Source organism: Bosea sp. OAE506, assembly GCF_040546595.1.
Lineage (GTDB): Bacteria > Pseudomonadota > Alphaproteobacteria > Rhizobiales > Beijerinckiaceae > Allobosea.
Genome location: NZ_JBEPOB010000001.1, coordinates 1,055,001 through 1,165,452, shown reverse-complemented (window position 1 = coordinate 1,165,452; position 110,452 = coordinate 1,055,001). Strand labels below are relative to the sequence as shown.

The window sequence follows — 110,452 nt, the reverse complement described above, 5'->3', positions numbered from 1 at the left end:
GCGCGACGAGACGAAGCGGCGCGAGGCCGCCTCCGCGTTCCGGCGCAAGCATGGCTCGCAGGAGCTACCGCCGACCTTCGTCGGCGTCTGGGACACGGTGCGGGCGCTCGGCGTCAAGGGGCTCAACAGCTTCACCCTCGGCCGGCATAGCTTCAACAACAACCGGCTGAACCCGCGCGTGCCCTATGGCCGCCAGGCGCTAGCGATCGACGAGAACCGCAAGACCTTCGCACCCGAACTGTGGGAGGAGGACGAGGAAAACCCGGATCGGATCAAGCAGGTCTGGTTTGCCGGCGTCCACACCGATGTCGGCGGCGGCTACGGGCTGAAGATGGGGCTCTCCGACATCACGCTGGACTGGATGCTGACCGAGGCGACCGCAATCCCGCAGCCACTGATCGTCGACCCCGCTTTGCCGGCCTCGCTCGCGCCGAATGCGCTCGGAAAGCAGCACGACCAGCTCAGGAGCGGCTGGATTCCGTTCACGCCCGGCACACGCGAGGCCTTCATCCCGCATCGGCCCTCGCAGGCGGGACGGCCGGTGTTCGGCACGGTGCCGCCGCGTTTCGAGGCTCCGGCCGTGCCGATCCTCGACGAGCAGCGGCCCTATCGTCCGCAGGCGCTGGAGAGGCACCCGGATTACGGCCACCATTACCCCTAGGACACGCCGATCTCCGCCTGAACCGCGACGTCATCCCGGACAAGCTGCGAAGCAGCGCCGCTCCGGGATCCATCCTAAGGCTCCGGAGCCCTCCGATGGATTCCGGGGCAAGCCCGGAATTACGGCATGTTTCCGAGACAACTCGGTCCGTGCGAGCGGCTTACAGCCCGCCCATCTTGCAGACGATGTCCCATTCGGCGTCGGTGACAGGCTGCACCGAAAGGCGGAAGGATTTCACCAGCGACATCTCGGCGAGCTTCGGCTCGGCCTTGACCTGGGCGAGGCTGACGGGCTTCGGCAGAGGCTTCACGGCCTTGAAGTCGACCAACACCCAGGGTTCGCCGGGGATCCAGATATAGGCCTCCTTGATGACCTCGACGATGCCGACGACCTCGAGCCCCTCATTGGAATGATAGAAGAAGACCTGCTCGCCCTGCTTCATCCCCATCAGGTTGAGCTTGGCGGTGTGGTTCTTGACGCCGTCCCAATGCGTGCCGGCCGCGCCGGCCGCGACCTGCTGGTCCCAGGACCATTTCGAGGGTTCGGATTTGACGAGCCAATGGGCCATGGCGTGCACTCGCGGGGGTGGCGTGGACGGGAATCGTCGATAGCGAAATCCGCGCCGGCTGCCTATGGGCGCCCGCTCACTCGTCCCCGTCCGCCGCCTGCGGCTGCGGCACCGGGGGCTTCGAGGCCTCCGGCCCCTGCACGTTCCAGAAGCGCACCATCTCGCGGGTCAGGGCGGCATAGTCCTGCGGATCGAGCTCGACGCGGACCTCGGCCTCGCCGAAAGGCAGGATCAGCACGAAGCGATGCGTGCCTTCCGCGCGGCGGCGGCGATGCTGGATCACCGGCTGGGCGATGCGTCCGGCCAGCGGCACGGGCTCGCTCTCGGCGACGAGCTCCGAGCCGGTCGACTTGCGCACCTCGGCAATGCCGCGTGCCACCCGCTTCGTCAGATCCGACCAGTCGCCCGCCATCACTCGCTCTCCCGTTCCCGTTCGGCCCGCAGCGGCCGGGCGAGCAGCCCCGTGACCGCCTCGCGCACACCGATCCGGCCATCGATGATACCGGCGACCGCGTCGGCGATCGGCATCTCGACCCCGCCGACTTCAGCCATCTGCGCCAGTATCTGGGCGGTGAAGGCGCCTTCCGCCAGAGCGCCGCCCGCCGCGTCAGTCACGCTGCGGCCCTGGCCCAGCGCGAGACCAAAGGCAAAGTTGCGCGATTGTGGCGAGGCGCAGCTCAGCACGACGTCGCCGAGCCCCGAGAGCCCCATCAGCGTCTCGCTTTGGGCGCCATGCGCCTGGCCGAAGCGGCGCAGCTCGGCGAAGCCGCGCGCCACCAGCGCCGCGCGCGCACTCTCGCCATAGCCCAGCCCGATCGCAATTCCCGCCGCGATGGCGAGCACGTTCTTGGCCGCGCCACCGATCTCGACGCCACGCGGATCGGCGCTGTGATAGATCCGGAAAGCCGGCGAACTCAGCGCTTCGGCGAGCGCCTGTGCCAAACCGGCATCGCTGGCGGCGAGCGTCACCGCGGTCGGCAGACCCTTGCCGATATCGGCCGCGAAGCTCGGGCCCGACAAGATCGCGGGCCGGGCTGCGGGCAGCTCCTGCGCGATGATCTGGGTGGTGAACAGCCCGCTCCCCCGCTCGATGCCCTTGGCGGCAGAGATCACCGGTAGACCCGCCGGCAGCAGGGGCACCAGCACCCGGCAAACCTCGCGCAGGCTCTGCGTCGGCACGGTGATCAGCAGCGCATCACAACCGGCGAGATCCGCCAGATCCGCGGTCGCCTCGACAGCCTCCGGCAGCGCGATACCGGGCAGCCGCGGCGCCTCTCGCGTCCGGGAGATCGCCGCGACGGCGGCAGCGTCGCGGGCCCAGAGCGGGACGCGGCGCCCCGCCCGGGCCGCGGCCAGGGCCAGTGCGGCCCCATAGGCGCCGGCTCCCACGACGCCGATCGTGGCGAAGGCCCCCTCGCCGCTCATCCGGCGGCGCCGACGGGGGCCGTCTGGGTGCGGGGCTTCAATTCGTCGAGCGGCCAGCGCGGACGGGCGAGCGCGCTCATGTCGTCGACGAGGCCGAGCCGCAGCCGCTCCAGCCCGGCCCAGGCGATCATCGCGCCATTGTCGCCGCACAGATGCAGCGGCGGGGCCACCATGGACAGGCCGGCCTCGGTGGCGAGCCGCGTCAGGCCGCGCCGGATCGGCTGGTTGGCGGCGACGCCTCCGGCCACGACGAGCGCGCTCGGCGTGATCCCGGCCGCCGAGCAGCCGCGCAGGCCGGCCCGGGTGCGGTCGACCAGCACGTCGACGATCGCCGCCTGGAAGGAGGCGCAGAGATCGGCGACGTCACGGTCCGAGAGCGGCGCGATGCGCTCCGCCACCAGCCGCACTGCCGTCTTCAGCCCCGACAGCGAGAAATCCGGGTTCGGGCGCCCCTGCATCGGCCGCGGGAAGTCGAAGCGCTCGGGGTCGCCCTTGGCTGCCTCGCGCTCGACCGAGGGGCCACCCGGATAGGGCAGCCCGAGCATCTTGGCGATCTTGTCGAAGGCCTCGCCGACCGCATCGTCGATCGTGCCGCCGAGCTTGAGATAGTCGCCGACGCCACGCACGGCCAGGAGCTGCGTATGCCCGCCCGAGACCAGCAGCAGCAGATAGGGAAAGGCGAGGTTGTCGGTCAGCCGCGCCGTCAGCGCGTGGGCCTCGAGATGGTTGACCGCTATGAAGGGCTTGCCGGTGACCAGCGCGATCGCCTTGGCGGTCGTCAGCCCGACCATGACGCCGCCGACCAGGCCGGGCCCGGCCGCGGCCGCCACCGCGTCGATCTCGCCGGGAGCCAGCCCCGCGCTCTCATAGGCCCGGGCGACGATGCGGTCGATCGCATCGACATGGGCGCGCGCCGCGATCTCGGGCACGACCCCGCCATAGGCGGCATGGGCCGCGATCTGGCTCAGCACCTCGTTCGACAGAATCTTGATCTCGCCCGAGCGCTCCACCGACACGATGGCGGCCGCGGTCTCGTCACAAGTCGTCTCTATGCCCAGAACGCGCATGATCGGTCGATGAGGTCTCGGCAGGAGGATGAAAACGGGGGGCGGTTCCGGCGGAAGCGCACCGGCTGACCCCCTCCTATAGTCCGCCCGCGCCGCGAAGGCCAAGGGGCGGAAGGCTCAGACCGCGGGAACCCGGAGCGCCTCCCGGCGCTTGGGACTTGTGACGACTTGCGCGCGACGACGCCGCGCGGAATGGATGAGGCCGATGGCATCGGCGCGGGGCGGGCCGCGAGGATGTCGTCGTCGGGGGATAAGGGACATCGCATGCGCATTTTCGTGTTTCGCCCTCCGGCCGAGGCGGCGCGCACAGCCAACGCTCTGCGCGACCGCGGTCACCAGCCGGTGCTCGCGCCGCTCTTCGCCGTTGCGCGGACGGCCGATCCGGCTCCCGAGGGGCCTTTTGACGCTCTCGTCCTGACCAGCGGCAATGCCGTCCCCGCGCTCGCCGAGCTGCCGGCGGCGCTGCGCGACGTGCCGGTCTTCAGTGTCGGCGCACGCACCGCCGGCAAGGTCCGCGAGGCCGGCCATGCGGATTCGCGCAGCGCCGACGGCAACCGCGACGACCTGATCCGGCTGATCGGGGATACGCTTCCGGCGGCGTCGCGGCTGCTGCTGATCGTCGGACGCGACCGGCATGACGATGTCGGCGACCGGCTGGAGCAGGCCGGCTTCACGGTGGCGATCTGGACGGCCTATGCCGCCGAGGCGGTCGATGCCTTTCCACAACAGGCGCGCGAGGCCCTGCGGCAGGGTGTGGTCGACGGCGCGCTGCATTACTCAGCCCGCGGTGTGCGCACCTGCCTCGACCTCGCCCGCACGGCCGGCGTGCTGGAGCCGTTGCTTGACCTCACCCATGTCGCCCTGTCGGCCGATGTCGCCGCGCCGCTGATCGCGGCCGGCGCCAGCACGATTCTGGTGGCCGAGCACCCCGAGGAGGCCGCGCTCCTGGCGGCGCTGGACCAAGTGTCCGCTCGCAATCGCGACGGCGGGGGTGCTACACAGGAGCCGGTTGCGCCGTCGGGCGTCGAGACGGACAAGGACGAGATGAACGATTCTGACAGGCAGGCCGCTTCCGCGACCGATGCCCCGAAGAGCGATGAGAAGCCCGGTCAGGCCGGGCGGGCCAGGGGCAAGGGCGCCACGCGCTCGGGCCGCACCCCGCCGACCATCGAGGCGACAGCAACCGAGGTGACGCCGCCCGAGCCGGCTCCAGAGGTGTCGCCCGCCACGACCGAAACGCCCGCCACCGAGACCGCGAGCCCGACCTCAACGGGCCAGGAGCCCACCCCCGAGGCGGTGCTGCCGACCGAAGCCCTTCCGCGAGAGTTTCCCGAGCCGACTGCTGCGCCGCCGTCCCGCGACGAGCCGGCCGCGGCCGACGCTCCGCTGTCTCCGCCTCCCATCGCCGCGCCCGCACCGGCGCGTTCGAGCCTGCCGGCCATGGCGCTGGCCGGCCTCGTCGGCGGCGTGGTCGGCGCCGGCATCGTCTTCTTCGCCCTGAACCGGCAGACGCCCGCGATCACGCCCGAGCAGGTCGCCCAGCTCCAGGGCCGCCTCGACCGTCTGCAGACCGCCACGACCGAGCTCGACCGCAAGGCCGCGTCGGCCGCCGATGCCGCCGCCAAGGCCGGCGCGGCAGCCCAGAGCGCGACCGCCCGCGTCAACGAGGTCGCCGGAGCAGCGGCACCTGATGCGGCGGCGATCTCGGAGCTGAACGCCAAGGCCCAGCGCGCCGAGGCGACAGCGACCGCCGTCGGCCAGCAGCTCGAGCGCAACACCGCCCGCATCGGCTCCGTCGAGGCGCTGGCGAAATCCGCGGCCGGGCCGAGCCCGCAGGGACTCGCGGCTGCCCGCATCGTCCTGGCCGAGCGCGTCCAGGCGGCACTGGCCTCGGGCCAGCCCTTCGCCGCAGACGTCGCGGCGCTGGCCAAGGGCGGCGGCTCGCCCGAGCAGCTTGCGGCGCTGAACGCCGTTGCGGCCAGCGGCGCCCCGACGAAGGACGCCCTTCTGGCGCAGCTGCGCCCGCACAGGGCTATGTTCGTCCGCGAACTCACTCCCGCCTCCGCCAACTGGCAGGACAGGCTGTTGGGGCTCGCCAGTCGCGTCATCAGCATCCGCCCCGTCGGTGACACCGGCGCCAGTGATCCGGCAACGCTGCCGATGCGGCTCGAGGCCGCCATCATGCGCGGGGACAATGTCGCGGCGGCTGCGGCCTGGGAGCAGTTGCCCGAGCCGGCGCGTCGCGAGAGCGCCGCCTTCGGCGAGGCGCTGCGCAAGCGCGCCGCGGCAGATGCGGCCATCGCCAAAATCGCACAGGATGCGGTCGCCGCGCTCGGCGCGGCCGGCTGACGGAGGATAGGGGTTCCATGGTTCGCGTACTCGTCTATCTCGCCGTCTTCGCCGCGCTTGCCGTCGGCGCCGTCTGGCTCGCCGACCGACCGGGCGAGGTCTCCGTGGTCTGGCAGGGCTGGCGGATCGACACGAGCGTTGCCCTTGCGGCGATCGCGGTGGTCGTCCTCGCCCTGCTGACGATGCTGGCCTTCGGCCTGCTGCGCTTCGTCTTCGGCCTGCCCGGCGCCTTCAGCTTCGCCTCGCGCTCGCGGCGCCGGGCGCGGGGCTTCGAGGCGGTCTCGCGCGGCATGGTCGCCATCGGCGCGGGCGACCCCGTCGCTGCCGGCCGCCACGCCGTCGATGCCCGCCGCTATGCCGGCAACGAGCCGCTGACGCTCCTGCTGGAGGCTCAGGCGGCGCAGCTCTCGGGCGATCGCGGCCGGGCGGAGGCCGCTTTCAAGGCCATGCTCGACAAGCCGGAGACGCGGGTGCTCGGCTTGCGCGGCCTCTTCGTCGAGGCCAAGCGCCGGGGCGATCTTGCCGCCGCCCGCGCCTTCGCCGACGACGCCGTGCGCCGTTCGCCCTCCCTCGCCTGGGCCAATGACGCCCTGCTCGATTTCCACACCAATGCCGGCGACTGGCAGGCGGCGCGCACCGCCGTCGAGCGCCGCGCCGCGCTGCGCCTCGCCGACAAGGCCGACGCCAAGCGCCAGCGCGCCGTTCTGCTCGCAGCCGAGGCGCTCGAAGCCCGCGGCACCGCCCCCGAAAAGGCGCTCGCCGCCGCCCTCGAAGCCGTCAAGCTCGCGCCCGGACTGACGCCGGCCGCCGCTCTGGCCGGGCGGATGCTCGCCGAGCGCGGCGACATCCGAAAGGCGGTCAAGCTGCTCGAGGCCGCCTGGAAGGAGGTCTCGCACCCCGATATCGCCGCCGCCTATCTCGATGTCCGCCCCGGCGACAGCGCGCAGGACCGTCTCGCCCGTGCCACGACGCTGGCGAAGCTGCGCCCGGCCGATCCCGAGGGCGTGCTGGCGCTGGCCGGCGCCGCGATCCATGCCCGCGACTTCGCCAAGGCCCGCAGCACGCTGAAGCCGTTGCTGGCGGGCGGCGCCTCGGTGCGCGCTTGTCTGCTGATGGCCGAGCTCGAGGAGGCCGAGCACGGCGCCGCCGGTCGGGTCCGCGAATGGCTGGCACGCGCGACACGCGCCCCGCGCGACGCCGCCTGGGTCGCCGACGGTCTGGTCTCGGACCAGTGGATGCCGGTGTCGCCGATTTCGGGCCGGCTCGACGCCTTCGTCTGGACCGTTCCGCCCGCGACCCTTTCCAGCCAGGCGCCCGCCCTCGACGACGTGCTGGCCGATCTCGACGATTCCCGCCCGCTGATCGAAGCCCGCGCCGAGGCGGTGGAAACTGCCCCCGCTGCCGTCGCGCCGCCAGCACCGGTTCGCGAGACGCCGGCCAAGGTCGAGACGGCGCCCGAGCCGCAGCCCAAGGCGGAATCCGCGGCCGTCGTGATGCCGGCCGGGGAGGTCAAGTCAGCCCTCGCCACCGAGCCCAAGGTCGAGGCAAAGCCCGAGGCGAAGGTCGAGCCCAAGACGGAGCCCAAGACGGAGCCGAAGCCGGACGCGAAGCCCGACACCGCCATCGTCGCGGAGCCGGTGATGGGGGTCGGCGAAGCCCGCCCCAAGCCCGTGATCTTCCCCGTCGCCCATGCGCCGGATGATCCGGGCCCGGAGGAAGCCCAGCCCGTCGAGGACAAGAAGGGCAAGTTCCGCCTCTTCGGCTGAGCTGCCGTCGCGAAAAGGCGTGCGGCGGGCGCCCGCCCGGCCTATAGCGTCGGTCATGACCTCAACAGAGATGACGGGCGCCGCCGCAGGCGCCGGGACCACCCTCCATGTCGGACCCGAGCAGGCCGGCGAGCGCCTCGACAAGGCACTGGCGATGCTCGCCAGCGAGATCTCGAGGGCCCGCCTGCAGCAGGTGATCAAGGACGGCGGCGTCGCCCTCAACGGCGTGATCGCGACCGACGGCAAGCGCAAGGTCGTCGAGGGCGACGAGATCGCGCTCGTCATCCCCGCGGCCCGCCCGCCCGATCCCGTCGGCCAGGACATCCCGCTCGACGTCGTCTTCGAGGACGAGCATCTCGTCGTCATCGACAAGCCGGCCGGCCTCGTCGTCCACCCCGCCGGGGGCCACGAGGACGGCACGCTGGTCAATGCGCTGATTGCCCATTGCGGCGAGACCCTTTCGGGCATCGGCGGCGTGCGCCGACCGGGCATTGTCCACCGCCTCGACAAGGACACCAGCGGCCTTCTCGTCGTCGCCAAGAACGACCGCGCCCACCAGAAGCTCGCCAAGCAATTCGCCGATCACGGCCGCACAGGCCCGCTGCAGCGCGCCTATCTGGCGATCGTCTGGGGCGTGCCCCGCCGGCCGCACGGCACGGTCCAGACCCAGATCGAGCGCTCCAACAAGAACCGCGAGAAGATGATGGTCGTCGGCGAGGATCGCGGGCGCGAGGCGATCACGCACTACACCGTGATCGAGCGTTACCCACCGCTGCTCAAGGCCGGCGAAGAGACCGAGGCGCTGGCCAGCCTGGTCGAATGCCGGCTGGAAACGGGGCGCACCCACCAGATCCGCGTCCACATGGCACATCTGGGCCATCCGCTGCTCGGCGACCAGCTCTACGGCTCCGGATTCTCGACCAAGGCGGCACGCCTGCCCGAATCGGCCCGGGAGGCGCTGACCGCGCTCGGCCGCCAGGCCCTCCATGCGGCGGTCCTCGGTTTCGAGCATCCGGCCAGCGGGGAGGAGCTGCTTTTCGAGTCCGATCCGCCGCCCGAGTTTGCACAGTTGCAAGCAGCGCTCGCGGCTCTGTGAGCCAAACTGGCTCCCTTGCCTAGTTTCTGCCAAGCTGTCTTGGCATATAGTGGCCATCGGATGCGGATGGCCAAGGGGGCGCCGCAGATGAACCGGCCCGACCGAACCTGCGTATGGTTGAGACGTTGGGTCTGTTCACGACATCCGAACCTGCGCGAAGGTTGATCGCGCGGTGGGCCTGCCGCAAAGCGGGGGCCCGAGAAGGAGAACGCGCATGGCGAGTGCCTCGCTGCCCGTCCTGTCCGCCGAGGGCGGACTCTCACGCTACCTCGACGAAATCCGCAAATTCCCGATGCTGGAGCCGAACGAGGAGTTCATGCTCGCCAAACGCTGGCGCGAGCATGGCGACCGGGACGCGGCCCATCGGCTCGTCACCTCACATCTTCGTCTCGTCGCCAAGATCGCGATGGGCTATCGCGGCTATGGCCTGCCGATCGGCGAAGTCGTCTCCGAAGGCAATGTCGGCCTGATGCAGGCCGTCAAGCGCTTCGAACCCGACAAGGGCTTCCGTCTCGCCACCTATGCGATGTGGTGGATCAAGGCGTCGATTCAAGAGTACATCCTGCGCTCCTGGTCGCTCGTGAAGATGGGCACCACGGCCAACCAGAAGAAGCTGTTCTTCAACCTGCGCAAGGCCAAGAGCAAGATCTCGGCTCTGGGCGAGGGCGACCTGCGCCCCGAGCAGGTCAAGAGCATCGCCACCAAGCTCGGCGTCAACGAGCAGGACGTGATCGACATGAACCGCCGTCTCGGCGGCGACGCATCGCTGAACACGCCGCTGCGCGAGGATGGCGAGGGCGAGTGGCAGGACTGGCTGGTCGACGACAGCGAGAGCCAAGAGCGTCGCCTCGCCGATTCGGAAGAGGCCGACAACCGCCACACGGCGCTGCGCGAGGCGCTCGAGGTGCTGAACCCGCGCGAGCGGCGCATCTTCGAGGCCCGTCGCCTCGCCGACGACCCGATCACGCTCGAGCAGCTCTCCGAGGAGTTCGGCGTGTCACGGGAGCGCGTCCGCCAGATCGAGGTCCGTGCCTTCGAGAAGGTGCAGGACGCGGTCAAGAAGGCGCTGACCCGCATCGAGGCGCCCCGCGCGGCGCTGCCTGCGGCCTGAGCGGCCTTCTTCTTCCGGACGAATTCAGGGGCGCGGCTTCCGCGCCCCTTTTTTCGTGGCTTGCGCTCAGTACAGAGCCGGCAGCGGCTGCACCGGCAGGCGGATGGGACCCAGATAAACCCGGCCCTCACGCAGCACGACCAGCGGAAGGGCCGTCAGCCCCGGCGCAGCGCCAGGCAGTTGCGCGCTGAGGCGCCCGCCGAGCAGCCCGCCGATGCCCGCAGCGAGCCCGCCGACCGGAATGCCGGCGATCTGGCGGATGCCCGCCAGCGAGGCCTGAATCTGGCCGGCTGGCCGATGCGTCTGGTCGATCAGGAACTGGCCGCTCGCCTCGATCCGGGCCGGGCCCTTGACCGAGAGCAGCTTCGTCACCTCGATCTGGCCGCCGGCCGTGCGCCAGGCTTCCAGCGCATCGGGGTTGAGGCCGATCCGGAACGCCTCCGACTGCGTCAACGTCGCCTGGATGTCGACATCGCCCGCTTCCGTTGTGCCCAGCAGCGCGTCCAGCGCCGGCAGAACCGAGCCCTTGGCGGCGATGGCGAGATCGATGGCCTGGTCCGCGGCCGGCCGCGACGGATTGCGGCGCAGATGCGCCTCGACGCTTGCCGCCCGCCAGGTCTCGGGCGTGAGGCCCGGCGCGCTCAGCTTGGCATCGGGCGCCGTTACCACGAGCGAGACCCGCTCCGGGCCGCCGGTGCCATGGCCTAGGCTCGCTTCCAGCCGCGTCCAGCCGAGATCGAGCTTGCGACCCTCCGGCAGATTCGCCTGCAGCGGCCCGGTGATCTGCGCGATCACGAGATTGGGCGTGTAGATCTGCCCGACCGCCACCGCCGGCCCGGTCTGCACCCGGACCGCCTCGCCCCAGCGCGCCGAGGCGAGCGCGAGCGCGCTGCAGCGCAGCTCGACGCGGAAGGGAAAGCCTGTGACGGACCGATCCGCGCAGGTCCAGCTGCGGCCGAGCCCCTCCTCGCGGGCGAGCGCGTTGTCGACCGCCTCCATGACGCGGCCGCGCACCACGAACCAGAAGGCCGTCCAGCCCAGCGCGACGACAAGGAGCAGCACGAAGGGAGCGTAGAGCCAGGCCCTGCTGCTGCGGCGGCCGGATTGGGGATCGGTCATGCGGGATCGGTCCATTGCGCGGATGCGGCGGGATTGTTAGCTCCGCCCGGGAGCGGAAGCCAGCCGGCACCTGCGGCCGGCGCCGCTTTCAAGCAGGGCCACGCGGCCGAATTATGGGACGACGGACGGTGGCACGCGAAAAGGACGGGATGGGCATGACGGCCGCCTTCGGGGAGACGGATCTCTGGGTCTTCGGCTATGGCTCGCTGATCTGGCGGCCGGGCTTCGACTTCGAGGAGAGCGTCCAGGCCAGGCTTCACGGCTATCACCGCTCGCTCTGCATCTTCTCGCATGTCCATCGCGGCACGCCGGAGCGTCCCGGACTGGTGCTGGGGCTCGACCGGGGCGGCATCTGCCGGGGGCTCGCCTTCCGCGTCGCGGCCGAGCGCGCGCAGGAGACGGTGGACTATCTGCGCGCCCGCGAGCAGGCGACCGCAGTCTATGTCGAGCGGCTGATGCCGGTGCGGCTGCAGGACGGCCGCGGCGTCACGGCGCTGGTCTATGTCGCCGACCGCAAGCACCTACAATATGCCGGGCGCCTGCCGCGCGAGCAGCAGCTCGACCTCGTCCGGCACGGGCGCGGCAGCTCGGGCGAAAACCCCGACTACGTGCTCCTGACCGACGAGCATCTGCGCAAGATGGGCATCTACGATCCGGTCCTGGCCGGGCTCGCCCAGGCGCTGGCACCGGGCGCGGCACCGCGACCGAAACTGTAGCGCCAGCCGGACGGCTCAGCCGTCCTCACACCTCCGGCATCAGGTCGAGCAGAGCGGCGCGGCGGCTGACGCCGTCCTCGGCAAGCAGATGCACATGGATCTCGGTCGCGCCCGCGACCGCGACCGCGCGCTGCCAGCGGCGCAGCGCCGCCTCGACGCCGAAGGGCCCGCTCTCGCGCGCGGCGAGGATGCGCCGGTCGGCGGACACCGCCAGCAGCACCGCGTCAGTGAACCCCAGCGCGTGATCGTCGCCGACGGCAAAGACCGAGGCGACATAGCGCCGGCCCGAGCGGCCGCGCCAGGCGGTGAAGCGGCGCTCGCCGAGGGCCGCCGTGCTGCGCATCGGCATCTCGCAGGCGCTTGCGTTCGCCGCCGGCTGTTCGGTCGTCAGGTCACGCGCGAAGAGATCGCGCTGCGGTCGGTCGAAGAGGCTGCGGCCGGGGCGCGGAACCTGCTGGCGATGGGCGAGAGCGGCCATGTCGTTCCTCCTTTGTTCCTGCGCAAAGTGAGAACGAAGCGAGGACAAGTCAAGAGCAACAGGCTGCCGGGATCAGCCCTGCTGCCGCGGCGTGTCAGCAGTGTTGGCCAGCGGATCAAGCCCTCGTGCGGCGAGTTCGGCCCGCCCCTGTGCCAGCAGGCGGTCGCTGGCGGTCTCGATCCGCTCCTGCAGCTCGCCATGGAAGGCGGCCTTGTCGAGACCGGCCGGGATCGCCGGCAGGATCTCGAGGCGGATCGTGCCGGGCCGGCGCAGGAACTTGCGGCGCGGCCAGTAGAGGCCGGAATTGAGCGCGACGGGCACGCAGGGGAGGCCGAGCTCGCCATAGATATGGGCGACACCGAACTTGTAGGCCGGCGGCGCGGCCGGCGGGCGACGCGTGCCCTCGGGAAAGATCAGGAGCTGGCGGCCGCGGTCGCGCAGCTCGGTCTTGGCCCTGCGCGTGACATGCGCCAGGGCGCGCGCCTTGCCGCCGCGATCGACAGGAATCATCCTCATCTTGATCAGGCACCAGCCGAAGAAGGGAATCCAGGTCAGCTCCCGCTTCAGGATGAAGACCGGATCCGGGAAGATCGTCACCAGGACGAAGGTCTCCCAGAAGGACTGGTGCTTGGCGGCGACGATCATGCCGCCCGCGGCGGGAATGTTCTCCCGGCCAGTGACCTCGTAATCCGTCCCGGCCACGACCTTCATCAGCCAGAGCGCGCTATGGGCCCAGGCGACGGTGATGGAGAGCAGCACCCGTTTGGGCAGCAGCAGCGCCGGCATGGCCGCGAAGACCAGCCAGAGCGACAGGTTCGCGTAGAAGAGGACGTTGAAGACGAGCGAGCGCAGGACGAGCATGGCGCGCCAAAGACCCCGCGGCCCGGCGCGCGTCAAGCGCCGCCTGCCGAATCAGCCGTCGTGATGCCCGCTTTTCGCCTGGCTGCGGCGCTCCTGCTCGGGCCCCATCAGTTCGGCCGGCTTGGAAGAGACCGGCTTGCGGCCGCCGATGATGACCGAGAGCCGCGAGGTCTCGGGATCGGTCTCGACGAGGCTGCGCAGGCGGGCCGCCAGATATTTCGCATATTCGGGCACCAGCACACGGATCGCGCTCCAGCGATACCACCAGCCACCGGTATCGATCTGGTCGGTCACGACGGGATGAGGCACGAGCCGCAAGCCCGGCATCGCATGGGCAAACTCGGCGATGGTGCGGGGCATGTGATAGTTCGAGGTCACGACCAAGAGCGAGCGGAAGTTGTGGCTGCGCACCCAGCGGCGGGCCTCGATGGCATTGCCGATGGTGTTGCGGGCGCGATAGTCGAGATCGACGCAGCAGCCGAGCAGCTCGCGGGCGGACGGGTTCAGCTTCGCGAGTTCCTCGCGGCCGGTCTTCTCGTTGACGCCGCTGATCAGGAGCCGCGAGCCGCGTTCGGCCCCGAGCAGGCCAATGGCATCGCCGACGCGCTGCGAGCCGCCCGTGACCACCACGATCGCATCGGTCCGCGGCACCGCCGACGGTTCATGCGCGACGATGGCCGAGGCGAAGCGGATATAGCCGAGGACCACGGCGGCCAGCAGGCCGAGAGGCAGCGCCAGCGCGAGCACCAGCGCCGCGCGCCGCGGGCCCGCACCCCTGTCGGCGCGAGCCGGCGCGGCCGGGCGCGTGAGAGGGGCCGTTCGCTCCTGCCTCATGCCGATCATAGCCATCGCCAAACCAAGCTATCGCGCCAATCGGGCATAAGCGCGGCAGGGCCCGAGAGGGCAGGAAGCGGCCGGCGCACCATCACGCCGACCCCTGGGCGAGCGCGTGCAGATGGTGCCGGACGGTGACGCGCGAGACGAGGCCCGAGATCGCGGCGACGACGACCGCCACCATCACCACCGCGACATAGCCGCCCCAGCCGATCTCGAAGGCGCCGAACATCGCCCGCAACTGCTCGGCCTCCGGCGCGCTGCTCCAGCGCGAGGCGAGGATGCCGAGCAGGGCGATGACGACGAGGGCCGCCCCGCCGCCGATCGCGCCGCCGCGCAGGCCCAGCCGCACGAAACGGCTCTGGAATTCGCGCGCGATGAAGTCGTCATCGGCGCCGACGAGATGCAGCACCTCGACGCTGTCGCGGCTGCCGGCCATGGCGCCGCGCGTCGCAAACGCCACCGCCAGCGCCGCAGCCGCCATCACCAGCAGCACCACAGCCGCGCCCGACAGGATGATCGTGCTCGCCATGGTCGAGAGCCGGCGCAGCCAGAGGCGGTGATCGTCGAGGATCGCGGTCGGCACCTCGCGGCGCAGCGCGGCGCCGAAACCGGCGAGGTCCGAAACGGCACTGGGCCGCAGCTTCAGCACGATCAGCCGCGGCACCGGCAATTCGACGAGGTCCAACCCGGTGCCGAGCCAGGGCTCCAGCAGCTTGTCCGATTCGGCGCGCGGGATCGGCTGCACGGCGGCGACGCCTTCGACTGCCCGGGCCATTGCCACGGCGCGGGCGATGTCGGCCTCGATGTCGCGGCGCGAATCGGGGCGGATCTGGATCGTCATCTCGTTGGAGACGGCGCCGCGCCATTGCTCGGAGGCGCGCGCGGCGAGCACGGCGGCCCCGGCGCTCAGCGCGGCCAGAAAGGTCAGGATCGCGATCACCGCCATCAGCGCCCGGCCGGCGACATTGTCGATCGGCACCAGCGGCTGGTCGCGCCGCAGATTGCTCGGGAGCGCCCGCTCCTCGCGCTCGACATCGTGCTGGCCGGACTCAGGCATCGACGTGAAGATGTCCGTCGGCCAGCACCAGGCGCGGCGCGTCGTAGAGCTCCATCAGGCCGAGATCATGGGTCGCGATCACCACGGCCGTGCCGAGCGATTGCAGCTCCATGAACAGCCGCAGCAGCCGCCGCCCGAGCGCGGGGTCGACATTGCCCGTCGGCTCGTCGGCGAGCACCAGTTCCGGCCGCCCGATCAGGGCGCGCGCGATCGCCGCACGCTGCTTCTCGCCGCCGGACAGGACGGGCGGCACGGCATGCATGCGCTCGCCCAGCCCGACCCAGCGCAACAGCTCGACGACCTCCGCGCGGTAGCTCGCCTCCTCCTTGCCCAGCACGCGCAGCGGCAGTGCGACATTCTCGTAGAGGGTGAGGTGATCGAGCAGTCGGAAATCCTGGAAAACGACGCCCATGCGGCGGCGAAAGGCGGTCAAGGTCGCGGCGTCGAGCCGCGAGACATCCTGCCCGAAAAGATGCACGAGGCCGCGCGTCGGCTGCAGCGCCATCAGCACGAGGCGCATCAGGGTCGTCTTCCCGGCCCCCGACGGGCCGGTGAGATACTGGAACGAGCGCGGCTCGATGCTGAAGGTGATGTCCTTCAGCACCTCCGGGCCCATGCCGTATCGCAGGCCGACATTCTCGAACCGAACCAAATCCCTGCGTCCCCGGGGCAGACAGCGAATCTTCGCGACCGATCCTACACCCGTTGCCGGTGGCGCGGAGAGCCGTCGCGACGGAGCATGGCGCGAAGTTCTTCACGCGACGTTAACCATCCCGGCCGCCAATGGGTGGGCGCCCCCCAGATCCGGGCGCGGGCTCGAACCGCTCGGGAACCGCCGGCCGCCGCCATGCTGATCGTCTGCCCATCCTGCGCCAGCCGCTACGAACTCGACGGCGCCAAGCTCGGCCCCGACGGGCGCAAGGTGCGCTGCGCGAGCTGCCAGACGCTCTGGCACGTTGCGCCCGAGCCCGAGCTGCCCGAGGCTCCGACGCCCGAGGAAACCCAAGCCCTTCTCAACGAGGAACTCGAGCAGGCCGCCGCGGTCGACGCCCAGGTCTCGGCCGTGACGGCCGAGGGCCAGAGCACCGACGGTCAAGGCACGGATGGCCAGGGTGCGGAAAGTCACGGTGCCGAGGGCCCGGACGCCACCGGCCCGGCCCATCCGCGCGGCAAGCGCGGCCATCGTCCTGGCCGCAAGGGCTCCAAGGCCAAGGTGAAGCCCTCGCGCGCGGTCGTCGCCGCTGCGGCGCTCTCGCTGCTCGGGGTCGCCCTGCTCGGTGGTCTCATCATGGAGCGTGACCGCGCAGCGCGGGCCGCCCCGCAACTCGCCGACGTCTTCGAGAAGCTCGGCTTCCCGGTCAATATCCGCGGGCTGAAGCTCGGCGCGATCGAGAGCGGCCTCGTCGACGATGCGGCCGGTCGGTTCCTCGTGGTCGAGGGCGACGTTACCAACATCACCAAGAGCCAGACGCGCGTGCCGCCGATCGAGGTCGCGGTGCAGGATGCCTCCGGGCAGACGCTCTACAGCTGGAAAACCGATCCGCCCCGCCCCGAACTGGAGCCGGCGGAGCTGATGCGCTTCCGTGCAAGGCTGGCCGCGCCGCCGGCGACGGGCCAGACCGTTCTGGTGCGATTCGCCGCTTCCGGCCCCGCCGCGCCGGGACGCCCCTGAGCGGCCGGAGCGCTCCGGCGACGGTGCCGGCGCGCGCGGGCCTGTTCAGTTCGGATCAGGCGCTCTAAACCTCAGACCACACATCATCTCCAGGACGCGCCCCCGCGGGGCGCTCCGTGAAAGGACGACCACATCATGTCGGAGCCACGGCGCATCAGGGTGCTGTACGACGAAGCGACGATCGCGCGCCGCAACGAGGAGATGGCGGCTGCGATCGCCGCGACGGCCCCGGCCGACCTGCTCGTGGTCGCGGTCCTCAAGGGCAGTTTCATGTTTGTCGCCGACCTGATCCGCGCCATGCACCGCGTCGGCATGACGCCGCAGGTCGAGTTCGTGCATCTCTCGAGCTACCGCGCGGCCACCGTCTCCTCCGGCCAGGTCGAGATCCTGCGCGATGTGCAAAGCGACGTCCGCGGGCGCGAGGTGCTGCTCGTCGACGACATCCTGGAATCGGGCCGTACGTTGGCCTTCGCCAAGGACCTGCTCGCGGCGCGCGGCGCCGCCAAGGTGTCCTCCGCCGTTCTGCTGGAGAAGCCTGGCAAGCGTGCGGTCAATATCGTGGCCGAGCATGTCGGCTTCGAATGCCCGGACTATTTCGTTGTCGGCTATGGCATGGATGTTGCCCATTCCTATCGGCAGCTGCCCTATGTCGGCGTCATCGAAACCGCCGACCAGGCCGGCCTCCCGGGGATCTGAGCCATGTCGCGTATTCTGGTGGTCGATGACGAGGAGCCGCTGCGGACGCTGGTGGCCCGCGGCCTGGCCATGGACGGCCATTCCTGCCTGACGGCGGCCGACGGCGCCGAGGCGCTCGACACGCTGATCGCCGAGGGCGGGCATTTCGACCTGCTCTTGACCGACATCCGCATGCCGCTGATGGACGGGATCGCGCTGGCGCTGGCCGCCAAACAGGCCTTTCCGGACCTGCCGATCATGCTGATGACCGGCTATGCCGAGCAGCGCGAGCGCGCCCGCAGCCTCGACGCCATCGTGGAGGAGGTGATGACCAAGCCCTTCACCATCGCCGAACTGCGCAGCACGGTGTTGAAAGTGATCGAACGCTCGATCGGCTGAAGCGCCTTATTAGCGGTTCAGCCACCAGATCGAGACGTTCAGCAGCGTCGCAAACGAGACCCAGGCGACATAGGGCCATTGCAGATTCGCGGCCAGACGATCCAGCCGGGCAAAGAGAGCGATCGTGACCAGGATCATCGCCAGGAAGGGCACGATCACCAACAGGCCGCCGAGCGGGCTGTTGAGGCCGAAGAAGACGCAGGACCAGGCGAGGTTGAGCGCGAGCTGCACGTGATAGGCGATCATCGCCCTGGCCCGCCCCGGCGTGCCCGCCGGCAGCCGCAGGATGCGCCAGACGCCATAGGCCATCAGCGCGAACAGCGTCGTCCAGACCGGGCCGAACACCCAGTTGGGCGGGTTGAAGGGCGGCTTGGCGATCGTCGGGTACCAGGTCAGGACCTGCGGGATGGTGACGGCATTGCCGAGCAGCGACACCGCGACGACGGGCAGGATCGCGATCAGGGCGTCGATCCAGAACGGGCGGGGACGTGCGGGCGCGAGGGATGGCGGCGTGCTCATGATCGTGACATGGAGGCGCCCTGCGCCCATGGCAAGGTCGCAGCTCTTGCGCCGGGCCCCCGGCCTGCGCCAGATGCGTTTTTAGTCCCTCCTGGAACTTTCGCGGATCGTCATGCCCCAGCGCCCCTTCCACCCCCGCTCGCTCGCCGCCCAGGCCATGGGCAAGATCGACCCGCTGACCAAGGGCGTCGTGCCGCCGATCCATGTCTCGACGACCTATATCCGCGACGAGGACAACGGCTATTCCGGCGGCTTCGTCTATGGCCGGCCCGACAACGAGACGACGCGCGAGGCCGAGAGCGTGCTTGCCATGCTGGAGCAGGCCAAGGCCGGCGCGCTGCTGTTCGGCTCCGGGATGGCGGCAGCGACCGCCGTCTTCCAGGCGCTCTCGCCGGGTGATCATGTCGTCGCCTCCAAGGTGATGTACTGGGCGCTGCGCTCCTGGCTGCTGACGGAAGCGACCCGCTGGGGCCTCGTCATCGACTTCGTCGAGACGGACGACCTCGCCGCGCTGCAGGCGGCGATGAAGCCCGGAAAGACCAAGCTGGTCTGGGCCGAGACGCCCTCGAACCCGCTCTGGACGATCACCGACATCGCGGCCGCCGCCGAGATCGCCCACAAGGCCGGCGCCAAGCTCGCGGTGGACTCGACCTGCGCCTCGCCCGTGCATACGCGCCCGCTGCAGCTCGGCGCAGACATCGTCATGCATGCCGCGACCAAGGTGCTGAACGGCCATTCCGACGTGGTCGCCGGCGCGCTCTGCGCCCGCGAGGACGACGAATTCTGGAACCGCATCAAGACCGTGCGCAAGGGCCAGGGCGGCATTCTCGGCCCCTTCGAGGCCTATCTGCTGATGCGCGGCATGCGCACGCTCCATGTCCGGCAGGAGCGCCAGAGCGCCTCGGCGATGACGCTGGCGCAGAAGCTCTCGGCCCATCCGCTGGTGGCGCGCGTGCTCTATCCCGGCCTGCCGCAGCATCCCGGCCACGACATCGCCGCGCGCCAGATGGAAGGCGGCTTCGGCTACATGCTCTCGGTGCAGGTGGTCGGCGGCGAGGCGGCGGCGGTCAAGGCTGCCGCGCATGTCGAACTGTACAAGCGCGCGACCTCTCTCGGCGGCGTCGAGAGCCTGATCGAGCATCGCGCCTCGATCGAGGGCGCGGGTTCGCCCTGCCCGCCCGACCTGCTGCGCCTCTCGACCGGCATCGAGGATCTCGACGACCTCTATGCCGACCTCGACCAAGCGCTGAAGGCCGGGCACGCATAAGAACCCGGCCCGCACGTCATGGTCGGGCTTGACCCGACCATCTCGGAAACCAGAGGCAACGGGTCGTGAGATTCTCGGGTCAAGCCCGAGAATGACGCAGATCTCCGACGCAGATCTCAGACCCAGATCGTCTTCGCCAGCGCCAGCAACCGGCGGCGCTGCGAAAGCCCGTTGCGCCCGCCATTGATCAGCCTCGTCACCGCGACGACGTCGTCGGCATCGGCGGCTTCGTTGCAGCCGCGGTCGCGCCAATAGGCGAAGGCGATGGCCAGCGAGACCGCCGGCTCCTTGGCCCGCTCGGGCGAGCCTTCGAGGTCGACGGCGATCAGCGCCCCGTAGTGGCGGTAATTGGCGCGCCCCGTCAGCTGGAAGAGGCCACGCCCGTGATAGCGCACGCCGTCGCCGGCCTGCGTGTTGCCGAGATCGCGGCGCCCGTCATAGCGGGCGAAATAGGCGCGCCCGCCATACTCCTCCAGCGTCCGGAAACGGTCGCTTTCATGGGCGGCCTGGGACAGGAAATGGCAGAGCTGCAGGCGGGTGATGATCCCGGCCGCCGCAGCCGACCGGTCGAACGAAGCGGCGAGCCCCTCGATGATCGCGGCCCGCCCCTGCGGTGCCAGCCGCAACAGGCGCTCCCGCGTCACCGACAGGGCTGCAGACGTCGGAGGAACGCCGGCATCCGCACCGCTTCGCTGCATCGACATGGCCGCCCTCCCGAAAGGAGGCCATCATGGTCCCCGCGGCGTCGGCGGGGATCGGCAGGGCAACTTGTCCCCGCTCAACTGTAGGAGCGCACCAGCCCGCCGATCAGCAGGTTCCAGCCGTCGATCAGGACGAAGAAGATCACCTTGAAGGGCAGCGAGATCACGGTGGGCGGCAGCATCATCATGCCCATCGACATCACGATCGTCGCGACGATCATGTCGATCACCAGGAAGGGCAGCGCGATCAGGAAGCCGATCTCGAAGGCGCGCCTGAGTTCCGAGATCATGAAGGACGGAATCAGCACCCGCAGATCGACCGCCTGCGACGGGTCCTGCGGGCGGATGCCGGCCGGCGCCAGATCGGCGAAGAGGCGTAAGTCCTGCGGCCGCGTCTGCGCCAGCATGAAGTCGCGGAACGGCGCTGTGATCTTCGCATAGGCCTCGCTTTCGCTGATCCGGTTCTCGACCAGCGGCAGCACGCCGTCCTGCCAGGCCTTGTCGAAGGTCGGCGCCATTACGAAGAAGGTCATGAACAGCGCCAGGCTGACCAGGATCAGATTGGCGGGCGTGCTCTGCAGGCCGAGCCCCGAGCGCAGGAAGGACAGCGCGATCACGAAGCGGCTGAAGCTGGTGACCATCATCAAGAGCCCGGGCGCGACCGAGAGCACCGTCAGCATCGCCACGATCTGGACGATGCGGCCCGAGGCCGAGGCGCCGCCCGGTGGCAGCAGGCCCTCCAGCCCGAAGGACTGCGCCTGCGCGGCGGCCGTGCCGGCGAGCAGGGTCGAGAATACCGCGAGGATCCGGATCACTGCACCACCAGCGTTTCGATGACGATGTCGCGCACGACGCCCTTGGAGCGGATCGCGACGCGCTCGGTCAGGTCCTCGCGCAAATTGCGCAGGCCGGCCGCCCCTTCCATCTGCTGCGCGGTGACGCTGCGCAGGAAGCCGAGGATGTCCTCGGTGATGGCGCCGACCAGCGGGTCGGCGCCCAGCGCTGTCTTCTGCTCGAGCAGCAGGGCCGCCTCCAGCCGCACCCAGGTATTGGCCGGAGCCGCGAGATTGGTGACGATCGGCGGCAGCTTCTTCATCACCAGCGTCCCGGTCATCTGCGGGTTGACCGCGAGATCGGGCGTCGCCGCCTCCATCCGCTTCATCACCGTGCTCTCGACCGTGCCGACGACCCGGAAGCCCCAGAGCGCGCCGGCCGCCGCCGCCAGCGCGGTTAGGATCAGCACCGGCGCAGCCGCCAGCAGCGCCCGCGGCGGCAGCCGCCGACCTTGGCGCAGGCCTTGGCGCGGGCCGGGCAGCCTGGGCAGAGAGCGCGCCATCAGAAGGGGGTGACCTTGTCGACGAGCTGCTGGCCCCAGGCCGGCTGCTGCACCTCCATGCCGCGGCCGCGCCCGCCATAGGAGATTCGCGCCTCGGCGATCTTCTCGTAGGAGACGACATTGTTGCCGGTGATGTCGCGCGGGCGCACGATGCCGGTGACGTTGAGCACGCGCATGTCGTAGTTGACGCGCACCTCCTGCGAGCCGTTGATGACGAGATTGCCGTTGGGCAGGATCTCGGTGACCACGGCGGCGACCGACATCTCGACCTCTTCCGAGCGGTCGGTCAGGCCCCGGCCGCGCGAGGAGGTATCGGAGCTGGCGTTCGCGCTCGCCGACGCATCACCCGAGGCGCCGTTGAAGTTCGCGAGGAAGCCGAGGCCGTATTTCGCCGCGGAATTGCGCGAGCGATCCGACTTGTTGTCGAGCTTGGCCTTGTCGTTGATCGAGATCTTCACCGTGACGACGTCGCCCGTCTTCATGGCGCGGGTGTCGCGGAAGAGGTCCTCGCTCTGGCGGGTGTAGATCGAGTTGAAGGCAACATCGACGCCCCGGCCCGCCGGCGTGCCAAGTGGAATGGCATCGCGCTGGACGGCCAGGCCGCTGCCGACACGCGATAGGGTGGGCTCGCGGTTGAGCTCGGCCATGTCGGTGCCGCAGCCGGCGAGGGTGACGGCACAGGCCACCAGGAGGAACGGCTTCATCGGGTCTGAACTCCGGTTGGGGGCGTCGTCGAAAGGGCACGCCGGCCGCCCATCACCTCGGCGAGCTGGGCGGCGCGCGAGGCCTCCATCTCGTTGAGGACGGCGCTCGCGGCCCGTGGGGGTAGCTTGCTGAGCACGGCCACCGCCACGCCCTGATCCATGGCCGAGAGCTGGAGCGCGGCGGCATCGGGGCGCATCCGCGCGAAAATGTCGGTCATGCGGGCCTCGGCCTGTTTCACCTCGGCAGCGCGCTGGTCGGTCAGCATCTGCAGCTCGGCCTTGCGCTCATCGAGCTTCTTCAGGGTGTCGGCGAGCTTCGCCTCCAGCCCCTTCAGCGCATTCGCCTGCCAGGCGAAGCGGGCCTCCGCAGCGGGATCGCGGATCGCGGCGCAGTAGCTCGCCGCATCCGAGGTCAGGGCGGCCGGGGCGGCCGTAGGCGGCGTCTGGGTCGGGGCCGCTCCGGCTCCAGAACGGGGCGCCAGCAGCAGCACCGGCAGCAGGAACAGGATGGAAAAAGGCTTCGACGGCATGGCGCCCCTCGGCTCGATGGTCGATGGTTTGCTTCTAGCGGGCGTCGCTTTCGCGGGGCTGGCGCGGCGCGAGGCCGGCGCCGAACCGGCGCGCTACTGCACGACGAGGTCGGCCTGAAGAGCGCCCGCGGTCTTGATCGCCTGCAGGATCGCGATGATCCCCGCCGGCTTCAGCCCGATCTGGTTGAGGCCGCGCACCAGCGTGTGCAGGTTCGCGCCGTTGATGATGGCGAGCCGGCCATTGCCCTGCTGCGCCTCGATCTGCGTGCGCGGCACAACCACCGTCTGGCCGTTGCTGAGCGGTTCCGGCTGCGAGACCATCGGCGTTTCGGTGACGCGCACCGTCAGGTTGCCATGGGTCACGGCGACCGTGGAGATCTTGACGTCGCGTCCGATCACCACCGTGCCGGTGCGCTCGTCGACGACGACGCGGGCAGGCGAATCCGGCTCCAGCGTCAGCCGCTCGATCTCGGCGATGAAGCGCGCCGTCGACATGTTCGGCGGTCGCGTCAGGCTGATCGTGCGGTGGTCGAGCGCGAAGGCGACGGTCGATTTGTAGCGCTCGCGGGTGAAGGCGTTGATCGCGCCGGCGACGCGCTCGGCCGTGACGAAATCCGGGTTCCGCAGCTCGAGCGAAAGCACATGCAGCGTCGCGAGCTGGTCGGGGATCTGGCGCTCGACGAGGGCACCGCCGGGAATGCGCGCGGCCGTGGTCACCCCCTGCGTCAGCCGCTCGGCCTCGCCCTGGGCGGAGAAACCCGACACGTTGAGGCGGCCTTGCGCCAGCGCATAGGTCTGCCCGTCCGCTGCCAGAAGCGAGGTGACGACGAGCGTGCCACCCAGCAGCGAGGTCGCATCCCCCATCGAGGCGACGGAGACGTCGATGCGGCTGCCGCGCCCGGCGAAGGCCGGCAGATCTGCCGTCACGATCACTGCCGCGACATTGCGTGTGCGCAGCGCCGAGTTGCGGACGTTCACGCCCAGCCGGTCGAGCATGGATTGCAGCGCCTGGCCGGTGAAGGGCGAGTTGCGCACGCTGTCGCCCGTGCCCTGCAGGCCGATGACGAGCCCGTAGCCGACAAGCTGGTTGTCGCGCACGCCCTGCAGCCCGGCGATGTCCTTGATCCGCACCGAGGCACGGGCCGGCAGGGCACCGGTCAGCGCGAGGGCGAGCGCGCAGAGGCCGACGATCAGTCGCGAGGCGAGCGCCATCATTCGCTCCCGACGCGGATCGTGCCGTCCGCCTGGACGACGCCGACCACGATCAGCCCGGTGTCGGGATTGCGCGCCTTGACCATCTCGTTGACCGAGGCCGAGGCCATCGGCTCGACGATGCCGGTGATGACGAGGTCGCTCTCGCGGAACACAACCTGGGTCGGCACGCCGCGGCGCACCACCTTGGCATCATCGACCGCGTTGAGCGGGATCGGCTGGCCCGGCAGCAGCGTGCGCCGCACGACCTTGCCGACCAAAGCGAGCCGGTTGTCCACCGCCACCCGCCCCGCCACCCGGAAGGCGCGATCGACCAGATGCACATCGGCGATGACGTCGCCCGGATAGAGCGTGACCGACGGGACCGGCAGCGTCACCGCCGCCGGGTTGGCCTGGACCGGGCCGGTCGCGAGCATGGCGAGACCAGCGGCGAGAGCGGCCGCGGCGAAACCCTTCCGGCGCAGCGTCGGGTGGACCATCACGCGCCTCACCGGATGCCGTTGGAGACGGTGCCGGCCATCTGGTCGGCGGCGGTGATGACCTTGGCGTTCATCTCATAGGCGCGCTGCGCCGCAATCAGCGCCGTGATCTCCTTCACCGGATCGACGTTCGACGCCTCGAGATAGCCCTGGCGCAGTTTGCCGAAGCCGATCGCGGTCGGGTTGCCGTCGGTCGGCTGCCCCGAGGCCACGGTCTCGCGGTAGAGGTTGCCGCCGAGCGGCTCGAGCCCGGCATCATTGGCGAAATTCGCCAGCGTGATCTGGCCGAGTTGGCGCGGCTGCACCTCGCCCGGGATCTTGGCGAGCACCAGCCCGGATTCGTTGACGGTGACGTCGACCGCATCGGCCGGGACCCGGATCGCCGGATCGAGCAGATAGCCATCGGCCGTGACGATGTCGCCATCGGCATTGGTGTTGAAGGTGCCCGCGCGGGCAAAGAGCGTCTCGCCTTCCGGGGCCGTGACCTTGAACCAGCCGCGCCCGTCGATGGCGAGGTCGAGCCGGTTGCCGGTCTGCGTCATCGCACCCTGGATGTGCAGGTTGCGGATCGCGGCGGCGCGCACGCCGAGCCCGAGCGAAGCGCCCTCGGGGATCGAGCCGTCGCCGCCGCGATTGGGCACGCCGCGCGAGCGCTCGGTCTGATAGAGCAGGTCGGTGAACTCCGGGCGCGCCCGCTTGAACGACGTCGTGTTGATGTTGGAGATGTTGTTGGCGATGACCTCGACATTGAGCTGCTGCGCGCTCATGCCGGTGGCCGCGATGGCGAGGACTTTCATCGGCTTCGTTCCTCAGATCGCCATGTGCATGAATTCTTGGTAGGCGCCGACGACCTTGTCGCGCATCGCCATGGCGAGCTGCAGCGACTGCTCGGCCGACATCACCGCCTGGACGACGTCCTGAACGGCCGCCTTGCCCTGGATGCCGGCCACCGCCTGGCTCTCGCCCTCGGCGAGCTTGTCGACGAAGTTCTGCGCCACATTGGCGAAGACGGAGCCGAAATCGGCGCCGGGCTGGGCCGCGCCCGTCGTGGCGGCCGCGCCCTGGCGCAGGCTGGCGCCACCGAGTCCCGACAGACCCTGTGTGACCTGGCTCGCGACCGGCGCGAGAGCGGAAATCGCGTTGAGCATCAGCCGTTCCTCAAAAGATCGATGGTCATGGATTGCATCGAGCGCGCCTGCTTGATCATCTGCAGGTTGGCCTCGTAGGAGCGGTTCGCCTCGCGCATGTCGGCCATTTCGAGCAGCAGCGAGACGTTGGGCATCTTGACGTAGCCCTTCTCGTCGGCGGCCGGATGGCTCGGCTCGAACTCGACACGGAAGGGTGCCTTGTCGACGCCGACGCCCTTGATCTTGACGAGCGAGACGCCCAGGGCCCGGTTCATCGCGCTCTCGAAGGTCACGGTCTTGCGGCGGTAGGGATCGGCCCCGCGGGTCGTGCCGGTGGCCTGGGCGTTCGCCAGGTTCTCCGAGACGACGCGCACCCGCGTCGACTGGGCCTGGAGGCCGGCACCGGCGATCTTCATCGAAGCGTCGAGAGGGTCGATCATGGCTCTGTACTCACTCTGGACAGTATTCGAGCGACGAATGCTTGCGCGGGGCTGGTCAGCCCTTGATCGCGGTCATCATCATCCGGTGGAAGCTACGCACGATGTTCGTCGTGAAGGCGTGGTTGCGGCTGATCTCGCCGGCCTTGAGCATTTCCTGCTCGAGGCTGACCGAATTGCCGGAATGGACGGTGGACCAGCTGTTCGACTTGCGCGGCCGGGCGGTCAGCGCGTCGGCCGGCGTCGAGCTGATATGGTTCGGCTCGGTCGCCGCCAGCGACAGCGTGGTCTTGCGCACCACGGCCTCGAACGGCTCGACATCGCGCGCGGTATAGCGCGGCGTATTGGCATTCGCGATGTTCTGCGAGACGGCGTTCTGTCGAACGGCCAGCCAGCGCGACTGCTGGGCGGCGAGATCGAAGAGATGGATGGGCTCCACCGGAAGCCTCCCTTGTCGTGACCAGACGACATTAGGAGGATTGACTTGCGTGAAGCTGGTCTCGACAAAATTGCGAGAGATAAAGCTGGAGCGAAGACTGTCGAAGACGCACGGCAAGGCCGGCCCCGGCCCTGCGGCCGGGGTGTAAGTCAGGAGATCGTGTAACCGAGATAGCGCTTGGACTCGATCGGGTCGTAGCCGAGCCGCTCGCGCAGTTTCTTGCGCAGCTTGCTGACATGGCTCTCGACCACGGCCTCGTCGACCTCGGCATCGAACAGGCCGTAGACGGCGTTGAAGACCTGGGTCTTGGTGACCCAGCGGCCGCGATTGCGCATCAGGAATTCGAGGATGCGGCGCTCGCGGCGCGGTAGCGCCATCTGTTCGCCGGCGACCTCGGGGTCGCTGCCGTCGAAATGCACCTTGATCTCGCCGATCGTGACCTCGTCATCGGTGGCGCGCCGCTTCTCGGCACGGCGCTGCATCGCATTCACCCGGGCCAGGATCTCCCGCACATGCACCGGCTTGCGGACCACGTCGTCGACGCCCGCGGCGAAGAGCTCCAGCGTCTTTTCGAGCGAAGAGGCCTCGTTCATGGCAATCACCGGCGCCTGCGAACGGCGGCGGATCATGGTCGGGAAGGTCGAGCGCTCGGCACAGTCGCCGATCAGGAAGGCCTCGACGCTGTTGAGATGGTCCGCCGAGGTGTCCTCGACCCATTCCTGGAAGCGCGAGGGGGTGAAACCGATCGCCGGAACACCCTCGCCAGTAAACAGAGACTGATATCCTTCGGTTACGAGAACCCGATCATCGATCACGATATACATGGATACCCCCCAGCATCGGTACAACTCCCCCTCAAAAGAGCTGGAAGCAGTCTGACGCTAGGGACCGTCTTCGTCATGGTCAATGCAAGATCGAGACGATGACAGGCGAGATGAAACACTGCGGAAACCTCGATTAAAGACCGTTATACGGATTTATAAGAAAGCGTATACTTTTCATTAACCCTCGAAATTTAGCCGCGACCGCACCTGAACCGGGCCTCGGCAGAACCACTGCTTTCCGGCCGGCCGGTCGCCAAATCAGGCGCGCGGGAGCGCCTATAGTATATGGAGTCGAATCCAACGTATTCGTCGGTCGTTTCCTGTCAAAATTGAATCAAAAGCTCACCATCGTCCGGCGAAAGCTTCGGGCAAGCAACTCCAGATCAGATGAGCCTCGAAAGCTTGGCTTGGAGATCGGCAGATGAGCATTTTCGGGATCATGCGCACCGGCGTATCCGGCATGGCCGCCCAGGGCAGCAAGCTGGGCGCGGTCAGCGACAACATCGCGAACGTCAACACCGTCGGCTACAAGCGCGCCTCGACCGAGTTTTCCTCGCTGATCTCCGAAGGGAACCACAGCGAATACAATTCCGGCGGCGTCGAAACGACGACGCGCTACGCGATCTCCGACGAGGGCCTGATCATGGGCTCGACCTCGAAGACGGACCTCGCCATCAAGGGCAACGGCTTCTTCGTCGTCACCGATGCCGGCGGCACGCCCTACATGACCCGCGCCGGTGCCTTCGTGAAGAACGGCAGCCAGGAACTGGTCAATTCGGCCGGCTTCTACCTGATGGGCTACCCGATCCAGAACGGCGACCCGACCGTCGTCGCCAACAGCCTCGACGGGCTGGAGCGCATCAACCTCGCCAATGTCGCCTATGAGGCCAACCCGACGGTGAGCGGCACGCTGAAGGGCGTGCTCGACTCCAATGCCGCGGTGATCGCGCCGGGCACCCTGCCCTCCGACAACGTCGCCGGCAGCACCTATTCGAGCAAGGCCTCGATCGTCTCCTACGACAATCTCGGCAACAAGAAATTCCTGGACGTCTACATGGCCAAGACCGGAACGGCGCTCGACACCTGGCAGGCGGTGGTCTTCGACCAGGCGGCCGCGACCGCCGGCGGCTTCCCCTATGCGGGCGGCCCGCTCGCCAACGTCGCGCTGGCCTTCGGCCCGACCGGCCAGCTCACCACCGCACCGGCGAATTTCACCGTCGCCATTCCCGGCGGCGCCACCGCCACGATCGACTTCAGCCAGGTCTCGCAGGTCGCGACCGGCGAGACCGCGCTCGAACTCGCCGTCGACGGCAACGCCCCGAGCGCGGTCGAGAGCGTCGACATCGCCAATGACGGCACCGTCTACGCCGTCTTCGAGAACGGCGCCCGGCGCGCGACCTACCGCATCCCGCTCGCCACCGTGCCGAGCCCGGACCAGCTGACCCCGCAATCGGGCAATGTCTATTCGGTCAGCGACCGCTCGGGCGACGTCATCGTCGGCTTCCCCGAGAGCGGCAGCTTCGGCTCGATCCGCTCCGGGGCGCTGGAGCAGTCCAATGTCGACCTCGCCACCGAGCTGACCGCGATGATCGAGTCGCAGCGCAGCTACACGGCGAATTCGAAGGTCTTCCAGACCGGCTCGGAAATCCTCGACGTCCTCGTCAACCTGAAGCGCTGAGCGCAGCCGAAAGCGAGACGGGGACCCTGCCATGAGCCTGTCATCCGCCCTGAACGTGGCGCAGTCCTCCCTGACCGCGACCTCGACCCAGACCTCCGTGCTCTCGCGCAACGTCGCCGGCGCCGACGACCCCAACTACAACCGCAAGGCCGGCACGCTGGTGACCACCTATGGCGGTGCGGTCAGGATCGCCTCGATCAGCCGTGCCGTGGACTCGGTGCTCTTCGCGGCCAAGCTCGGCTCCACCGCGACGACCTCAGGGCAGCAGGCGATCGTCGATGCGCTCGACCAGCTGGAAGCCACGGTCGACGACCCCGAGCTCGACCAGTCGCTCGCGGCCAAGCTCGGCGCGCTGACAAACGCGCTCCAGCAGTACGGCGTGACGCCGGACGATCCCTTGCTCGCGCAGAACGTGCTGACCAAGGCGACCGAGATGGTCCGCAGCCTCAACGCCGCCAGCGAGGCGGTGCGCACCGTCCGCCAGCAGGCCGATGCCGACATGGCGCTCGGCGTCGAGCGGGTGAACGGCCTGCTCAAGGAGTTCGAGGTCGCCAACCGCGCCATCGTCAAGGGCAGCCAGTCGGGCGCCGACATCACCGACCAGCTCGACACGCGCGACCGCATCCTCTCCCAGCTCTCGGAGGAGATGGGCATCAGCGTGGCGACGCGTCCCAACAACGACATGGTGATCTACACCGATGGCGGCGTGACCCTGTTCGAAACGGTGCCGCGCAGCGTCGCGATGGTGCCGAGCTTCGCGCTCGGCGCCGGCACGCCCGGCAACGCGGTCTATGTCGACGGCGTGCCGGTCACCGGCCCCAACGCGATCATGCCGCTGAAATCCGGCCAGATCCACGGCTCGGCGATCGTCCGCGACGAGATCACCGTCACCTATCAGAGCCAGCTCGACGAGATCGCCCGCGGGCTGATCGAGGTCTTCGCCGAGAGCGACCAGACCGGCGTGGGTCCCGACCAGGCGGGGCTCTTCACCTACGGCCCGCCGCCCGGCCCCGCCGCCATTCCCGCCACCGGCGTGACGGTGGCGGGGCTCGCCGGCGCGATCCGCATCAACGCCAATGCCGACCCGTCCCAGGGCGGCGATCTCGACCGGCTGCGCGACGGCGGCATCTCCGACCCGCTGGACCCCAACTACAGCTACAATGCCAGCGGCGCCGCAGGCTTCCCCGACCGCATCCAGGGCCTGCTGACCGCGCTCGGCACAAGCCGCAATTTCGACCCCGCCACCGGCGCCGACCCGACCGACACACTCGTCGGCTTCGCCGGCTCCTCGGTCGGCTGGTTGGAGGCGCAGCGCCAGACCTCGACGCAGACGCTCGGCTACGAAACCGCGCTGCTGCAACGCACGACGGCCGCGCTGTCGAACGTCACCGGCGTCGACATCAACGAGGAGATGACGCTGATGATGGAGCTGGAGCGCTCCTTCAACGCCTCGTCGACCCTGATCTCGACCATCGACCGGATGCTCGAGGCGCTGCTGCAGGCCGTGAGGTAACGACCATGAAGACGAGCTTCATCTCGAACTATTCGCTCTCCGGCACGCTGCGCAACGCCGTCGCGAAGGCCCGCGACAGCCTGGCCGACGCCACCCAGGAATCGACCACGGGCCGCTATGCCGATATCGGGCTGACGCTCGGCGGCAGCACCGGCAAGACGGTCGGCCTGCGTGACCAGTACGACCGGCTGAACGGCATCGTCGACACCAACGGCCTCGTCGCCTCGCGGCTGGAGGTGACGCAGAAGGCGCTCGACGGCATGCGCGAGACCGCCGAGCAGTTCCTCGCCACGCTGATCAGCGTGCGCGACGGCGACAAGGGCGCCGAGGTCCTGAAATCGGAGGCGAAGAACAATCTCCAGGCGCTGACGGCGTCGCTCAACGCCTCCTCCAGCGGCCAGTTCCTTTTCGCCGGTATCAACACGCAGCAGCGGCCGATGACCGACTATTTCGCCACCCCGGCCCCGGGCAACAAGGTCGCGATCGACGCTGCCTTCGCCGGCTATTTCGGCTTCGCGCAGAACGCGCCCGCCGTCGCCAACATCACGCAGGCCGACATGACGACCTTCCTGCAGACCGTGCTGCCGGCGGAGTTCGCCAATCCCGCCTGGGGCACGAACTGGTCCTCGGCGCTCGACCAGAACATGACCGGCCGGATCTCGCTGAGCGAGGTCGTCGAGGTCTCGACCAACGCCAACACGCAGACCATGCGCGACCTCGCCATGGCCTACACCATGGCCTACGACCTCGGTACCGAGACCCTCAACACCAACGCCTTCCGCGCCGTCGTCGACGCCAGCATCGAGAGCGTCAACAAGGCGATCCTCGGCCTCACGGCGACGCAGGCGCAGCTCGGCGCCATCGAGGAGCGGGTCAAGGTCTCGAGCGAGCGGCTCACCATCCAGCGCGACATCGTCGCCAAGCAGATCCAGGGCTTCGAGAACGTCGATCCCTACGAGGCCAATGTCCGCGTCACCGACCTGACGACGCAGCTCGACACCGCCTATGCGCTGACCGTCCGGATCCAGCAGCTCAACATCCTGAAGTTCATGAGCTGACCCTGCGCCCGGCCGCTCCACGCCGCCGGGCGCCCCGCCATCCGCGCTCGCCTCCCGCTCCGGCTCCGCCGGCGCGACCGGGCGGCTGCGCGCCGAAGCCCGCCCTCCCGTCCACCGTCCGGAGATGCCCGATGTACCAGAGCTCCTATGCGGCTATGGCCGCAGATGACTACGCCCTTGCCCGCGCCCAGGAATGGCGCGCGCTGGACCACGCCGTGACCCTGCTCGAGGAAGCACGCCCGACCGGGGCGGCCTCGCCAGAGACGATCGAGGCGGTCGGCTTCCTGCGCCGTCTCTGGACGCTGCTGATCGAGGACCTCGGCAGTGCCGAGAACGGCCTGCCCGAGAACCTGCGCGCCTCGCTGATCTCGATCGGCCTCTTTGCCCTGCGCCAGGGCGAGGCGCTGCGGCTGGGACAGTCCGAGGATTTCGAATCGGTCATCGACGTCAACAAGATGATCCGCGACAGCCTGGCCTGAGCCGGAGGATGGGCAAGCCGATGAACCTCTCTCTGCGCGCCAACGAGAAGATCTACATCAACGGGGCGATCCTGCGCTTCGACCGCAAGGTCAGCCTCGAGCTGATGAACGACGCGACCTTCCTGCTCGAGACCCATGTCATCCAGCCCGACGAGACGACGACGCCACTGCGGCAGCTCTATTTCGTCGTCCAGACCATGCTGATCGACCCGAAGAACGCCGGCGCCGCCCGGCTGCTCTTCGACCGGATGCTGATGACGACCGCCTGCATCTTCGAGGATGCCGACGTGCTCCTCGGGCTTCAGGCCGTCGACCGGCTGATCGTCGAGGAGCGGCATTTCGAGGCGCTGAAGCAGCTGCGGGCGCTCTATCCGGCGGAAGCCGCCATCCTCGCAAGCTCCGGGCAGGCCAGGGGGTCTAGCCTGACGGCAACGGTGAGGGTCGCGTCCGCCGCGCCGCGGCGCTGCGAAGCCCAGCTCGCCTGACGATACCAGCCCCGCCTCCCGGCGGGTCGCCACCCCGAACCCGGCGGAGCCGATCATGGACGTGAGCAGCATCCAGAGCACCACGACGAGCACGACCTCGAGCTCGACGAGCGCCAAGAACGCCATGGGCGACTACAACACCTTCCTCCAGCTCCTGATCGCCCAGGCCAAGAACCAGGATCCGACCAACCCGACCGACCCGGCGCAATACGTCCAGCAATTCGCGGCGCTCTCGCAGGTCGAGCAGTCGGTCACGGCCAATGCCAAGCTCGACCAGATCATCGCCGGCATCGCGGCGCTGAAGCCCGCCACGACGCAAGCCTGAGGCGGCGGCCGTGAACGAGGCCGACGCCCTCGACCTGATGCGTGACGCGGTCTGGGCGATCATCGTCGGCGCCGGCCCCGCCGTGGCCGCCGCGATGGCGATCGGCCTGATCATCGCGCTGATGCAGGCCCTGACGCAGGTGCAGGAGGCAACGCTGACCTTCGTGCCCAAGATCGTCGTCATCCTGATCGTGATGGCGGCCACCGGCGCTTTCACCGGCGCCCAGGTGTTCGCCTTCACCGAGCGCGTCTACGGGCGCATCGAGCGCGGCTTCTGAGCGCGCGCCGACGGGCGCGCATTTCCGACGACAGGACAGGGTGCCAGAATGGCCACGCCCCATCTCATCACCGGCAAGGTCGCGCCCAAGGCTGTGCTGGGCGAACCGCCGGCCAGCCGCCGCGACATCGGCTTCGCCGTCGGCATCATCGGCATTCTGTCGATCCTGTTCCTGCCGATCCCGGCCTTCCTGATCGATCTCGGCCTTGCGCTCTCGATCGCCCTTTCGGTGCTGATCCTGATGGTGGCGCTCTGGATCAAGAAGCCGCTGGAGTTCTCCTCCTTCCCCACCATCCTGCTGGTCGCGACGATGCTGCGGCTGGCCCTCAACATCGCCACGACGCGCGTCATCCTCTCGCATGGCAACGAGGGCTCGCATGCGGCGGGCTACATCATCGACGGCTTCGCCCGCTTCGTCATCGCCGGCGACTTCGTCATCGGCCTGATCGTCTTCATCATCCTCGTCACGGTGAACTTCATCGTGATCACCAAGGGCGCGACCCGCATCGCCGAGGTCGGCGCCCGCTTCACCCTCGACGCCATCCCCGGCAAGCAGATGGCGATCGACGCCGATCTCTCGGCCGGGCTGATCGACGCGCCCGAGGCGCAGCGCCGCCGCCTCGAGCTGGAGGAGGAGAGCTCCTTCTTCGGCGCCATGGACGGCGCCTCGAAATTCGTCCGCGGCGACGCCATCGCCGGCCTGATCATCACCGCCGTGAACATCCTCGGCGGCATCATCATCGGCGTCACCCGCCACGGCATGTCGCTGTCCCAATCGGCCGACGTCTTCGTCAAGCTCGCGGTCGGCGACGGCCTCGTCACCCAGATCCCCGCGCTGATCGTCTCGCTCGCCGCCGGCTTGCTCGTCTCGAAGGGCGGCACCCGCGGCACGGCCGAGCAGGCGATCCTCGGCCAGCTCGGGCATTATCCCCGCGCGCTCTTCGTCGCCTCCTTCCTGATGGTGATCCTGGCGCTGGTGCCGGGCCTGCCGCTTCTGCCCTTCGCGCTGCTCGGCGGGCTGATGGCCTTCGTCGGCTACACGATTCCCAAGCGCAACGCCGAGCGCGCCGCGGCCGCCGAGGAGATCCGCGCCATGGAGGCCGAGGAGGCCGTGCGCGAGAGCCAGGACACGATCAAGGAATCGCTGCGCACCGCCGAGATCGAACTCAGCCTCGGCAAGCAGCTCGCCGCCGAGATGCTGACCTCGCACAGCGAACTGGCCCATCGCGTCGGCAAGATGCGCAAGAAATTCGCGCAGCAATACGGTTTCGTCGTGCCCGAGATCAAACTCTCCGACAGCCTGACGCTGCCGCCCAAGCATTACGAGTTCCGCATCCACGGCACCGTCGCCGCCACCGGCGAGATGCGCCCCGGCAGCATGCTGGTCGTCGTCGGCGACGGCCGCCTGCCCGATCTGCCGGGCGAGGAGGTCCGCGAGCCCGCCTTCGGCGTCAAGGCGATGTGGGTCTCGGAAAGCTACGCCAACGAGGTCCGGCGCGAGGGCATGCAGCCGGTCGACCGGCTCTCGGTGCTGCTGACCCATCTCAGCGAAACGATCCGCAAGAATCTCGGCCAGCTCCTGTCCTACAAGGACATGCGCGCGCTGCTCGACCGGCTGGGACCTGAATACAAGAAGTTGCTCGACGAGATCTGCCCGGCCCATATGTCGCTCTCGAGCCTGCAGGCGGTGCTGCGCCTGCTGCTGGCCGAGCGCGTCTCGATCCGCAATCTCCACCTCATCCTCGAGGTCGTCGCCGAGATCGCGCCCCATGTCCGCCGCGCCGAGCAGATCGCCGAGCATGTGCGCATGCGCATGGCCCAGCAGATCTGCGGCGACCTCACCCAGGGCGGCGTGCTCAACATGCTCAGGCTCGGCAACCGCTGGGACCTCGCCTTCCATGAGAGCCTGCGCCGCGATGCCAAGGGCGAGGTCGTCGAGTTCGACATCGACCCGCGCCTGATCGAGGAGTTCGCGGCCGAGGCGACGACGGCGATCCGCGCCCGCATGGACCAGGGCCAGAGCTTCGTGCTCGTCACCAGCCCGGATGCGCGGCCTTACGTGCGCATGATCGTCGAGCGCATCTTCCCGGCGCTGCCCGTCCTCTCCCATGTCGAGATTGCGCGCGGGCTGGAGGTCAACCTGCTGGGTACGATCTCGTGACGCCGTTCACGCCCGACACGGTGCTGCATGCCTTCCTGATCTTCTGCCGCATCGGCGCCTGCCTGATGCTGATGCCGGGCTTCTCCAGCCCGCGCGTGCCCGTCCGCTTCCGGCTGATGATCGCCGTCGGCGTCACCCTGGCGCTGACGCCTTACGTGCTGCCGGCCTTCGCCCATCTCGTCTCGCCGGGCCCGGCCACGCTGCTGCGCGTCGTGCTCGCGGAGACGATGACCGGAGCGCTGATCGGGCTGATGGCGCGCTTCTTCTTCCTGGCGCTGCAGACCATCGCGACCGCGATGGCGACGACCGCCGGCCTCGGCCAGCTGCCGGGCCTGCCGATCGACGAGGCCGAGGCCTCCGCCCCCTTCGTGACGCTGATCACCCTGACGGCGGCGACGCTGATGTTCGTCACCAACCAGCACGCCGAGGTCATCCGCGCGCTGGCGGGCTCCTACAGCCGCATCGCGCCGGGCACGCCGCTCGACGCTCAGGCCGGGCTGATCCAGATCGCCGACCGAGCGTCCGAGACCTTCAATCTGGCCCTGCGCGTCGGCAGCCCCTTCATCATCTATGCGGTGATCGTCAATCTCGCGATCGGCCTGATGAACAAGCTGACGCCGCAGATCCCGGTCTATTTCATCTCGCTGCCCTTCGTCATCGCGGGCGGGCTGTTCCTGCTCTACTTCTCGGGGCCGGAGGCGCTGAGCCTGTTCATCACCGCCTTCTCCACCTGGCTGGCGCGGGGCTGAGCGGAGATGCAGGGCCAGCGACTCAAGGCGATCGAGCGGATGCTGTCGATCCAGTCGCGCATCCGCAAGCTCGCCGAATGGCGCCAGAAGGCGATCGAGCTGCAGGCCGCCGCGGCGCGCGCCGAATCCCGTGCGCTGGTCGCGGCGCTCAACGGCGACGGGCCGACCGCCGGGCTCTTCGCCGACATGACCGCGAAGCGCCTGCACCGGACCGAAGTCTCGGCCGCGCGCTTCGAGGCGGCCGCGATCGTCCAGGCGAAGCAGGTCCTCGCCGAGACGGGCCGCGAGAAGCGCACCGCCCGCCTCGCCGACCATGTCCGCAAGGTGAAGCTCCGCGCCGACCAGGACGGCGCGCTCGTTGAGATCATGGATGCGCGTGAAGGCCAGCGGGCGGCAACGCTCTGAGGGCTGCCGGGATCGCCTCTCAGGCCTCATCCTGAGGAGCGATTCTCTTGGGAATGGCGTCTCGAAGGATGCTCCAGGAAGCTCCCGAGACATCTGAAGCATCCTTCGAGACGCCGCGTTCCGCGGCTCCTCGGGATGAGGACTGGAGCCGCTGACGGACGCCAAAACAGCGCCGCCCGCAAGCCTGAAACAAGCCTGATCCGCCATCATCGGCACCAGATCGTTCAACGACCCTGGAAGGTGACAATGGCGATTTCTCCTCCGTCGGACATCGTGCTCGATGTGGCCCGCGCCGCCGATCCGGCACGCCTGCAGCTCGCCGTTGACCGGCTCCAGAAGCTCGGCAACGGCATCGCCGGCACCCAGTTCGCCGCAGCGGTGGACGAGGCGGCCCCGGCCGGGGGTGTCCCCGGCCTCGCCGGAGCCCGCGAGAAATTTGCCGCTCTTGTGCCGGCTAAACTCCATGACATGGCGTCAGCGGTCCCGTCGAAGAATGCCAAGACCATGCAGCAGTTCGAGGCGCAGGTGATCCAGACCTTCATCGAGCAGATGATGCCCGAGGCGACGGCGAACAACTTCGGCAGCGGCACTGCCGGCGGCGTCTGGCGCTCGATGCTCTCCGAGCAGATCGCCAACCAGATCGCCAAGGCGGGCGGCCTGGGCCTCCGCGAGAAGGTCGAGGCCGCGATCGCCGCCCGCAACAACACGGGCGCCGCCGACGGCGCCGTCGCCGCCGCGCACAAGCTGCTCGACGGCCGGATCGCCGGCGCCAATGCACGCGACCTCGCCATCCCGCTCTCCGTCGAGCAGCGCTTCCTCAACCTGACCAAGCCGGCCAGTTCCGGTGGCGTCGCCCGCTCCAACTTCCGACAGGCCTGACCCCATGACCGAGCTGTCCGACACAACCGCGCTCGCCGATATCCAGGCCACGCTCCCCGCGCTGGTGCCGCCGCCCGTGGCGATGCAGGAGGAGCCCGCGGCCCCCAGCGCCGCCTCCCGCGCCATGTGGGCCGTTCTCGACCGCCTCGAACAGGCGATCGACCATGAGACCCGCGAGCTGATGGCGCTGCGCAGCGCCGACTTCAACCGCCTCAATGAGATCAAGAGCCGGCTGCTGCTCGACGCCAGCCGGGCGCTCCGCGCCATGCGCGACGAGGTCGGCGACGGCCCGCTGATCGCGCGGCTCTCCTCGCTGCGGCTGAAGCTCGAGCACAACCGGATGGCGATCGGGATGCACCTCGAGGCGGTGCGCGAGATCGCCTCCGCCATGACGAGCACGCTGATCGACGCCGAGTCGGACGGCACCTATTCCGCCACCTCGCGCCTCGCCGCCGCGCCGGTGCCGCGGGCCCGCGCCTCATGACCACGGCGCGGCTGCTCGTCCTCGGCGCCTGGGTCTGCGGGGTCACGCTGCTCTCGGGCCACCTCGCCCTGACCTGGCGCGCTGAGACGCCGCCGGCCGCCGAGGCCCCCTTCTTCGAGGGGCTCGAATATGAGGAGACGGCGCTGATCCATGTGCCGATCATCGCGAACGGGGATGTGCAGGGCTATGTCGCGGCGCAGTTCGTCTTCACCGCCGATGCCCGCACGCTGCGCCAGATGACCGTGAAGCCGCATCCTTACGTCCGCGACGAGGCGCTGCGGGCGATCTACTCCAACGGCAAGGTCGATTTCTCCCGGCTGGAGCGCGTCGACATCGACGCGCTGCTGAAGACCGTGAAGACCGGCGTCAACGCCCGCCTCGGCGGCGAACTCGTCAAGGACGTGCTGGTCAAGGAATTCAACTACGTTCGCAAGGACCAGCTCCGCGGCTGAGAGCGGCGTCGCCGTCATTGCGAGCGAAGCGAAGCCATCCAGAAGGGCGCGCTCGAAGCTCCCTGGATTGCTTCGCTTCGCTCGCAATGACGGTGGCGGCCAAAGCGACGGTACGCGCTTCAACCACCCTCACCCCTGCAGCGTGCTCGCCAGATCCTTGAAGGCATCCGTGCTGAGCGCCGCGCTCATCTCCTGGTGCAGGGCCTCGTAGATCTTCGGCACCAGAACGATCGCCTTGTCGAGCTCGGCATCGGCACCGGCCTGATAGCCGCCCATCAGCCGCAGGTCGCGCGTGTCCTCGAAGCGCGAGATCAGCGCCTTCATGCGTGACGCCAGCCCGCGCTGCTCCGGCGTCCAGACATGGTGGGCGAGGCGCGAGACCGAGCCCAGCACGTTCACCGCCGGATAGCGGCCCTGGTCGGCGATGGCGCGGTCGAGCACGAGATGCCCGTCGAGCGTACCGCGGATCGAATCCGCGACCGGGTCGTTGTGGTCGTCGCCATCGATCAGCACGGAGAAGATGCCTGTGATCGTGCCGGTGCCCTCGACGCCGGGCCCCGCCCGCTCGAGTAGCTTCGGCAGCGTGCTGAAGACGCTCGGCGTATAGCCGCGGGCCACCGCGGGCTCGCCGGCCGCCAGCGCGACATCGCGCGCGGCATGGGCGAGGCGCGTCACGGAATCGAGGATCAGCAGCACATCCTCGCCCTGGTCGCGGAAGTACTCGGCGACCGCCATGGCGGTGTTGGGCGCGAGCCGGCGCATCATCGCGCTCTCGTCGCTGGTCGAGACGACGGCGACCGCCTGGGCGCGCATCGGGCCCAGCGTGTCGTCGAGGAACTCGCGCACCTCGCGGCCGCGCTCGCCAACGAGTCCGATGACGATCGTCGTGAAACCCGGTGCCCGCGCCAGCATCGAGAGCAGGCTCGACTTGCCGACGCCGGAGCCGGCGAAGATGCCGATGCGCTGGCCGGCGCAGAGCGGCGTGAACAGGTCGACGACCTTGACGCCGGTGCGGATCGGCCGCGTCACCCGCGCGCGCCGCATCGCCTCCGGCGGCGGCCCCTCGGCCGGCATCGCGACATCGCCGGCCGGAAGCGGCCCGCCCTCGTCGATCGGCTCGCCGAAGGCGTTGACGACGCGGCCCTTCCAGCCCTGGGAGGGGCGCAGCACGAGCGGCCCGGCAAGGCTGGCGCGGGCGCCGAGCCCGACGCCGACGGTCGTCGCGAAGGGCTTCACCAGCACGCCGTCGCGATCGATCCGGATCGCCTCGCCCAGTTCCGCACGGCCATGGGTCGAAAGCGCGATGCGCTCGCCCAGCCGCACGAAGCGCGAAAGACCGCCGACGCGCAGCGCCGCCGGCGTGACCTCGGAAACGCTGCCGCTGACCTGAACCAGATCATGCGGCTGCGGCCCGCCGGCCAGGGCCAGTTCGAGGCGTGTAAGGGCGTTCATGGGAGTCATGTCCGGTCGCTACACTCAGCTTTCGCCGAGCGAGCGTATAGCGCCGTCCACCGCCTTCTCGCCCTTGTCGATCGCATTCGCCGCGCTCTCGAAGGCGCGCGTCACCGCGATCAGCTTCGTCATCTCGCGGATCGGGTTGACGTTCGAGCCCTCGACAAAGCCCTGGCGCACGCCGTTGCGGACGAAATCGAGGATCGGAGTCGCCGGGCGGTCGGGCATCACGCCGGAATTGTCGTGGCGCTGCAGCTTGGCGGCAGGGTCGATGGAAAAGAGGCCGATCGCGCCGACCTGCTGGTTGCCCTGCCAGATCATGCCGTCGCGGGCGATCACTGGAGGCCCGCCCTCGGGGTCGAGCTGCATCGGCGCGCCGCCGGCATCGAGCACCGGATGGTCCGAAAGCGTGCGCAGCTCGCCCTGCGGCGTCATCTTCATCCGCCCGTCGCGGGTGTAGACCGTGCCGGCGGGCGTGGTGATCGCGAGCCAGCCCTCGCCTTCGACGGCGACGTCGAGCGGGTTGCCGGTCTTGTCGAGCCCGCCCTGGATACGGCTGATATAGGTTTCCCCCGCCGAGGCGAACGAGACCGCATCCGGCCCCTTCTTCGACAGGAAGGTGCTGAACTTGACCTCCTCGGCTCGGAAACCGGCCGTATTCATGTTAGCGACGTTGCGCGCCAGCGTCTCCATGCGCTTCTCCAGCACGAGCTGGGAGGACAGGCCGACATAGATCGAGGACTGCATGGTCACACGCCTCCGAGGCGGAGATTCTGGATGCTGAACAGGACATCGGTGCTGACCCCGGCCGCAACTGGCGGCCCGACGAGGATGGTCAGGGCGTTATTGGCCGCGCTCTGGCTGGCGCCGATATCGGCGAGCGAGGTGAAGCGCAGCAGGAAGCGCTTGACGCCCTCCGCGTCCTTCAGCTGGTCGAAATCGAGTTTCTTGGAGATCATCTCCGCCTGCTTGTCGATCGGCATCATCGAGGTCGAGGCGGGGATGCCGAGCGCCGTCTGCACCACCTTCAGCAGCGCCGGATCGGCCAGCACCTCAAAGGCGTTCTTGAGGCCCGACGCCTTGCGCTCGAAATAGAGCGCGAGCCGTACATTCTCGTTCTGGCTGCCCTGCTGCTCCTCGAAGACCTGGCGGACATAGCGCTCGGTCATCGGCTTCTGCGTGCGGTCGAAGCTCGTCGTCGCCGAGCCGTTGCGGGCGAAGTTGAAGGTCGTTGCCAGCTCCTTGTAGCGCGGGTCGGTCAGCTTGTTGGCGAAGCTCGACGCGGTGTCGACGCCCTCGGTCAGGACCTTGCGGATCAGGCCCTTGGCGTAGGTCATCTCCTCCAGCCCGAAGGCCTTCATCGCGTAGCGAAAGATCCGGTCGTTGCCCAGGAAGTCGTCGATCGATTTGATCTTGCCGATATTGGCGAGATAATGCGCGCTCTCATTGGCCGTCTGCGGCACCGCGGCCGCCCGCTCCAGCGATTTGGGCAGGTTCCGGGCCACGGCCTGGAACGCCATCGTCGTCGTAGTCATCGTCGCAATCCCGGCCGTGATCCGGGCGTGCACCCGGACATTCATGAGACATCAGACTCCCGTGCAAGGCTTGCGCGGGCCTGACTTTTGTCCCGCGACAGTCGTTTCAGCCTCGCGCAAGCCAGATCCACTAGCGCTTCACTTGCAGATTGCGAGAAGGAGCGGCGCCTTGAGCGTATTGATCGGTTTGTTGATTGCGGTCGGCTCGCTCATCGGCGGTTTCGCCGCGATGGGCGGGCATGTCGCCGTGCTCTGGCAGCCCTGGGAACTGGTGATCATCCTGGGCACCGCCATCGGCACCTATTTCGTCGCCAACCCGATGAAGACGGTCACCGACACCGGCACCGCGGTGATGGAGGCGCTGCGCAACACGGCGCCGAGCCAGGCGCATTACTTCGAGGTGCTCGGCGTGCTCTATGCGCTGATGCGCGAGCTGCGCAACAAGGGCCGCGCCGAGATCGAGCAGCACATCGAGACGCCCTATGAATCGGCGCTCTTCGCGGCCTATCCCGGCGTCCTCGCCGACACCCAGCTCACCACCTTCATCTGCGACTATTTCCGCCTGATCATCGTCGGCAAGGCGCAGGCCCATGAGGTCGAGGCGCTGCTCGACGAGGAGATCGGCAGCCACTTCCAGGACCGTCTGAAGCCCTATTACGCGCTGGGCACCGTGTCGGAGGCCCTGCCCGCGCTCGGCATCGTCGCCGCCGTGCTCGGCGTCATCAAGGCGATGGGCGCGATCGACCAGTCGCCGGCCCTGCTCGGCGGCTTCATCGGCGCAGCCCTGGTCGGCACCTTCGCCGGCATCTTCTTCTCCTATGGCGTGATTGGCCCGATCTCGCTGAAGATCAAGGCGGTCCGCGAGAAGCAGCTGCGCGTCTACATCGTCGTCAAGCAGACCCTGCTCGCCTTCATCAACGGCGCCGCGCCCCAGGTCGCGCTCGAATACGGCCGCAAGGTCATCTCCGCCGCCGAGCGCCCCTCCATCGACGAGGTCGAGGACAAGACCATCAGCGGCGCCGGCCAGCGTGCGGCGCCCGCCAATGACCGCGCCCAGAAGGAAGCCGCCTGATGAGCACCGCCGCCCAGGCCATCCGCGAGGACAAGCTCCTCGAATCGACAGGCATCTCGATCGACCGGCTGCCGATGCTGCGCATGGTCTTCGACCGGCTCGCCACCGGCTGCGCCGACGCGGTGCGCCAGATGTCGACCTCGCCGACCTATTTCTCCGTCGCCAACGTCCAGAGCCAGCGCATCGGCGACGCGCTCAACGCCCACGCCCACAACACCATCGCCGGCATCTTCCACTCGCCGGAATGGGATTCGCGCATCCTGATCGGCTTCGACCGGGACTTCGTCTTCACCCTGATCGAGGTGCTCTTCGGCGCCGACGGCAGCGAGCGCCCTTACAAATACGAACCGGACTTCCCCGACGACGAGCGGCCCTACACGCCCATCGAGATCCAGGTCGCGCAGGCACTCTGCGAGCTCGCGGCGCAGAACCTCCAGGCCGCCTTCAGCCCCGTCGCCGATGTCAGCTTCATCTTCGAGCAGATCGAGACGCGGATGTATTTCGCCGCCATCGGCAGCCGCAGCAACCTGGCGGTGAAGTCGCAGCTCCTCGTCCAGGGCCTCGACAATTGCGGGCAGATGTTCGTCATCATCCCCCAGACGGCCCTGAACCCGATCCGCCAGAGCCTCACCCGCGTCGTCTCCGGCCACACCACCGTCAAGGACCAGCGCTGGACGCGGCAGATCCAGACGGAGGTCCACAAGACCGAGGTCAGGCTGCAGGCGATCCTCGAGGAGCGCCCGATGACGCTGGGCGAGATCAGCGCCCTCAAGATCGGCCAGGTCATCGAGCTGCAGGCCTCGCCGCGCTCCCCCGTCCGCCTCCAGTGCAACGACGAGACCGTCTTCTGGTGCCAGCTCGGCCAGCGCGACGGCTCCTATGTCCTGCGCGTGCAGGACAGCGCCAACCAGGAACAGGAGTTTTTCGATGATCTTCTATCTCGGTGAAGCCGTCCTCTTCGCGGCGCTGCTGCTGACCAGCCTCCAGGTCCTTCGCATGCGCCGCGAGCTGCAGCGCATGCGCGCCTACCATGCCGAATTCCAGCAGGTCTTCGGCAAGACCGAGACCGCGCTGTCCGCCATCCAGGCGACGATCCGCGAGCTGCACGCCAGCGGCCGCGACGTCGTCGAGGAACTCGGCCAGCGCATCGACACCGGGCGCCGCCTCGCCGGCGAGCTGAAGCGGATCGGCGCCGGGCTCGACGCGCCCCATGCCGCCGCCCGCAAGGCCAACGCCGCCTGACGGCAGATCCCTCCGCCTTCCCGCCGGGAGACCACCATGAAGAAGCCGACCAAACCGATGAAGCTCTCCGACCTCGCTTTGTCCGAGGAGCAGGCCGACGTCGCCCTGATGGAGCCGCAGGCGGCAATCGAGGCCGAGGCCGCCGAGGCCCCGGCGCCCGCCGACGATCCGCTCAATCTCGAAGCGGTGATGCGCATCCCCGTCACGATCCAGGTCGTGCTCGGCAGCGCCTCCATGCAGGTCGCCAATCTGATGAAGCTGCGCCGCGGCGCGGTGGTGCCGCTCGACCACCGCGTCGGCGAGCCGGTCGACGTCGTCGTCAACGGCCGCATCGTCGCCCGCGGCGAGGTCGTCATCGTCGAGGACGACAACAGCCGCTTCGGCGTCTCGCTGACCGAGATCGTCGGCGTCCAGGCCAAGTTCGAAGAGTGAGGCCGGGCGCACGATGACGGCGATCGCGAAGGACACCCGGGCCACAAGCCCCGCCACGCCCGCCCCGGCGGGCAAGACGGCGGCGCTCGGCGGGGCCGGCAAGGCGGCCGTGCTCGTGCTCGCCATGGGCAAGCCGCTGGCCGGGCGGATGCTGAAGCATCTCGACACCGCCGAGGTCCGCGCCCTGATGCGGCGCGCCTCCGAGCTCGGCCCGGTCGCCGCCGACGACATCGCCGATCTCGTCGACGAGTTCAGCGACCAGTTCTCGCGCGGCATGAACCTGGTCGGCTCGCCCAGCGAGGTGCAGAAGCTGCTCACCGGCGTGCTGCCGCCCGAGGAGATCACCGAGATCATCGGCGAGACCGCCGAGGCGGCCAACCGCTCGATCTGGGACCGCATCTCGCAGATGCCCGAGAGCGCGCTCGCCGGCTATCTCGCCAAGGAACATCCGCAGACGGCGGCCTATGTGCTGTCCAAGCTCAAGCCGGCCTGCGCCTCGCGCGTGATGACGCAGTGGCCGGCCGACAGGCGCCACGAGCTGATGCGCCGCATGCTGAACCTCAAGCCCGTGGCCGAGCAGCCGGCGGCGATCGTCGAGAAGGCGCTCTACGAGGGCTTCACGCTGAACCTCTCGCGCAACAAGGGCGCCGACACCCATGCCCGCATGGCCGACATCCTCAACAAGATGGACAGCCAGGACATGGAGGAGGCGCTGGGCAGCCTGCAGCGGATCCGGCCGGAATCGGCGGAGATGCTGAAGGGCCTGCTCTTCACCTTCGATGACATCGTCAAGCTCTCGGCCCGCGCCCGCATGGCCATCTTCGACCAGGTCCCGACCGACCGGCTCGTGCTCGCGCTCAAGGGCACCGAAGCCGCCTTCCGCGACCAGATCCTCTCCTCGCTCGCGGCGCGCGCGCGCCGCATCGTGCAGCAGGATCTCGAGAACGGCGAGCCGGCGCTGCAGCGCGAGGTCGTCGATGCCCGTCGCGCCATCACCGACATCGCGCTGGAGATGGCCAGCCGCGGCGAGATCGAGCTCAACCCGGACCGCGAGGAGGGCGCCTATTTCCAGTAACCGGCAAGACGCCGAGGGGGAGGTGACGACGCGTGTCCGAACAGGACCAGGAGAGCAAGACCGAGGAGGCTTCCGAGAAGAAGGTGCGCGATGCCGTCGAGCGCGGCAACACGCCCTCCTCCAAGGAGGCCCCGATCTTCGCCGCCATCGCCGCGACGCTGATCGCCGGCGTCTTCCTGATGCGGGACGGCGCCGGCGGCATGGCCCGCTTCCTCACCGACTTCCTGGCCGACCCCGCCGGCTTCGACATCTCGACCAGCGGCAACACGACTGCGCTTCTGCTCTACGCCGCGATGCAGGCCGGCCTGTTCCTGTGGCCCATCTTCGCGCTCTTCCTCGTCTTCGGCCTGAGTGCGGCCTTCCTGCAGCATCCGCCCCAGCTCGCCCTCGAACGGATCACGCCGCAATGGTCGCGGCTCTCGCCGTCCAAGGGCTTCACGCGGATTTTCGGCAGCCAGGGCCTCGTTGAATTCGGCAAGTCGTTGGCCAAGTTCGCCGCCATCACGGTGACCGTCTGGCTGATCCTCAAATCGGACAAGAACACGGTGGTGACGGCCATGCTGAGGGACCCCAGCGCCCTTCCGGAACTGATCCTGACCATCGCGATCCGCCTGCTCTCGGCGGCCTGCGTGGCGACGATCGTGATCGTCGCGATCGACCTGGTCTGGACCCAGAAATTCTGGCGCCGCTCGCTGCGCATGACCAAGCAGGAGGTCAAGGACGAGCACAAGCAGGCCGAGGGCGACCCGATCCTGAAATCCCGCCGGCTCTCGCTCGCCCGCGACCGCGCCCGCAACCGCATGATGGCGGCCGTGCCGCGCGCCACCGTGATCATCGCCAACCCGACCCATTACGCCGTGGCGCTGCGCTATGTGCAGGAGGAGGGCGGCGCGCCGCTGGTGCTGGCCAAGGGCACCGACCTGATCGCGCTCAAGATCCGCGAGATCGCCGAAGCCAACGACATCCCCGTGGTCGAGGACCGCGCGCTCGCCCGCTCGCTCCACGCCGCCGTCCAGCTCGACCAGATGATCCCCGCGGAATTCTACAAGGTCGTCGCCGAGCTGCTCTGCCTCGTCTACGCGAAGAAGGTGGCGTGAGGAGCGCTGCGTCCCTCCAGCCCCGCGCAAGCTTCGCCCGCTACACCAGACCCATGGCAGGTTGACCCGATGGGTGCGTCCCCGGCGTCAAAGGCATGAAGCCGCCCTGCCATCCCGGTGCAAACCCGGAATGTTCCCACCAATCCCTTCCAGATTGAGGAACATCATCATGACCAGCCTGCTCACCAACACCTCCGCGATGACTGCGCTGCAGACGCTGACGCAGACCAACAAGAACCTCGCCCAGTCGCAGAACCGCATCGCCACCGGCCAGCGCGTCTCGACCGCCTCCGACAACGCCGCCTACTGGTCGATCGCCACGACGATGCGTTCGGACAACAAGGCGCTCGGCGCGGTGCAGGACGCTCTCGGCCTCGGCGCCGCGACCATCGACACGATGTATACCGGCCTGAACGGCACGGTCGAAGTCGTCTCGGAGATCAAGGCCAAGCTCGTCGCGGCCCGCACCCCCGGCGTCGACCGCGACAAGATCCAGAGCGAGATCAAGGAGCTCCAGAGCCAGCTCAAGAACACGGCGGACTCCGCGGTGTTCAACGGCGAGAACTGGATCTCGGTCGACTCGACGGCGTCGAGCTACAACGCCACGAAGTCGGTCGTCTCGTCCTTCTCCCGCGCCGGCGGCCAGGTCCAGGTCGACACCGTCACCGTCGATCTGAACGCGATCAAGCTCTACGACGCGAACCTCGACACGGCCTATGCGGCGCAGACCTTCCCGACGGTCACCACCGCGGCCCGCGATCCCCTGCTCGACGTCGGCGGCAACATCACTGTCACCGTCGGCGCAGCTCCGGCCCTCAACATCGCGGTCGCCGCCGGCACCTCGCTGAAGGACATCGCCAAGGAGATCAACAAGCTCGGCGTCGAGGGTCTGTCGGTCGGCATCAATGCCGCCGGTGACGCCCTCGCCTTCAAGAGCCGCAACGATGCGAACGTCGTGATCGACGCCAGCGTCGCCGGTCTCGGCGCGGCGGTGACGCTGACGGCGCTGGCCACCCCGGTCGACAGCAACAAGGGCATCCTGGACAAGACCTACGATGCCTATACCGGCACCGCCTGGGAGACCTTCTCCGTCGCCGACATCGACATCGCCAAGCTGACCGACAACGCCACGGACCTCGCCAAGCTCGAGACCTACATCTCGGCCGTCGACGACGCCCTGGGCACGATCACCGATGCCGCCACCAATCTCGGTGCCATCAAGAACCGCATCGGCCTGCAGCAGGACTTCGTGAAGGCCCTGAAGGACTCGCTCGATCGCGGTATCGGCCAGCTCGTCGATGCCGACATGAACGCCGAATCGACCCGCCTCCAGGCGCTGCAGACGCAGCAGCAGCTCGGCATCCAGGCGCTGTCGATCGCCAACTCCGGCAGCCAGAGCATCCTCTCGCTGTTCCGCGGCTGACGCGAAAGGCATTTCCACACGCCAGACAGGGCCGCGCTCTCCCCCGGGAGCGCGGCCTTTTCCGTTTTCATCCCGCGAGAGGCGGCCTGAACCCGCGCAATGCTCGCGCAAGGCTCGCCCAGCACAGTGGCTCCATCACCTGCCACGCATGAAGGAACGACGATGCCGGGCCGGCAATACGCTGAAGAGATCTGGCTCAACCTCCAGCAACTGGGGCCGAAGCGACTGGCCGCGCTCGCCGCGATCGGCCTCTTCGTCTTCGCGGCGATCGGGATCAGCGCCTATCAGCTGAGCCGGCCCGAGCTGACCGTGCTCTACAGCGGGCTGCAGCGCGAGGACGTCAACCGCATCGGCGCGGCGCTGCAGGAATCCGGTGTCGTCTTCGACGTCAATTCCGAGGGCACGCAGGTACTGGTCAAGCCGACCCAGGCGGCCCAGGCCCGCATGCTGCTGGCCGAGAAGGGCCTGCCGCGTAGCACCAGCGGCGGCTACGAGCTCTTCGACAAGCTCGGCTCGCTCGGCCTGACCTCCTTCATGCAGGAGGTCACCCGCGTGCGCGCCATGGAGGGCGAACTCGCCCGCACCATCCAGCTCATGCGCGGCGTCAAGGCGGCGAGCGTGCATCTCGTGCTCGCCGACAAGGGCTCCTTCCGGCGCGACCAGCAGCCGGCCTCCGCCAGCGTCGTCGTCCGCACCGAGACCTCCGGCGCCGGCAATGTCGCGCAGGCCATCCGCCATCTCGTCGCCTCGGCCGTCCCGGGGCTGGCGGCCGAGAAGGTGACGGTGCTCAACACCGACGGCACCCTGCTCGCGACCGGCGGCGAGCCCGGCCAGATGGCCTCCTCCAAGCTTGCCGGCCTGCAGCAGAGCGTCAGCCGCGAGATCCAGGACAATGTCCGCAAGGCGCTGACGCCCTATCTCGGGCTCGAGAATTTCGAGATCAGCGTCGCCACCGAACTTAACACCGACCGCAAGGAAACCAGCGAGACGGTCTTCAACCCCGATTCAAAGGTCGAGCGCTCGGTCCGGGTCGTGCGCGAGAACGACACGTCACAGAACGCCGCGACGCAGGAGCCGACGACGGTCGAGCAGAACGTGCCGGAGCGCGCCGTGCGCGCCGAGGGCGGCCAGCGCTCCAGCGAGGAGAAGCAGCGCCGCGAGGAGCTGACCAATTACGAGATCTCATCCAAGCGCATCCAGACCGTCAGCGATGGCTATTCGGTCGCCAAGATGTCGATCGCCGTGCTGATCAACCGGCCGCGCCTGGTCGAATCGCTGGGCGCCTCGCCCAGCCCGGAGGCGATCGAGGCCAGGCTCGAGGATGTCCGCCAGGTCGTGGCCTCCGCCGCCGGCGTCAGCGGCCAGCGCGGCGACGCGGTCAAGGTGCTGGCGGTCGACTTCCTCCAGGGCAGCCGCACGCTGGAGCCGACGCCCCCCGTCGGCGTGGCCGAGGCGCTGCTGCGCCAGTCCGGCACGCTGATCAACGCGGTCACCATCCTCGGCCTCGCGTCCCTGATCATCTGGTTCGGCCTGCGGCCCTCGATCAACGCCATCCTGAAGCGCCCGGCGCCCGCCGCCGTCGCCGCGATCACCGAGGATGCAACTGTCTCGCCCGTCGATCCCCAGCTCCAGCTCGCCGGCGGCGAAATCGGCCTCAACCTGATCGGCGACCTCACCAACGCCTCGCAGCGCTCGCCGCTGCGCAAGCTGGAGCAGCTGATCGATTTCAACGAGGCGCAGGCCGCCGCGATCCTGAAGCAGTGGATCCATGAGGGAGAGCGCGCGTGAAGCACCGGTCCGCCGCCGATTTCATCCCGAGCTTCGAGATCGCAGACGGTGAGCTTGCCCTCCTGCCGGAGGCCGGCACGGCCACGCCCGAGCCTGAGATCGAGCTCCCCGCCTTCCTGCCCCGCACCCCACGCGAGCCGCCGCCCGATCTCGACGCCATCTACGAGAACGGCCGCCAAGCGGGTCTCGCCGAGGCTCGCGCCGAAGCGGAGGCCGCCGCCGCCCGCCAGGCGCAGGCAGCCGAGGCGGCGCTCGAACAGGCGAGGCTCGACTGGGCCGATGCGGTCGCCACACCGCTGGCCGCCGAGCTTCCACGGGCGCTCGACGCGCTCGCAGAACGTCTCGCCGAGACGACCGGGCGCCTGCTGCGGCCCTTCCTTGAGGGCGAACTGCGCGATGCGGCCAGCCGCGCGCTGATCGACCAGATCCGTCCGCTGCTGAGCGGCGGGGACGGCTCGCTGATCCGCGTCAGCGGACCGGTCGACCTCCTGGCGACCCTGCGCGGCGTGTTTCCCGCGGGGACGCCGGTCGAGTTCGCCGAGACCGAGGCCGTCGATGTGTCGATCGTCCTCGGCGAGACCCTGATCGAAACCCGCATCGCGGCCTGGGTCGCGCGGCTCCGCGGCCAGGGCCCGGACCGCCGCCGCCGGCCCGCCGCCTGACACCGCACGCCCGCATCGGAGGCAGCGCCATGGACACCGACCGCCAGGACTTCATCATCCTCCGCCGCAGCGCCGGCCGGCCGACGGACCAGATCAAGACCGGCGTCTGGAAGATCGCCCATGCCGACTTCATGACGGCGATGATGGCGCTGTTTCTCGTGCTCTGGCTGGTCAACTCGACCAATCGCGAGACGCGCCAGACGGTCGCCCAGTATTTCAACCCGATCCGGCTCTCCGACACGACCTCGGACCGCAAGGGCGTGCGCAACCCGCAGGACGCCGAGCCCGGCGAAGTGGACAGCACCAGCCGCCATGACGGCGACCAGGTCGGCGCCGCCAAGACCGGCTCCGACCGGCGGCCGAGCGCGACGCTGAAGGAGCCCCGCCAGGGCAAGGCCGCCTTCGAGGACCCCTATGCCGTCCTCGCCGAGGTTGCCGCCGCCAAGCCCGAACCCGGCTCGGACCGGGCCTCGACCCTGACGCTCGGCGCCACCGGCAAGCCAGGGATGAATGGCGGCGAAGCGATGCGCGACCCCTTCGACCCGAATTTCTGGCGCCAGACGCCCCAGACCGACAAGCCCGAGCGCCAGCAGGCCTTCGCGGGAGACGCCGCCCCGGCCCCGTCCCCCGCCAGCGAATCCGCCCCGAAGCCGCAGCCCGCGGGCGAACCCACGAACCCAGCTGCCGCGAACGCGCCCGTCGCTGACGCGCCTCCGGTCATGGCCATGGCCTCCCCCGCGATGTCGCCACGTCCGGGGCTTGCCGTCGCAGCCCCCGCCACCACAACCGCCGTGGCGTCGCGCGCCGACGAGGCGATGGCCACCGCCATTGCCTCGGCCATCGCGAAAGGCGGTCCCCAGCGGGCCGACCAGCCGCAGGTCGATGTCCGCAAGACCGACGAGGGCGTGCTGATCAGCCTGACCGACAACGCCAATTTCGGCATGTTCGGCATCGGCTCGGCCGAGCCGCATCCGCAGACGGTGGCCGCGATGCAGCGCGTCGCCGCCGTGCTGAAGGAGCGCGAGGGCGCCATCGTCATCCGAGGCCACACCGATGCGCGGCCCTTCCGCGACGGCCGCAGCGACAACTGGCGGCTCTCCACCTCCCGCGCCCATACGGCGCAGGACCTGCTCGTCCAGGGCGGCATCAGCGCCGCGCGAATCGAACACATCGAGGGCCATGCCAGCCGCCGTCCCCGGGCGGGCGACCCCAACGCCGCCGAGAACCGCCGCATCGAGATCCTGATCCGGGAGAAGCGCGCATGAGGCGCCGGTCCCTTGCGGCCCTCGCCGGCACACTGGCCTTCGCGCTGGCGCTGACGACACCGGCCCTGGCAGCACAGGATTCCGCGCCTGCGCCAGCCCCGCCCTATCAGCTCGTGCGCACCCTGCAGTCGCTGCAGAACGAGGCGGCGGCGGGAAACAGGGCCGCCCATGCCGCCCAGAGCAAGCTGCTGCGCGATCTCGAACAGGCGATGGCGGCGCAGGCTCCCGCCGTCTGGGACGATCCGCGCAACACCCGCGCCGCCGTGCAATATGTGCTCAGCGGCGGCCAGCCCGGTCCCCTGGCCGAGCTGGTCAAGCGCGGCGAGCCGGCCGGGCTGCCGAAGGGTTTGGCCGAGGGCGCGCTCGCCTATGTCGTGGGAGATGGCGCCCGGGCGAAGGCGCTGCTGATGCCGCTCGACCCCGCCGGCCTGCATGAATCGCTCGCCGGCCATCTCGCCCTGGTTCAGGCCACGCTGATCCTGCGCGACGACCAGAAGCGGGCGCTGCAGTTGCTCGATCAGGCGAGACTGGCCTCGCCCGGCTCCCTGGTCGAGGAGGGCGCGCTGCGCCGCGCCGTCTTCATCGCCGCCGAGACCAACGATCTCGACCGGCTGGAGAAGGCCACCGCCCAGTACATGCGGCGCTTCGACCGCTCGGTCTATGCCGAGCATTTCCGCCAGAGCTTCGCCACCGGCCTGGTGCGCTTCGACATCGGCCGCGACCCGGCCAAATTTCGCCGGCTGGTGGCGACGCTGCGCGCCTTCGACCGCGAGCAGCAACGCGCGGTGCTCCTCATCATCGCCCGCGACGCACTGGTGCGCGGGCGCTTCGAGCAGGCCCGCCTCGCCGCCGAGGAGGTCGCGCGGATCCCCGGCGCCGATCAGGCGACGATCACGCGCGCCTCGCTCTACCGGGCCGCCTCGCGCATCGGCATCGACCGGGCCGGAGGAGCGCTCGACACCCTCCGGAAGATCGACGCCGCCCGCCTGCCTCCGGAGGAAAAGGACATCCTCCACACGGCCCTGCGCGTCGCCGCCGAGATCGTCGATGCGCCCTCTGGCGGCGCCCAGACGCCGGGATCGGCCACCCCGGCCGAACCCGCTGATCTCGACCCGCGGATGAAGCGCCTGCTGTCGGGGGCCGAGCGCAGCCTCGCCGAGGCCCAGAAGCTGCTCGCCGACCCCGTCTTCACCCCTGCCCGCTCCGGAGATGCCCGGCCATGAGCCAGGTCGAGACACCCGTCCTGCCCCCCGGCCGCAGTGCAGAGGCCGCGAAGAACCCGAAGGCGCGGCTGACCGCCGGCGGTCGCGAGGAGCGCGGGCAGGCCTTCCGCTCCCTGCTGCAGACGCTCGAAAAGGGCGCCGGCAAGCCCACGGCCGACAAGCCCGCCGAGCCGGGCCGCGCGGAGCCCGGGGACAAGGCCGAGGCCTTCCCCGCCGAACGCCTCGCCGATCTCCTGGCCACGGGCCCGTTGGAGCCCGCCGCCACCGCCGACGGCACGGCCGATGCGGCGCGGCTCCTGCTCGGCGCGGTCCGGCCCCCCGCCCCGGAGACGCAGGCCGAGCCCCGGCGCGAGCCCGGCCCGCGGCGGGATGGCTTCGCGACCCTCAGCGGCGTCCTCGCGCGCTCCGCCACCGGCGCAGTCGGCGCCATGGAGCCGTCCCCGCTGCCCGCAGCCGCGGAGGCGGGCGTCGCGTTGCCGACGGAGGAGGTCGCCCTGCCCGACCTGCCGGACGCGACTGGCACGATCGATCCGAAGCCGGCCACGCCTGAGCCCGCGGCAAAGGACGCCGGCCCGGACAAGCCCTTCACCATCGCCGTGATCCGGCAGGAGACGCATCTGCCGCCGGTGCTGCGTCTCTCGCCGCTGCAGCAGGTCGCCGAGCCGATCCGGCAGGCGGCCTCGGAGCTTTCGGCGTCGCGCGCGCAGGATGTCCCCGACATCGGCAGCGGCAAGACCGGCGGCATCGCCGAGCCGACGAAAATCCTGCACATCCAGCTCAGCCCGGTCGAACTCGGCAGCATCGTCGTCAAGCTGCGCATCTCGCAGGGCGGCATGGAGGTGCGGCTCGAGGCCAGCCGCGCCGAGACCGCGCAGCTGCTCACCAACGACCGCGAGGCCCTGCGCGAGATCGTCAGGGCGAGCGGCCATGCGCTCGATCAGGTCTCGGTCGAGACCGTCCATGTCGAGTCGGCCGGCGCCGATCCACGCCCGGGCCAGGACGCGCCACGCGACGGTGCCCGCGAGGACGGGGCTGGCCGCGACGGCCGCGGCTTCGATCCCTCACGCCAGCAGGACCGGCAGAGTGACCGGCAAGAGCCGCAACGGCGGGACGCACACAAAGACGCCCCCATCAGCACGGAGGACACCCATGATCGGCGCGAAAGCCTTCGCCCTGGCCGCGACCCTCATCGCTATCTCTAGCCTGTTCGCGCCGGCCGCCGCCCAGACGGTCTGCGAGGAGCACATGATCCGCGTCTCAAAGGCCTACGACATTCCCGTCGGCGTGCTCTATTCGGTCGGTCTGACCGAAAGCGGCCGGCGCAATTCGCTGCAGCCCTACGCGCTCAACATCCATGGGCGCGCCTTCTTCGGCGCAAGCAAGCAGGAGGCGCTGGACGAGTTCCACACCTCGCGCGCCAAGGGCAAGAAGCTGATCGACATCGGCTGCATGCAGATCAACCATCATTACCATCGCGACCAGTTCCCCAGCCTCGACGCGATGTTCGACCCGGCGCTGAATGTCGAATACTCGGCCAAGTTCCTGAAGCGGCTGAAGGCCCGCCACGACACCTGGACCATGGCGGTGGCGCGCTATCATGCCGGGCCGCACAACAACCCGGCCCAGCATCGCTATGTCTGCACCGTCATCCGCAACATGGTCGCCACCGGCTTCGGCCAGTGGACCGACACTGCGCGCTCCTTCTGCGGGGCCAAATACGCCCGGTCCTAAGCGATGACCGGGCGGCCTTGATCGAGGTCAACACCCGCGCTGGCCGGCGCCGCTAGCGTGCGGTTCGTCTTAGGCGGCGCGTCAGCCATGGCCCGGACGCCGAGGGCCCATGAACCAGATCATCCTCAGGAACCGAACTTTCGACGAACTGGCGGTCGGCGACAGCGCCTCGCTCCAGCGCAGCGTCGGGCACGACGACATCGACCTCTTCGCCGCGGTTTCGGGCGACCTCAACCCGGCCCGGCTCGACGCCGGCTTCGCCGCGGGCGAGCGATTAGGCCCTGTCGTTGCCCATGGGCTCTGGACCGGCGCGCTGATCTCGGCGCTGCTCGGCACCCGCCTGCCCGGGCCGGGCACGATCTATCTCGGCCAGGAGCTGCAGTTTTGCCATCCGGTGGCGCCGGGAGACACCATCACCGCCACCGTCCGGGTCCGCGAGAAGCGCGCGGACAAGCGCATCGTCCTGCTCGACACGACCTGCACCAACCAGGACGGCACGCAGGTGCTGGCCGGCACCGCCACCGTCATCGCGCCCAAGACCAGCGTCGCCTGGCCGAGCCCGCATCGGCCCGAGGTCGCGCTGCGCCGGCACGACCGCTACGACGCCTTCGTGCGCGACGCCCGTGCCCTGCCTTCGCTGCGCGTCGCGGTGATCCATCCCTGCTCGCCGGAAGCGATCATCGCCGCCGTCGAGATCCGCGACGAAGGCCTGCTGGCGCCGATCCTGATCGGGCCGGAGGCGAAGATCCGCGCCGCTGCGGAAGCCGCTCGCGTCTCGCTCGACGGCATGCCGATCGAGCCCGTCGAGCACAGCCATGCCGCTGCCGCCCGCGGCGTCGAACTTGCCATGGCCGGCCGCGTTTCGATCCTCATGAAGGGCAGCCTGCATACCGACGAACTGCTCGGCGCCGTGGTCGCGGCCGGCTCGGGCCTGCGCACCGAGCGGCGCATCAGTCATGTCTATGCGATGAGCGTGCCGGCCTATCCCAAGCCGCTGATCGTCACCGACGCCGCGATCAACATCCTGCCGACGCTCGAACAGAAGCGCGACATCTGCCAGAACGCCATCGACCTGCTGCACACGCTCGGTATCGCGGAGCCGCTGGTCGCCGTGCTCGCCGCCGTCGAGACCGTCAACGCTCGGATGCCGGCGACGCTCGACGCCGCAGCCCTGACGGTGATGGCCGCGCGCGGCCAGATCACCGGCGCCCGCGTCGACGGCCCGCTCGCCTTCGACAATGCGATCAGCCCCGAGGCGGCCCGCACCAAGGGCATCGTCTCCCCCGTTGCCGGCCAGGCCGACATCCTGCTGGTGCCCGATCTCGAAGCCGGCAACATGCTCGCCAAGCAACTGATCTATTTCGCTGGCGCCGAGGCGGCCGGACTTGTGCTCGGCGCGCGCGTGCCGATCGTCCTGACCAGCCGCTCGGATTCGCTGAAGACCCGCATCGCCTCGGCTGCGCTCGCCAAGCTCGTCGCCGCGCGGCGCGGGCCGGGCATTCCCGCGAAGGGAGCCGGCGCCTGATGGGGAAGGACGACGGCCGCATCCTGCTGACCTTCAACGCCGGTTCTTCCACGGTGAAGCTCGGCCTTTTCGCGCTCGGGCCGCAGGGCCCGCGGCGCATCGGCAAGGGCATGATCGACTTCCGCCGCGAGCCCCTGCGCTTCCAGCTGACGGAAGGGCCGGACCGTTTCGACATCGCGCTCGAAGCCCGCCCCGGCGCGGAGCTCGACGACGTGCTGAGCGAGGTGCTGCGCCGCCTCTCCTGGCATGTCGATCTCGACGCCATCGCCGGCATCGGCCACCGCATCGTCCATGGCGGCGATCGTTTCACCGGACCGGTCCGGATCGACGATGAGGTCATCACCGCGCTTGAGGCCCTGACGCCGCTGGCGCCGCTGCATCAGCCGCAGGGCTTGAGGCTGGTCCGCGCCGTCGCGCGACTGCGCCCCGGCCTGCCCCAGACCGCGTCCTTCGACACCGCCTTCCACCGCAGTCAGTCCGATCTCGCCCGCCGTTTCGCGATTCCGCGCGCGCTGCACGACCAGGGCATCAAGCGCTACGGCTTCCACGGCCTGTCCTACGCTTTCGTCGCCGCCGAGCTGGCCCGCCGGCACCCCGACCTGTCGGATGCCAAGGTCGTCGTCGCCCATCTTGGCAGCGGCGCCAGCCTCTGCGCGCTCGAAGGCGGCCTCAGCCGCGACACCAGCATGGGCTTCTCGACCCTGGACGGCGTGCCGATGGCGACGCGCTGCGGCGCGATCGACGCGGGCGTGCTGCTGCACCTGCTCGGCCCGATGGGGCAGAGCGTCGCGCAGGTGGAGGATCTGCTCTACCGCCGCTCCGGCCTGCTCGGGGTCTCAGGGATCAGTGCCGACAGCCGCGAGCTGCTCGACAGCGACGCGCCGGAGGCCGCGGAAGCACTCGACCTCTTTACCTTCCGCATCGCTGGCGAGGTGGCGCGGCTGGCGACGACGCTGGGCGGGCTCGATGCGCTCGTCTTCACCGCCGGCATCGGCGAGCACCAGCCGCGCATCCGCAAGGCGATCGCCCGCCGCCTCGCCTGGCTCGGCCTGGAATTGGACGAGAGCGCTAACGCCGCCAATGCCGCAACGATCTCCGCCGCCGGCAGTCGCGTCGAAGCCTTCGTCATCGCCACCGACGAGGAGCAGGTCATCGCCGACGAGGCCTGCGCCCTACTCGTCGAGCCAACCTGACGCAGCTCAGGCCAGACGCTCCAGCGCCGCCCGCAGCAGCGAGACCATCTCGTCGATCTGGGAGGGCTCGCAGATCAGCGGCGGCGACAGCGCGATGACGTCTCCGGTGACGCGGATCAGAAGCCCCTTCTCGAAGCAATCGACGAAGGCCTCATAGGCGCGTGCCCCAACGGCGCCGGGCCGTGAGGCGAGCTCGATCCCGGCGACGAGGCCGATCGTGCGGATGTCGATGACATGCGGCACGTCGCGCAGCGAGTGCAGCGCCTCCTCCCAGAGCGGGGCAAGCGACGTCACCCGCGTCAGCAGCCCCTCACCGGCATAGATGTCGAGCGTGGCCAGCCCCGCCGCGCAGGCCACCGGATGGCCCGAATAGGTGTAGCCGTGGAACAGCTCGATCGTCGCCTCCGGCCCGCTCATCAGCGCGTCGTGGACCTTGCGGGCAGCGAAGACGGCGCCCATCGGGATCGTGCCGTTCGTGATGCCCTTGGCCGTCGTCATCAGGTCCGGCATCACGCCGAAATACTCGCTGGCGAAGGGCGTGCCGAGCCGGCCGAAACCGGTGATGACCTCGTCGAAGATCAGCAGGATGCCGTGGCGCGTCGCGATCTCGCGCAGCCGCTCGAGATAGCCCTTCGGCGGCACGAGAACGCCGGTCGAGCCCGCCATCGGCTCGACGATCACCGCCGCGATCGTCTCCGCTCCATGCAGCGCGACCATCCGCTCGAGATCGTCGGCGAGTTCGGCGCCATGCGCGGGCTGGCCCTTGCTGAAGGCGTTGCGCTCCAGATCATGGGTGTGGCGCAGATGGTCGGCGCCCGGCAGCAGCGGGAAGACGCGGCGGTTGTTGACCAGCCCGCCCACCGTGATGCCGCCGAAGCCGACGCCGTGATAGCCGCGCTCGCGCCCGATCAGCCGCGTCCGCGTGCCCTGGCCGATGGCGCGCTGATAGGCGATCGCGATCTTCAGGGCGGTGTCGACCGATTCCGAGCCCGAGCCGGTGAAGAAAATGCGGTCGAGCTTGCCCGCGCCCTCGCCCGGCGCGATCGCCGCCAGCCGATCGGCGAAGTCGAACGCGATCGGGTGGCCCATCTGGAAGGAGGGCGCGTAATCCAGCGTCGCGAGCTGGCGCTCGACCGCCTGCGTGATCTGTTGGCGGCCATGGCCGGCATTGACGCACCAGAGCCCGGCCGTGCCGTCGATGACCTTGCGCCCGTCCTCGGTGGCGTAGTGCATCCCTTGCGCCGAGGCGAGCAGCCGCGGCGCCGCCTTGAACTGCCGGTTGGCGGTGAAGGGCATCCAGTAGCTGTCGAGCGAACGGGCGTTTTGCAGGGCCTGCGGCGGTGTGGCGATGGTCATGGGGGCTCTCCTCTTCCGGCAGGGAGCACCGTTCGACCGAAACGAACAAGTCTGTTTCGGTTCTCCAGCAAGCTCTTGTTTTTACAGTCATCAAGATCACAATGGTGCGGATATCGACCAAGGAGACCAGGCGTCCGTGAGCGACACCGACATCGGCGCGCGGCTGCGCTATCTGCGCACCCGCCAGGGCCTCTCGCAGCGCGCGCTGGCCAAGCGCGCGGGCGTGACCCATTCCACGATCTCGCTGATCGAATCCAACGGCGTGAACCCGTCCGTCGGTGCGCTGAAGCGCATTCTCGACGGCATCCCGATCGGCCTGTCCGAATTCTTTGCTTTGGAGCCGGATCGACCGCGCCAGGCCTTCTACCGCGCCGACGAACTGGTCGAGATCGGCAAGGGCGGCATCTCTTACCGCCAGATCGGCGAGAACCTGTTCGGCCGCGCCCTGCAGATCCTCAAGGAGCGCTATGAGCCCGGCACCGACACCGGCCGCGTGCCCCTCTCGCATGACGGCGAGGAGGGCGGCATCGTTCTCACCGGCCGGCTCGAGGTTTCGGTCGACGATGAACGGCGCATTCTGGGCCCCGGCGACGCCTATTATTTTGAAAGCCGCCGGCCGCACCGTTTCCGCTGCGTCGGGCCGATTGCCTGCGAGGTCGTAAGCGCCTGCACGCCGCCCTCCTTCTGACCCCCGATGCTTGACCGCGACGCGTCCCGCGCCCACCTTGAGCTCTAGAGACTAGAGCTTTGGAGCAGCCTATGCCCACCGCGACCACCGCCGAGCGCGTGATGCCGATCGGCGCGCTCGCCGAGCGCACCGGCGTCAAGGTGGAGACGATCCGCTATTACGAGCAGGTTGGCCTGCTGCCGCCGCCCGAGCGCTCGGAGGGCAACCAGCGCCGCTATGGCCGGCGCCACGTCGAGCGCCTAGCCTTCATCAAGCATGCGCGCGATCTCGGCTTCGCCGTCGAGGCGATCCGCGCCCTGCTCAGGCTCTCCGACAATCCCGCGATGGCCTGCGACGAGGCCCATGCGATCGCGGTCGCGCATCGCGACGAGGTCCGCCACAAGATCGCGCGGCTGCGCTCGCTGGAGGCCGAGCTGGAGCGCATCGCCGCGACCTGCTCCGGTGGCGTCGCCGCCTGCGACTGCGCGATCATCGAGGCGCTCGCCGACCACGGCCGCTGCAGTCACGCCGCGCATTGACGCTGCGGCGGCCGCGACGCCCGGGCGGCGCACGCCGCGCAGCCTGTGGAGAAGCGTCATCCCGACCGCCTGCGACCCGCGCGGGCATTGCGGCGCGAGCCTCTCGAACGCTAGCCTTCGGCGGAACCACTCGGGAGCCCCCATGTCCAGCGACTTCGCCACGCCGCCCGGTCTGCGGCATCGCCAGATCGCGGTGCGCGACACGACGCTGCACGTCGCCGAGATCGGTTCCGGGTGTCCTGTCCTGCTCCTGCATGGCTGGCCGGAGTTCTGGGCGACCTGGCTGCCGCTGATGAACCGGCTGCATCGCGACTTCCGGCTGATCGCGCCGGATCTGCGCGGCTTCGGCGACAGCGCCAAGTCAGCCGCGCCGCGCAGCGATGTCGGCGCCAACAGCCATGCCGACGACATGGCCTCGCTGGTCGGCGCGCTCGGCCTGGAATCGGTCGGCGTGGTCGGCCACGACGTCGGCGCCTATGCCGCCCAGGCGATGGCGCGGCGCCACCCCCAGCTCGTCGAGCGGCTGCTCTTCTTCAACTGCCCGACCCAGAGCATCGCCGGGCGCTGGGTCCATGACGGCCATGTCAACGAGGTCTGGTACCAGTCCTTCCAGCAATTGCCGCTGGCGGAGGCCCTGGTCGGTCTCAGCCGCCAGTCCTGCGCGCTGTATTTCTCACATTTCCTCACGCATTGGTGCCACCGCAAGGATGCGTTCGATCCGGCGCTGGAGCTCTGGATCGACAACTTCATGAAGCCCGGCAATCTGCGCGGCAGCTTCGACTGGTATCGCAGCCAGAACGCCGCCCGGCTGGCGGCAATCGACGGCCACCCCACCCCTTCGGTCCGCATCCACCAGCCGACGCGGGTGCATTGGGGCCGCCATGACCCCGTCCTGAAGTCGGAATGGGCCGCCTTCGTGCCCGAGCATTTCGATGACGCGCAGGTCAGCTTCTGCGAAACGGCCGGGCATTTCGTGCATGTCGAGGCGCCCGACGAGGCGGCGGAGATCGTCGCGGAGGTGTTCGGCTGAGCGCCGCTCGCGCAGCCGGCCCTCGTTTCCTCGCGAAGCATGCCTAGATAGGCTCTGCGGCGGATGACGGGCGTCCTGCGCGCGACCACCGGAGGACAGGCGATGCCGAGACACCGACCCCGCCCCGGATGGAGCGCCGCGGCGCGAACCGCCGGTCGCGAGAACAAATCCCGATTCTCTGGGAGTCAGCGATTCGGGCCCGCTTCGTTCGGGACTCGTTCCGCTTTCTAGTTTACCGCTGGCTCCGGGCCGCAGCGGCGCCCTCCGGGAGGCGCTGCCCCGGCCCGGCACTCACCACGATCGGCGTCGGCCTTGCTCCCTCCACGCTCCCTGCCTCCCTCGGCCCGCGCCCACGGCGTCACCGCCGTGCTCGGCCCGACCAATACGGGCAAGACCCATCTCGCCATCGAGCGGATGGTCGCTCATCCGACGGGCATGATCGGCCTGCCGCTGCGGCTGCTGGCCCGCGAGGTCTACCAGCGCGTCGTCGAGAAGGCGGGGGTCGAGGCGGTGGCGCTCGTTACCGGCGAGGAGAAGATCAAGCCGGTCCGTCCGCGTTTCTGGGTCTGCACCGTCGAGGCGATGCCGCGCGACCTCGCGGTCGATTTCGTTGCCATCGACGAGATCCAGCTCGCGGCCGATCTCGATCGCGGCCATGTCTTCACCGACCGCCTGCTCAACCGGCGCGGCCGCGCCGAGACCATGCTGATCGGCGCCGGCACGATGAAGCCGGTGATCGAGCAGCTCATTCCCGGCGTGAATGTGGTGACGCGGCCGCGCCTGTCGAACCTGATGTTCGCCGGCGACCGCAAGATCACACGGTTGGCGCCGCGCTCGGCCATCGTCGCCTTCTCGGTCGAGGAGGTCTACGCCATCGCCGAGCTGATCCGCCGGCAGAAGGGCGGCGCGGCGGTCGTGCTCGGCGCGCTCAGCCCACGCACCCGCAACGCCCAGGTCGAGATCTACCAGTCCGGCGACGTCGACTACCTCGTCGCCACCGACGCGATCGGCATGGGGCTCAACCTCGATGTCGACCACATCGCCTTCGCCGCAGACAAGAAATATGACGGCCACCATTTCCGGAAGCTGCATCCGGCCGAATTCGGCCAGATCGCCGGGCGCGCCGGCCGCCATCTGCGCGACGGCACCTTCGGAACCTCGGGCCGCTGCCCGCCCTTCGAGGCCGATCTCGTCGACGCGATCGAGAATCACCGCTTCGAGCCGGTGCGGCAGCTCCAGTGGCGCAACACCGATCTCGATTTTCGCTCGGTCGCTCAGCTGCTGGACAGCCTGAACCTGCAGCCGACCGAGCCCGGACTGACGCGCGCGCTGATCGCCGAGGACATGAACACGCTCGAAATTCTGGCGCGCGATCCCGACATCAAGGCGCTGGCACAGGGCCGGCCGGCGGTCGAACGGCTCTGGGAGGTCTGCGGCCTTCCCGATTATCGCAAGATCGCGCCGCAGCAGCATGCCGACCTCGCCACCACCCTTTATCTGCGCCTGATGCGCCATGGACGGCTCGATATCGACTGGTATCGCACCCAGCTTTCAGCGCTGGACCGCACCGATGGCGAGATCGACACGCTCTCCGCCCGCATCGCTCAGGTCCGCACCTGGACCTTCGTCGCCAACCGTCCGGACTGGTTGCCCGACCCGGAGCATTGGCAGGGGGTTGCGCGTCTTGTAGAGGACAAGCTCTCGGACGCTCTGCATGAGCGTCTGGCCAGCCGATTTGTCGACCGGCGCACCAGCGTGCTGCTGCGCCGTTTGCGGGAGAATGCGATGTTGGAGGCTGAGGTCACCACGACGGGCGACGTGCTCGTCGAGGGCCAGCACGTCGGAATGCTTCAGGGCTTCCGCTTTACGGCGGACCCGAAGGCCGGCGGGCCGGAGGCGAAGGCCTTGAACCTGGCCGCCCTGAAGGCGCTGGCGAGCGAGATCGAGGCGCGCGCCGCGCGCGTCGTCCTCGCCGGGGACGATGCCTTCGTGCTGTCGCATGACGGGTTGCTGCGCTGGATCGGCGAGCCGGTCGCCCGCCTCGTCGCCGGCGAGAAGGCGATCGAGCCGCGGCTGCGCCTGCTCGTCGAGGAGCATCTCGCGGGTCAAGCCCGAGAGCAGGTCGAGGCGCGGCTTCAGCTCTGGCTCAAGAACCACATCACCCGCCTGCTCGGTGCGCTGCAGCTGCTCGAGGACGCCTCGACGCTCACCGGCATCGCCCGCGGCATTGCCTATCAGGCGGCCGAGTCGCTCGGCGTGCTCGAACGCGCCAAGGTCGGCGAGGAAATGAAGGCCCTCGACCAGGAGGGCCGCGCCGCGCTGCGCCAGCTCGGCCTCCGCTTCGGCGCCTTTCATCTCTATCTGCCTGCTCTGCTCAAGCCCGCACCGCGCGCCCTCGCCGCTCAGCTCTGGGCGCTCAAGCATGGCGGTCCCGAATTGTCGGGGCTGGACGACATCGCCCATCTCGCCGCCTCGGGCCGAACCTCCTTCCCGGTCGACAAGGCGGTGCCGAAGGGTCTCTATCGCGCCGCCGGCTACCGCGTCTGCGGCGAGCGGGCCGTGCGCGTCGACATCCTGGAGCGCCTGGCGGATCTGATCCGACCGGCGATCGCCTATCGCCCCGGCGTGACGCAAGGCGTCCCGCCCACTGGATCGGCGGATCAGGACGGCTTCGTCGTCACCGGCGCGATGACCTCGCTCGTCGGCTGCGCCGGCGAGGACTTCGCCTCGATCCTGCGTTCGCTCGGCTATGTCTCGGTCAAGCGCGCGGGTCCCGCCATCACCGTGCCGCTCGCCGCCGCCCCGGCCAAGCCCGCGATTGCCGAAGCCGCGCCGGCCGAGGCTGCAACCGAAGCGCCCGTCGAAGCCGGCGAGGTGTCGGCTTCCGGCGAGCCCGCCGAGGGCGAAGCCCCCGCCGCTGCGGCCGAGCTGGCCGAGCTGGCCGAGGCGGCGACGGAGGCCGTTCCCCAGGACGCTCCGGCAGCCGAGACGCCCGACGCACCCATCCTGACGGCGCAGGAGCTGGAGCCGGCCGCCGAGCCCGTGCCGGCCGACCTGCTCTCGGCCATGCCCGCCACCGAGGCGGAACAGGTCGCGGAGCCCGAAACCGCGTCTGCCGAGGCGCCGGCCGCCATTCCGGCCACGCCGGCCGAACCCGAGATGATCGAGGTCTGGCGCCCGCACCGCCATCAGGGCGGCCGCCGCCCCGAGCCGGCGCGCGGCGCCCGCGAGGGTGCGCCCGGCGAGCGCCAGCCCGGTGGACGCCGTGGCGACCGGCCAAACCGTGGTCCCCGCCCGGGCGGTCCGCGCCGCGAGGGCGATGCACCCGCCCCCGCCCAGGCCGCGTCCGGCGAAGCCGCGGCTGCGACGCCGCGCCCCGAGCGCGAGCCGCGCCGCGACGAGCGCAACCGCCAGGGCCAGCGCGGCCCGCGGCCGGATGGCCAGCGCCCGGAGGGCGGCGGCCGGCCGGAACAGGGCCGCGGCCCGAGGCCCGATTTCAAGCGCGACGGGCGCCCCGGTGGCGGCGGCCCGCGCCGCGACGACCGCGGCGGCGAGCGCTTCCAGCAGCCGCCACGGCCGCGCCCGGCCGATCGCGAGCCCGATCCGGATTCGCCCTTCGCCAAGCTGGCGGCTCTCAAGGCCCAGATGGAAGGCCGCAAGAGCTAGCGCGATGCCGGACAGTCGCTGAGAACCGATGCGCGAGGACCGCCAAAGGCTCGACAAGTGGCTCTGGTTCGCGCGCTTCGCAAAGACGCGTTCTACCGCGGTGCGGCTGGTCGAGGACGGGCATGTCCGCCTCGACGGTCGCCGGATTCTCAATCCCGCCCAGGGGCTGAAGCTCGGCGATGTCCTCACCCTCGCCTTGCCGCACGCCACCGTGGTGGTGCGGCTGCAGGGGCTCGGCGAACGGCGCGGGGCCTTCGAGCAGGCGAGATTGCTCTATGAGCGCCTCGACGAAGCCGGGCGCGGCGATGCGCCGCTTGCCGGAGACGATGACGGCGGGTAAAACGAAAATCGTTTGTACACAAACGATCCCCGCATCGGCTCCGCGGGGCGCCCGACGGCCGGACCGGGCGAAAAGAGAAGGTCCTGCTCCCGGTTATGACCGAAACGGTCTTGAACCGGACGGGTTTGAGCGCTTTATGGGCAGCGCTGGGAGACGGGAAGGACCTGCGACATGACCTATGTGGTCACCGAGAACTGCATCAAGTGCAAGTACATGGACTGCGTCGAGGTCTGTCCGGTCGATTGCTTCTATGAAGGCGAGAACATGCTCGTCATCCATCCGGACGAATGCATCGATTGCGGCGTCTGCGAGCCGGAATGTCCGGCCGAGGCGATCAAGCCCGATACCGAGCCGGGTCTGGAAAGTTGGCTGCAGCTGAACTCGAAATACGCCACGAGCTGGCCCAACATCACCCAGAAGAAGGATGCGCCGGCCGACGCCAAGGCGTTCGACGGCGTCGCCGGCAAGCTCGATGCGCATTTCTCGCCGAACCCCGGCGAGGGCGACTGAACGCGCCCGCGACCCGGGCCTTCTGACCGCCGCATGGCGTTAACCACAGGGCCGCTGTTCGCGCGAGGCTTGCGCCGGGCTTGCGTTTACCTTTGATTCGGCGTGTTTTTTATGCTACATCATAGGACCAGTCGCATTCGTTCCGCATGCCCCTGCGAGGTTTTTCACAAACGGGGCGCCCCCTAGTCAGAGATGATGAGAGCCGCCGGCGTCTTTGCCGGAGCTTCCCCTGTCTTTGTCTCGGCGGCCTATCAGAAACGACCGGCTGAGGGAGCGTGGGCCGAGGGTGCAAACCCGTGTCCCAGGCAGAGTGTTTCCGGTCGGTCGGCCGGAGATTGAGCATCGCGAGCCCGCGTCCAGCGGTCCGGTCAGGAGTCTTAACGGCATGTCCACGGTGAAGAAAGCTGTCGTGCGCCAGGGTTTCAAGACGGGCGAATTCGTCGTCTATCCGTCCCATGGTGTCGGCCAGATCACGGCGATCGAGGAGCAGGAAGTCGCGGGCTTCAAGCTGGAATTGTTCGTCGTCAGCTTCGCCAAGGACAAGATGACGTTGCGCGTCCCCACCGCCAAGGCGGCCAGCGTCGGCCTGCGCAAGCTCGCCGATGCCGAGAGCGTCACCAAGGCGCTGACCACGCTGACCGGCCGCGCCCGCGTCAAGCGCACCATGTGGTCGCGCCGCGCCCAGGAATATGAGGCGAAGATCAATTCGGGCGATCTCGTCGCGATTGCCGAGGTCGTGCGCGACCTCTACCGCTCCGAGGCCCAGCCGGAGCAGTCCTACTCCGAGCGTCAGCTCTACGAGGCTGCCGTCGACCGCATGACCCGCGAGATCGCGGTCGTCGACGACGTCACCGAGACCGAGGCTCTGAAGAAGATCGAGGGTCAGCTCGCCAAGTCGCCCCGCCGCCCGGCCAAGGGCGAGGTGGTGGAAGCCGCCGAGGGCGATGTCGAGGGCGACAACGACGACATGCAGGAAGAGGCCGCCTGATCAGGCGCGCTCCTGTTCGAAACGAAGACAACCCGGCGGGCGACCGCCGGGTTTTTTCATGTCGGCTGGCCTGCTGCCTCCACACTCATCGAAAAACGCAGGTCATCCCGGACGCAGCGAAGCGGAGATCCGGGATCCCGTCCGGAGCGCTGGCAGAGAGGCTCCGAGGGCTGGAACGCGCTTACGCCGCCCCCGTCTCCGCCGCCAAAAAAGCGACCGCCTTGTCCCAGGCCTGCTTCGCCGCGGCTGCGTTGTAGCGCTCGGCGCTGGTATCGTTCAGGAAGGCGTGGTCGACGTCCGGATAGACGATGACCTCGTGCCGGATGCCGGCCGTCTTCAGCGCCGCCTCATAGTCCGGCAACTGCTGGACAAGGCGCGTATCGCGCGCCGCATGCTGGATCAGCAACCGCGCCTTGATCTGCGGCACCTTCGCGAGGTCGGGCGAGCGACCGTAGAATACGACGCCGGCCGCGAGCTCCGGCACCGAGACCGCGAGATCGTTGACGACGCCGCCGCCCCAGCAGAAGCCGACTGCGCCGGTCTTGCCCGTCGCATCCGGCCGGGCGGCCAGAAGCTTCAGCGCCGCACGGCCCTGGCGCAGCACATCCTCGGCCGCAAGCTTCGGGAACAGCGCGCGCGCCTCGTCAGGATCCTTCGGCGTCCCGCCCAGCGGCGTCAGGAAATCGAGGCCGAGCGCGGTGAAGCCCGCCAGCGCCATCCGCCGCGTCACATCCTCGATATGCGGGTTGAGGCCGCGGTTCTCGTGGATGACCAGAACGCCGCCGCGCCGCCCGGCCGCCTTCGGCGCAACCAGATAGCCCTTCAGCGCGACGCCATCGACGCTCGTCTCCAGGCGCTCCGCAACGATCCGGCTATCATCGGGCGCGATCTGCTGGGCATTGGCGTAGTTCGGCTCGAGCAGGGCCAGCGCGGCTTCGGCCGCCGCGGCGGACCCGGCCAGCACCATCAGCCGGTTGAAGAACACCCGGCGGTCGAGCGGCTTGTGGGTGTATTCGTCATAGAGTTCGACGATGCGACGATCGAGCGCCATGGCCATCTCCCGAGGCGGCGAGGGCCATGCGCCCAGCCGCCGATCGTACCAGCTTAGCCGCTCGCGCGGGCAGGTCACGGCCCGTCGCCGCGCATCGCGCCTTCGTGAAGGAGGCTCTGCGGGCCCTATTCCGAGACGATCTTGTAGCGCTGGCCGGGGATGAGGGCGCCGCCGCGCTCGATGCCGTTCAGCACCATGAAGAGCTCCTGCGCCCGCTCCTGCTCCGGCATCCGTGCCGCCATGGTCGCAGGGGTGTCGCCGGCGGCGGCCGTCACGATCCGCACGGTCATGGGCCGCACGGCCTGCGCCTCTTCCGAGCTCAGAACCCGGAAGCTCGACACCAGCGACCGCATCGGCCGCTCGGGATCGCTGCCGCCCTTGGCCGCGATGATGAAGCGGTAGACCCGGTTGCCCGCCTGCACGGCCGCCAGCCGGAAGGTCCAGTCCGTGCCCTTGCCGACGGCGATGACGCCCGGCTGGCCGGCAATCTCCAGCGGCTCGATCGCGCTCGTCTCGACCCCCTCGATCCAGCCGGCGGCGACATAGGATTGCAGCGTCTGATCCGGCTTCAGCGTCACCGAGTCGAAACGCAGCGCCTGGGAGCCGTTGCCGCTGAGCCCGATGACCATGTCGCGCGCCGCCTCGAGGCTGAAGCCCTCCGGCGCGGTGAAGCCGATCCGCAGCGCGCTGTTGACGTAGCGCCGCCCGCGCACGATGCCGTCGCGCGGCTCGTCGCCATAGGCGATGCCGTCAATCGCGGCGAGCCAGCGCCCGGCATCGCGCTCCCCGATCCCCGGCGCACCGATCTGCCGGGCCCCGGCGGTCACGGCGGCGATCCGCTCGGGCGTCTGCGGATGGCTGGAGAGCATATCGAGACGCTTGTCGTCGGCGCTCTGGTTCTGGCCGCTGTTGCGGAAGGCGGTGTTGCGCCCGAGCGCTGCGAGGAAGCGCCCGGCGCCATAGGGATCGTAGCCGGCGCGCGCGATGTTGCGCACGCTGATCTGGTCTGCGTCGAGTTCCTGCTGGCGCGAGAACTTGGCGAGCGACAGCTTCGACACCGCGCGCACAGCGGCGCCCTGCTGCGGATCGTTGAGCACCTGCGCCACGACCTGGCCGACCAGCGCCGATTCCAGCTCGCGCTCGGCCCGCTCGACCGCATGCTGGGCGGTGACGTGCCCGATCTCATGGGCGAGGACGGAGGCGATCTCGGAGGTGTCGTTGGCCAGCGCCAGCAACCCGCGGGTAACGTAGAGCCGGCCATTGGGCAGCGCGAAGGCGTTGACCGCCGGCGAGTTCAGGATGGTGATCTCATAGGCGCCGATCCGCCCTTCGCCGGCCTTGGCGAGACGCTGCACCACCTCGTCGAGCAGCGCCCGGGCGCGGGGCGCGCGATACTCGCCGCCGAAGGCCGCCAGAAGGCGCTGATGCTCGCTTTCCGAGGCGCGCTGGAGTGTGCTGACCCGCGGCGCGATCTCGCCGTCCGAGGCCTGCTGCGGCGGCAGCAGCACGCTCTGGTCGCCCGCGCAGCCTAGCAGCAGCAGCGCCGGCAACGCCAGCGCGGCCATCCTGGCCCTTGGCCATCGATCCTGTCGCCAGAAGGCCCGCATGCGTCAGTCAATCAGTTCCAGAGCAAGCGAGGACGTCACGTCGAGCAGCAGGCCGTCCCGCCCCGAGAGGACGCCGCGCGCGCGCAAGCGTTTACCGCCCAGCCCGCTTGCGGTCCAGCCGGCATCCTTCAGCTCGCGCCAGAGCGTCTTCGACAGCACGATCGAGGCGGCCTCCCCACGCCGGCGCGAGAAATTGACATAGGTGCGCTGAGCCCGCTCCGCGACAGAGGCGACGCGCCCGGTCAGCAGCACCAGTCGCCCCTCATGCGCCCGCAGCGCGGCGAGATCATGGCTGTCCAGCGCGACCTCGCCGGGAGAGAGAGAGGGCACCGCCGGCGGCGGCGCAGCGGTTAGAGCCTGCCGGCGCCGCGCCGCACCGGCGACGATCGGCGGGGTGGGCGTGCAACGTGCCGGGCGGGCTTCCGGCAGCGCGGTCGCGGCCCCCTCGGCGATCAGCGCTTCGGCGAGCCCACGCGCCGGCACAGCCCCGCTCTCGAAGAGCCGCGCAGGAAAGCGCCCCCAGCGATCGGCCTCGCCCAGCAGGACGATCGCAAAATCCTGGCCCTGCCGGCGTCTCAGGCCGGCCTCGAAGCGCTGCGCCTCCGCATCGTCCTGTCGCGGCGCCAGACCGACGAGCCGCAGCCGGCGTCCATCGGCCAGCACCGGATCCCCGGCCTCGTCGACGCCGGACAGCCGAACGACGGGGCTGTCGGGAGACAACTCCGCGCAGGCGTCGCCCGTACCGGCAGCAGCCGCGAGCGAGGGCAGAAGCAGGAAGGCGGCAAGAAGAGGCTTCACCGACATGCCGATTATGCTACACGGATCGTCGCGCGTCCCGGTAGCTCAGCAGGATAGAGCAACGGTTTCCTAAACCGTAGGTCAGGGGTTCGAATCCCTTCCGGGACGCCATTCCGCATTTGTTCAAATGGTCTGCGGAATGGTTCGCCAGGGTGGTTCGCTGCGCGATTAGCCAGTCGTTCGCGGCGCCCTGTGCAGCATCGTCGCCTTCGACATGCTGTCGCAGTCGGAGCTCTCGGCTTGCCAACTTCGTGTAGAGTTCGACTCGCTTGAGATCGGTATGGCCCAAAAGCGGCCATAGTCGGGTCTGACCGCCGCACTCGGCGATCCTACCGCCCCGTGCCTTCCATAGCCGTTGTAGGGTGCATCGCTTGGGCAGGCCGTCCGATTTCGGGCAGTCAGCCAGCGGCGTGCCACTCGTCGGCGATAACGGCTCGCCAAAAAGCGGTCTTCAGCACGGCAAGGCAAATCGCAGTCATCCAGCGCTCGCGCAGCATCAGCTTGACGGACATGCGCCACTCGCGGACCGTCTTCACCGGCCGGACGCGACGGCGTCACCCCAGATCGCGCCGACATCGAAAGATACGGCGGCGCCTGCCCTTCGCAGCCTTTGTCGACCTATTAAAGGGTGGTAGCGCCTGATGCATGGTCTCAATAGATGGTCAGGGCCATTTATGGGGGTCAGCCGGCTTCGGTCGCTTTGTCGCGTCGGATGTTTTTGCTGACAATGAAGAGATACTTGCCGCAATTCGATCGAGCCGCTCGCAGATGGACGTTGTTTGATCACGCGCGTCATCTCGTCGGCGAGCCAAGGCCATAAGGCCCATTAGAATCCCGACTGCAAGGATGATGACTCCGAGGATTTCGACGGTCAGTGAGTATCCGAGGATGGTCATGGGGTTTTCCAGGTCGCCGCACATCGGCAGATCAAAATAATCAACCCGCGCAAGGTTCCACTGTTCCACCAAGCGGAAACGGTGGATTTGCAGTGCAAGTAATCGACGTTCAAGCAAGCGTGAAAGGAAAGCCTTGCACCTATGGCGGCTCAACTTGCAGGGAGCGCCGCGCGACGGACCTTCATCGCGGCCCGAGGCCACTTGGAAACTGACAACGGCCCCGGCATTTCAGGAACTGAGATTTTCCGTTAGCAGTGGGAACGGCCTTCTTCCCATACGAGTCCGAGGTTGTGCAGACTGACATCACGCTCGGCCCTCGAGCGGTACATCGAGGCTAAGGGCTGCGCGACTTCAGCTGACCGACGGCCTCTGCCAGCACCGCGGAGGGCAACCCGACCGAGACGAGGCGCCAGCTCCCGCCGATGAAGCGAAAGCCCAGCCGATAGCGCTCTCCGCCAGTGGCCTTCGCGTGGATCCCGAAAGAGACCGGCCCGGTGAAGCCGGCCTCCATGAAAATGTCGAGTGCGCTGCCGAGAGATTCAACGGAAGGGAGCCTTGGTCCTTGGCCAGCCGGCTCATCCGACAGTTTGCGGTTGGCGAGCGCGCGCACAAGCAGGTCCGGATTGAAACGCTCGGCGATGAGCGCATCGACATAGGTTACGGCGACGAGGCTCGCAGCCTGTCGGGCAACGGGATCGAGGCTCGTCAGCAGTGTCGGATCGACGGGATAGGCACGCACGATCTGTCGGGCGAATGCATTGCGGATCCGCGGGATATCGAGGCGCGCCATGATGGCCGCGGCGTCGCCGCGCTCGGCCGCGCCAGCGAAGCGACCGACGGCGATATAGGGAGATATCCAGTAAGCCAGCGTCAGAAGAGACAGACCAGTGGCGACGATACGAGCGGAGCGCTTGAAGATCATGAGTGTCAGTTAGTTGAGATCAGCCGGCGTTCAACCCGTGGCCTGTCGGCCAAAACCGCGGACATTGCCATCCGGAACAGGACTGCGGTCCAGACTGCACATTCCTCATATAGTCTTGATCGCTCCGTGGTGCGGCTTTCGACGGATTGACTGAATCGGCTGGTCCTGCAGACCGCGAGAGTCACGATGCGGCCTCAGTGTTGGTTGCAGAGGCCGATGTCACCGCCGCGTTAAGCGTACAGGGCGGAGACCAAGCGAGACGACAACAGGGGCGCCAGCGTTAGTCCTCCCGCTGGAATATGCGCCGGACAGCACCATCCGTCTCACTGCTCCGACGGTCGCTCTTCGCCGCTGTCATTTTCTCCGCGCCAGGCGCCCGTCAGGGTGAGGCTGGCGCTGTAGATCACGCGTCCGCCCTCGTTGCGGACGCAGACCTCGAATTCGCGCTGGTCGCCGTCGGGTAGGACCTCCCGGACCATGTCGGGCAGGGCGTCGAGTGCCAGATAGCGCGCTGCCTCGTCCCCCGTGAGCTCAACGCCCTCGCTGTCGATATGGGAGAAACTGCCGTCGGAACTGTCGATGTAATAGCGGGGCATCTGGCAGCAATCTCCGGGCAGGGCATCGGTTCCGTCAGCGCGGCATCCTGATCAGGTTGAGATAGGTCGGGTCGAACTGGGACAGCCGCGCCAGCCCGTCGAAATCGAGGATGCTGACGGCGCTGCCCTTCCACGAGACGAGGCCGGTCGCCCGCAGATCCTGCAGGGTGCGGTTGACATGGACCAGCGAGAAGCCAAGCGCGTCGGCAAGCTCGTTCTGCGGCACGGGAAAGACGAAGCGCCCCTCGCTCGCAAGTCCGACCGCCTCGAGGCGCAGATAGAGCTCGCAGATCAGATGGCCGAAATGGGCGGTTGCCGAGCGGCGCCCGCCGGAGGTGATCCAGGCCCGCTGGATCGCCCCGTCGATAACGGTCGACAGCCAGAACAGCCGGCCGAGATGGGGCGAGCGCTCGACGACCCGCAGCAATTCCCGGTGGGGCACATAGGCCGCCTCGCAATCGGTCAGCGCCACGACGCTGTGGTCCATCACCTTGAGCAGGAAGGCGTGCAGGTCGACGAAGTCGCCGGGGATGTGCAGGGCGGTGATCTGGCGCTTGCCGTCATCGAGCAGCACCTCGCGCGCGGTGACGCCCGTCAGCACGAGGCAGCTCTCGGATGGCTGCGAATGCTGGGCGACCAGTTCCTCGCCCTTGCGCAGAAGGCGACGCCGGAAGGTCAGCCCTTCCAGCAGCGCCGCTTCCTCCGGATCGACCTCGTCTCGCAATGACAGCGACGTGACGAGGACATGCAGCGGTCCTGTAGTGCCGGTCTCGACCATGCCCGCTTCAACGCGGGGACGGCGCCATCGTTCCGGGCGGGGCCGCAGCGACCCGGATCAGGCGAGGGCGCGCACCTTTGCCAGTTCGGCCTCCAGCTGCAGGATGCGTAGGTCCCGTTCAGCCAGCGCCGCCGCGACATCCTTGCCCGCGATCAGCTGAGGGATGTGCTGCGGGCAGTTGGCGTCCCAGGCGGCGATGCTGAACAGGATCGCCTGCTCCGGCGTGCCCGCATAGCCGTCCGGCCGCAGCCTTTCGAGGAGAGCAGGATCGTCCTCCACCACCCGCGCCGTGCCCCAGATCTTGATCCGCTGCCGACGTGCATGGTCGATCAGGAAAACATGAGCCTTCGGGTTCTCCGAGAGATTGCCCAGGCTGACATATTGCCGGTTGCCGCGGAAATCCGCGAAGCCCAGCGTCTCGTCGTCGACGATGCGCAGGAAGCCCGCCGGCCCGCCGCGATGCTGGATATAGGGCTGGCCGTCGGCGCTGGCGGTCGCGAGGAAAAAGCTGTCCCGCTCGGCGAGGAAGGCTGCGAGTTCGGGTGTGACCCTCGTCTCGAAGCCGCCGCGCTCCTCCATCCGGCGATAGCCGCCGCGCGAGCCCTTGCGCTGCTGGATGGCCTTGACGGCAGGGGTGAAGGCGATGTCGCTCGATATGCTGCGGTCGTCCATGAGAGCCTCCCGGGCCGCACGCGATCGGCGGCCATGCGGGGAAGATGACGATTGCTCGAGGAAACGATAATACGGTCAGTCAGCACGTCATTGTTGCGCTGAACGGAGCAATCGATGGACCGCTTCGCGACGCTTCAGGCCTTCATACGGGTCGCGGATGCGCGGGGTTTCGCGCCGGCCGCACGGGGGCTGGGCCTGTCGCCTTCGGCCGTGACGCGCCTCGTCGCGGCGCTGGAAGAGCGGCTCGGCAGCCGCCTGCTCCAGCGCACGACCCGCGCCGTCACCCTCACCGACGAAGGCGAGCGCTATCTGCCGCTGGCCAGACGCATCCTGGCCGATCTCGAGGAGGCGGACGCTTCGCTGCAGGCAGCACAGGCGGAGCCCTCGGGCCGACTCGTCGTGGCCGCGCCGCTCGCCTTCGGGCGCGCCCATGTCGGCCCGCTGCTCTCAGCCTTTCTCTCGCGTCATCCGGCGGTACAGGGGGAGCTGCGGCTCGGCGACCGCATCGTCAATCTGGTCGAGGACGGGATCGATCTCGCCATCCGCATCGGCGATCTCGGCGATTCCAGCCTCAGGGCGCGGCGTGTCGGAGCGACGCGCCGCGTGCTGGTGGCGGCGCCCTCCTATCTGGCAACGCTGGGCACGCCGCAAAAGCCCGACGAGATCGCCGGCCATCGCTGCATCCATTTCGCCGGCTTCAACCCGACCCCGGAATGGCTGTTCGAGCACGAGGGCAGGCGGCAGCGCGTCGCTTTCGCCCCGCGCTTCGTGACGAATGCCGCCGAGACGGCCGTCCAGCACGCCATCGACGGCGGCGGGCTGACGCAGGTTCTGGCCTATCAGGCCGCGGCCGCGATCAGGGACGGACGGCTGCGCGTGCTCATGCCCGATTATGAGCGCCCGCCCTCGCCGATCCAGATCGTCTACCCCACGGCTCGGCTGCTGCCGGCGAGGGTGCGCGCCTTCATCGACATGGCCGCGACCGAGACGCGCTGGTCCTTCCTCGATCTCGACTGAGCCGCAAGGCGCAGCGCACCGCCTCAGAGCAGGCCGCCCTCCCCGATCTGCAGGATGCCGATCCGGTCGACCGCACCAAGGCCCGCCGGCCCCTGCTCGATGGAAAGTTCGCCGTTGCGGACGCGGAAGCGGATCGTCGGCGTGCCGTCGCCGCGCCAGTCGGCCGTCTCGCCGTCATCCTCGTAGAGTTCGCCGGTCGCGCCTTCCACCAGCCCGCAAACCAGCACCTCGCGCTCGGGCCCGATGCCCGTCGCATCACCGAGCGGGATCAGGGCGCCCGCCCGCAGGAAGATCGGCAGCCGTCCGAGCGGCGCCGCGACGGTGGCGACCGCGCCGCCCTCGAAATGCCGACCGTCATGTCCGTCATACCAGCCGCCCGGATGGGCCGGCAGATAGACGCTGCGCTGCGTCGCGCCCTCCTCCAGCACCGGCGCGACCAGCACGTCGGGCCCGAGCATGAAGGCGTCGTCGGTTTTCACCGCCGTGGCGTCCTTCGGGAAATCATAGAGGAAAGGCCGCACGGCCGGGATGCCGTCGCGGCTGGCACGCCACATCTGGGTGTAGAGATAGGGCATCAGCCGGTAGCGCAGCGAGAGCGCGGCGCGCACCTGCGGCACCATCTCCGGATACATCCAGGGCAGGTTGACGACGCCGTCGTCGTTCCAGGAGTTCATCACCATGCGCGGCCACAGCGCGCAGAACTCGTTGAAGCGCACGAAGAGTTCCGGCCCCGGCGTCGGCCCATGGAAGCCGCCGACATCGTGGCCGATGCTGAACATCCCCGACAGGCTCATGTTGAGGCCTTGCGTCAGGTTGTAACGCAGCGTCTTCCAGGCGGTTTCGTTGTCGCCCGACCAGGTCTGCGCATAGCGCGAGATACCGGCGCAGCCGCCGCGCGTGATGGCATATTGCCGCTTGCCGGGCTCGCGCGCGGCCTGCGCCTCATGCGAGAGCTTGGTCATCAGAAGGGCCTGGGCGGGGCGCGCCAGCGCCTGCCGGAAGGGCCGCCCGTCGCCGTCGCACAGCGCGTCCTCATCCCAGATCTCGTATTCGTTGTTGTCGTTCCAGACCGTGGTGAAGCCGTAGTCCAGCAGCGCGGTCTCGATGCCGTTGCGCCACCAGGCCCGGCCCTTGGGGTTCGTGTAGTCGAGATGGAAGCCGAGCCCGTCCCAGAACTGCGCGACCGCCGGCTTGCCACTGTCGCCGTCGCGAACCAGGAAATCGCCATCGAGCGCCTCCTGCAGGCGCGGATGATCGTCGAGCAGGCAGGGCTTGAGATTGGCGACGGTGAAGATGCCGGCCTCGTTCAGCCGGGTCATCGTCGCCTTCGGATCCGGGAACTTGTCGCGGTTCCAGTTGAAGGCGTAGCGACGATGGCCGATCTGCGTGTAGCCCGAGCCGAAATGGAAGGAGTCGCAAGGGATGCGATGCGTCGCGAGCTTGCCGATGAAGTCGCTGATGCGGGCATCGGCATCCGGCGCATCCGCGATCGCCATGGAGGTGACGCCGAAGCCATAGGACCAGAGCGGCGCGAAGGCCTGTCCGCCGGTCAGCCAGGCGAAGCGCCTGACCACGTCGGGCACGCTCGGGCCGGCCATGACATAGCAGTCGAGATCGCCGTCATCGCCTTTCCAGGAGCGGAACAGGCCGTGGTAATTGTCGAGCGTGCAGCCGAAATCGACGCTGCCGGTCGAGAGGTTGTCGTAGAACACGCCATGCGCGCCGGCCGGCCCATCGACGATGAAGAAGGGCAGCATCTTGTAGAGCGGGTCGGACAGCTCCCCGTCGAACCCGCAGGGGTCGACGGCGTCGATGGCGAAGCGCCGACCGGTGCGGTCGAGCGGGCCGGCCTTGTCGCCCAGCCCGTAATGCCGCTCGGTGTAATCGCGCGCCATGTAATGGGCGAGCGCCCCGGTGCGCGGCGACATCAGATAGGCCTGTGTCGTGCGGTCCTGCAGGAACGGCTTCTCCTCCCCGGCGCGGAACCAGGCGATGCCGAAGGGCGACAGCGTGACCTGGGCGATGAGGCCGCCCGCAGACAGCACGACCTTGCCATCGTCCTCGATGACGCTCGCCTTCGGGCAGGCGAAGCCTTCGAGGCTGTCGCGCGGGCGACCCTCATAGGGCGGCTCCAGCCCGCCGGGCGCGATCGACCAGCCGCGGTCGAGCCGGTAGCCGTCACGCGGCTTCAGCGTCACCCGGCCGATATCGCCCTCGAGGATGCGAACAGTGATCGTCGCGCCCAGCCCGACATCGAACAGGGCAGCTTCGCCGTCGCGGCCGAGATAACGGCCTTGAGTGAGGGCTTTCATGGGGTCGTCTCCAGATCAGAAATCAAATCCGCACCATCGTCCCGGGCGACCGAAGGGGAGACCCGGGACCCATTCCGGAACCTCACCTGCAAGCGCTCCGGAATGGATCCCGGATCGGCGCCGCTTTGCGGCTTGTCCGGGATGACGGTGTGTTTCCAAGACAGGCGATTCAACGGCGGACCGCTTGGCCCGCCTCGTCGAACAGGTGAAGCTGCGCCGAGGGCAGGGCGAGGAAGACGGTCTCGCCGCGCTGATGCGCACTCTGGCCGTCGAGCTTGAGCGTGATCTGCGGCAGGCCGGGCGAGGCGCCGTAGAGATAGCTTTCGCCGCCCAGCCGTTCGACCAGGTCGATCGCCAGCGGCAGGCCCGCGCCCTCGGCGAGCGCCAGATGCTCGGGCCGCACGCCGAGCGTCACCACAGCGCCCGACGCAAGGGCCCCGGATTCGCAGGCGATCTCGTGGCCACCCTCGCCGACGGTCACGACACCGGGCCGCGCGACCCGCCCCGGCAGCAAATTCATCCGCGGCGAGCCGATGAAGCCGGCCACGAACAGGTTGTCGGGGCGGTTGTAGAGATCAAGCGGCGTGCCGATCTGCTCGATCCACCCGCCCTGCAGCACGACGATGCGGTCGGCCAGCGTCATCGCCTCGACCTGGTCGTGGGTGACGTAGATCATCGTGCCGCCGAGCTCGGCATGCAGGCCGGCCAGTTCCTTGCGGGTCGCGACGCGCAGCTCGGCGTCGAGATTGGAGAGCGGCTCGTCGAACAGGAAGATCTTCGGGTCGCGCACGATGGCCCGCCCGATCGCGACGCGCTGGCGCTGCCCGCCCGAAAGTGCACGCGGCTTGCGCTCGAGATAGTCGGTCAGCCGCAGCATCGCCGCCGCGCGCCGCACGCGCTGGTCGATCTCGTCGCGCGGCAGGCCCATATTCTCCAGTGCGAAGGCCATGTTCTTGTAGACGCTCATATGCGGGTAGAGCGCATAGGACTGGAACACCATGGCGAGCCCGCGCTCGGAGGCCGGCAGGCCGGTGACGTCGACGCCGTCGATCGCGACCGCGCCCTCCGTCACCTCCTCCAGACCGGCGATGACCCGCAGCAGGGTGGACTTCCCGCAGCCCGAGGGGCCGACGAAGACGACGAATTCGCCGTCGGTGACGGTGAGGTCGATGCCATGAAGGACATGCGTGCCGCCGAAGGATTTGCGCACGCCGGAAAGGGTCAGACCGGCCATGACTACTTCATTCCCGTATTGGCGATGCCGGTGGTGATGAACCGCTGCAGGAAGACGAAGACCAGCGCCACCGGCAGCAGCGTCACCACCGTCATCGCGAGCAGATAGTGCCACTGCGTCTGCAGCTCGCCCTGGAAGGCGTTGAGGCCGATCTGCAGCGTGTAGGATTCGGTCTTGGTCAGCACGGCGAGCGGCCAAAGGAACTCGTTCCAGCGCCACATCACCGAGAAGATCGCCAGCACGGCGAGTGCCGGCATCGCCAGCGGCATGACGATGCGCCAGTAGATCTGCCACTCCGAGGCCTTGTCCATGCGCGCCGCCTCGATCAGGTCGCGCGGGAGCGTCAGCATGTATTGCCGCAGCAGGAAAACACCCGTCGGCGTCGCCGCGCCCGGCAGGATCACCGCCCAGAGGGAGTTCACCAGCCCGAGTTCGGTGATCACCAGATAGACCGGGACGAGGATGATCGTGATCGGGATCATCAGCGTGCCGATCACCATCAGCATCACGGTGTTCTTGCCGCGGAATTCGTAGATCGACAGCGCATAGGCCGCCATCGAGTTGATGATCAGCGTGATGATCGTCGCCACCACCGTGACAAAGACCGAATTCCACAGGAAGCGCGTGAAGGCGAAGCGCTCCAGCGGCTCGGTGTAGTTCTCGGTCGCGAGCTTGAAGCCGCGCACCGGCGTGCGCTTGTCGATCGGCACGCGGATCACCTCCGCCGGATTGGCGGGGTCGACCATCTGGGCCTGGATGCCGATGCGTCGCACCTGCGCCAGCACGCGCGTCGATCCATCGGGCATCGTCACCGAAAACAGCGGCAGCGGCTGCGGGTGGCCGGGGACGACAACCTCCTGCTGCGACATCGGCAGCAGCGAGGGCGGGAATTCGAGGAGGCCTGCCTGCGTCTTGAACGACGACAGCGCCAGCCACAGCACCGGCCCGAACATCAGGACGACGCCGAGCGCGAGATAGGCGTAGGCCGCGACATCGGTCCAGTGCCAGCGGCCGGGCTTGCGGCGCGCGGTGGCGAGCTTGGTGACGAGGCTCATGCCGCCCCCTTGCGGCTGCCGGCCGCCAGCTGCGCCAGCGTCAGCGCGAAGAGGACGACGCCGAGCACGACCGAGGCCGCCGCCGCCAGCCCGAAATTCTGGACCTGGTTGGAGAACGCCGTCTCGTAGATGTAGTGGACGACCATCAGCGTCGCGGTGCCCGGCCCGCCGCCGGTCAAAACGAAGACCTCGTCGAAGGTCTGCACGCCCTTGATCAGCGCCAGCACGATCACGACGATCATATTGGGCCAGAGCAGCGGTAGCGTAATGCGCCAGAACACGCGCCAGCGCGGCGTCGCATCCATCTCGGCCGCCTCGTAGAGATCGGCGGGGATGGCCTGCAGCCCGGCCAGCAGGATCAGCGTGTAGAAGCCCATATGGGCCCAGACCGAGACGAAGACGATCCAGAACATCGCCCAGCTCGGATCGACCAGGAACAGGATGCGCTCGCCGCCCAGCGAGGTGATCCCGGCGTTCAACAGGCCGTCGCGCTGCAGGATCCATTTCCAGGTCAGCGCCACCACCACGGGCGAGAGCAGAACCGGGAAGAAATAGACGGCGCGAAAGAAGCCACGCGCCCTGATGCGCATGTTCAGCACCACCGCCGTCACCAGCGAGAACAGCACCATCGCCGTCACCTGGAAGACCGTGAAGCGGGCGGTGTTGGCGACCCCGCGCCAGAAATGGTCCTCGCGGCAGGAGTTGGGGTCGAGGAAGGAGCCGCAGTCGAACAGATAGGCGTATTGCTCGCCGCCGACGAAGGGCCGCTGCGAGGGAAACAGCTCGGTGCCGCCCGTCACCGAGAACACCACGTTGATGATCAGCGGCAGGAAGACGAACAGGCCGAAGAAGGCGATGTTCGGCAGAAGGAAGACATAGGCCATCCGCCGCTCGCCGATGAGGCGCTGCAGCGCGCTCATCGGCCAGTCGACGAGCCGCATCAGTAAAGACAGCGGCGCGGCGAAGAGGCGTGCAGCGCCGCGAGGCGCCGCTGGTTCGGCGGAGGCCATGCGGGCTTACTTCTTGTTGCGCTCGGCGATCTGCTGCTCGACGTCCGAGGCAATGCGCTTGTAGGCCTCGTCCAGCGTCGTTTCACCCGAGATCGCCTGGCCGACCCGGCTGATCGCCGCATTGAAGATGATGCGGTTGTTGACGTAGCCCTGCAGCTTGTAGGCGACGGGCGAGAGGTTCGCGACCTGGTCGGAGAAGACCTTGAGCGCGGCCTTGGCCTGGGCGCTGGCGTCCTTGTAGTCGAGGCCCTTGGCAGCGATGCCGAGATGGCCGGGCACGAACAGCGAGCGAGCGTAGAACTCGCTCAGGACGGGCTCGCTGGCGAGATACTCCATCACCTTGGCGACGGCCTCGGGGCTCTTCGTCGCCTTGATCGCGACGAGGCCGGCGCCGCCGGGCATGCCGGTGCAGGCGACCGCACCGCAGGGCGAGGGCGCCGCCACCCAGTCGAAGGCGTTGCCGACGGTCTTGTCGAACTGCGCGATCTGCCAGGAGCCCGAGACATACATCACGACCTGGGCGTTCTTGAACTCGTCATTGGCGCCGCGATAGGCCGCGCCGGAGACCGAGCCCCAGAGCTCCTTCGCCATCACGCCATCCTTGTGCCAGTCGAAGACGCGCTGCGCCGCGCGCTTGAAGCCGTCGTCGATCACCGCCGGCTCGCCCTTGGCGTCGAAGACCTGCGCGCCTTCGGAGACGGCGAGGCCGAAGAAACGGTGTCCCGAACGGTCCATCGCGACCGGGAACGGCGCCTGCACCTTGGTCGCGACCGCCTTGGCGGCCTTGGCCCAGTCGTCCCAGCTCGCCTTGGCGCCGGGCATGGCGATGCCGGCCTGCTCGAACAGCGTCTTGTTGACGAGCGGCCCGGTGACGGTGAGCTGCGTCATGAAGCCGGTGATGGCCTTGTCGTCGCCGGCCGGCCGCATCCACGGCAGGAAGGGTCCGAAATTTGTGTCCCAGTAGGCGGCATCCTTGAGATAAGGCCGCAAGTCCAGCGCGTAGCGGGCGATGCCGCCGAGATCGACGACGCGGGCGATGTCGGGGCCCTGGCCGGAGGCGAGCTGGACGGGAAGGTTCTCGGTGATCGCCTTGTAGGGCACCTGGTCGAGGACGACCTTGATGTCCTTGTTCTGCGCCTCGAAGCGCTTCAGCAGGTCGGAGACGACCTCGCCCTCATTGCCGTCGGAATACCAGGCGATGCGCACCGTGGTCTGCGCCTGGGCGGCGCCGGCGATAAGGCTCGCGCCGAGCGCGAGCGCGGACATCCAGTGTTTACTCTGCATGTGCGTCCATCCCTGATCATTGGCGGCGCTTCACGAGCGCTCTCCCTAAATTAAGGCAAACGTTTGCCTTGCTTGTCAACGCGAGAGTTCTGCATGATGGAGTCCGGCCCGCCGCCCGAACCGGCGGACACGCCCCGGACCCATGACCACCAGACCCGCCCGCACTGAAACGCCCCTCGCCTCGCTCGCCACCGTCGCCCGTGCGGCGGGCGTCTCGGTCGCCACGGTGTCGCGCATCGTCAACGGCAAGCGTGGCCGCGCTTCGCCCGAGACGGTGGCCCGCGTCGAGCAGGCGGTCGCAAGGCTCGGCTATCGCCCCAATCCCGTCGGCCGGGCCCTGAAGCAGCGGGCGAGCCGGGTCGTCGCGCTGCTGGCGCCCAATCTCGACAACCCGGCCATGGCCGCCATCGCGGTCTCGACCGAGGCGGCGCTGCGCGACGCCGGCTATGTCACCATCCTCTGCGACACCCATGACCGGCCCGAGCTGCAGGACGAGTATCTCGCCGCCATGCGCAGCCAGTTCGTCGCCGGTTATGTCATGGTCAGCGCCGTCGCCAGCCGCGGGCTGGAGGCGACGCTGCGGCGCGGCGACCCGATGGTCTTCGTCGCCCGCCGCAACCCGCTGGGCGGTGGCGCCTTCGTCGGCATCGACGATCGTGCGGCGGGCGCGCAGGCGGCCGACCATCTGCTAACCTGCGGCGTCGAACGCCCCGCCGTCCTGATGGCGGCCCAGAACGCCTCCAGCACCGGCGAGCGCGCCGCGGGCTTCCTGGCCCGGCTGGAACAGCGCGGGATCGCGCCGCAGGAGGTCCGCCGCGCCAACGCCCAGGGCCTGAACCATATCGAGATCGGCTACGCCGCTGCCCGGGCTCTGGTGGCGGAGAGCGGCTGGCCGCACGGCCTGTTCTGCGTCAGCGACCTGATCGCCTACGGGGCCTATCGCTTCGCCCGGGAGGCCGGCATCGCCGTTCCCGGCGACTGCAGGATGGTGGGGGTCGACGGCAACGCCATCAATGCCTGGCTGGCGCCCTGGCTGACCTCGATCCGCATCCCCTACGAGGCTTACGGCGGGCATATCGTCGCCCAGCTCGGCCAGCTGTGGGGCGGCGGCACGGGCTCCCATGTCCATGTCGGGCACGGCCGCATCGGCGACGAGCCGGCACCACTCCCCTGAAACGACAAACGTCGCGTCAGGCGCAGCAGCGGCAGGATATCGGGGAGATCGTGCGTCCGGCTGACCGGAGATCCAGGCCGGACCAGATCACGGTCGACGTACTGGGAAGAAATGGCGCGCCCGAAAGGATTCGAACCTCTGACCCTCAGATTCGTAGTCTGATGCTCTATCCAGCTGAGCTACGGGCGCGTATCGGGCTGCGGCCTGCGCCGTTGCTCCGATGGGGGCGAAATAGCTGCTCTCCCTGCGCTTGGCAACCCTCAATGTCGCGGCGCGGCAAAAGTTTTGCCGGGGCCGGGCCCGCACGCCCTTCGCTCAACCGCCCGCCCGCAGCAGCGGCGCGGCGGCCGCGATCCGGCGGGCCTGCACCTTTCGCTGCGCCTTCGGCAGTTTCTCGGCGATCCCGTAGAGCTGTTCGCGCCGGTCCATCTCGCGCCAGACATCGGCGGGCACGATGCCCATCTCGCTCCACAGCACGACCAGATTGTAGAGCAGGTCGGCGCTTTCCAGGATCGTCCGGTCCCGCTCGCCCTGGACCGCCTCGAGCCCGACCTCGAAGGCCTCCTCGGCCAGTTTCTTGGCCATCTTCGGCAGGCCCTCGCCCGCGAGCCGGGCCGTCCGCGACATGGCGGGGTCGCCGCTGCGCGCGGCGAGGACGGCGGCATGGAGGCGGTGGATCGAATCGGCCATCGCGGCAGAATCCCCGCCGCGGATGAGGGTTTGATGACAGCGGCCCCGCGAGCGGCCACGACGGCGCTCAGTCGGCGATGACCTGCAGCCGGTGCAGCCGCGCATAGGCGCCGTCGCGGGCGAGCAGCGCATCGTGGCTGCCCGTCTCGACGATCCTGCCCTCTTCCATCACGACGATCAGATCCGCCTCGCGCACCGTGGACAACCGATGGGCGATGACGAGCGTGGTGCGGTTCTTCATCAGCCTGGCCAGGGCCTGCTGGACGAGGCGCTCCGATTCCGCATCGAGCGCGCTCGTCGCCTCGTCGAGCAGCAGGATCGGCGCATCCTTCAGGATGGCGCGGGCAATCGCGATGCGCTGGCGCTCGCCGCCCGACAGCTTCTGGCCACGTTCGCCAACGGAGGAGTCGTAGCCGTCCGGCATCGCCATGATGAAGTCATGCGCGGCGGCCGCCTTCGCGGCGGCGACGATCTCCTCGTCGCTGGCGCCCGGCCGGCCGAAGGCGATGTTGGCGCGCACCGTGTCGTCGAACAGCACCACATCCTGGCTGACGACGCCGATCTGGGCCCGCAGCGAGGTCAGCGTCAGCCCGCGCAGATCCTGCCCGTCGATCTCGATGCGGCCCTCGGTTGGGTCGTAGAGTCGCGGCACCAGCGCGAGGAGGGTCGATTTGCCCGAGCCCGAGCGGCCGACCAGCGCGGTCGTCTTGCCACCCTCGGCGACCAGGTCGATGCCCTCCAGCGCGCGCTGGTCGTCGCGATAGCGGAAGCGCAGATTGTGGAAGGCGATCTCCCCGGCCCCGACCCGCAGCGGCTGGCCATCCGGCGGATCGACGATCTGGGGCTTCTCGTCGAGTAGCGCGTAATAGCGCTTCAGCGAGGCCCCGGCCTCCTGGACGATGGCGTTGAGATTGCCGAGCGAGCGCATCGGCTGGGCCGCCAGCAGCAGCGCCGAGACATAGCCGGTGAAGTCGCCGACGGTAGAGCCGCCACTGGTGATGCGCACGCCGATCGCCGCCAGCACGCCGGCCACCGCCATGCCGCCGCCGACCTCGAGCAGCGGATCGAGACGGCCGCGCGCATTGGCGGCTTTCATCTTGAGCGAGCGGATGGTCTCGAAGGCCGCAGCCGCCCGTCGCTCCAGATAGGGCTCGAGCGTGTCGGTCTTGGCGGCGCGAGCGCCCTGCAGGCTTTCGGTGACGAGGCTCGCCATCAGCCCGGTCTGCTCCTGCTGCGAGGTCGCCATGCGGCGCAGCTTCCGTCCGATCTTGCCGATCGGATGCGCCACGATCGGCGCCACCAGCATGACGACGAGCGTCATCTGCCAGTCGATCCAGAACATAGCGCCGACGAGGGCGATCGCGGTCAGCACGTCGCGCACGGCGATGTTGATCAGCCGGGTCAGCGCCTCCTTGACGAAGGTGAAGTCGGTGGTGAAGCGCTGGGTCAGCGAGGCCGGGTTCTCGCGCTGCAACTGCGCGAGGTCGGCCCGGATCAGATGGGTGTAGAGCGCCGTCTGCATGTCGGCCTCGATGCGGCTGACGACGCTGTTGGTCATCACCGTCTGGGCCAGCAGCGAGAAGCCCTTCACCGCCGTCACGATGACGACCACGACGGCCACCGCGTTGACGACGCCGATCTCGAATCCGATCGACTTCGAGACCAGCCGTTCCATGCGCCTGACGAAACCGGTCGATTCCGCCGTTAGCGGGTCGGCAAAGGCGTCGAAGGCCGCCTTGATCAGCAGTGGATAGAAGCTCGTCGTCGCCGCGATCACCACGACGAGGCCGAGGATCATCCCCATCTGGGGCAGATAGGCCTTGACCTGCTCGCGCCAGACACGGAGCAGCAGCGCGAAGGTATCGTCGGTGACGCGGCCAATCTTCATGGCGCGCGACCTATCACGGCGGCGGGGTGAGCGCTACGGGAGGCCGGGTCTTGCTCCGGACAAGAAGGTGGCGTCCCATGCGGGCGACCGATTCAGGAAAGTGCGAGCGCCCATGCCCCTCCACCCGCCGGCCCAGCCCGGCCAGAGTTTCGCCGAGATCGACACGCCGGCCCTGATCCTCGATCTCGACGCCTTCGAACGCAACCTCGTCACCATGGCGGCTCATACGCAGGGACATGGCGTCCGGCTGCGGCCCCACGCCAAGACCCACAAGAGCCCGGAGATCGCGCTGCGCCAGATCGCCCATGGCGCCGTCGGCCAGTGCTGCCAGAAAGTCTCGGAAGCCGAGATCCTGGTCGAGGGCGGCGTCGGCGACGTGCTCGTCAGCAACGAGGTCGCCGGCGCAGCCAAGCTCGACCGGCTCGCCAAGCTCGCCCGCCAGGCCAGGATCGGTCTCTGCGTCGACCATCTCGACGGCGTGCGCGAAGCGTCCGAAGCCGCCGCCCGCCACGATGTCGTGCTCGACGTGCTCGTCGAGATCGACGTCGGCGGCCGCCGCTGCGGCGTCGCGCCCGGCGAAACGGCGGTGCGGCTGGCGGAAGCGGTCGCGCGCAGCAACACACTGCGCTTTGGCGGCCTGCAGGCCTATCATGGCACCGCCCAGCACATGCGCTCCATCGACGAGCGCCGCGAGGCGATCGAGCGCGCTGCGCTCGGCACCCGCAACACGGTCGAGCGGCTGCATCAGGCGGGGCTCGCCTGCGCCGTGGTCGGCGGCGCCGGCACCGGCACCTTCGAGATCGAGAGCCAGTCCGGCATCTGGAACGAGATCCAGGCGGGCTCCTACATCTTCATGGACGCCGACTATGCCCGCAATCGCCAGGCCGACGGCACGCCGTTCCGCACCTTCGAGCATGCACTGTTCGTCCTGACCGGGGTGATGAGCAAGCCGGTGCCGGACCGGGCCGTTGTCGATGCCGGCCACAAGGCGGCCTCGGTCGATTCCGGCATGCCGATGCCGTTCCGGCGCGAGGGCGTGATCTACACAAAGCCCTCCGACGAGCATGGCGTGCTGACGGGCGACCCCATCGCCCTGCCGCATCGCGGCGACCGGCTGCTGCTGATCCCCGGTCATTGCGACCCGACGGTGAACCTGCACGACTGGTATGTCTGCGTGCGCGGGCTTCACACGCCGGACGCCCATGTCGAGGCGCTCTGGCCGATCGCGGGGCGCGGCGCCCTGACCTGAACGCGCAGCCGCGATCGCCCTGCGGGTTCAGCGATTGAGCCTGACGGCTCCGCTCTGCGAAAGGTCGTAGCCGCCGAGTTCGCGCGCCCGCGCCGCCATGGCCGGGCCGCGCATCCAGGCCAGAAGCCTCTGCGTCGGCGGCTCGAAATAGCTCCGCCGGCGCATCGCCAGATCGACATGCTCCCAAACCAGCGGGAGGAAATCGAGGCCAAACGCGCCGGCAACGGCGCGCGAAGCGATGCCGCAATCGGCGCGCCCGGTGCGGATTGCAAGCGCGAGATCCTGCCCGGTGGCGCAGATGCCTTCGGCCAGGACCAAGGCCTGGGAGGGCACGGACTCCCGGGCGATCAGGCTCTCGAGCAGGAGTTGCGCCCCCGCCCCCTTCTGGCGACGGGCGAAACGGGCCCGTCGCTCGACCGCCGAGACGAGGCCGGACAGTCCGAGCGGGTTGCCGGGCACGACCAGCAGACCCTGCTCCCGGCGCGCAAAGCCGATCACCACGGCGTCATGGAGCCCGGGCTCCGCCTGAACCGCCGCGGGATTGGCGCCGTCATCGTCCGGCGTCGCGTGGAGATGGATCGCGGCGATGGCGACCTCGCCCCGCACCAGCCGGTCGAGCCCCCCCTGCGAGCCCTCGGCCAGCAGCGCCAGCCCGCAGCCTGAATCGCGCACCGCCACCTCCAGCAGCGAATCCTGGCTGCCGCCGATGATCGGCGGCGGCTCGACCAGCCGCAGCCCTTCTGGCCGGGCCAGACCGGCCTCGAGCCAGCGGTCGAGTGCCGCGCGCGGGAACAGCCATTTGCCGCTGACCTTGGTGCAGGGCACGCCGCCGCTGGCCACCAGCTCGTAGAGCTTGCGCTCCTTCAGCCGCAGATAGCCCGCGGCCTCCTCGGTCGTCAGATAGGCGCGATCCTGCACTGACATGCACTACCCTGCATTTTCTCCTGAACTGGCATTTGGTCGCATTGAACTCTAACAAAGACAAGTCTTTGCAGACTTCCGGAACACACAAGGGACGGCATTGGACTTCTCGGCGATCTTCTCGGCGGCTTTCGCCCTCGTCATCGGGCTCGACCCCGCCTTCCTGGCGATCGTCGGGCTGTCGCTGCGGGTGACGCTGACGGCCGTGCTGATCGCGGCCGTGATCGGTCTGCCGCTCGGCGCCGCACTCGCCCTGGCGCGCTTCCCCGGCCGCGCGGCGGTCATCGTCGTCCTCAACGCGCTGATGGGGCTGCCGCCCGTCGTCGCCGGCCTGCTGGTCTTCCTCCTGCTGTCGCGCTCGGGACCGCTCGGCTCGCTCGGGCTGCTCTTCACCCCCACAGCGATGATCCTGGCGCAGGTGCTGCTCGTCCTGCCGATCGTCATCGCGCTGACGCGCCAGACGGTCGAGGATCTCTGGGGCGAATATCGCGATCATCTCCGCTCGGTCGGCCTCGAAGGGCTGCGCGCCATCCCGACCCTGCTTTTCGACGGCCGCTTTGCGCTTGCCACTGCCCTGCTCGCCGGCTTCGGCCGCGCCAGTGCCGAGGGTCGGCGCCGTGCTGATCGTCGGCGGCAACATCGCCGGCTACACCCGCACGATGACGACGGCGATCACGCTGGAGACCTCCAAGGGCGACCTCCCGCTGGCGCTCGGCCTCGGCCTCGTCCTGATCGCGCTGACGCTCGCCATCAACGCCATCGCCTTCGGCGCCAGCCGCATCGGCGCCCGGTATGCCGGGTGAGCGCCATGCGTGACCGCACATCGATCCTGCCGCTCGACGTCCGCTCCGTCGCCTTCCATGGCGACGGGCGTCGCCTCGTCGACGGCGTCAGCTTCCTGCTGCCGGCCGGTGGGCTGACCGTGCTGCTCGGCCCCAACGGCGCGGGCAAATCGCTGATGCTGCGCCTCTGCCACGGGCTCCTGACCCCGAGCGAGGGCCGGATCGGCTGGGCGCCTGGCGCGGATGGCAGCGGCCGGCGCCACGCCATGGTCTTCCAGAAGCCGATCATGCTGCGCCGCTCGGTCGAGGCGAATGTGCTGCACGCGCTGGCGGCCGCCGGCCTGGCCCGCGGCGAACGGCGCGAGCGCTGCGGGGCCGCGCTCGAACGCTTCGGGCTGACCGGGCGTGCTGCACAGGCGGCACGGCTGCTTTCGGGCGGCGAGCAGCAGCGCCTCGCCATAGCCCGGGCCTGGGCGCTGCGGCCGGAACTGCTCTTCCTCGACGAGCCGACCTCGCAGCTCGACCCCGCCGCCACCCGCCAGATCGAGACGCTGCTCGCCGGCCTCGTGGCCGAGGGGCTCACCGTGCTGATGTCGACCCATGATCTCGGCCAGGCCCGGCGCCTGGCCTCGCGCGTGCTGTTCCTCAATCGCGGCCGGCTGGTCGAGGATGCCTGCGCAACAGATTTCTTCGCCGGCCCCGCCACGCCCGAGGCACGGGCCTTCCTCGCCGGCGAATTGCTCTGGTGACACCCCAACCGAAAATGAAACCGAGGAGACGACCATGACATCGACCCGCCGCCTGCTGCTCGCCGCCGGCTTCAGCGCTGCCCTGACCGGCCTCGCCTTCGCCCAGGCCACCACCGCCACACCGCCGGCCGCCTCGGCACCGGCCGCGACTGGTACCCGGTTCATCACGGTGTCCTCGACCACCTCGACCCAGGATTCCGGCCTGTTCGGCCATATCCTCCCGCTGTTCAAGGCGAAGACCGGCATCGAGGTCCGCGTCGTCTCGCAGGGCACGGGCCAGGCGCTCGACACCGGCCGGCGCGGCGACGCCGACGTCGTCTTTGTCCACGCCAAGGCGCAGGAGGAGAAATTCGTCGCCGACGGCTTCGGGCTGGAGCGCAAGCCCGTCATGTACAACGACTTCGTCCTGATCGGCCCGAAGGGTGACCCGGCCGGCATCAGTGGCTCGAAGGACATCGCCACCGCGCTGGTGAAGATCGCCGAGAAGGGCGCGCCCTTCGTCTCGCGCGGCGACAAGTCGGGCACGCATTCGGCCGAATTGGCGCTCTGGAAGGTCGCGGGCGTCGATCTCGAGGCCAAGAAGGGCGCCTGGTACCGCGAGATCGGCCAGGGCATGGGGGCCGCGCTCAACACCGCGGGCAGCATGGGCGCTTATGTGCTGGCCGACCGTGGCACCTGGATCTCTTTCAAGAATCGCGGCGATCTCACGATTGCGGTGGAGGGCGACCGTCGCCTGTTCAACCAGTACGGCGTCATCGCGGTGAACCCGGCCAAGCATCCTCACGTCAAGATCAACGACGGCCAGGCCTTCGTGAACTGGCTGGTCAGCCCGGAGGGCCAGAAGGCCATCGCCGACTACAAGATCGAGGGACAGCAGCTGTTCTTCCCCAATGCGACGCAGGCGGGCGCGTGATCCCATGCGCCACAGCTTTTTCGCAGGTCTCCTCCTGATGGGTGGCCTCGCCGCGAGCTCCGCCGTCCGCGCACAGGAGCCCGTTCTCCTGCATGCGGCCGGCAGCCTGCGGGCCGCGCTCACCGAGGTGACGCAGGCCTTCACCGCCCAGAGCGGGCTTGCCGTGAAGCCGGCCTTCGGCGCCTCGGGCCTGCTGCGCGAGCGCATCGCCAAGGGCGAGGCGGCAGAGGTCTTCGCCTCCGCCGATCTCGGCAACCCCCGCGCTCTGGCGAAGGAGGGCCGCAGCGGCCCGGTCGTGCTCTTCGCCCGCAACGAACTCTGCGCCTTCCTGCGGCCCGGCGTCACCGCGACGCCGGAGACGCTGCTGGAGCGTATGCTCGACACGGGCCTCAAGCTCGGCACCTCGACCCCGCGCGCCGACCCGTCAGGCGACTATGCTTTCCAGGTCTTCGCGCGGGCCGAGGCGGTGAAACCCGGCGCCCGGGCAGCGCTGGAGGCCAAGGCGCTGCAGCTCACCGGCGGGCCCGGCAGCGCGCCGGCGCCGGACGGCCTCAACGTCTACGGTCACAACCTCGCCAGCGGCGCGGCCGACATCTTCCTCGCCTATTGCACCAATGCGGCGCCGATCGCGAAGGAGCAGCCGGAGATCCGCCTCGTCAGGCTGCCGCCGGAGCTGGCAGTGGGCGCCGAATACGGGTTGACCGTGATGAACGGGGCCTCGCCAAATGCGGGTCGGCTCGCCATGTTCATCCTCGCGCAGGAGGGCCAGGCCATCCTGGCCCGGCACGGCTTCGCCACGCCGACGCTCCCGCGCGAAGGCGGCTGACCGGAGACCCCCATGGACTGGCAGGCGACGCGACCGGGCGAAACCAGCGCGCCCCTGCCAGACCGGCGGGACGCGCATCTCGTCTTCATCGGCCGTCTGCGCACGCCCTTCGCCACGCGCGACCACTGCCCGCGCCAGGGTGACGCTGAGGCCGGCCCGGTCTGCCGTGCCGAGATCGACGACCCCTGGCGCGCCGCGCTCGCCGGCATCGAGGGCTTCGCCTGGCTCGACCTGCTCTACTGGATGCATCAGGCGCGGCGCGACCTCGTCACGCAGACCCCGCGGGGCGGCGAACCGCTCGGCACCTTTGCGCTGCGTTCGCCTGTCCGGCCGAATCCGATCGCGCTATCGCGCGTGCGGCTGCTCGGCGTCGAGGACGGCGCGCTGCTGGTGCGCGGGCTCGACTGCCTCGACGGCACGCCTCTGCTCGACATCAAGCCGCATCGCTGCCGGCACAGCCCGCCGACGGAGCCCGGCCATGCCCCGTCCTGACCGCCGCGCCCTGCTGACCGGCCTCGCCGCCCTCGCGGCGTGCCCCCGCTTGGCGCAAGCGGCGACGGTGCGCGATGGCGCAGGCAGGGACGTCGCCGTTTCCCCCACCGTTATGCGCGTCTTTCCCGCCGGGCCGCCTGCCGCGATCCAGCTCTACACGCTCGCGCCCGATCTGCTGCTGGGCTGGCCGCGCGCCAACCGCCCTGAGGAGCGCGAATTCCTGCTGCCGGGCATCGGCGACCGGCCCGAGATCGGCCGCATCACCGGGCGCGGCAACAGCGCCAATCTCGAAGTCGTGCTCCAGCTCAAGCCCGACCTGATCGTCGATGCCGGCTCGACCGGCAGAACCTATGTCGAGCTGGCCGAGCGGGTGCAGGGCCAGACCGGCATCCCCTATGCACTGCTCGACGGCCGCTTCGGTTCGATCCCCGAGAGCTACCGCATCCTCGGCCGCCTGACGGGCCGCAGCGAGCGCGCCGAGACGCTCGCGACCTGGTGCGAGACCGCGATGGCGACGATCCGCGGCCGCATCGCCGGCATCGCTCCCGAGCAGCGTCCCTCCGTCTACTATGCCCGCGGACCGCGCGGTCTGGAGACCGGGCTCGGCGGCTCGATCAATGTCGAGACGCTCTCCTTTCTCGGCGCCCGCAACGTCGCCGACCAGCCGGGCAGCGGGCTCGCGCAGGTCTCGCTCGAACAGGTGCTGGCCTGGGACCCGGAGGTGATCGTCACCATCGACCTCGCCTTCTCCGAAAGCGTGCGTCGCGATCCGGCCTGGGCCAGTGTGCGGGCCGTGAAAGCGGGCCGCGTCCATCTCTCACCCAAGATTCCCTTCGGCTGGGTCGATTTCCCGCCATCGGTCAACCGCATGGTCGGGCTCTGGTGGCTGGCCAAGCTGCTCTATCCGCAAGCCTTCCCGGAAGACATCCGCGCCATCGCCCGCGACTTCCACACGCTGTTCTATCAGGTCACGCCGAGCGAGCCCCAGCTCGACCGCATCCTCGCGGGGCGGGGGTGATGGCCGTGACGCCGTCAGGGCGGCCCTGACCCCATGCGCCCCTCGCTCCTGCGCGGCAACGCCATCGCGCTCGCTTTGCTGGCGCTCGCCATCCTGCTCGCCTTCGGGCTGGGGCGCTTTCCCGTCGGACCCAGCGATCTCGGACGCATCCTCTGGTCGGGCCTGAGCGGCCAGCCTTCGGGCCTGGCCCCGCAGATCGAGACGGTGATCTGGAACATCCGCGGCCCACGAGTCGTGGCAGCACTGCTCTGTGGTGCGGCGCTGGCAGTGGCGGGTACCGCCTTCCAGGGCCTGTTCCGCAATCCTCTGGTCTCGCCGGACATCCTCGGCGCGTCCTCGGGCGCGGCGCTGGGGGCGGTGCTGGGCATCTATCTCTCACTCGGGCTCTTCGCGATCCAGCTCGCTGCCTTCGCCGGAGGCCTTCTAGCCGTTGGGGCGGTTTATGCGGTCGGTTCGACGATCCGGCGCGGCGATCCCGTGCTCGTGCTGGTTCTCACCGGGGTGGTCGTGGGCTCGCTGCTCAGCGCCGGCATCGGCCTGATCAAGTACTGGGCCGACCCGTACAACCAGCTGCCGGCCATGACCTTCTGGCTGCTCGGCAGCCTCGCCGGCACCGACCGCAGCGATCTCGTGCCGCTGCTCGGCCCGGTTCTCGCTGGATCGGCGGTGCTGATGGCGCTGCGCTGGCGCATGAACGCGATGTCGCTGCCGGAGGAGGAGGCGCGCGCGCTCGGCCTGCGGACCGGACCCTTGCGGCTGGCCATTGTCGTCGCCGCGACGCTGGTGACGGCGGCGAGCGTCGCCGCGGCGGGCATCATTGGCTGGGTCGGGCTCGTCGTGCCGCATCTCGCGCGTTTTCTGGTCGGCCCCGACTTCGGCCGGCTGGTGCCGACAGCCGCGATCCTCGGCGGCGGCTACCTCCTCGTCATCGACACGCTGGCGCGCACGGCCGGCCCGGTCGAAACCCCGCTTGGCATCCTCACCGCCGTGATCGGCACGCCCTTCTTCATCTGGCTGCTCGCCTCGGCGCGGGGAGGCTGGTCGTGAGCCTCGCCGCCTCCGATCTGGCTTACGGCTATCGCGAGCGCGTCATCGGCCGCGACATCGCCTTGTCGCTCTCCCGCGGCGAGGTGCTGGCCCTGCTCGGCCCCAATGGCAGCGGCAAGACCACGCTGCTCAAGACCCTGCTCGGGCTGCTGCCGGCGCGCGGCGGGACGCTGCTGCTCGACGACCGCCCCCTTTCCGCGCTCTCGCCGCCGGAACGGGCGCGGGCAATCGGCTATGTGCCGCAGGCCCATGCCGGCACCTTCGCCTTCACCGTCGAGGCCGTGGTGCTGATGGGCCGCAGCGCCCATGCCGGACTCTTCGCGGCGCCCTCGCCCCGCGACCATGCTGTCGCCGCCGCGATGCTGGAGCGCCTCGGCATCGCCCGGCTGGCCCAGCGGCCCTATACGGAGATTTCCGGCGGAGAGCGCCAGCTCGTGCTGATCGCCCGCGCTTTGGCGCAGGAGCCGGCCTATGTCGTGCTCGACGAGCCGACCGCGAGCCTCGACTTCGGCAATCAGGGCCGGGTCATGCAGGAGATCCGGCGGCTCGCGGCGGAAGGGCTGGGCGTGCTGTTCACCACGCATGATCCCAACCAGGCGCTGCGCCATGCCGATCGCGTCATGATGATCCGCGACGGGCAGGCCATCGCCAGCGGGGCAGCCGCGGATCTGCTCACGCCCGGGCGGCTGCAGCAGCTCTATGGCGTGCCGATCGAAACGGTGAGGGACGGCGACGGCCGCATCGCCTTCCTGCCCGGCTGAGTGGCCTACCGGCAGAAATCGGCGCAGCCGGTCTCCCAGAACGGCGCGTCGCGGCGCAGCTCCGGCATCGAGGGGCGCGGCTTGGCGCCGGGCAGATCGACCGGCGTCGGCGCGACCAGCCCCCACCAGCGATGGGCGCATTGCGAGCGGAACGCCATCTGCTCCGAAATCGAGGTGTCCTGCTTCGCCAGCGCCGCATCGAGCGCCGCGCAGCTTTCGCGCAGCCGCGCATCGAGAGGGTCGGAGGGATCATTGGCATAGTCGTGGAAGGCGGCGGTGAAGGCCTCCATCTCGTTCGCGATCTTGGGCCAGTCGTGCCGGTCGAGGTTCCAGGCGTCCATCCATTCGCGCACGACGGTCTCGACAGCTTCCGCCTTCGGCCTGTCCTTCACCTTGCGCGCCGTCGTCAGCATGTGGCGCATCAGCTCGGCCCGCGCATGGAGATGGCGGGCGGCCAGCGCCGCTTCGCGCATCGCGGCGATGGCGGATTCCGCCTCGGCGCGCAGGTCCTCGACCAGATGGGGCATCACAGTCCTCTCAAGGCAAAACGGCCAAGCGCTCGATCATCCGCTCGAACAGCGTCGTCGCCTCCACGGTCGCGACGACATGGGCGTTGGGCTGGTGCTTCAGCCGCCCGTTCCAGTCGATCGTCGTGCGCCCGCGCAGGGAGCCCGCGCCGGTCTCGATCTCGACGAAGCAGTCGCGCCCCGAAAACAGCTCCGGCCAGAGTAGGAAGGCGATGACGCAGGGGTCGTGCATCGGGTGGCCGGCCGTGCCGAGCCCACCGGGGCGCGGGCGCGTCAGCATGCCATGGACGGCCCGGCCGGTAGCGGTGCCGAGCGCGCCGATCCGCGCGACCTGCTCATGGCTCGCGATCGCCTGCAGCGTGACGCCGAGCCCGATCATCACGATCGGGGCGCCACAGCCGAAGACGATCGCCGCCGCATGGGGATCGACATGAACATTGAATTCGGCCGCCGGCGTCATGTTGCCCAGCCCCAGCGCCCCGCCCATCAGCACGATGCGCCTGATCCTGGGCAGGATGTCGGGCGCCAGCCGGACAGCAAGCGCGAGATTGGTCAGCGGCCCGAGCGGGCACAGCGTGACGCCGTCTTCGGGCGCGGCGCGGCAGAGCGCGATGATCGCCTCGACGGCGTGGCCCGGCGCGGCCGCGCTCGCGGGTGGGGGCAGGTCGGCACCGGCGAGCCCGTCCGGTCCGCAGACGAATTCGGCCGTCTCCAGCGGGAACAGCAGCGGCCCCTCAGCGCCGGCATGGACGGGGACGGCCGCCGCCGCGGCCCCGGCGAGGTCGCGGATGCGCAGGGCGTTGGCGGTGGTCTGCGCCACCGGGACATTGCCGGCCACCGTGGTGATGGCGCGCAGGTCGAGCCGATCGCGCGACGCGAAGGCCAACAGCAGCGCAACGGCGTCGTCCTGGCCGGGGTCGGTGTCGATGAGGATGGCTTCGCGCATCGGCTCAGGCTGCCCTGGCGTTGCCGGCCATGATCAGATGGGCGATGTCGTCGGCCTTGAGATCGCCGATCGGCCGGTCGACGTATTTGCGGCCCGCGCCCATGATCACGACCCGGTCGGCCAGTGCCACCACATCGCGCATGTTGTGGCTGATCAGGATGACGGTGCGCCCGTCGGTCTTGAGCTTGCGGATCAGGTCGAGCACCAGCGCGCTTTCCTTGACGCCGAGCGCCGCCGTCGGCTCGTCCATGATGATGATCTCGGCATTCCAGCGCAGGGCGCGCGAGATCGCCACCGCCTGGCGCTGGCCGCCGGAGAGCCGCTCGACGGGGCGGGTCATGTCCGTCACCGCGGCTGAAAGCTGCGAGAGATAGCGCTGAGATTCCGCGATCATGCGCTTCTTGTCGAGCACGCGCAGGAAGGGCAGCAGCACGGGCCTGGTCAGCTCCGAGCCCATGAACACGTTCTGGGCGATGGAGAGGCGCGGCGCGAGCGCGAGATCCTGGTAGATCGTCGCGACGCCATGCTCCAGCGCGTCATGCGGCGAGCCGAAGGCCACCGGCTGGCCGCGCATGCTGATCGACCCCGATGTCGGCTCCTCCGCCCCCGAGATCACCTTGATCAGGCTCGACTTGCCGGCGCCGTTGTCACCGCAGATCGCGACGACCTCGCCCGCAAAGATGTCGAGATCGACCTCGCGCACGGCGACCACGGGGCCGTAGGCCTTGCCGATGCCGCGCAGGGAGAGGAGGGGGGTGGGATCGCTCATGATCTGTCCGTCCGGCTACGGGGCAACGCGGCGCCATTCTCGGGCGGAGCGAAGCTCCGACCCGAGAATCTCATGCCGGGAAGGCACGGGTTTCCGAGATGCTCGGGTCTTCGCCCGAGCATGACGCGCATGGGTTCACTTCAGGAACTGCTGGACGTTCGTCTTGTCGACGAGCACGGCCTCCGTGAAGAGATAGGTACCGCTGGTGACGGTTTCCTTCGGCTTCTTCTCGACGACGATGGTCTGGATCGCGTCGACCGCCTGCTTGCCCATCGCCTCGAAGGGGATGGCGACCGTCGCCAGGAAGGTCGAGGCGGGATCGGCGATGCGGGCATAGGTCTCCTTGCCGCCATCGACCGAGACCAGCGGGATCTGGCCCTTCTTGATCCCTTGAGCCTGCAGCAGGTCGTCGATGATGTAGGCCTGCCCATCGAAGGAGGCCCAGATGCCGTTGATCTTGCCCTGGTTCTGCAGCAGCAGCGCCTGCATGCCGGCCCGGACGTCGTCGCGCCAGCTCTGGGTGCGCGCCATCGAGAACTTGCCGAGTTCCTTCACCGCCTGGTTCTCGGCCAGCACCGCATCGAGAATGCGGCCGCGGATGCGCGAGGCGACGTTGAGGTCGAAGCGGGCGGTCACGATGTTGCCCTGGTAGCCGAGCTGGCCGAGCAGGTAGAGCGCCGCATCCGCGCCGACCTTGTACTCGTTGGTCTGGATATCGAAGAGCGCATGCGGGCTCGAGCCCGACTGCACGGTGACGACCGGGATCTTGGCGTCCTTGGCGGCCTTGAACTGGGCGTCGGCCTCGACCGGCTTGCCCATGGCGATGATGATGGCGTCGACCTTCTTGGCGATCAGCGCGTCGAACTGCTCGGCATGCTTGGGCAGCGCGCCCTCCGAGTTCAGCAGCGTCACGCCCCAGCCCTTGGCCTTGGCGGCGGCGGCGGCCGCGTTGGCGACGCGCGCATGCGTCTCCGACGAGAACTGGAAGCCGATGATCCCGACCTCGAAGGCCTGTGCCTGCGAGCCCAGCGCGAGCATCGCGGCTGCGGCCAGCAGCGTCTTCCTCAATCCGAACATGTGAGCTCTCCCCTCATTGTTGTCGTGGCTCTTCAGACCTTGAACGCCGCCTTCTTCATCGCGCTGGCCGAGAAGGCGACAGAGCCGATGATGATGACGCCGAGAACGATGTCCTGGATGTAATAGGGCGCGCCGAGCAGCACCAAGCCGTTGCCGAGGACCTTCAGCACCAGCGCCGCGAAGACCGTGCCGGCGATGTTGGGCTTGCCGGGCTCGAACATGGTCATGCCGAGCAACACGGCGGCGATCGCATAGAGCAGGTAGTCGCCCGCCATGTTGGGCGCCGCCGAGGACAGGTTGGCCGCGAGCAGCGCCGCCATCAGTCCGGCGAAGACACCCGCCAGCAGCAGGCCGATGCGCTTCATCCGCGCCGTGGCGATGCCGGCGAGCCGCGCCGCCTCGTCCGCCTCGCCGGTGGCGACCATATGCGCGCCGGTGCGGGTCCATTTCACCAGCACCCAGGCGAACAGCGTCGCGCCGGTCATCCAGAGCACGAGATTGGGGATGCCGAAGCTGTAGCCGCGTGCCAGACCGGTGAAGCTCACCGGCCAGCGTCCGGTGAAGGCGACGCCCTGGGTGATCATGAAGGCCAGCCCCTTGGCGATGGCCGCGGTTCCCAGCGTCATGATCAGCGAGGGGATGCGCAGCACGGTCACGCCATAGCCGTTGAGGCTGCCGAGCACGACGCCGACGGCGAGCGCGCGCGGCTCCGAAGGCGACGGCGGGCGGGTGTTGCGAATGCACCAGCCAGCCGCAGACCACCGCCGCCAGGCTCGCCATCTCCGCGATCGAGAGGTCGAGTTCGGCGACCGTAAAGGCGAGCGCGAAGCCCAGCGCCAGGATGGCGAGGAAGCTCGTATCCTTCAGCACGTTGATGATGTTCATCGTGCTGGCGAAGTTCGGCGCGAAGAGCAGGAAGAACAGGACCAGCGCGAGCCCGGCGATGGCCGTGCCATAGCGCCCAATCACCTCGCGAACATCGAGCCCGCTCATGCCCTCAGGCCCCCTTCGCGATGGTCGAGATCGGGGAGAGGATCTCGATGCCGCCGGTGATCGGGATCAGTGCCCCCGTCACAAAGGCAGCCGATGGCGAAAGCAGGAAGGCGATCACGGCAGCGACATCCTCAGGTCGTCCCAAACGTCCCAGCGGCGTGCGCACAGCCGCACCGGCAACCAGCGCATCGAATTGCTGCGCGAAGCCGCCGCGCACCATAGGCGTATCGATGATCCCCGGCGCAACCGCATTCACGCGAATCCTATGCGGGCCGAGCTGCTGGGCCATGCCGTAGGTGAGGGTCGCGACGCCGCCCTTGGCCGAGCCATAGGCGAGGTTGGCCCCGCCATTGGCATGAGCGATGGAGGAGATATGGACGATGGATCCGCCCTCGCCCTGGCCGATCATCTGGCGCGCGGCCGCCTTCGAGATGCGGAACACCGCCGAGAGATTGATGTCGACGAGCCTGTCCCACTCGTCATCTTCCATCTCGACCAGCGGCACGGGGCGCGACGCGCCAGCCCCCGTCACGAGATGGTCGAGCCGGCCAAAGCGCTCGATCGCGAGATCGACGCAGGCCTGCGCAAGATCGCGCTCGCGCACATCGCCGGCGAGCGTCGCAACGCTCGCGCCCTGCGCAGCCAGATCCGCCGCCAGCGCATCGAGCCCGCTCTTGTCGAGCCCCGACAGCACCAGCCGATGTCCCTGCTGCGCCAGCATCGCGGCAAGCGCGCCGCCGATGCCGCCCGAAGCGCCCGTGACGAGCGTGACCGGTCCCGCCATGGCTTTAGGCCGCCTTCCGGTTTTCATAGGCGCGCACCAGCGCCTGGGCGCGGCGCGGCTCGACCGGGTTCAGCGTCTGGCGATCGTATTTGATCGAGGTGCCGACGATGAAGAGCTCGGCGACCTCGGCCAGCCGCGCGATGTTCTCCTCGGCCACGCCGGTGCCGACCGCGACGGGCGTGTCGGGCACCTGCCGCGCGACGCTCTCGATCACCGCGATGTCGGCCTCCTTGCCGGCGGCCGGGCCGCCGACGCAGACGATGTCGGCCAGCCCGATGAAGACCGCGCCCGAGGCCTTTTGCTCGACGGGACGCGTGTCGAGATTGATCGAGAAGCCCGGCGTGACGTTGCAGATGATGCGGATGTGCTCGGCCCCGAGATTAGCGCGCAGGCGCAGCGCCCTCGCACCATCGGGCGTCATCATGCCGATGTCGCCGACGAGCCCGCCGGTCAGGAAGGCGCGCACGAAGCGCCCGCCCGTGGCATGGGCCACCGCGATCGAGGCCGGCGGGTCGATCAGCATGTTGACGCCATGCGGCAGCGTGGTCTGCGCCTGGCACTCGGCGATGACCTCGGTCATCGCGGCGACGACCTCGATCGGCATGGTCGCCTCATAGGGCATGTCCGATTCATTGGTGTAGAGCAGCGCGTGGAAGCCGGCCTCCTCGAGGATCTTCGCCTCTTCCTTTGCCTGCTTGACGATCTTCCGCATGCCGCCGGCGCGGTCGTAGAGCGGGGTTCCGGGCAGGGCGAGCGTGTGGACGCAGCCGATCAGCAGGTGGTCGCGGCCGAAATCGGTCTGGACGAGGGTCTTCATGGGCGGTCAGTCCTTGCTGGCGGTCAGGGGCGCGGCGTGGATGCCGGGCAGGGCGCCGGCGCTGCGCGAGAGCGTGGCGAGGTCGGCGGAGAGGGGGGCGAGCGCCGCCTCGTTGCGCCGGTAGAGCGAAAACAGCGCGTCATAGGCCGGTCTCCGCTCCGGTTCCGGCGTGAAGCGTCGCGCCGGCCGAACCAGCGTCTCCTGGGCCTCCGCCAGCGAGACGAAACGCCCGAGCCCGGTCCAGGCGACGATCGCGGCACCGAGCAGTCCCGGCTCTTTTGATGCACCGACCACCACGGGCCGCCCGCAGATATCCGCCTTGATCTGGCTCCAGACCGGATTGGCCGCCGCGCCGCCACCGAAGCGGATCTCGCCGACGGGCGCCCCCAGCGCGGCCTCGGCCCGCTCCAGCACGATCCGGTTCAGGAAGGCGACGCCCTCCAGCACCGCATAGGCGAGGTCGGTCGCGCCATGCTGGCGGCCGAGACCGAGGATCGCCCCGCGCAGCGCAGGGTTCCAGTAGGGCACGCGCTCGCCCTGGAGATAGGGCAGGAAGATGAGCGGCTGCGGATGCCGGCGCCCGGCCAGCAGCGCGTCGATGCGCTGGCCGGTCGAGCCTGGCTCCGCACCCTCCCGCGCCAGCAGCGAGAGCAGCCAGGACACCGTGTCGGCCCCGTTCTGGCTCGGCCCGCCGATCTGCCAGAGGCCGCGCCAGTCCACCGTCAGCAGGCCCTCGGCCTCGACCGGCTCCAGACCAACCGCACCCAGCACCTCCGTGGTGCCAGAGATGTTGTAGGCATAGCCCGGCCGCAGCGCGCCGAGGCCCGCCACCGCCACCCAGGTGTCGCTCGACGAACAGAACACGGGCACGCCGGCCAACCGATCGAGCGGCGCGGGCAGGCCCGGCTGCACCGGCCCGACCGTCTCGCAGGGCTCCAGCATGGGCGGCAGGATGCCGGCGGCAAGCCCGATCGCGGCGAAGGGATCGACGCCGCCGACGGCCTCGCGGGAGGCCAGCAGCCGCGCCATCGAGACGGGGTCGCCGGCGTGGCGGCCGGTGAGGCGGGCGTTCAGGTAATCCTTGGGCTCGAGCACGCAGGCGAGCGCCCGGAAGCAGGCCTCCTCCTCCTCCCGCAGCCAGGCGAGGCGCGCCAGCGGGTGGAAGGCGTTGATGCGCTGCGCCTCGGGATGGTCGCCCAGCCGCTCGCGCAGCCGGGCCGCGGCGGCTTCCGAGCGCGTATCCTTCCAGGTCATCGCCGGGCGCAGCTGACGGCCGTCGCGACCGAGGAAGACCTGCGTGCGGGTGACGCCGCAGATCGCGATCGCCTCGATCTCGCCAAACAGCGCGGGCTCGGCCTCGGCGAGCTGTCCGGCTGCGTCCACGAGGATGCGCCACCAGGCGGTCGCGTCGATCTCCGACCAGCCCATGCGGTCGATCGCGGTCGGGCCGAGGATCATGGCCTGCGCCCGGGTCGTGCCGGTTTCGTCGATCAGCGCGGCACGGAAACTGGTGCCGCCGAGATCGCAGGCGAGGACGACGCTCATGCGGTGGCTCCTGAGGCCGCGTCGGCAACATCGCGATGGATCGTGAAGCGGTAGATGTCGCCGCGGATCAGGTTGTCGCTGACCTCGACCACCGCGCCATCCGTATCCCGCGCCACGCGCTGGGACCGGAAGACCGCGGTGCACGGCGCGATCGCGAGCGGGCCGGCCTCCTCGGCGCTGACGGACCAGGGCTCGAGCGTCTCCTCGACCGTGACGACCTGCACGCCGCGGCACTCGGCGAGATAGCGGTAGAGCGAGGCGTTCTCGAGATCGGCGGCGCGTGTCTCGCCCAGCGTTGCGAGCCCGACCCGTGAGCGTTGCAGCACGGCGGGCTGGTCGTCGAGACACCGCAGGCGCGTCAGTTCGACGAGGCCGGCGGTTGCGGCCTGGCCGAACAGCGCGGCCTCCTCGGGCGCGGCGGGCCGCGCGACGAGCGCGATCACCCGCGTCGTCGGCACGCGCCCCGCCATCCGCGCTTCGGTATGAAAATCGACGATGCTGCCAAGATTCTTGGCGATGTGGCGCGGCCGATAGAAGGTGCCCTGCCCCTGCCGGCGCTCGATCAGCCCCTGGTCCTGCAGCTGCTTCAAAGCGGCGCGGATGGTGGTGCGGCTGGCACCGTAGCGTTCGCAGAGCTCATGCTCGGAGGGGATCGCACCGGACGCACCGCCGGCGGCCGCGAGGCCGCGTTCCAGACTTCGGGCGATGTCCTGATAGCGGATCACGTGGCGACCCCGGCTGAGGAGCCACCATGAAAGATACAAATCTAATACAAGTCAAGCGGGCTCGGATGGCCGCGGCGCTCAGGCGAAGCGCAGCTCGATATCGGGCACGCGCGTGTCGTTGGCCGGCAGCACCAGCTTGGGCTGGCCGGGCACGGGCGGGTCGAGAAGATCCTTGCGCATCAGGCTGATCTCGACGACCAGCGGGTCGCCCTGCCCGTCGACGCCGCCGAAATTGTTGGCGTGCAGGAAGACGATCGCGAACCCGCTCATGCCCTCGATGAACCGCTCGATGCGGTCGCGGTGGAGGTCGAGATCGTGCAGTTCCATCACCACGGCGGTGAAGCGGTCGCGATGCGCCACGATCTCGTCGAGAATCCGGTATTCAGAGCCCTCGATGTCGATCTTCAGGAAGACGTCGCGCTCGGTGAATTCGCGCATCAGCCCCGCGACGCTGACGCCGCCCGGCTGGTCGTAGCCGATGCGGATGCGCCGGTGCTCGACGCCCGACTGTCCGAAGAAGCGGCGATAGCCGAGATAGCGGGTCCAGCGGTTCCAGCGCAGCCGGAGCGTCTGCTCGACATAATAGCGCGCCCAGAAGGCGAAATTGACCGTGTGGTCGAAGCAGACGATGCGAGCGTCGCCGAGCCGCCGGAACTCTTCCTCGAACTGCCAATCGTCGTTGACGCCCATCCCGATCAGCAGCCGGGAGGCGAGCACGGCCCGCTTCGAGACGATGTAGCCGCCGTCCCGCTCCGAGCCGAGACGGATCAGCCCACCCGCCTCGACGGACTTCCAGGATGCAGGCAACATGGCGGTGGCTCCTTCGCGAGGCGCGAAGGCTAAGGCGGGGAGTCTTGTCGGCGGGTTAAGCCGCGCCTGTCTTCCCGGGAAACGGCCTCAGAAGTCGCTGGTGAGGCCCTTTACCTCCCAGTCGTTGTAGCGCACCGGCTCGAGACCGCCACGACCGTCGATCTCCTTGCGGCTGGCGACATCGGCCGCCCGCGCGTCGATCTCGGCGCGCCTTGCCTGCGCTTCGGCCAGCGCCCGCTGCGCCGCCGGCGACAGGATCTTCGGCGCGGGCTGTGCGTCCTCTGCCGGGGCCGGGGTCACGTCATGGGGCTCGCTCATCGCCTCGGTCTCTCGCCAAAGTCCTTGCAGGATCGCCGTCCGCTTCACCACATAAGTGCCAGAACCGCATCCGGGGAGAGGCATGTCGCCGCGAGCCGCGATGGAACCGAGGGGAAGACGATGAACTATGTCCGCACCGGCATGCTGATGGCCGGTCTCACCGCGCTTTTCGGCGCGGTCGGCTATCTGCTCGGCGGCGGCGGCGGCATGCTGATGGCGCTGGGCTTCGCCGCCGTCACCAACCTGTTCAGCTACTGGAACTCCGACCGGCTGGCGCTCGCTGCCCACAATGCCCATGAGGTCGACGAGCGGACCGCACCCGAGCTCTACGGCATGGTCCGCGACCTCGCGGCGAGGGCCAACATGCCGATGCCGCGGGTCTACCTGATCGAGGAAGACCAGCCCAACGCCTTCGCCACCGGCCGCAACCCGGAGAATGCGGCGGTTGCGGCCACCACCGGCATCCTGCGCACGCTGAGCTATGAGGAACTGGCGGGCGTGATGGCGCATGAGCTTGCCCACATCAAGAATCACGACACGCTGACGATGACGATCACCGCCACCATGGCCGGCGCCATCTCCTCGCTCGTCACTTTCGGCATGATGTTCGGTTCGCGCGAGAACCGGCCCAACATGGTCGTGCAGATCCTGCTCTCGATCCTGGCGCCGATGGCCGCGATGGTGATCCAGATGGCGATTTCGCGCTCGCGCGAATACGAGGCCGACAAGCTCGGGGCCGAGATCTGCGGCAATCCGGTCTGGCTTGCCGATGCGCTGGCGAAGATTGCCGGCGGCGTCGCGCATACGCCGAACGAGACGGCGGAGGCGAAGCCTGCTACGGCGCACATGTTCATCATCAATCCCCTCACGGCTGGCGGCATGGATTCCCTGTTCTCGACACACCCCGATACCGGCAACCGCATCGCCGCGCTGATGGAGCAGGCCCGCGCCATGGGCATCGGCCGCAGCGGCGGCGGCTTCGTCGGCGGCGCTGCGCAGAACCACTGGAGCGGGTCCGGCCGCGAGCCAGGTCCCTGGGGCTGATCGCGTGGCAAAGCAGCAGGGTCAACGGGACGACATCCCCCAGCCGCAGCAGGAGGACGACGCGCAGCGCACCGCCGCCGCTCCGGGACTGCCGGCGCGCCGGCTCGCCGCCGCCGTCATCGACGAGGTCTTGAGAGCAAAGCTGTCGCTTGACGACACGCATGAGCGGCTGGCGCCGTCCTATGGGCTCGACGCCGCCGACAGCGCGCTGGCCCGCGCCATCGCGATCACCGCCTTCCGCCGGCTCGGCACGATCCAGGAGGCGATCAACGCAAGGCTGGAGCGCGGCAGCCCGCGCAATTCCGGCCCGTTCGAGCCGATCATGGTCGCCGCCGCGGCGCAGATTCTCTTCCTCGACGTGCCGGACCATGCCGCCGTCGACCTCGCCATCCGCCATCTCCACGAGGATGCGCGCTCCTCGCGCTATGTCTCGCTCGGCAATGCGCTGCTGCGGCGGCTGGCCCGCGAACGCGAGGCGATCCTCGCCGAGGCGGTCGACCCCTTCCTCGACACGCCCGAATGGCTCGCCGAGAGCTGGATGGAGAGCTACGACGAGGATGTCGCTGCCGCCATCGCAGCAAGCCATCGCGACGAGCCGCCGCTCGACATCTCCGTGAAATCCGATCCCGAGGGCTGGGCTGAAAAGCTCGACGGCCTCCTTCTTCCCACCGGCTCGATCCGCCTGCGCGAACGCGGTGGTATCAGCAGCCTGCCGGGTTTCGACGAGGGCGCCTGGTGGGTTCAGGACGCCGCCGCGGCGCTGCCCGTGCGCCTGCTCGCGCCGCAGCCGGGCGAGCGCATTGCCGATCTCTGCGCCGCGCCGGGCGGCAAGACGGCCCAGCTCGCCGCCATGGGCGCACAGGTCACGGCCGTCGATCGCTCAGGACCGCGCCTGCGCCGTCTGCGCGCTAATCTCGAGCGGCTCGGCCTGTCGGCCGACATCGTCACCGTGGATGCGTCGCAATGGCAGGCGGAGGCCTTCGACGCTGTGCTGCTCGACGCGCCCTGCAGCGCCACCGGGACCATCCGCCGCCACCCCGACGTCGCCTGGACGAAATCGCCCGAGGACCGCGACAAGCTCGTCGCCCTCCAGGCACGGCTGCTCGAGGCGGCGGCGCGTCTGACGAAGCCGGGTGGCCGGCTGGTCTACTGCACCTGCTCGCTCGAGCCCCAGGAGGGCGAGGCGCAGATCGAGGCCTTCCTGAAGGCCCACCCCGACTTTGTCCGAAAGCCCGTCGAGGCCGGCGAAATCGGCGGCCTCACCGAGGCGATTGACCGCAACGGCGATCTGCGGACCCTGCCCCACCAGCTCCGCAACGAAACGCCGCGCCTCTCCGGATGGAGCGGATTTTACGCAACCCGCCTGATCAGGCTATGACATGATGGGGAATCGGACGGGCGATCGACGCCTTGTGTCGTGAGTACGGGGCATATCGGGGCATTGAACGGCTGGTCTGAGCGCAGGGGTTTGGCGCAGGCCGCGATCGGACGGGCGGCCCGGCGGACCCGTGGTCACCTCTTCGGCGTCGCGCGCCGGCTCTGGCCATTCGGACGTCCGGCTGCGACGCGCCTGCTGTTCGCGCCCCATGACCTGCGCACTGCCGACCCCACCACAGCCGGCGACATCTACGCCGGCTACTATGCCTTCGCCGGCCGCACCCTGCGCACCCATGGCGAATCCCCCTTCGACAGCGAGCCGCCGAGCGAGGCCTGGGCCGAGGCGCTGCTCGGCTTCGGCTGGCTGCGCCACATGCACGTCGCCAACACGGCGCTCGCCCGCGCCAATGCCCGCGCCCTCGTCGAGGATTTCATTGCCCGCAAGCGCGAGCGCGGCGAGATCGCCCGCCGCCCCGCCGTGGCGGCACGCCGGCTGATCTCGCTCCTGTCGCATTCGCCGCTGCTGCTGGAGGGCGCCGACCATGGCTTCTACGAACGCTTCCTGCGCCATGTCTGGCGGCTCGCCGACCGGCTGAACCTGTCGCTCTCGGGCGCGGTGGAAGGCAGCGCGCGCCTCAACTGCCTCATCGCCGTCAGCTTCGCCGCCGTCTGCCTCGACGGGCAGGACGGGCGCCGGCGCCGGCTCGACCATCAGCTCTCCGACGAGCTCGACCACCAGATCCTGCCCGATGGCGGCCATGTCAGCCGCAATCCACGCATGCTGATCGAGCTCCTGCTCGACCTGTTGCCGCTGCGCGAGACCTTCATGGCACGCGGTATCGAGCCACCGCGGGGCATGCTGATGGCGATCGAGCGGATGATGCCACATTTGCGCCTGTTCCGGCACGGCGACGGCGCGCTCGCGCTGTTCAACGGCATGGGCACCACGCCGCCGGACCTGATGGCGACGCTGGCTGCTTATGATGACGCCCGCGCGCGGCCGATCGAGCAGGCCGGCTATTCCGGCTACAGCCGCCTCACCGGCGAACGCGCCATCGTCGTGGTCGAGGCCGGCGCCGCGCCGCGCGGAGCCCAGTCGGTCGAGGCCCATGCCGGCTGCCTCTCCTTCGAGTTCTCCAGCGGCGCCCAGCGCATCGTCGTCAATTGCGGCACCAGCCGCTACGGCTCGGCCGAATTGCGCCAGGCCGCGCGCAGCACCGCCGCCCATTCGACGGTTACGCTCGCCGATCGCTCCAGCGCCGCCTTCGGCCGCGTGCTGGGCGAGATGCGGGTCGTCGCCGGCCCTACCGATGTCCGCGTCGCGCGGCAGGACACGGAAGCGGGCCCCGAATGGGTCGGCAGCCATGACGGCTACCGGCGCGGGCTCGGCGCGGTGCACACCCGCCGCCTCCTGCTCGCGCGCGACGGCTCATCCCTGTCGGGCGAGGACGAGGTCACCCTGAGTGCGGCGCCGTCCGAACTGCCGGGCGTGGCACGCTTCCATCTCCACCCGGCCGTCAAGGCCAGCCTGGTCCGCAACGGCGAGGCCGCGATGCTGGCCCTGCCCAATGGCGAGGTCTGGTCCTTCGATGCGGCGGGGCTTCCGCTGGCGATCGAGGAAAGCATCTTCCTCGCGGCAGCCGATGGACGGCGTCGCACCGAGCAGCTCAGCATCACGTTCGATGCGGTCGCGACGCCGCGGATCACCTGGCGCTTGGCCCGCATCGGGGCAGCCGCGCCCCAGGCCGCCCGGTTCCGGCCGCCACCGCCGGAGGAAGCGGTTCCCGAGACTCCGCCCGAGGCCTGAGCCGGCCGCGCGCTTTGCTTTGCGCGCCGCAGCATGATAGCTCGCGCCGACCGTCTCGATGTTCCTGGACCCTTTCCGATGCCGACCGAGCTCCGCCGCGTCGAACGCGCGCTCCTTTCCGTTTCCGACAAGACCGGTCTGGTCGAGTTCGCACGCGCCCTGAACCGGCTGGGCATCGCCCTGGTCTCGACCGGCGGCACGGCGAAGGCGCTGGCCGAGGCCGGCCTGCCCGTGACCGACGTCTCCGACCTGACCGGTTTCCCGGAGATGATGGACGGCCGCGTCAAGACCCTGCACCCAAAGGTCCATGGCGGCCTGCTGGCGATCCGCTCCCATCCCGAGCACCAGGCCTCGATGCTGGGCCACGGCATCGCGCCGATCGACCTGCTCGTCGTCAACCTCTACCCCTTCGAGGCGACGGTCGCAGCCGGCAAGCCCTATGACGACTGCATCGAGAACATCGACATCGGCGGGCCGGCGATGATCCGCGCCGCGGCCAAGAACCATCACGACGTCGCCGTCGTCGTCGAACCCTCGGACTATGCCGCGGTGCTCGCCGATCTCGAGGCGCAGAAGGGCGCGACGACGCTGACGCTGCGCCGCAAGCTCGCGCAGAAGGCCTATGCCCGCACGGCGGCCTATGACGCCGCGATCTCGAACTGGTTCGCCAATGAGCTGGGTGACACCGCCCCGGCCTATCGCGCGCTGGGCGGCCAGCTCGCCGAGGCGATGCGCTATGGCGAGAACCCGCACCAATGGGCCGCCTTCTACCGCACGCCCGGCAGTCGCCCGGGCGTCTCGACGGCGCGGCAGGTTCAGGGCAAGCAGCTCTCCTACAACAATATCAACGACACCGACGCCGCCTTCGAGTGCGTCGCCGAGTTTGATCCCGCCGCGACGGCCGCCTGCGTCATCGTCAAGCACGCCAACCCCTGCGGTGTCGCCACCGGCTCCTCGCTGCTCGCGGCCTATGAGCGGGCGCTGGCCTGCGATCCCGTCTCGGCCTTCGGCGGCATCGTCGCGCTGAACCGCAGGCTCGACGCCGACGCCGCCCGCAAGATCGTCGAGATCTTCACGGAGGTGATCATTGCGCCCGAGGCGGACGAGGAGGCGATCGCGCTCATCGCCGCCAAGAAGAACCTACGCCTGCTGCTCACCGGCGGCCTGCCGGATGTACGCGCGCCCGGCCTCTCGCTGCGCACCGTCTCGGGCGGCTTCCTCGCCCAGGCCCGCGACAATGCCGTCGTCGACGACATGGAACTGAAGGTCGTGACCAAGCGCCAGCCGAGCGAGCCCGAGCTTGCCGATCTGCGCTTTGCCTTCCGCGTCGCCAAGCACGTCAAGTCCAACGCGATCGTCTATGTGAAGGACGGCGCGACCGTCGGCATCGGCGCGGGCCAGATGAGCCGCGTCGATTCCTCGCGCATCGCGGCATGGAAGGCGGCGGAAGCCGCCAGGGCCGCCGGGCAGCCCGAGACTCTCGCCAGGGGTTCGGTCGTCGCCTCCGACGCCTTCTTCCCCTTCGCCGACGGCCTGCTGGCCGCGGCCGAAGCCGGCGCCACCGCCGTGATCCAGCCCGGCGGCTCGATGCGCGATGATGAGGTGATCAAAGCCGCAGACGAGGCTGGCCTTGCCATGGTCTTCACCGGACACCGCCATTTCCGCCACTGAGCGCAGCCGCAGGCGGGGGAACGCCTTATGCACACGCTGAAGCTGATCGCCGCCGGTTTCGCCCTGCTCGGCGCGCTGCATTTCCTCGCGCGCCGGCTGAAGCTCGGCGGGGGCGACCCGACCGGCTTCACGGTGAAGCTGTTCCTGCCGCTCTGGCTCGTCGCCGCGCTGATCAATCTCTGGGTCGGCGTCAACCGCGCCGGCTATACGCTGCTGCAGGAGATGCCGTTCTTCTCGCTGGTCTTCGGCCTGCCGGCGGCGTTCGCGCTGCTGCTCTTCCTCCGCTTCCGGTGATGCGATGAGCCTCGACTCCGTCCACGCCTTCTTCGCCGCCCACGCCCCCGACATTGCAGTTATGGTGACGTCGGAAAGCAGCGCGACGGTCCAGCTCGCCGCTGCCGCCCATGGCGTCGAGCCCGCGCGCATCGCCAAGACGCTGTCGCTGCGGGTCGGCGAGCGCGTCGTGCTGGTGGTGGCGCGCGGCGATGCCCGCCTCGACAACCGCAAGGCCAAGGCGGTGTTCGCAGCCAAGCCGCGCATGCTCGATTTGGCGGAGGTCGAGGCATTGACCGGCCATCCCGTCGGTGGCGTCTGCCCCTTCGGCCTGGCGACGCCGCTGCCGGTCTATTGCGACGTCTCGCTCAAGGCTTTCGACGAAGTTGTGCCCGCCGCCGGCTCGACGCATAGCGCGGTTCGGATATCGCCCGAGCGGATGGCTCTGCTCACCGGCGCCGAATGGGTCGATGTCTGCCAGGATATCGTACCCTCTGACGGCTGACAGACCTCAGCCGGCTTCCGCCAACCGCCGCGTCAGCCCCATGGCAGCGGCGGGATTGCGGACCTTGGCGCCGCTGATCACGTAGAGAAAGACGTCGCGCGGCACCGCCTCGGCCGCATCGCCGGATGCCCTGGCGAGATCGTCGGGAACCTCGCCCTTCGACCAGGCCTGCGCGCGCTGCACCCATCGGTCGAGATCGGCGGCAGCATAGCCCTCCGGCTCCGTCTCGCTGGTTCCCATGATGCGGGCATAGACGAAAGGCGCCGTGACATCGGCGATTTGTGGATAATCCAAATCTGCTGCGGTGATCGCTGCCACGCCGTATTCGCGCAGCAGGGCGATGAAGTCCGGCGTACGGAAGCTGTCATGGCGCACCTCGACGGCATGGCGGATCGCGAGGCCTTCGACGCTGCGCGGCAGGAGCTTCAGGAAGGCCTCGAAATCGGTGGGGTCGAAGGCCTTGGTCGGCATGAACTGCCAGTTGATCGGCCCGAGCTTCTCCTTCAGCTCCGTGACGCCGCCGGAGAAGAATTTC

General features: G+C 69.2%; 116 protein-coding genes, 2 tRNA genes and 1 pseudogene (2 of these 119 only partly in view). 63 read left to right on the top strand and 56 right to left on the bottom strand.

The window, feature by feature from the left end; translation table 11 throughout:
• Positions 1-661, top strand: partial view of a DUF2235 domain-containing protein gene (locus ABIE41_RS05670; protein ID WP_192644884.1) — the 3' portion only. 467 nt of this gene lie to the left of the window's left edge; 661 of the gene's 1,128 nt are visible here — the last part of the coding sequence; its start codon lies beyond the left edge, outside the window; it ends in the stop codon at positions 659-661.
• Between the two features lie 160 nt (positions 662-821).
• Here the strand turns inward: ABIE41_RS05670 and ABIE41_RS05665 are convergent, their stop codons facing one another.
• The 4 genes from ABIE41_RS05665 to tsaD form a co-directional block, all read right to left on the bottom strand.
• The gene (locus ABIE41_RS05665) at positions 822-1,229 is read right to left on the bottom strand and encodes an EVE domain-containing protein (protein WP_192644883.1); all 408 of its coding nucleotides are present in this window, start codon (positions 1,227-1,229) and stop codon (positions 822-824) included.
• A 76-nt stretch (positions 1,230-1,305) separates the two neighbouring features.
• Positions 1,306-1,641, bottom strand: coding sequence for a hypothetical protein (locus tag ABIE41_RS05660; protein ID WP_192644882.1), 336 nt, complete (start codon positions 1,639-1,641; stop codon positions 1,306-1,308).
• Entirely contained in the window at positions 1,641-2,654 is a 1,014-nt protein-coding gene (locus ABIE41_RS05655) for an NAD(P)H-dependent glycerol-3-phosphate dehydrogenase (protein ID WP_192644881.1), read from the bottom strand. Before ABIE41_RS05655 ends, ABIE41_RS05660 begins: the two co-directional genes overlap by 1 nt.
• Positions 2,651-3,721 (bottom strand): tRNA (adenosine(37)-N6)-threonylcarbamoyltransferase complex transferase subunit TsaD, encoded by a 1,071-nt coding sequence (gene tsaD, locus ABIE41_RS05650; RefSeq protein WP_192644880.1) that lies wholly within the window; start codon positions 3,719-3,721, stop codon positions 2,651-2,653. Before tsaD ends, ABIE41_RS05655 begins: the two co-directional genes overlap by 4 nt.
• A 264-nt stretch (positions 3,722-3,985) precedes the next feature.
• Here tsaD and ABIE41_RS05645 point away from each other — a divergent pair, with 264 nt between their 5' ends.
• The 4 genes from ABIE41_RS05645 to rpoH all read left to right on the top strand — a co-directional run bounded on the left by ABIE41_RS05645 (position 3,986) and on the right by rpoH (position 10,043).
• The gene (locus tag ABIE41_RS05645) at positions 3,986-6,070 is read left to right on the top strand and encodes a uroporphyrinogen-III synthase (protein ID WP_192644879.1); all 2,085 of its coding nucleotides are present in this window, start codon (positions 3,986-3,988) and stop codon (positions 6,068-6,070) included.
• 17 nt (positions 6,071-6,087) lie between these two features.
• Entirely contained in the window at positions 6,088-7,836 is a 1,749-nt protein-coding gene (locus tag ABIE41_RS05640; protein ID WP_192644878.1) for a heme biosynthesis HemY N-terminal domain-containing protein, read from the top strand.
• Positions 7,837-7,906: 70 nt separating this feature from the next.
• The gene (locus ABIE41_RS05635) at positions 7,907-8,932 is read left to right on the top strand and encodes an RluA family pseudouridine synthase (RefSeq protein WP_192644877.1); all 1,026 of its coding nucleotides are present in this window, start codon (positions 7,907-7,909) and stop codon (positions 8,930-8,932) included.
• A gap of 214 nt (positions 8,933-9,146) precedes the next feature.
• The gene (rpoH, locus tag ABIE41_RS05630) at positions 9,147-10,043 is read left to right on the top strand and encodes an RNA polymerase sigma factor RpoH (protein WP_192644876.1); all 897 of its coding nucleotides are present in this window, start codon (positions 9,147-9,149) and stop codon (positions 10,041-10,043) included.
• Between the two features lie 66 nt (positions 10,044-10,109).
• Here the strand turns inward: rpoH and ABIE41_RS05625 are convergent, their stop codons facing one another.
• Entirely contained in the window at positions 10,110-11,162 is a 1,053-nt protein-coding gene (locus ABIE41_RS05625; RefSeq protein WP_192644875.1) for a DUF2125 domain-containing protein, read from the bottom strand.
• Between the two features lie 155 nt (positions 11,163-11,317).
• Here ABIE41_RS05625 and ABIE41_RS05620 point away from each other — a divergent pair, with 155 nt between their 5' ends.
• Entirely contained in the window at positions 11,318-11,878 is a 561-nt protein-coding gene (locus ABIE41_RS05620) for a gamma-glutamylcyclotransferase (protein ID WP_465247112.1), read from the top strand.
• 25 nt (positions 11,879-11,903) lie between these two features.
• On the opposite strand, the gene ABIE41_RS05615 is transcribed toward ABIE41_RS05620, so the two are convergent.
• The 5 genes from ABIE41_RS05615 to ftsE all read right to left on the bottom strand — a co-directional run bounded on the left by ABIE41_RS05615 (position 11,904) and on the right by ftsE (position 15,763).
• Positions 11,904-12,356: a hypothetical protein gene (locus ABIE41_RS05615; protein ID WP_192644874.1), complete on the bottom strand. Its 453-nt coding sequence runs from the start codon at positions 12,354-12,356 to the stop codon at positions 11,904-11,906.
• A gap of 72 nt (positions 12,357-12,428) precedes the next feature.
• Entirely contained in the window at positions 12,429-13,217 is a 789-nt protein-coding gene (locus ABIE41_RS05610) for a lysophospholipid acyltransferase family protein (RefSeq protein ID WP_192644873.1), read from the bottom strand.
• A gap of 51 nt (positions 13,218-13,268) precedes the next feature.
• Positions 13,269-14,051, bottom strand: coding sequence for a YdcF family protein (locus tag ABIE41_RS05605; protein ID WP_192644872.1), 783 nt, complete (start codon positions 14,049-14,051; stop codon positions 13,269-13,271).
• 91 nt (positions 14,052-14,142) lie between these two features.
• Complete coding sequence (locus ABIE41_RS05600; protein ID WP_192644871.1) at positions 14,143-15,111, bottom strand: cell division protein FtsX; 969 nt, start codon at positions 15,109-15,111, stop codon at positions 14,143-14,145.
• Positions 15,104-15,763 carry a cell division ATP-binding protein FtsE gene (gene ftsE / locus ABIE41_RS05595; RefSeq protein WP_066723944.1) on the bottom strand — a complete coding sequence of 220 codons (660 nt, stop codon included), beginning with the start codon at positions 15,761-15,763 and terminating at the stop codon, positions 15,104-15,106. Before ftsE ends, ABIE41_RS05600 begins: the two co-directional genes overlap by 8 nt.
• A 195-nt stretch (positions 15,764-15,958) precedes the next feature.
• On the opposite strand from ftsE, the gene ABIE41_RS05590 reads away from it, so the two are divergent.
• From ABIE41_RS05590 to ABIE41_RS05580, 3 genes are all read left to right on the top strand, one after another.
• A complete protein-coding gene (locus tag ABIE41_RS05590) occupies positions 15,959-16,783 on the top strand; it encodes a DUF3426 domain-containing protein (RefSeq protein WP_192644870.1) in 825 nt (274 codons plus the stop codon).
• A gap of 135 nt (positions 16,784-16,918) precedes the next feature.
• Complete coding sequence (gene hpt, locus ABIE41_RS05585) at positions 16,919-17,479, top strand: hypoxanthine phosphoribosyltransferase (protein WP_192644869.1); 561 nt, start codon at positions 16,919-16,921, stop codon at positions 17,477-17,479.
• Between the two features lie 3 nt (positions 17,480-17,482).
• Positions 17,483-17,857 (top strand): response regulator, encoded by a 375-nt coding sequence (locus ABIE41_RS05580; RefSeq protein WP_192644868.1) that lies wholly within the window; start codon positions 17,483-17,485, stop codon positions 17,855-17,857.
• A gap of 9 nt (positions 17,858-17,866) precedes the next feature.
• Here ABIE41_RS05580 and ABIE41_RS05575 read toward each other — a convergent pair whose 3' ends face one another.
• Positions 17,867-18,406: a TspO/MBR family protein gene (locus ABIE41_RS05575; RefSeq protein WP_354191792.1), complete on the bottom strand. Its 540-nt coding sequence runs from the start codon at positions 18,404-18,406 to the stop codon at positions 17,867-17,869.
• An 82-nt stretch (positions 18,407-18,488) separates the two neighbouring features.
• Here ABIE41_RS05575 and ABIE41_RS05570 point away from each other — a divergent pair, with 82 nt between their 5' ends.
• Positions 18,489-19,643 carry a trans-sulfuration enzyme family protein gene (locus ABIE41_RS05570; RefSeq protein WP_192644867.1) on the top strand — a complete coding sequence of 385 codons (1,155 nt, stop codon included), beginning with the start codon at positions 18,489-18,491 and terminating at the stop codon, positions 19,641-19,643.
• Positions 19,644-19,759: 116 nt separating this feature from the next.
• Here the strand turns inward: ABIE41_RS05570 and ABIE41_RS05565 are convergent, their stop codons facing one another.
• From ABIE41_RS05565 to ABIE41_RS05510, 12 genes are all read right to left on the bottom strand, one after another.
• On the bottom strand, positions 19,760-20,347 hold the full coding sequence (locus tag ABIE41_RS05565) for a glycoside hydrolase family 19 protein (protein ID WP_192644866.1): 588 nt from the start codon (positions 20,345-20,347) through the stop codon (positions 19,760-19,762).
• Positions 20,348-20,421: 74 nt separating this feature from the next.
• On the bottom strand, positions 20,422-21,159 hold the full coding sequence (gene fliP, locus ABIE41_RS05560) for a flagellar type III secretion system pore protein FliP (RefSeq protein WP_192644865.1): 738 nt from the start codon (positions 21,157-21,159) through the stop codon (positions 20,422-20,424).
• Positions 21,156-21,680 carry a flagellar basal body-associated FliL family protein gene (locus tag ABIE41_RS05555; RefSeq protein ID WP_192644864.1) on the bottom strand — a complete coding sequence of 175 codons (525 nt, stop codon included), beginning with the start codon at positions 21,678-21,680 and terminating at the stop codon, positions 21,156-21,158. The genes fliP and ABIE41_RS05555 overlap by 4 nt, the downstream gene beginning before the upstream one ends.
• Positions 21,680-22,384, bottom strand: a complete 705-nt coding sequence (flgH, locus tag ABIE41_RS05550; RefSeq protein ID WP_192644863.1) for a flagellar basal body L-ring protein FlgH — start codon at positions 22,382-22,384, stop codon at positions 21,680-21,682. The genes ABIE41_RS05555 and flgH overlap by 1 nt, the downstream gene beginning before the upstream one ends.
• Positions 22,381-22,914, bottom strand: a complete 534-nt coding sequence (locus ABIE41_RS05545; RefSeq protein ID WP_192644862.1) for a MotE family protein — start codon at positions 22,912-22,914, stop codon at positions 22,381-22,383. The genes flgH and ABIE41_RS05545 overlap by 4 nt, the downstream gene beginning before the upstream one ends.
• A gap of 93 nt (positions 22,915-23,007) precedes the next feature.
• The gene (flgI, locus tag ABIE41_RS05540) at positions 23,008-24,129 is read right to left on the bottom strand and encodes a flagellar basal body P-ring protein FlgI (protein WP_465247081.1); all 1,122 of its coding nucleotides are present in this window, start codon (positions 24,127-24,129) and stop codon (positions 23,008-23,010) included.
• Positions 24,126-24,605 carry a flagellar basal body P-ring formation chaperone FlgA gene (gene flgA, locus ABIE41_RS05535; RefSeq protein ID WP_192644860.1) on the bottom strand — a complete coding sequence of 160 codons (480 nt, stop codon included), beginning with the start codon at positions 24,603-24,605 and terminating at the stop codon, positions 24,126-24,128. The genes flgI and flgA overlap by 4 nt, the downstream gene beginning before the upstream one ends.
• Before the next feature lie 8 nt (positions 24,606-24,613).
• On the bottom strand, positions 24,614-25,402 hold the full coding sequence (gene flgG / locus ABIE41_RS05530; RefSeq protein ID WP_192644859.1) for a flagellar basal-body rod protein FlgG: 789 nt from the start codon (positions 25,400-25,402) through the stop codon (positions 24,614-24,616).
• Positions 25,403-25,414: 12 nt separating this feature from the next.
• Entirely contained in the window at positions 25,415-25,753 is a 339-nt protein-coding gene (fliE, locus tag ABIE41_RS05525; protein ID WP_192644858.1) for a flagellar hook-basal body complex protein FliE, read from the bottom strand.
• The gene (flgC, locus tag ABIE41_RS05520; protein ID WP_069053030.1) at positions 25,753-26,172 is read right to left on the bottom strand and encodes a flagellar basal body rod protein FlgC; all 420 of its coding nucleotides are present in this window, start codon (positions 26,170-26,172) and stop codon (positions 25,753-25,755) included. The genes fliE and flgC overlap by 1 nt, the downstream gene beginning before the upstream one ends.
• Before the next feature lie 55 nt (positions 26,173-26,227).
• Entirely contained in the window at positions 26,228-26,608 is a 381-nt protein-coding gene (flgB, locus tag ABIE41_RS05515; RefSeq protein ID WP_192644857.1) for a flagellar basal body rod protein FlgB, read from the bottom strand.
• 149 nt (positions 26,609-26,757) lie between these two features.
• Positions 26,758-27,432 carry a response regulator transcription factor gene (locus ABIE41_RS05510; protein ID WP_192644856.1) on the bottom strand — a complete coding sequence of 225 codons (675 nt, stop codon included), beginning with the start codon at positions 27,430-27,432 and terminating at the stop codon, positions 26,758-26,760.
• A gap of 421 nt (positions 27,433-27,853) precedes the next feature.
• On the opposite strand from ABIE41_RS05510, the gene ABIE41_RS05505 reads away from it, so the two are divergent.
• From ABIE41_RS05505 to ABIE41_RS05445, 13 genes are all read left to right on the top strand, one after another.
• Positions 27,854-29,110: a flagellar hook protein FlgE gene (locus tag ABIE41_RS05505; protein ID WP_192644855.1), complete on the top strand. Its 1,257-nt coding sequence runs from the start codon at positions 27,854-27,856 to the stop codon at positions 29,108-29,110.
• Between the two features lie 31 nt (positions 29,111-29,141).
• On the top strand, positions 29,142-30,623 hold the full coding sequence (gene flgK, locus ABIE41_RS05500; protein WP_192644854.1) for a flagellar hook-associated protein FlgK: 1,482 nt from the start codon (positions 29,142-29,144) through the stop codon (positions 30,621-30,623).
• A gap of 5 nt (positions 30,624-30,628) precedes the next feature.
• Positions 30,629-31,681 (top strand): flagellar hook-associated family protein, encoded by a 1,053-nt coding sequence (locus ABIE41_RS05495; RefSeq protein ID WP_192644853.1) that lies wholly within the window; start codon positions 30,629-30,631, stop codon positions 31,679-31,681.
• Between the two features lie 131 nt (positions 31,682-31,812).
• Positions 31,813-32,160, top strand: coding sequence for a flagellar biosynthesis regulator FlaF (flaF, locus tag ABIE41_RS05490; protein WP_192644852.1), 348 nt, complete (start codon positions 31,813-31,815; stop codon positions 32,158-32,160).
• A gap of 8 nt (positions 32,161-32,168) precedes the next feature.
• Positions 32,169-32,645 carry a flagellar biosynthesis repressor FlbT gene (gene flbT, locus ABIE41_RS05485; protein ID WP_210321100.1) on the top strand — a complete coding sequence of 159 codons (477 nt, stop codon included), beginning with the start codon at positions 32,169-32,171 and terminating at the stop codon, positions 32,643-32,645.
• A 55-nt stretch (positions 32,646-32,700) separates the two neighbouring features.
• Complete coding sequence (locus ABIE41_RS05480) at positions 32,701-32,970, top strand: flagellar hook capping FlgD N-terminal domain-containing protein (protein WP_192644850.1); 270 nt, start codon at positions 32,701-32,703, stop codon at positions 32,968-32,970.
• 10 nt (positions 32,971-32,980) lie between these two features.
• Positions 32,981-33,247 carry a flagellar biosynthetic protein FliQ gene (locus ABIE41_RS05475; protein WP_069053039.1) on the top strand — a complete coding sequence of 89 codons (267 nt, stop codon included), beginning with the start codon at positions 32,981-32,983 and terminating at the stop codon, positions 33,245-33,247.
• Positions 33,248-33,295: 48 nt separating this feature from the next.
• On the top strand, positions 33,296-35,407 hold the full coding sequence (flhA, locus tag ABIE41_RS05470; protein WP_192644849.1) for a flagellar biosynthesis protein FlhA: 2,112 nt from the start codon (positions 33,296-33,298) through the stop codon (positions 35,405-35,407).
• Positions 35,404-36,156 (top strand): flagellar biosynthesis protein FliR, encoded by a 753-nt coding sequence (gene fliR, locus ABIE41_RS05465; protein WP_192644848.1) that lies wholly within the window; start codon positions 35,404-35,406, stop codon positions 36,154-36,156. Before flhA ends, fliR begins: the two co-directional genes overlap by 4 nt.
• A 6-nt stretch (positions 36,157-36,162) precedes the next feature.
• Positions 36,163-36,561, top strand: coding sequence for a hypothetical protein (locus tag ABIE41_RS05460; RefSeq protein ID WP_192644847.1), 399 nt, complete (start codon positions 36,163-36,165; stop codon positions 36,559-36,561).
• Positions 36,562-36,807: 246 nt separating this feature from the next.
• Entirely contained in the window at positions 36,808-37,440 is a 633-nt protein-coding gene (locus ABIE41_RS05455; protein WP_192644846.1) for a rod-binding protein, read from the top strand.
• Positions 37,441-37,444: 4 nt separating this feature from the next.
• A complete protein-coding gene (locus ABIE41_RS05450) occupies positions 37,445-37,924 on the top strand; it encodes a hypothetical protein (RefSeq protein WP_192644845.1) in 480 nt (159 codons plus the stop codon).
• The gene (locus tag ABIE41_RS05445) at positions 37,921-38,376 is read left to right on the top strand and encodes a hypothetical protein (RefSeq protein ID WP_192644844.1); all 456 of its coding nucleotides are present in this window, start codon (positions 37,921-37,923) and stop codon (positions 38,374-38,376) included. The genes ABIE41_RS05450 and ABIE41_RS05445 overlap by 4 nt, the downstream gene beginning before the upstream one ends.
• Positions 38,377-38,505: 129 nt before the next feature.
• Here ABIE41_RS05445 and fliI read toward each other — a convergent pair whose 3' ends face one another.
• The 3 genes from fliI to ABIE41_RS05430 are packed head-to-tail and all read right to left on the bottom strand — an operon-like array spanning position 38,506 to position 41,363.
• Complete coding sequence (gene fliI, locus ABIE41_RS05440) at positions 38,506-39,828, bottom strand: flagellar protein export ATPase FliI (protein ID WP_192644843.1); 1,323 nt, start codon at positions 39,826-39,828, stop codon at positions 38,506-38,508.
• 24 nt (positions 39,829-39,852) lie between these two features.
• Positions 39,853-40,575: a flagellar basal-body rod protein FlgF gene (flgF, locus tag ABIE41_RS05435; protein ID WP_192644842.1), complete on the bottom strand. Its 723-nt coding sequence runs from the start codon at positions 40,573-40,575 to the stop codon at positions 39,853-39,855.
• Positions 40,576-40,577: 2 nt separating this feature from the next.
• Entirely contained in the window at positions 40,578-41,363 is a 786-nt protein-coding gene (locus ABIE41_RS05430) for a DUF1217 domain-containing protein (RefSeq protein WP_192644841.1), read from the bottom strand.
• Between the two features lie 169 nt (positions 41,364-41,532).
• Between ABIE41_RS05430 and motA the strand changes: the two genes are divergently transcribed.
• The 15 genes from motA (at position 41,533) to ABIE41_RS05355 (ending at position 57,091) form a co-directional block, all read left to right on the top strand.
• A complete protein-coding gene (gene motA / locus ABIE41_RS05425) occupies positions 41,533-42,435 on the top strand; it encodes a flagellar motor stator protein MotA (protein ID WP_354191791.1) in 903 nt (300 codons plus the stop codon).
• Complete coding sequence (locus ABIE41_RS05420; RefSeq protein ID WP_192644839.1) at positions 42,435-43,382, top strand: flagellar motor switch protein FliM; 948 nt, start codon at positions 42,435-42,437, stop codon at positions 43,380-43,382. The genes motA and ABIE41_RS05420 overlap by 1 nt, the downstream gene beginning before the upstream one ends.
• Positions 43,363-43,677 (top strand): hypothetical protein, encoded by a 315-nt coding sequence (locus ABIE41_RS05415; protein WP_192644838.1) that lies wholly within the window; start codon positions 43,363-43,365, stop codon positions 43,675-43,677. Before ABIE41_RS05420 ends, ABIE41_RS05415 begins: the two co-directional genes overlap by 20 nt.
• Positions 43,678-43,785: 108 nt before the next feature.
• A complete protein-coding gene (gene fliN, locus ABIE41_RS05410; RefSeq protein ID WP_465247111.1) occupies positions 43,786-44,109 on the top strand; it encodes a flagellar motor switch protein FliN in 324 nt (107 codons plus the stop codon).
• 13 nt (positions 44,110-44,122) lie between these two features.
• Positions 44,123-45,184, top strand: a complete 1,062-nt coding sequence (locus tag ABIE41_RS05405; RefSeq protein WP_192644837.1) for a flagellar motor switch protein FliG — start codon at positions 44,123-44,125, stop codon at positions 45,182-45,184.
• Between the two features lie 32 nt (positions 45,185-45,216).
• Positions 45,217-46,281: an EscU/YscU/HrcU family type III secretion system export apparatus switch protein gene (locus ABIE41_RS05400; protein ID WP_192644836.1), complete on the top strand. Its 1,065-nt coding sequence runs from the start codon at positions 45,217-45,219 to the stop codon at positions 46,279-46,281.
• 169 nt (positions 46,282-46,450) lie between these two features.
• Complete coding sequence (locus tag ABIE41_RS05395; protein ID WP_192644835.1) at positions 46,451-47,704, top strand: flagellin N-terminal helical domain-containing protein; 1,254 nt, start codon at positions 46,451-46,453, stop codon at positions 47,702-47,704.
• Between the two features lie 162 nt (positions 47,705-47,866).
• Positions 47,867-49,492: a flagellar basal-body MS-ring/collar protein FliF gene (gene fliF, locus ABIE41_RS05390; RefSeq protein ID WP_192644834.1), complete on the top strand. Its 1,626-nt coding sequence runs from the start codon at positions 47,867-47,869 to the stop codon at positions 49,490-49,492.
• Entirely contained in the window at positions 49,489-50,154 is a 666-nt protein-coding gene (locus ABIE41_RS05385) for a hypothetical protein (protein ID WP_192644833.1), read from the top strand. Before fliF ends, ABIE41_RS05385 begins: the two co-directional genes overlap by 4 nt.
• A gap of 29 nt (positions 50,155-50,183) precedes the next feature.
• A complete protein-coding gene (locus ABIE41_RS05380) occupies positions 50,184-51,419 on the top strand; it encodes a MotB family protein (RefSeq protein ID WP_192644832.1) in 1,236 nt (411 codons plus the stop codon).
• Positions 51,416-52,642: a chemotaxis protein MotC gene (locus tag ABIE41_RS05375; protein WP_192644831.1), complete on the top strand. Its 1,227-nt coding sequence runs from the start codon at positions 51,416-51,418 to the stop codon at positions 52,640-52,642. The genes ABIE41_RS05380 and ABIE41_RS05375 overlap by 4 nt, the downstream gene beginning before the upstream one ends.
• Positions 52,639-53,844: a flagellar hook-length control protein FliK gene (locus ABIE41_RS05370; RefSeq protein ID WP_192644830.1), complete on the top strand. Its 1,206-nt coding sequence runs from the start codon at positions 52,639-52,641 to the stop codon at positions 53,842-53,844. The genes ABIE41_RS05375 and ABIE41_RS05370 overlap by 4 nt, the downstream gene beginning before the upstream one ends.
• Positions 53,792-54,373, top strand: a complete 582-nt coding sequence (locus tag ABIE41_RS05365; RefSeq protein ID WP_192644829.1) for a transglycosylase SLT domain-containing protein — start codon at positions 53,792-53,794, stop codon at positions 54,371-54,373. The genes ABIE41_RS05370 and ABIE41_RS05365 overlap by 53 nt, the downstream gene beginning before the upstream one ends.
• A 109-nt stretch (positions 54,374-54,482) precedes the next feature.
• Positions 54,483-55,898, top strand: coding sequence for a bifunctional enoyl-CoA hydratase/phosphate acetyltransferase (locus ABIE41_RS05360; protein ID WP_192644828.1), 1,416 nt, complete (start codon positions 54,483-54,485; stop codon positions 55,896-55,898).
• Complete coding sequence (locus ABIE41_RS05355) at positions 55,898-57,091, top strand: acetate/propionate family kinase (protein WP_192644827.1); 1,194 nt, start codon at positions 55,898-55,900, stop codon at positions 57,089-57,091. Before ABIE41_RS05360 ends, ABIE41_RS05355 begins: the two co-directional genes overlap by 1 nt.
• A 6-nt stretch (positions 57,092-57,097) precedes the next feature.
• On the opposite strand, the gene aptA is transcribed toward ABIE41_RS05355, so the two are convergent.
• Positions 57,098-58,447: an omega-aminotransferase AptA gene (aptA, locus tag ABIE41_RS05350; protein ID WP_192644826.1), complete on the bottom strand. Its 1,350-nt coding sequence runs from the start codon at positions 58,445-58,447 to the stop codon at positions 57,098-57,100.
• A 136-nt stretch (positions 58,448-58,583) separates the two neighbouring features.
• Between aptA and ABIE41_RS05345 the strand changes: the two genes are divergently transcribed.
• From ABIE41_RS05345 to ABIE41_RS05315, 7 genes are all read left to right on the top strand, one after another.
• Positions 58,584-59,135: a cupin domain-containing protein gene (locus ABIE41_RS05345; RefSeq protein ID WP_326908844.1), complete on the top strand. Its 552-nt coding sequence runs from the start codon at positions 58,584-58,586 to the stop codon at positions 59,133-59,135.
• A 71-nt stretch (positions 59,136-59,206) separates the two neighbouring features.
• Complete coding sequence (locus ABIE41_RS05340) at positions 59,207-59,653, top strand: MerR family transcriptional regulator (protein ID WP_210321099.1); 447 nt, start codon at positions 59,207-59,209, stop codon at positions 59,651-59,653.
• A gap of 142 nt (positions 59,654-59,795) precedes the next feature.
• On the top strand, positions 59,796-60,683 hold the full coding sequence (locus tag ABIE41_RS05335) for an alpha/beta fold hydrolase (protein WP_192644824.1): 888 nt from the start codon (positions 59,796-59,798) through the stop codon (positions 60,681-60,683).
• Positions 60,684-60,995: 312 nt separating this feature from the next.
• Positions 60,996-64,349 carry a helicase-related protein gene (locus ABIE41_RS05330; RefSeq protein WP_354191789.1) on the top strand — a complete coding sequence of 1,118 codons (3,354 nt, stop codon included), beginning with the start codon at positions 60,996-60,998 and terminating at the stop codon, positions 64,347-64,349.
• Between the two features lie 28 nt (positions 64,350-64,377).
• On the top strand, positions 64,378-64,689 hold the full coding sequence (locus ABIE41_RS05325) for an RNA-binding S4 domain-containing protein (RefSeq protein WP_192644823.1): 312 nt from the start codon (positions 64,378-64,380) through the stop codon (positions 64,687-64,689).
• 171 nt (positions 64,690-64,860) lie between these two features.
• Positions 64,861-65,199 carry a ferredoxin FdxA gene (fdxA, locus tag ABIE41_RS05320; protein WP_192644822.1) on the top strand — a complete coding sequence of 113 codons (339 nt, stop codon included), beginning with the start codon at positions 64,861-64,863 and terminating at the stop codon, positions 65,197-65,199.
• 385 nt (positions 65,200-65,584) lie between these two features.
• Complete coding sequence (locus ABIE41_RS05315) at positions 65,585-66,187, top strand: CarD family transcriptional regulator (RefSeq protein WP_192644821.1); 603 nt, start codon at positions 65,585-65,587, stop codon at positions 66,185-66,187.
• Positions 66,188-66,368: 181 nt separating this feature from the next.
• Here the strand turns inward: ABIE41_RS05315 and ABIE41_RS05310 are convergent, their stop codons facing one another.
• From ABIE41_RS05310 to ABIE41_RS05300, 3 genes are all read right to left on the bottom strand, one after another.
• Complete coding sequence (locus ABIE41_RS05310; RefSeq protein WP_192644820.1) at positions 66,369-67,238, bottom strand: dienelactone hydrolase family protein; 870 nt, start codon at positions 67,236-67,238, stop codon at positions 66,369-66,371.
• Between the two features lie 125 nt (positions 67,239-67,363).
• A complete protein-coding gene (locus tag ABIE41_RS05305) occupies positions 67,364-68,803 on the bottom strand; it encodes a M48 family metalloprotease (RefSeq protein WP_354191788.1) in 1,440 nt (479 codons plus the stop codon).
• A gap of 45 nt (positions 68,804-68,848) precedes the next feature.
• A complete protein-coding gene (locus ABIE41_RS05300; RefSeq protein ID WP_192644818.1) occupies positions 68,849-69,649 on the bottom strand; it encodes a hypothetical protein in 801 nt (266 codons plus the stop codon).
• A gap of 28 nt (positions 69,650-69,677) precedes the next feature.
• On the opposite strand from ABIE41_RS05300, the gene ABIE41_RS05295 reads away from it, so the two are divergent.
• Positions 69,678-69,754 (top strand) — tRNA-Arg (locus ABIE41_RS05295).
• A 551-nt stretch (positions 69,755-70,305) separates the two neighbouring features.
• Here ABIE41_RS05295 and ABIE41_RS05290 read toward each other — a convergent pair.
• From ABIE41_RS05290 to ABIE41_RS05270, 5 genes are all read right to left on the bottom strand, one after another.
• Positions 70,306-70,656, bottom strand: coding sequence for a hypothetical protein (locus ABIE41_RS05290; protein WP_192644817.1), 351 nt, complete (start codon positions 70,654-70,656; stop codon positions 70,306-70,308).
• A 217-nt stretch (positions 70,657-70,873) separates the two neighbouring features.
• The gene (locus ABIE41_RS05285) at positions 70,874-71,461 is read right to left on the bottom strand and encodes a DUF2939 domain-containing protein (RefSeq protein ID WP_192644816.1); all 588 of its coding nucleotides are present in this window, start codon (positions 71,459-71,461) and stop codon (positions 70,874-70,876) included.
• Between the two features lie 323 nt (positions 71,462-71,784).
• On the bottom strand, positions 71,785-72,057 hold the full coding sequence (locus ABIE41_RS05280; RefSeq protein WP_192644815.1) for a DUF6894 family protein: 273 nt from the start codon (positions 72,055-72,057) through the stop codon (positions 71,785-71,787).
• Positions 72,058-72,091: 34 nt separating this feature from the next.
• The gene (locus ABIE41_RS05275; RefSeq protein WP_192644814.1) at positions 72,092-72,835 is read right to left on the bottom strand and encodes a Crp/Fnr family transcriptional regulator; all 744 of its coding nucleotides are present in this window, start codon (positions 72,833-72,835) and stop codon (positions 72,092-72,094) included.
• 57 nt (positions 72,836-72,892) lie between these two features.
• Positions 72,893-73,507: a pyridoxamine 5'-phosphate oxidase family protein gene (locus ABIE41_RS05270; protein ID WP_192644813.1), complete on the bottom strand. Its 615-nt coding sequence runs from the start codon at positions 73,505-73,507 to the stop codon at positions 72,893-72,895.
• Between the two features lie 114 nt (positions 73,508-73,621).
• Between ABIE41_RS05270 and ABIE41_RS05265 the strand changes: the two genes are divergently transcribed.
• A complete protein-coding gene (locus tag ABIE41_RS05265) occupies positions 73,622-74,524 on the top strand; it encodes a LysR substrate-binding domain-containing protein (RefSeq protein WP_192644812.1) in 903 nt (300 codons plus the stop codon).
• 23 nt (positions 74,525-74,547) lie between these two features.
• Here ABIE41_RS05265 and ABIE41_RS05260 read toward each other — a convergent pair whose 3' ends face one another.
• The 5 genes from ABIE41_RS05260 to ABIE41_RS05240 form a co-directional block, all read right to left on the bottom strand.
• Positions 74,548-76,836, bottom strand: coding sequence for a glycoside hydrolase family 31 protein (locus ABIE41_RS05260; RefSeq protein WP_192644811.1), 2,289 nt, complete (start codon positions 76,834-76,836; stop codon positions 74,548-74,550).
• 169 nt (positions 76,837-77,005) lie between these two features.
• A complete protein-coding gene (locus ABIE41_RS05255) occupies positions 77,006-78,070 on the bottom strand; it encodes an ABC transporter ATP-binding protein (RefSeq protein WP_192644810.1) in 1,065 nt (354 codons plus the stop codon).
• A 2-nt stretch (positions 78,071-78,072) separates the two neighbouring features.
• Positions 78,073-79,125 (bottom strand): carbohydrate ABC transporter permease, encoded by a 1,053-nt coding sequence (locus ABIE41_RS05250; protein ID WP_192644809.1) that lies wholly within the window; start codon positions 79,123-79,125, stop codon positions 78,073-78,075.
• Positions 79,122-80,135 carry a carbohydrate ABC transporter permease gene (locus ABIE41_RS05245; protein ID WP_192644808.1) on the bottom strand — a complete coding sequence of 338 codons (1,014 nt, stop codon included), beginning with the start codon at positions 80,133-80,135 and terminating at the stop codon, positions 79,122-79,124. The genes ABIE41_RS05250 and ABIE41_RS05245 overlap by 4 nt, the downstream gene beginning before the upstream one ends.
• A 6-nt stretch (positions 80,136-80,141) precedes the next feature.
• Positions 80,142-81,419 (bottom strand): ABC transporter substrate-binding protein, encoded by a 1,278-nt coding sequence (locus tag ABIE41_RS05240; RefSeq protein WP_192644807.1) that lies wholly within the window; start codon positions 81,417-81,419, stop codon positions 80,142-80,144.
• Positions 81,420-81,561: 142 nt separating this feature from the next.
• On the opposite strand from ABIE41_RS05240, the gene ABIE41_RS05235 reads away from it, so the two are divergent.
• Entirely contained in the window at positions 81,562-82,593 is a 1,032-nt protein-coding gene (locus tag ABIE41_RS05235; protein WP_192644806.1) for a LacI family DNA-binding transcriptional regulator, read from the top strand.
• Between the two features lie 112 nt (positions 82,594-82,705).
• Here the strand turns inward: ABIE41_RS05235 and ABIE41_RS05230 are convergent.
• From ABIE41_RS05230 to ABIE41_RS05220, 3 genes are all read right to left on the bottom strand, one after another.
• A tRNA-Arg gene (locus ABIE41_RS05230) sits at positions 82,706-82,782 on the bottom strand.
• Between the two features lie 126 nt (positions 82,783-82,908).
• Complete coding sequence (gene hisE / locus ABIE41_RS05225) at positions 82,909-83,283, bottom strand: phosphoribosyl-ATP diphosphatase (protein WP_192644805.1); 375 nt, start codon at positions 83,281-83,283, stop codon at positions 82,909-82,911.
• A 67-nt stretch (positions 83,284-83,350) separates the two neighbouring features.
• Positions 83,351-85,171: an ABC transporter ATP-binding protein gene (locus ABIE41_RS05220; protein WP_192644804.1), complete on the bottom strand. Its 1,821-nt coding sequence runs from the start codon at positions 85,169-85,171 to the stop codon at positions 83,351-83,353.
• A 112-nt stretch (positions 85,172-85,283) separates the two neighbouring features.
• On the opposite strand from ABIE41_RS05220, the gene ABIE41_RS05215 reads away from it, so the two are divergent.
• Complete coding sequence (locus ABIE41_RS05215) at positions 85,284-86,420, top strand: DSD1 family PLP-dependent enzyme (protein WP_192644803.1); 1,137 nt, start codon at positions 85,284-85,286, stop codon at positions 86,418-86,420.
• A gap of 27 nt (positions 86,421-86,447) precedes the next feature.
• Here ABIE41_RS05215 and ABIE41_RS05210 read toward each other — a convergent pair whose 3' ends face one another.
• Positions 86,448-87,344, bottom strand: coding sequence for a substrate-binding domain-containing protein (locus ABIE41_RS05210; protein ID WP_192644802.1), 897 nt, complete (start codon positions 87,342-87,344; stop codon positions 86,448-86,450).
• A 97-nt stretch (positions 87,345-87,441) separates the two neighbouring features.
• Here ABIE41_RS05210 and ABIE41_RS05205 point away from each other — a divergent pair.
• The 8 genes and pseudogenes from ABIE41_RS05205 to ABIE41_RS05170 all read left to right on the top strand — a co-directional run bounded on the left by ABIE41_RS05205 (position 87,442) and on the right by ABIE41_RS05170 (position 93,929).
• Positions 87,442-88,144 (top strand): annotated as a pseudogene (locus ABIE41_RS05205) (ABC transporter permease).
• Between the two features lie 5 nt (positions 88,145-88,149).
• Positions 88,150-88,872: an ATP-binding cassette domain-containing protein gene (locus tag ABIE41_RS05200; protein ID WP_192644800.1), complete on the top strand. Its 723-nt coding sequence runs from the start codon at positions 88,150-88,152 to the stop codon at positions 88,870-88,872.
• Between the two features lie 34 nt (positions 88,873-88,906).
• Entirely contained in the window at positions 88,907-89,785 is an 879-nt protein-coding gene (locus ABIE41_RS05195; RefSeq protein WP_192644799.1) for an ABC transporter substrate-binding protein, read from the top strand.
• Positions 89,786-89,822: 37 nt separating this feature from the next.
• A complete protein-coding gene (locus tag ABIE41_RS05190; RefSeq protein WP_210321098.1) occupies positions 89,823-90,611 on the top strand; it encodes a molybdate ABC transporter substrate-binding protein in 789 nt (262 codons plus the stop codon).
• A gap of 12 nt (positions 90,612-90,623) precedes the next feature.
• On the top strand, positions 90,624-91,103 hold the full coding sequence (locus tag ABIE41_RS05185; protein ID WP_192644797.1) for an SAM-dependent methyltransferase: 480 nt from the start codon (positions 90,624-90,626) through the stop codon (positions 91,101-91,103).
• Positions 91,090-92,121 carry an iron ABC transporter substrate-binding protein gene (locus ABIE41_RS05180; protein ID WP_192644796.1) on the top strand — a complete coding sequence of 344 codons (1,032 nt, stop codon included), beginning with the start codon at positions 91,090-91,092 and terminating at the stop codon, positions 92,119-92,121. Before ABIE41_RS05185 ends, ABIE41_RS05180 begins: the two co-directional genes overlap by 14 nt.
• 33 nt (positions 92,122-92,154) lie before the next feature.
• On the top strand, positions 92,155-93,168 hold the full coding sequence (locus tag ABIE41_RS05175; protein WP_192644795.1) for a FecCD family ABC transporter permease: 1,014 nt from the start codon (positions 92,155-92,157) through the stop codon (positions 93,166-93,168).
• Positions 93,165-93,929 carry an ABC transporter ATP-binding protein gene (locus ABIE41_RS05170; RefSeq protein ID WP_192644794.1) on the top strand — a complete coding sequence of 255 codons (765 nt, stop codon included), beginning with the start codon at positions 93,165-93,167 and terminating at the stop codon, positions 93,927-93,929. The genes ABIE41_RS05175 and ABIE41_RS05170 overlap by 4 nt, the downstream gene beginning before the upstream one ends.
• 5 nt (positions 93,930-93,934) lie before the next feature.
• Here the strand turns inward: ABIE41_RS05170 and ABIE41_RS05165 are convergent, their stop codons facing one another.
• The 11 genes from ABIE41_RS05165 to ABIE41_RS05115 form a co-directional block, all read right to left on the bottom strand.
• Positions 93,935-94,456 carry a hypothetical protein gene (locus tag ABIE41_RS05165; RefSeq protein WP_192644793.1) on the bottom strand — a complete coding sequence of 174 codons (522 nt, stop codon included), beginning with the start codon at positions 94,454-94,456 and terminating at the stop codon, positions 93,935-93,937.
• Positions 94,457-94,466: 10 nt separating this feature from the next.
• Positions 94,467-95,402: a nucleoside hydrolase gene (locus tag ABIE41_RS05160; RefSeq protein ID WP_192644792.1), complete on the bottom strand. Its 936-nt coding sequence runs from the start codon at positions 95,400-95,402 to the stop codon at positions 94,467-94,469.
• A gap of 4 nt (positions 95,403-95,406) precedes the next feature.
• Positions 95,407-96,171, bottom strand: coding sequence for an ATP-binding cassette domain-containing protein (locus ABIE41_RS05155; RefSeq protein ID WP_192644791.1), 765 nt, complete (start codon positions 96,169-96,171; stop codon positions 95,407-95,409).
• Between the two features lie 135 nt (positions 96,172-96,306).
• The gene (locus ABIE41_RS05150) at positions 96,307-97,248 is read right to left on the bottom strand and encodes a sugar ABC transporter substrate-binding protein (protein WP_192644790.1); all 942 of its coding nucleotides are present in this window, start codon (positions 97,246-97,248) and stop codon (positions 96,307-96,309) included.
• Positions 97,249-97,280: 32 nt separating this feature from the next.
• A complete protein-coding gene (locus ABIE41_RS05145; RefSeq protein ID WP_354191787.1) occupies positions 97,281-97,931 on the bottom strand; it encodes an ABC transporter permease in 651 nt (216 codons plus the stop codon).
• A gap of 314 nt (positions 97,932-98,245) precedes the next feature.
• On the bottom strand, positions 98,246-99,025 hold the full coding sequence (locus ABIE41_RS05140) for an SDR family NAD(P)-dependent oxidoreductase (RefSeq protein ID WP_192644788.1): 780 nt from the start codon (positions 99,023-99,025) through the stop codon (positions 98,246-98,248).
• A 4-nt stretch (positions 99,026-99,029) separates the two neighbouring features.
• A complete protein-coding gene (locus ABIE41_RS05135; protein WP_192644787.1) occupies positions 99,030-99,842 on the bottom strand; it encodes a BtpA/SgcQ family protein in 813 nt (270 codons plus the stop codon).
• 6 nt (positions 99,843-99,848) lie between these two features.
• A complete protein-coding gene (locus ABIE41_RS05130) occupies positions 99,849-101,387 on the bottom strand; it encodes a xylulokinase (RefSeq protein ID WP_192644786.1) in 1,539 nt (512 codons plus the stop codon).
• Complete coding sequence (locus ABIE41_RS05125) at positions 101,384-102,112, bottom strand: GntR family transcriptional regulator (RefSeq protein ID WP_192644785.1); 729 nt, start codon at positions 102,110-102,112, stop codon at positions 101,384-101,386. Before ABIE41_RS05125 ends, ABIE41_RS05130 begins: the two co-directional genes overlap by 4 nt.
• Before the next feature lie 78 nt (positions 102,113-102,190).
• Positions 102,191-102,922, bottom strand: a complete 732-nt coding sequence (locus tag ABIE41_RS05120) for an FkbM family methyltransferase (RefSeq protein WP_192644784.1) — start codon at positions 102,920-102,922, stop codon at positions 102,191-102,193.
• An 87-nt stretch (positions 102,923-103,009) separates the two neighbouring features.
• On the bottom strand, positions 103,010-103,240 hold the full coding sequence (locus ABIE41_RS05115) for a DUF1674 domain-containing protein (RefSeq protein WP_192644783.1): 231 nt from the start codon (positions 103,238-103,240) through the stop codon (positions 103,010-103,012).
• Between the two features lie 120 nt (positions 103,241-103,360).
• Here ABIE41_RS05115 and htpX point away from each other — a divergent pair, with 120 nt between their 5' ends.
• The 6 genes from htpX to ABIE41_RS05085 all read left to right on the top strand — a co-directional run bounded on the left by htpX (position 103,361) and on the right by ABIE41_RS05085 (position 109,917).
• Positions 103,361-104,284, top strand: a complete 924-nt coding sequence (gene htpX, locus ABIE41_RS05110) for a zinc metalloprotease HtpX (RefSeq protein ID WP_192644782.1) — start codon at positions 103,361-103,363, stop codon at positions 104,282-104,284.
• A gap of 4 nt (positions 104,285-104,288) precedes the next feature.
• The gene (locus tag ABIE41_RS05105) at positions 104,289-105,662 is read left to right on the top strand and encodes an RsmB/NOP family class I SAM-dependent RNA methyltransferase (protein WP_354191786.1); all 1,374 of its coding nucleotides are present in this window, start codon (positions 104,289-104,291) and stop codon (positions 105,660-105,662) included.
• Positions 105,663-105,752: 90 nt separating this feature from the next.
• Positions 105,753-107,468 carry a heparinase II/III family protein gene (locus tag ABIE41_RS05100; protein WP_210321097.1) on the top strand — a complete coding sequence of 572 codons (1,716 nt, stop codon included), beginning with the start codon at positions 105,753-105,755 and terminating at the stop codon, positions 107,466-107,468.
• Between the two features lie 78 nt (positions 107,469-107,546).
• The gene (gene purH / locus ABIE41_RS05095) at positions 107,547-109,139 is read left to right on the top strand and encodes a bifunctional phosphoribosylaminoimidazolecarboxamide formyltransferase/IMP cyclohydrolase (RefSeq protein ID WP_192644781.1); all 1,593 of its coding nucleotides are present in this window, start codon (positions 107,547-107,549) and stop codon (positions 109,137-109,139) included.
• Positions 109,140-109,166: 27 nt separating this feature from the next.
• Entirely contained in the window at positions 109,167-109,433 is a 267-nt protein-coding gene (locus ABIE41_RS05090) for a hypothetical protein (protein ID WP_192644780.1), read from the top strand.
• A 4-nt stretch (positions 109,434-109,437) separates the two neighbouring features.
• On the top strand, positions 109,438-109,917 hold the full coding sequence (locus ABIE41_RS05085; protein ID WP_192644779.1) for a YbaK/EbsC family protein: 480 nt from the start codon (positions 109,438-109,440) through the stop codon (positions 109,915-109,917).
• 6 nt (positions 109,918-109,923) lie between these two features.
• On the opposite strand, the gene ABIE41_RS05080 is transcribed toward ABIE41_RS05085, so the two are convergent.
• A protein-coding gene (locus ABIE41_RS05080) for a DUF72 domain-containing protein (RefSeq protein WP_192645128.1) crosses the window boundary here: on the bottom strand, positions 109,924-110,452 show its 3' portion. 281 nt of this gene lie beyond the right edge of the window; only the last 529 of its 810 coding nucleotides appear in the window; the start codon falls outside the window, past its right edge — the gene reads right to left on this strand; it ends in the stop codon at positions 109,924-109,926.

Coding starts and splice junctions, on each gene's coding strand:
- ABIE41_RS05665 (WP_192644883.1), bottom strand. CDS start 1,229: ATGGCCCATTGGCTCGTCAAATCCGAACCCTCGAAATGGTCCTGGGAC.
- ABIE41_RS05660 (WP_192644882.1), bottom strand. CDS start 1,641: ATGGCGGGCGACTGGTCGGATCTGACGAAGCGGGTGGCACGCGGCATT.
- ABIE41_RS05655 (WP_192644881.1), bottom strand. CDS start 2,654: ATGAGCGGCGAGGGGGCCTTCGCCACGATCGGCGTCGTGGGAGCCGGC.
- tsaD (WP_192644880.1), bottom strand. CDS start 3,721: ATGCGCGTTCTGGGCATAGAGACGACTTGTGACGAGACCGCGGCCGCC.
- ABIE41_RS05645 (WP_192644879.1), top strand. CDS start 3,986: ATGCGCATTTTCGTGTTTCGCCCTCCGGCCGAGGCGGCGCGCACAGCC.
- ABIE41_RS05640 (WP_192644878.1), top strand. CDS start 6,088: ATGGTTCGCGTACTCGTCTATCTCGCCGTCTTCGCCGCGCTTGCCGTC.
- ABIE41_RS05635 (WP_192644877.1), top strand. CDS start 7,907: ATGACGGGCGCCGCCGCAGGCGCCGGGACCACCCTCCATGTCGGACCC.
- rpoH (WP_192644876.1), top strand. CDS start 9,147: ATGGCGAGTGCCTCGCTGCCCGTCCTGTCCGCCGAGGGCGGACTCTCA.
- ABIE41_RS05625 (WP_192644875.1), bottom strand. CDS start 11,162: ATGACCGATCCCCAATCCGGCCGCCGCAGCAGCAGGGCCTGGCTCTAC.
- ABIE41_RS05620 (WP_465247112.1), top strand. CDS start 11,318: ATGACGGCCGCCTTCGGGGAGACGGATCTCTGGGTCTTCGGCTATGGC.
- ABIE41_RS05615 (WP_192644874.1), bottom strand. CDS start 12,356: ATGGCCGCTCTCGCCCATCGCCAGCAGGTTCCGCGCCCCGGCCGCAGC.
- ABIE41_RS05610 (WP_192644873.1), bottom strand. CDS start 13,217: ATGCTCGTCCTGCGCTCGCTCGTCTTCAACGTCCTCTTCTACGCGAAC.
- ABIE41_RS05605 (WP_192644872.1), bottom strand. CDS start 14,051: ATGAGGCAGGAGCGAACGGCCCCTCTCACGCGCCCGGCCGCGCCGGCT.
- ABIE41_RS05600 (WP_192644871.1), bottom strand. CDS start 15,111: ATGCCTGAGTCCGGCCAGCACGATGTCGAGCGCGAGGAGCGGGCGCTC.
- ABIE41_RS05590 (WP_192644870.1), top strand. CDS start 15,959: ATGCTGATCGTCTGCCCATCCTGCGCCAGCCGCTACGAACTCGACGGC.
- hpt (WP_192644869.1), top strand. CDS start 16,919: ATGTCGGAGCCACGGCGCATCAGGGTGCTGTACGACGAAGCGACGATC.
- ABIE41_RS05580 (WP_192644868.1), top strand. CDS start 17,483: ATGTCGCGTATTCTGGTGGTCGATGACGAGGAGCCGCTGCGGACGCTG.
- ABIE41_RS05575 (WP_354191792.1), bottom strand. CDS start 18,406: ATGGGCGCAGGGCGCCTCCATGTCACGATCATGAGCACGCCGCCATCC.
- ABIE41_RS05570 (WP_192644867.1), top strand. CDS start 18,489: ATGCCCCAGCGCCCCTTCCACCCCCGCTCGCTCGCCGCCCAGGCCATG.
- ABIE41_RS05565 (WP_192644866.1), bottom strand. CDS start 20,347: ATGTCGATGCAGCGAAGCGGTGCGGATGCCGGCGTTCCTCCGACGTCT.
- ABIE41_RS05555 (WP_192644864.1), bottom strand. CDS start 21,680: ATGGCGCGCTCTCTGCCCAGGCTGCCCGGCCCGCGCCAAGGCCTGCGC.
- flgH (WP_192644863.1), bottom strand. CDS start 22,384: ATGAAGCCGTTCCTCCTGGTGGCCTGTGCCGTCACCCTCGCCGGCTGC.
- ABIE41_RS05545 (WP_192644862.1), bottom strand. CDS start 22,914: ATGCCGTCGAAGCCTTTTTCCATCCTGTTCCTGCTGCCGGTGCTGCTG.
- flgI (WP_465247081.1), bottom strand. CDS start 24,129: ATGATGGCGCTCGCCTCGCGACTGATCGTCGGCCTCTGCGCGCTCGCC.
- flgA (WP_192644860.1), bottom strand. CDS start 24,605: ATGGTCCACCCGACGCTGCGCCGGAAGGGTTTCGCCGCGGCCGCTCTC.
- flgG (WP_192644859.1), bottom strand. CDS start 25,402: ATGAAAGTCCTCGCCATCGCGGCCACCGGCATGAGCGCGCAGCAGCTC.
- fliE (WP_192644858.1), bottom strand. CDS start 25,753: ATGCTCAACGCGATTTCCGCTCTCGCGCCGGTCGCGAGCCAGGTCACA.
- flgC (WP_069053030.1), bottom strand. CDS start 26,172: ATGATCGACCCTCTCGACGCTTCGATGAAGATCGCCGGTGCCGGCCTC.
- ABIE41_RS05510 (WP_192644856.1), bottom strand. CDS start 27,432: ATGTATATCGTGATCGATGATCGGGTTCTCGTAACCGAAGGATATCAG.
- ABIE41_RS05505 (WP_192644855.1), top strand. CDS start 27,854: ATGAGCATTTTCGGGATCATGCGCACCGGCGTATCCGGCATGGCCGCC.
- flgK (WP_192644854.1), top strand. CDS start 29,142: ATGAGCCTGTCATCCGCCCTGAACGTGGCGCAGTCCTCCCTGACCGCG.
- ABIE41_RS05495 (WP_192644853.1), top strand. CDS start 30,629: ATGAAGACGAGCTTCATCTCGAACTATTCGCTCTCCGGCACGCTGCGC.
- flaF (WP_192644852.1), top strand. CDS start 31,813: ATGTACCAGAGCTCCTATGCGGCTATGGCCGCAGATGACTACGCCCTT.
- flbT (WP_210321100.1), top strand. CDS start 32,169: ATGGGCAAGCCGATGAACCTCTCTCTGCGCGCCAACGAGAAGATCTAC.
- ABIE41_RS05480 (WP_192644850.1), top strand. CDS start 32,701: ATGGACGTGAGCAGCATCCAGAGCACCACGACGAGCACGACCTCGAGC.
- flhA (WP_192644849.1), top strand. CDS start 33,296: ATGGCCACGCCCCATCTCATCACCGGCAAGGTCGCGCCCAAGGCTGTG.
- ABIE41_RS05460 (WP_192644847.1), top strand. CDS start 36,163: ATGCAGGGCCAGCGACTCAAGGCGATCGAGCGGATGCTGTCGATCCAG.
- ABIE41_RS05455 (WP_192644846.1), top strand. CDS start 36,808: ATGGCGATTTCTCCTCCGTCGGACATCGTGCTCGATGTGGCCCGCGCC.
- ABIE41_RS05450 (WP_192644845.1), top strand. CDS start 37,445: ATGACCGAGCTGTCCGACACAACCGCGCTCGCCGATATCCAGGCCACG.
- ABIE41_RS05445 (WP_192644844.1), top strand. CDS start 37,921: ATGACCACGGCGCGGCTGCTCGTCCTCGGCGCCTGGGTCTGCGGGGTC.
- fliI (WP_192644843.1), bottom strand. CDS start 39,828: ATGAACGCCCTTACACGCCTCGAACTGGCCCTGGCCGGCGGGCCGCAG.
- flgF (WP_192644842.1), bottom strand. CDS start 40,575: ATGCAGTCCTCGATCTATGTCGGCCTGTCCTCCCAGCTCGTGCTGGAG.
- ABIE41_RS05430 (WP_192644841.1), bottom strand. CDS start 41,363: ATGACTACGACGACGATGGCGTTCCAGGCCGTGGCCCGGAACCTGCCC.
- ABIE41_RS05420 (WP_192644839.1), top strand. CDS start 42,435: ATGAGCACCGCCGCCCAGGCCATCCGCGAGGACAAGCTCCTCGAATCG.
- ABIE41_RS05415 (WP_192644838.1), top strand. CDS start 43,363: ATGATCTTCTATCTCGGTGAAGCCGTCCTCTTCGCGGCGCTGCTGCTG.
- fliN (WP_465247111.1), top strand. CDS start 43,786: ATGGAGCCGCAGGCGGCAATCGAGGCCGAGGCCGCCGAGGCCCCGGCG.
- ABIE41_RS05405 (WP_192644837.1), top strand. CDS start 44,123: ATGACGGCGATCGCGAAGGACACCCGGGCCACAAGCCCCGCCACGCCC.
- ABIE41_RS05395 (WP_192644835.1), top strand. CDS start 46,451: ATGACCAGCCTGCTCACCAACACCTCCGCGATGACTGCGCTGCAGACG.
- fliF (WP_192644834.1), top strand. CDS start 47,867: ATGCCGGGCCGGCAATACGCTGAAGAGATCTGGCTCAACCTCCAGCAA.
- ABIE41_RS05380 (WP_192644832.1), top strand. CDS start 50,184: ATGGACACCGACCGCCAGGACTTCATCATCCTCCGCCGCAGCGCCGGC.
- ABIE41_RS05375 (WP_192644831.1), top strand. CDS start 51,416: ATGAGGCGCCGGTCCCTTGCGGCCCTCGCCGGCACACTGGCCTTCGCG.
- ABIE41_RS05370 (WP_192644830.1), top strand. CDS start 52,639: ATGAGCCAGGTCGAGACACCCGTCCTGCCCCCCGGCCGCAGTGCAGAG.
- ABIE41_RS05365 (WP_192644829.1), top strand. CDS start 53,792: ATGATCGGCGCGAAAGCCTTCGCCCTGGCCGCGACCCTCATCGCTATC.
- ABIE41_RS05360 (WP_192644828.1), top strand. CDS start 54,483: ATGAACCAGATCATCCTCAGGAACCGAACTTTCGACGAACTGGCGGTC.
- ABIE41_RS05355 (WP_192644827.1), top strand. CDS start 55,898: ATGGGGAAGGACGACGGCCGCATCCTGCTGACCTTCAACGCCGGTTCT.
- aptA (WP_192644826.1), bottom strand. CDS start 58,447: ATGACCATCGCCACACCGCCGCAGGCCCTGCAAAACGCCCGTTCGCTC.
- ABIE41_RS05340 (WP_210321099.1), top strand. CDS start 59,207: ATGCCCACCGCGACCACCGCCGAGCGCGTGATGCCGATCGGCGCGCTC.
- ABIE41_RS05335 (WP_192644824.1), top strand. CDS start 59,796: ATGTCCAGCGACTTCGCCACGCCGCCCGGTCTGCGGCATCGCCAGATC.
- ABIE41_RS05325 (WP_192644823.1), top strand. CDS start 64,378: ATGCGCGAGGACCGCCAAAGGCTCGACAAGTGGCTCTGGTTCGCGCGC.
- fdxA (WP_192644822.1), top strand. CDS start 64,861: ATGACCTATGTGGTCACCGAGAACTGCATCAAGTGCAAGTACATGGAC.
- ABIE41_RS05315 (WP_192644821.1), top strand. CDS start 65,585: ATGTCCACGGTGAAGAAAGCTGTCGTGCGCCAGGGTTTCAAGACGGGC.
- ABIE41_RS05310 (WP_192644820.1), bottom strand. CDS start 67,238: ATGGCGCTCGATCGTCGCATCGTCGAACTCTATGACGAATACACCCAC.
- ABIE41_RS05305 (WP_354191788.1), bottom strand. CDS start 68,803: ATGGCCGCGCTGGCGTTGCCGGCGCTGCTGCTGCTAGGCTGCGCGGGC.
- ABIE41_RS05300 (WP_192644818.1), bottom strand. CDS start 69,649: ATGTCGGTGAAGCCTCTTCTTGCCGCCTTCCTGCTTCTGCCCTCGCTC.
- ABIE41_RS05285 (WP_192644816.1), bottom strand. CDS start 71,461: ATGATCTTCAAGCGCTCCGCTCGTATCGTCGCCACTGGTCTGTCTCTT.
- ABIE41_RS05280 (WP_192644815.1), bottom strand. CDS start 72,057: ATGCCCCGCTATTACATCGACAGTTCCGACGGCAGTTTCTCCCATATC.
- ABIE41_RS05275 (WP_192644814.1), bottom strand. CDS start 72,835: ATGGTCGAGACCGGCACTACAGGACCGCTGCATGTCCTCGTCACGTCG.
- ABIE41_RS05270 (WP_192644813.1), bottom strand. CDS start 73,507: ATGGACGACCGCAGCATATCGAGCGACATCGCCTTCACCCCTGCCGTC.
- ABIE41_RS05265 (WP_192644812.1), top strand. CDS start 73,622: ATGGACCGCTTCGCGACGCTTCAGGCCTTCATACGGGTCGCGGATGCG.
- ABIE41_RS05260 (WP_192644811.1), bottom strand. CDS start 76,836: ATGAAAGCCCTCACTCAAGGCCGTTATCTCGGCCGCGACGGCGAAGCT.
- ABIE41_RS05255 (WP_192644810.1), bottom strand. CDS start 78,070: ATGGCCGGTCTGACCCTTTCCGGCGTGCGCAAATCCTTCGGCGGCACG.
- ABIE41_RS05250 (WP_192644809.1), bottom strand. CDS start 79,125: ATGAGCCTCGTCACCAAGCTCGCCACCGCGCGCCGCAAGCCCGGCCGC.
- ABIE41_RS05245 (WP_192644808.1), bottom strand. CDS start 80,135: ATGGCCTCCGCCGAACCAGCGGCGCCTCGCGGCGCTGCACGCCTCTTC.
- ABIE41_RS05240 (WP_192644807.1), bottom strand. CDS start 81,419: ATGCAGAGTAAACACTGGATGTCCGCGCTCGCGCTCGGCGCGAGCCTT.
- ABIE41_RS05235 (WP_192644806.1), top strand. CDS start 81,562: ATGACCACCAGACCCGCCCGCACTGAAACGCCCCTCGCCTCGCTCGCC.
- hisE (WP_192644805.1), bottom strand. CDS start 83,283: ATGGCCGATTCGATCCACCGCCTCCATGCCGCCGTCCTCGCCGCGCGC.
- ABIE41_RS05220 (WP_192644804.1), bottom strand. CDS start 85,171: ATGAAGATTGGCCGCGTCACCGACGATACCTTCGCGCTGCTGCTCCGT.
- ABIE41_RS05215 (WP_192644803.1), top strand. CDS start 85,284: ATGCCCCTCCACCCGCCGGCCCAGCCCGGCCAGAGTTTCGCCGAGATC.
- ABIE41_RS05210 (WP_192644802.1), bottom strand. CDS start 87,344: ATGTCAGTGCAGGATCGCGCCTATCTGACGACCGAGGAGGCCGCGGGC.
- ABIE41_RS05200 (WP_192644800.1), top strand. CDS start 88,150: ATGCGTGACCGCACATCGATCCTGCCGCTCGACGTCCGCTCCGTCGCC.
- ABIE41_RS05195 (WP_192644799.1), top strand. CDS start 88,907: ATGACATCGACCCGCCGCCTGCTGCTCGCCGCCGGCTTCAGCGCTGCC.
- ABIE41_RS05190 (WP_210321098.1), top strand. CDS start 89,823: ATGGGTGGCCTCGCCGCGAGCTCCGCCGTCCGCGCACAGGAGCCCGTT.
- ABIE41_RS05185 (WP_192644797.1), top strand. CDS start 90,624: ATGGACTGGCAGGCGACGCGACCGGGCGAAACCAGCGCGCCCCTGCCA.
- ABIE41_RS05180 (WP_192644796.1), top strand. CDS start 91,090: ATGCCCCGTCCTGACCGCCGCGCCCTGCTGACCGGCCTCGCCGCCCTC.
- ABIE41_RS05175 (WP_192644795.1), top strand. CDS start 92,155: ATGCGCCCCTCGCTCCTGCGCGGCAACGCCATCGCGCTCGCTTTGCTG.
- ABIE41_RS05165 (WP_192644793.1), bottom strand. CDS start 94,456: ATGCCCCATCTGGTCGAGGACCTGCGCGCCGAGGCGGAATCCGCCATC.
- ABIE41_RS05160 (WP_192644792.1), bottom strand. CDS start 95,402: ATGCGCGAAGCCATCCTCATCGACACCGACCCCGGCCAGGACGACGCC.
- ABIE41_RS05155 (WP_192644791.1), bottom strand. CDS start 96,171: ATGAGCGATCCCACCCCCCTCCTCTCCCTGCGCGGCATCGGCAAGGCC.
- ABIE41_RS05150 (WP_192644790.1), bottom strand. CDS start 97,248: ATGTTCGGATTGAGGAAGACGCTGCTGGCCGCAGCCGCGATGCTCGCG.
- ABIE41_RS05140 (WP_192644788.1), bottom strand. CDS start 99,025: ATGGCGGGACCGGTCACGCTCGTCACGGGCGCTTCGGGCGGCATCGGC.
- ABIE41_RS05135 (WP_192644787.1), bottom strand. CDS start 99,842: ATGAAGACCCTCGTCCAGACCGATTTCGGCCGCGACCACCTGCTGATC.
- ABIE41_RS05130 (WP_192644786.1), bottom strand. CDS start 101,387: ATGAGCGTCGTCCTCGCCTGCGATCTCGGCGGCACCAGTTTCCGTGCC.
- ABIE41_RS05120 (WP_192644784.1), bottom strand. CDS start 102,922: ATGTTGCCTGCATCCTGGAAGTCCGTCGAGGCGGGTGGGCTGATCCGT.
- ABIE41_RS05115 (WP_192644783.1), bottom strand. CDS start 103,240: ATGAGCGAGCCCCATGACGTGACCCCGGCCCCGGCAGAGGACGCACAG.
- htpX (WP_192644782.1), top strand. CDS start 103,361: ATGAACTATGTCCGCACCGGCATGCTGATGGCCGGTCTCACCGCGCTT.
- purH (WP_192644781.1), top strand. CDS start 107,547: ATGCCGACCGAGCTCCGCCGCGTCGAACGCGCGCTCCTTTCCGTTTCC.
- ABIE41_RS05090 (WP_192644780.1), top strand. CDS start 109,167: ATGCACACGCTGAAGCTGATCGCCGCCGGTTTCGCCCTGCTCGGCGCG.
- ABIE41_RS05085 (WP_192644779.1), top strand. CDS start 109,438: ATGAGCCTCGACTCCGTCCACGCCTTCTTCGCCGCCCACGCCCCCGAC.